Source organism: Crossiella sp. S99.2, assembly GCF_023094165.1.
Lineage (GTDB): Bacteria > Actinomycetota > Actinomycetes > Mycobacteriales > Pseudonocardiaceae > Crossiella.
Genome location: NZ_JALMDK010000002.1, coordinates 110,487 through 199,444, shown reverse-complemented (window position 1 = coordinate 199,444; position 88,958 = coordinate 110,487). Strand labels below are relative to the sequence as shown.

Annotated in this window: 89 protein-coding genes, 3 tRNA genes and 1 other RNA gene (1 of these 93 only partly in view); 46 read left to right on the top strand and 47 right to left on the bottom strand. The window is 71.0% G+C overall.

Annotated features, from left to right (window positions below; all coding sequences use genetic code 11):
• Window positions 1–298: 298 nt before the first annotated feature.
• From MZC64_RS07370 to murQ, 9 genes are all read left to right on the top strand, one after another.
• The gene (locus MZC64_RS07370) at window positions 299–1,126 is read left to right on the top strand and encodes an HAD-IB family hydrolase (RefSeq protein ID WP_374205686.1); all 828 of its coding nucleotides are present in this window, start codon (window positions 299–301) and stop codon (window positions 1,124–1,126) included.
• Between the two features lie 481 nt (window positions 1,127–1,607).
• The gene (locus MZC64_RS07365; RefSeq protein ID WP_247761130.1) at window positions 1,608–2,906 is read left to right on the top strand and encodes an ABC transporter substrate-binding protein; all 1,299 of its coding nucleotides are present in this window, start codon (window positions 1,608–1,610) and stop codon (window positions 2,904–2,906) included.
• The gene (locus MZC64_RS07360) at window positions 2,903–3,787 is read left to right on the top strand and encodes a carbohydrate ABC transporter permease (protein ID WP_247761129.1); all 885 of its coding nucleotides are present in this window, start codon (window positions 2,903–2,905) and stop codon (window positions 3,785–3,787) included. Before MZC64_RS07365 ends, MZC64_RS07360 begins: the two co-directional genes overlap by 4 nt.
• The gene (locus MZC64_RS07355) at window positions 3,784–4,638 is read left to right on the top strand and encodes a carbohydrate ABC transporter permease (protein ID WP_247761128.1); all 855 of its coding nucleotides are present in this window, start codon (window positions 3,784–3,786) and stop codon (window positions 4,636–4,638) included. The genes MZC64_RS07360 and MZC64_RS07355 overlap by 4 nt, the downstream gene beginning before the upstream one ends.
• Before the next feature lie 167 nt (window positions 4,639–4,805).
• Window positions 4,806–6,530 carry a glycoside hydrolase family 3 protein gene (locus MZC64_RS07350; RefSeq protein ID WP_247761645.1) on the top strand — a complete coding sequence of 575 codons (1,725 nt, stop codon included), beginning with the start codon at window positions 4,806–4,808 and terminating at the stop codon, window positions 6,528–6,530.
• A gap of 14 nt (window positions 6,531–6,544) precedes the next feature.
• Window positions 6,545–7,813 carry an exo-beta-N-acetylmuramidase NamZ domain-containing protein gene (locus MZC64_RS07345; RefSeq protein ID WP_247761127.1) on the top strand — a complete coding sequence of 423 codons (1,269 nt, stop codon included), beginning with the start codon at window positions 6,545–6,547 and terminating at the stop codon, window positions 7,811–7,813.
• 9 nt (window positions 7,814–7,822) lie between these two features.
• Window positions 7,823–9,562: a serine hydrolase gene (locus MZC64_RS07340; RefSeq protein ID WP_247761126.1), complete on the top strand. Its 1,740-nt coding sequence runs from the start codon at window positions 7,823–7,825 to the stop codon at window positions 9,560–9,562.
• Between the two features lie 444 nt (window positions 9,563–10,006).
• The gene (locus tag MZC64_RS07335; RefSeq protein ID WP_247761125.1) at window positions 10,007–10,942 is read left to right on the top strand and encodes a MurR/RpiR family transcriptional regulator; all 936 of its coding nucleotides are present in this window, start codon (window positions 10,007–10,009) and stop codon (window positions 10,940–10,942) included.
• Window positions 10,939–11,871 carry an N-acetylmuramic acid 6-phosphate etherase gene (murQ, locus tag MZC64_RS07330; RefSeq protein WP_247761124.1) on the top strand — a complete coding sequence of 311 codons (933 nt, stop codon included), beginning with the start codon at window positions 10,939–10,941 and terminating at the stop codon, window positions 11,869–11,871. Before MZC64_RS07335 ends, murQ begins: the two co-directional genes overlap by 4 nt.
• A gap of 25 nt (window positions 11,872–11,896) precedes the next feature.
• Here murQ and MZC64_RS07325 read toward each other — a convergent pair whose 3' ends face one another.
• Window positions 11,897–12,652, bottom strand: a complete 756-nt coding sequence (locus MZC64_RS07325) for an oxidoreductase (protein ID WP_247761123.1) — start codon at window positions 12,650–12,652, stop codon at window positions 11,897–11,899.
• Window positions 12,653–12,765: 113 nt separating this feature from the next.
• Between MZC64_RS07325 and MZC64_RS07320 the strand changes: the two genes are divergently transcribed.
• Together MZC64_RS07320 and acs are read left to right on the top strand one after the other, a co-directional pair.
• Complete coding sequence (locus MZC64_RS07320; protein ID WP_247761644.1) at window positions 12,766–13,371, top strand: GNAT family N-acetyltransferase; 606 nt, start codon at window positions 12,766–12,768, stop codon at window positions 13,369–13,371.
• 130 nt (window positions 13,372–13,501) lie between these two features.
• Window positions 13,502–15,493, top strand: coding sequence for an acetate--CoA ligase (gene acs / locus MZC64_RS07315; protein WP_247761122.1), 1,992 nt, complete (start codon window positions 13,502–13,504; stop codon window positions 15,491–15,493).
• Window positions 15,494–15,547: 54 nt separating this feature from the next.
• Here the strand turns inward: acs and MZC64_RS07310 are convergent, their stop codons facing one another.
• Both MZC64_RS07310 and MZC64_RS48555 read right to left on the bottom strand, forming a co-directional pair.
• Window positions 15,548–16,240: a hypothetical protein gene (locus MZC64_RS07310; protein ID WP_247761121.1), complete on the bottom strand. Its 693-nt coding sequence runs from the start codon at window positions 16,238–16,240 to the stop codon at window positions 15,548–15,550.
• Between the two features lie 92 nt (window positions 16,241–16,332).
• The gene (locus MZC64_RS48555; RefSeq protein WP_247761120.1) at window positions 16,333–17,136 is read right to left on the bottom strand and encodes a sulfite exporter TauE/SafE family protein; all 804 of its coding nucleotides are present in this window, start codon (window positions 17,134–17,136) and stop codon (window positions 16,333–16,335) included.
• A gap of 163 nt (window positions 17,137–17,299) precedes the next feature.
• On the opposite strand from MZC64_RS48555, the gene nhaA reads away from it, so the two are divergent.
• Window positions 17,300–18,508, top strand: a complete 1,209-nt coding sequence (gene nhaA, locus MZC64_RS07300; protein ID WP_247761119.1) for a Na+/H+ antiporter NhaA — start codon at window positions 17,300–17,302, stop codon at window positions 18,506–18,508.
• Window positions 18,509–18,524: 16 nt separating this feature from the next.
• Window positions 18,525–19,028, top strand: coding sequence for a phage holin family protein (locus MZC64_RS07295; protein ID WP_247761118.1), 504 nt, complete (start codon window positions 18,525–18,527; stop codon window positions 19,026–19,028).
• On the opposite strand, the gene MZC64_RS07290 is transcribed toward MZC64_RS07295, so the two are convergent.
• The 4 genes from MZC64_RS07290 to nth are packed head-to-tail and all read right to left on the bottom strand — an operon-like array spanning window position 19,029 to window position 22,232.
• Window positions 19,029–20,213 (bottom strand): MarP family serine protease, encoded by a 1,185-nt coding sequence (locus tag MZC64_RS07290; RefSeq protein ID WP_247761117.1) that lies wholly within the window; start codon window positions 20,211–20,213, stop codon window positions 19,029–19,031.
• The gene (locus tag MZC64_RS07285; RefSeq protein ID WP_247761116.1) at window positions 20,210–20,911 is read right to left on the bottom strand and encodes a CoA pyrophosphatase; all 702 of its coding nucleotides are present in this window, start codon (window positions 20,909–20,911) and stop codon (window positions 20,210–20,212) included. The genes MZC64_RS07290 and MZC64_RS07285 overlap by 4 nt, the downstream gene beginning before the upstream one ends.
• A complete protein-coding gene (locus MZC64_RS07280) occupies window positions 20,911–21,534 on the bottom strand; it encodes a TlpA disulfide reductase family protein (RefSeq protein WP_308300971.1) in 624 nt (207 codons plus the stop codon). Before MZC64_RS07280 ends, MZC64_RS07285 begins: the two co-directional genes overlap by 1 nt.
• Complete coding sequence (nth, locus tag MZC64_RS07275; RefSeq protein ID WP_247761642.1) at window positions 21,531–22,232, bottom strand: endonuclease III; 702 nt, start codon at window positions 22,230–22,232, stop codon at window positions 21,531–21,533. The genes MZC64_RS07280 and nth overlap by 4 nt, the downstream gene beginning before the upstream one ends.
• A 139-nt stretch (window positions 22,233–22,371) precedes the next feature.
• On the opposite strand from nth, the gene MZC64_RS07270 reads away from it, so the two are divergent.
• From MZC64_RS07270 to dnaN, 4 genes are all read left to right on the top strand, one after another.
• A complete protein-coding gene (locus MZC64_RS07270) occupies window positions 22,372–22,626 on the top strand; it encodes a hypothetical protein (protein WP_185010257.1) in 255 nt (84 codons plus the stop codon).
• 109 nt (window positions 22,627–22,735) lie between these two features.
• On the top strand, window positions 22,736–23,410 hold the full coding sequence (locus tag MZC64_RS07265) for a Crp/Fnr family transcriptional regulator (protein WP_185001239.1): 675 nt from the start codon (window positions 22,736–22,738) through the stop codon (window positions 23,408–23,410).
• 398 nt (window positions 23,411–23,808) lie between these two features.
• Window positions 23,809–25,074 carry an MFS transporter gene (locus MZC64_RS07260; protein ID WP_247761115.1) on the top strand — a complete coding sequence of 422 codons (1,266 nt, stop codon included), beginning with the start codon at window positions 23,809–23,811 and terminating at the stop codon, window positions 25,072–25,074.
• Between the two features lie 40 nt (window positions 25,075–25,114).
• Window positions 25,115–26,221 carry a DNA polymerase III subunit beta gene (gene dnaN / locus MZC64_RS07255; protein WP_247761114.1) on the top strand — a complete coding sequence of 369 codons (1,107 nt, stop codon included), beginning with the start codon at window positions 25,115–25,117 and terminating at the stop codon, window positions 26,219–26,221.
• On the opposite strand, the gene MZC64_RS07250 is transcribed toward dnaN, so the two are convergent.
• On the bottom strand, window positions 26,218–26,997 hold the full coding sequence (locus MZC64_RS07250) for an MBL fold metallo-hydrolase (protein WP_247761113.1): 780 nt from the start codon (window positions 26,995–26,997) through the stop codon (window positions 26,218–26,220). The genes dnaN and MZC64_RS07250 overlap by 4 nt on opposite strands.
• Window positions 26,994–27,824: an NUDIX hydrolase gene (locus tag MZC64_RS07245; protein WP_374205644.1), complete on the bottom strand. Its 831-nt coding sequence runs from the start codon at window positions 27,822–27,824 to the stop codon at window positions 26,994–26,996. Before MZC64_RS07245 ends, MZC64_RS07250 begins: the two co-directional genes overlap by 4 nt.
• Window positions 27,825–27,856: 32 nt before the next feature.
• Here MZC64_RS07245 and MZC64_RS07240 point away from each other — a divergent pair, with 32 nt between their 5' ends.
• From MZC64_RS07240 to MZC64_RS07230, 3 genes are read left to right on the top strand one after another with little or no spacing between them, the layout of a single operon-like run.
• Window positions 27,857–28,312: a hypothetical protein gene (locus MZC64_RS07240; RefSeq protein ID WP_247761112.1), complete on the top strand. Its 456-nt coding sequence runs from the start codon at window positions 27,857–27,859 to the stop codon at window positions 28,310–28,312.
• 11 nt (window positions 28,313–28,323) lie between these two features.
• Window positions 28,324–29,229, top strand: a complete 906-nt coding sequence (locus MZC64_RS07235) for a Gfo/Idh/MocA family protein (protein ID WP_247761111.1) — start codon at window positions 28,324–28,326, stop codon at window positions 29,227–29,229.
• 28 nt (window positions 29,230–29,257) lie between these two features.
• Window positions 29,258–30,478, top strand: a complete 1,221-nt coding sequence (locus MZC64_RS07230) for a tetratricopeptide repeat protein (protein WP_247761110.1) — start codon at window positions 29,258–29,260, stop codon at window positions 30,476–30,478.
• Window positions 30,479–30,529: 51 nt separating this feature from the next.
• On the opposite strand, the gene MZC64_RS07225 is transcribed toward MZC64_RS07230, so the two are convergent.
• Both MZC64_RS07225 and MZC64_RS07220 read right to left on the bottom strand, forming a co-directional pair.
• Entirely contained in the window at window positions 30,530–30,988 is a 459-nt protein-coding gene (locus MZC64_RS07225; protein ID WP_247761109.1) for a RidA family protein, read from the bottom strand.
• Between the two features lie 2 nt (window positions 30,989–30,990).
• Complete coding sequence (locus MZC64_RS07220) at window positions 30,991–31,149, bottom strand: DUF4177 domain-containing protein (RefSeq protein WP_185001230.1); 159 nt, start codon at window positions 31,147–31,149, stop codon at window positions 30,991–30,993.
• A gap of 52 nt (window positions 31,150–31,201) precedes the next feature.
• On the opposite strand from MZC64_RS07220, the gene MZC64_RS07215 reads away from it, so the two are divergent.
• The 3 genes from MZC64_RS07215 to MZC64_RS07205 are packed head-to-tail and all read left to right on the top strand — an operon-like array spanning window position 31,202 to window position 33,621.
• Complete coding sequence (locus MZC64_RS07215; protein ID WP_247761108.1) at window positions 31,202–31,453, top strand: hypothetical protein; 252 nt, start codon at window positions 31,202–31,204, stop codon at window positions 31,451–31,453.
• A 42-nt stretch (window positions 31,454–31,495) separates the two neighbouring features.
• Entirely contained in the window at window positions 31,496–32,485 is a 990-nt protein-coding gene (locus MZC64_RS07210; protein ID WP_185010253.1) for an ArsA-related P-loop ATPase, read from the top strand.
• Window positions 32,482–33,621 (top strand): ArsA family ATPase, encoded by a 1,140-nt coding sequence (locus tag MZC64_RS07205; protein ID WP_247761107.1) that lies wholly within the window; start codon window positions 32,482–32,484, stop codon window positions 33,619–33,621. Before MZC64_RS07210 ends, MZC64_RS07205 begins: the two co-directional genes overlap by 4 nt.
• 4 nt (window positions 33,622–33,625) lie before the next feature.
• Here the strand turns inward: MZC64_RS07205 and MZC64_RS07200 are convergent, their stop codons facing one another.
• The gene (locus MZC64_RS07200) at window positions 33,626–33,952 is read right to left on the bottom strand and encodes a WhiB family transcriptional regulator (protein ID WP_247761106.1); all 327 of its coding nucleotides are present in this window, start codon (window positions 33,950–33,952) and stop codon (window positions 33,626–33,628) included.
• Window positions 33,953–34,256: 304 nt separating this feature from the next.
• Here MZC64_RS07200 and MZC64_RS07195 point away from each other — a divergent pair, with 304 nt between their 5' ends.
• Window positions 34,257–36,611, top strand: a complete 2,355-nt coding sequence (locus MZC64_RS07195) for a transglycosylase domain-containing protein (protein ID WP_247761105.1) — start codon at window positions 34,257–34,259, stop codon at window positions 36,609–36,611.
• A 64-nt stretch (window positions 36,612–36,675) separates the two neighbouring features.
• Here MZC64_RS07195 and MZC64_RS07190 read toward each other — a convergent pair whose 3' ends face one another.
• Window positions 36,676–37,146 carry a GatB/YqeY domain-containing protein gene (locus MZC64_RS07190; RefSeq protein ID WP_247761104.1) on the bottom strand — a complete coding sequence of 157 codons (471 nt, stop codon included), beginning with the start codon at window positions 37,144–37,146 and terminating at the stop codon, window positions 36,676–36,678.
• 59 nt (window positions 37,147–37,205) lie between these two features.
• Here MZC64_RS07190 and MZC64_RS07185 point away from each other — a divergent pair, with 59 nt between their 5' ends.
• From MZC64_RS07185 to MZC64_RS07170, 4 genes are all read left to right on the top strand, one after another.
• Window positions 37,206–38,168 carry a metallophosphoesterase gene (locus tag MZC64_RS07185; protein WP_374205642.1) on the top strand — a complete coding sequence of 321 codons (963 nt, stop codon included), beginning with the start codon at window positions 37,206–37,208 and terminating at the stop codon, window positions 38,166–38,168.
• 26 nt (window positions 38,169–38,194) lie between these two features.
• Window positions 38,195–38,271, top strand: a tRNA-Pro gene (locus MZC64_RS07180).
• A gap of 263 nt (window positions 38,272–38,534) precedes the next feature.
• Window positions 38,535–40,889 carry a penicillin acylase family protein gene (locus tag MZC64_RS07175; protein ID WP_247761103.1) on the top strand — a complete coding sequence of 785 codons (2,355 nt, stop codon included), beginning with the start codon at window positions 38,535–38,537 and terminating at the stop codon, window positions 40,887–40,889.
• Window positions 40,890–40,908: 19 nt separating this feature from the next.
• Window positions 40,909–42,735 carry a prolyl oligopeptidase family serine peptidase gene (locus MZC64_RS07170; protein WP_247761102.1) on the top strand — a complete coding sequence of 609 codons (1,827 nt, stop codon included), beginning with the start codon at window positions 40,909–40,911 and terminating at the stop codon, window positions 42,733–42,735.
• A 30-nt stretch (window positions 42,736–42,765) separates the two neighbouring features.
• Here the strand turns inward: MZC64_RS07170 and MZC64_RS07165 are convergent, their stop codons facing one another.
• The 6 genes from MZC64_RS07165 to MZC64_RS07140 form a co-directional block, all read right to left on the bottom strand.
• A complete protein-coding gene (locus MZC64_RS07165; RefSeq protein WP_247761101.1) occupies window positions 42,766–43,242 on the bottom strand; it encodes a DNA starvation/stationary phase protection protein in 477 nt (158 codons plus the stop codon).
• Between the two features lie 45 nt (window positions 43,243–43,287).
• Window positions 43,288–43,824 (bottom strand): LiaF domain-containing protein, encoded by a 537-nt coding sequence (locus MZC64_RS07160; protein ID WP_247761100.1) that lies wholly within the window; start codon window positions 43,822–43,824, stop codon window positions 43,288–43,290.
• 25 nt (window positions 43,825–43,849) lie between these two features.
• Window positions 43,850–44,455, bottom strand: coding sequence for an NADPH-dependent FMN reductase (locus tag MZC64_RS07155; protein ID WP_247761099.1), 606 nt, complete (start codon window positions 44,453–44,455; stop codon window positions 43,850–43,852).
• Between the two features lie 73 nt (window positions 44,456–44,528).
• Window positions 44,529–45,113 (bottom strand): DUF1707 domain-containing protein, encoded by a 585-nt coding sequence (locus MZC64_RS07150; protein ID WP_247761639.1) that lies wholly within the window; start codon window positions 45,111–45,113, stop codon window positions 44,529–44,531.
• A gap of 48 nt (window positions 45,114–45,161) precedes the next feature.
• Window positions 45,162–46,610 (bottom strand): catalase, encoded by a 1,449-nt coding sequence (locus tag MZC64_RS07145; protein WP_247761098.1) that lies wholly within the window; start codon window positions 46,608–46,610, stop codon window positions 45,162–45,164.
• Between the two features lie 5 nt (window positions 46,611–46,615).
• Window positions 46,616–47,080 carry a Fur family transcriptional regulator gene (locus MZC64_RS07140; protein ID WP_247761097.1) on the bottom strand — a complete coding sequence of 155 codons (465 nt, stop codon included), beginning with the start codon at window positions 47,078–47,080 and terminating at the stop codon, window positions 46,616–46,618.
• Window positions 47,081–47,186: 106 nt separating this feature from the next.
• Here MZC64_RS07140 and MZC64_RS07135 point away from each other — a divergent pair, with 106 nt between their 5' ends.
• On the top strand, window positions 47,187–48,380 hold the full coding sequence (locus MZC64_RS07135) for an MFS transporter (protein ID WP_247761096.1): 1,194 nt from the start codon (window positions 47,187–47,189) through the stop codon (window positions 48,378–48,380).
• Here MZC64_RS07135 and MZC64_RS07130 read toward each other — a convergent pair.
• Complete coding sequence (locus MZC64_RS07130; RefSeq protein WP_247761095.1) at window positions 48,377–48,925, bottom strand: TetR/AcrR family transcriptional regulator; 549 nt, start codon at window positions 48,923–48,925, stop codon at window positions 48,377–48,379. The two genes, MZC64_RS07135 and MZC64_RS07130, sit on opposite strands and share 4 nt — an antisense overlap.
• A gap of 114 nt (window positions 48,926–49,039) precedes the next feature.
• Between MZC64_RS07130 and MZC64_RS07125 the strand changes: the two genes are divergently transcribed.
• Entirely contained in the window at window positions 49,040–49,954 is a 915-nt protein-coding gene (locus MZC64_RS07125) for an SDR family NAD(P)-dependent oxidoreductase (protein WP_247761094.1), read from the top strand.
• Window positions 49,955–49,961: 7 nt separating this feature from the next.
• On the opposite strand, the gene MZC64_RS07120 is transcribed toward MZC64_RS07125, so the two are convergent.
• From MZC64_RS07120 to MZC64_RS07110, 3 genes are read right to left on the bottom strand one after another with little or no spacing between them, the layout of a single operon-like run.
• Window positions 49,962–51,425 (bottom strand): gluconokinase, encoded by a 1,464-nt coding sequence (locus MZC64_RS07120; protein WP_247761093.1) that lies wholly within the window; start codon window positions 51,423–51,425, stop codon window positions 49,962–49,964.
• A gap of 30 nt (window positions 51,426–51,455) precedes the next feature.
• The gene (locus MZC64_RS07115; RefSeq protein ID WP_247761092.1) at window positions 51,456–52,526 is read right to left on the bottom strand and encodes an aspartate-semialdehyde dehydrogenase; all 1,071 of its coding nucleotides are present in this window, start codon (window positions 52,524–52,526) and stop codon (window positions 51,456–51,458) included.
• Between the two features lie 2 nt (window positions 52,527–52,528).
• The gene (locus tag MZC64_RS07110; RefSeq protein ID WP_247761091.1) at window positions 52,529–53,794 is read right to left on the bottom strand and encodes an aspartate kinase; all 1,266 of its coding nucleotides are present in this window, start codon (window positions 53,792–53,794) and stop codon (window positions 52,529–52,531) included.
• Between the two features lie 206 nt (window positions 53,795–54,000).
• Between MZC64_RS07110 and MZC64_RS07105 the strand changes: the two genes are divergently transcribed.
• From MZC64_RS07105 to MZC64_RS07085, 5 genes are all read left to right on the top strand, one after another.
• Window positions 54,001–55,185 (top strand): hypothetical protein, encoded by a 1,185-nt coding sequence (locus MZC64_RS07105; RefSeq protein ID WP_247761090.1) that lies wholly within the window; start codon window positions 54,001–54,003, stop codon window positions 55,183–55,185.
• An 18-nt stretch (window positions 55,186–55,203) separates the two neighbouring features.
• Window positions 55,204–55,806 (top strand): nitroreductase family protein, encoded by a 603-nt coding sequence (locus MZC64_RS07100; protein WP_247761089.1) that lies wholly within the window; start codon window positions 55,204–55,206, stop codon window positions 55,804–55,806.
• 39 nt (window positions 55,807–55,845) lie between these two features.
• Window positions 55,846–56,124 (top strand): type II toxin-antitoxin system Phd/YefM family antitoxin, encoded by a 279-nt coding sequence (locus MZC64_RS07095; protein WP_247761088.1) that lies wholly within the window; start codon window positions 55,846–55,848, stop codon window positions 56,122–56,124.
• Entirely contained in the window at window positions 56,117–56,521 is a 405-nt protein-coding gene (locus MZC64_RS07090; RefSeq protein WP_247761087.1) for a type II toxin-antitoxin system VapC family toxin, read from the top strand. The genes MZC64_RS07095 and MZC64_RS07090 overlap by 8 nt, the downstream gene beginning before the upstream one ends.
• A gap of 84 nt (window positions 56,522–56,605) precedes the next feature.
• The gene (locus MZC64_RS07085; RefSeq protein ID WP_247761086.1) at window positions 56,606–57,880 is read left to right on the top strand and encodes an epoxide hydrolase family protein; all 1,275 of its coding nucleotides are present in this window, start codon (window positions 56,606–56,608) and stop codon (window positions 57,878–57,880) included.
• 9 nt (window positions 57,881–57,889) lie between these two features.
• On the opposite strand, the gene MZC64_RS07080 is transcribed toward MZC64_RS07085, so the two are convergent.
• On the bottom strand, window positions 57,890–58,225 hold the full coding sequence (locus MZC64_RS07080) for a hypothetical protein (protein WP_247761085.1): 336 nt from the start codon (window positions 58,223–58,225) through the stop codon (window positions 57,890–57,892).
• Window positions 58,226–58,464: 239 nt separating this feature from the next.
• On the opposite strand from MZC64_RS07080, the gene leuA reads away from it, so the two are divergent.
• Together leuA and MZC64_RS07070 are read left to right on the top strand one after the other, a co-directional pair.
• On the top strand, window positions 58,465–60,258 hold the full coding sequence (leuA, locus tag MZC64_RS07075; RefSeq protein ID WP_247761084.1) for a 2-isopropylmalate synthase: 1,794 nt from the start codon (window positions 58,465–58,467) through the stop codon (window positions 60,256–60,258).
• 220 nt (window positions 60,259–60,478) lie between these two features.
• Entirely contained in the window at window positions 60,479–61,078 is a 600-nt protein-coding gene (locus tag MZC64_RS07070; protein ID WP_247761083.1) for a DedA family protein, read from the top strand.
• Here the strand turns inward: MZC64_RS07070 and MZC64_RS07065 are convergent.
• From MZC64_RS07065 to MZC64_RS07020, 10 genes are all read right to left on the bottom strand, one after another.
• Window positions 61,075–61,872 carry a lysozyme gene (locus MZC64_RS07065; RefSeq protein ID WP_247761082.1) on the bottom strand — a complete coding sequence of 266 codons (798 nt, stop codon included), beginning with the start codon at window positions 61,870–61,872 and terminating at the stop codon, window positions 61,075–61,077. The two genes, MZC64_RS07070 and MZC64_RS07065, sit on opposite strands and share 4 nt — an antisense overlap.
• Before the next feature lie 61 nt (window positions 61,873–61,933).
• Window positions 61,934–62,584 (bottom strand): class II aldolase/adducin family protein, encoded by a 651-nt coding sequence (locus tag MZC64_RS07060; RefSeq protein ID WP_247761081.1) that lies wholly within the window; start codon window positions 62,582–62,584, stop codon window positions 61,934–61,936.
• Between the two features lie 20 nt (window positions 62,585–62,604).
• Window positions 62,605–63,750 (bottom strand): ABC transporter ATP-binding protein, encoded by a 1,146-nt coding sequence (locus tag MZC64_RS07055; RefSeq protein ID WP_247761080.1) that lies wholly within the window; start codon window positions 63,748–63,750, stop codon window positions 62,605–62,607.
• Window positions 63,747–64,727, bottom strand: coding sequence for an ABC transporter ATP-binding protein (locus MZC64_RS07050; protein WP_247761079.1), 981 nt, complete (start codon window positions 64,725–64,727; stop codon window positions 63,747–63,749). The genes MZC64_RS07055 and MZC64_RS07050 overlap by 4 nt, the downstream gene beginning before the upstream one ends.
• Window positions 64,728–64,733: 6 nt before the next feature.
• Window positions 64,734–65,666 carry an ABC transporter permease gene (locus tag MZC64_RS07045; RefSeq protein WP_247761078.1) on the bottom strand — a complete coding sequence of 311 codons (933 nt, stop codon included), beginning with the start codon at window positions 65,664–65,666 and terminating at the stop codon, window positions 64,734–64,736.
• A gap of 11 nt (window positions 65,667–65,677) precedes the next feature.
• A complete protein-coding gene (locus tag MZC64_RS07040; RefSeq protein WP_247761077.1) occupies window positions 65,678–66,685 on the bottom strand; it encodes an ABC transporter permease in 1,008 nt (335 codons plus the stop codon).
• A 34-nt stretch (window positions 66,686–66,719) separates the two neighbouring features.
• Window positions 66,720–68,408 carry an ABC transporter substrate-binding protein gene (locus MZC64_RS07035; protein ID WP_247761076.1) on the bottom strand — a complete coding sequence of 563 codons (1,689 nt, stop codon included), beginning with the start codon at window positions 68,406–68,408 and terminating at the stop codon, window positions 66,720–66,722.
• 146 nt (window positions 68,409–68,554) lie between these two features.
• Window positions 68,555–69,139 carry a (d)CMP kinase gene (locus tag MZC64_RS07030; protein WP_247761075.1) on the bottom strand — a complete coding sequence of 195 codons (585 nt, stop codon included), beginning with the start codon at window positions 69,137–69,139 and terminating at the stop codon, window positions 68,555–68,557.
• Window positions 69,139–69,747, bottom strand: coding sequence for a recombination mediator RecR (recR, locus tag MZC64_RS07025; RefSeq protein ID WP_247761074.1), 609 nt, complete (start codon window positions 69,745–69,747; stop codon window positions 69,139–69,141). The genes MZC64_RS07030 and recR overlap by 1 nt, the downstream gene beginning before the upstream one ends.
• 16 nt (window positions 69,748–69,763) lie before the next feature.
• Window positions 69,764–70,093, bottom strand: coding sequence for a YbaB/EbfC family nucleoid-associated protein (locus tag MZC64_RS07020; RefSeq protein WP_247761638.1), 330 nt, complete (start codon window positions 70,091–70,093; stop codon window positions 69,764–69,766).
• Window positions 70,094–70,222: 129 nt separating this feature from the next.
• Here MZC64_RS07020 and MZC64_RS07015 point away from each other — a divergent pair, with 129 nt between their 5' ends.
• Window positions 70,223–71,065 (top strand): N-acetylmuramoyl-L-alanine amidase, encoded by an 843-nt coding sequence (locus MZC64_RS07015; RefSeq protein ID WP_247761637.1) that lies wholly within the window; start codon window positions 70,223–70,225, stop codon window positions 71,063–71,065.
• Here the strand turns inward: MZC64_RS07015 and MZC64_RS07010 are convergent.
• The 3 genes from MZC64_RS07010 to MZC64_RS07000 all read right to left on the bottom strand — a co-directional run bounded on the left by MZC64_RS07010 (window position 71,062) and on the right by MZC64_RS07000 (window position 73,741).
• Window positions 71,062–73,182, bottom strand: a complete 2,121-nt coding sequence (locus MZC64_RS07010; RefSeq protein ID WP_247761073.1) for a DNA polymerase III subunit gamma and tau — start codon at window positions 73,180–73,182, stop codon at window positions 71,062–71,064. The genes MZC64_RS07015 and MZC64_RS07010 overlap by 4 nt on opposite strands.
• A gap of 189 nt (window positions 73,183–73,371) precedes the next feature.
• An RNA gene (gene ffs, locus MZC64_RS07005) (signal recognition particle sRNA small type) lies at window positions 73,372–73,466 on the bottom strand.
• Between the two features lie 14 nt (window positions 73,467–73,480).
• Entirely contained in the window at window positions 73,481–73,741 is a 261-nt protein-coding gene (locus MZC64_RS07000; RefSeq protein WP_247761072.1) for a Prokaryotic metallothionein, read from the bottom strand.
• A gap of 75 nt (window positions 73,742–73,816) precedes the next feature.
• On the opposite strand from MZC64_RS07000, the gene MZC64_RS06995 reads away from it, so the two are divergent.
• The gene (locus tag MZC64_RS06995) at window positions 73,817–74,350 is read left to right on the top strand and encodes a hypothetical protein (protein WP_247761071.1); all 534 of its coding nucleotides are present in this window, start codon (window positions 73,817–73,819) and stop codon (window positions 74,348–74,350) included.
• On the opposite strand, the gene MZC64_RS06990 is transcribed toward MZC64_RS06995, so the two are convergent.
• Both MZC64_RS06990 and MZC64_RS06985 read right to left on the bottom strand, forming a co-directional pair.
• Window positions 74,322–74,963, bottom strand: coding sequence for a cyclodeaminase/cyclohydrolase family protein (locus MZC64_RS06990; protein ID WP_247761070.1), 642 nt, complete (start codon window positions 74,961–74,963; stop codon window positions 74,322–74,324). The genes MZC64_RS06995 and MZC64_RS06990 overlap by 29 nt on opposite strands.
• 175 nt (window positions 74,964–75,138) lie before the next feature.
• Window positions 75,139–75,223: transfer RNA gene (locus tag MZC64_RS06985), tRNA-Ser, on the bottom strand.
• Between the two features lie 84 nt (window positions 75,224–75,307).
• On the opposite strand from MZC64_RS06985, the gene MZC64_RS06980 reads away from it, so the two are divergent.
• A complete protein-coding gene (locus tag MZC64_RS06980; RefSeq protein WP_247761069.1) occupies window positions 75,308–75,697 on the top strand; it encodes a nucleotide pyrophosphohydrolase in 390 nt (129 codons plus the stop codon).
• Here MZC64_RS06980 and MZC64_RS06975 read toward each other — a convergent pair.
• From MZC64_RS06975 to MZC64_RS06950, 6 genes are all read right to left on the bottom strand, one after another.
• Entirely contained in the window at window positions 75,669–76,070 is a 402-nt protein-coding gene (locus MZC64_RS06975; protein WP_247761068.1) for a hypothetical protein, read from the bottom strand. The two genes, MZC64_RS06980 and MZC64_RS06975, sit on opposite strands and share 29 nt — an antisense overlap.
• A 16-nt stretch (window positions 76,071–76,086) precedes the next feature.
• Window positions 76,087–78,561, bottom strand: coding sequence for an endonuclease/exonuclease/phosphatase family protein (locus tag MZC64_RS06970; RefSeq protein WP_247761067.1), 2,475 nt, complete (start codon window positions 78,559–78,561; stop codon window positions 76,087–76,089).
• Window positions 78,562–78,723: 162 nt separating this feature from the next.
• A tRNA-Ser gene (locus MZC64_RS06965) sits at window positions 78,724–78,810 on the bottom strand.
• A 63-nt stretch (window positions 78,811–78,873) separates the two neighbouring features.
• Window positions 78,874–79,080: a CsbD family protein gene (locus MZC64_RS06960; RefSeq protein WP_247761066.1), complete on the bottom strand. Its 207-nt coding sequence runs from the start codon at window positions 79,078–79,080 to the stop codon at window positions 78,874–78,876.
• Between the two features lie 100 nt (window positions 79,081–79,180).
• A complete protein-coding gene (locus MZC64_RS06955; RefSeq protein ID WP_247761636.1) occupies window positions 79,181–79,621 on the bottom strand; it encodes a nucleoside deaminase in 441 nt (146 codons plus the stop codon).
• Between the two features lie 32 nt (window positions 79,622–79,653).
• On the bottom strand, window positions 79,654–80,142 hold the full coding sequence (locus tag MZC64_RS06950) for a tRNA adenosine deaminase-associated protein (RefSeq protein WP_247761065.1): 489 nt from the start codon (window positions 80,140–80,142) through the stop codon (window positions 79,654–79,656).
• A 112-nt stretch (window positions 80,143–80,254) separates the two neighbouring features.
• Between MZC64_RS06950 and MZC64_RS06945 the strand changes: the two genes are divergently transcribed.
• From MZC64_RS06945 to MZC64_RS06925, 5 genes are all read left to right on the top strand, one after another.
• The gene (locus tag MZC64_RS06945; protein ID WP_247761064.1) at window positions 80,255–81,475 is read left to right on the top strand and encodes a M20 family metallopeptidase; all 1,221 of its coding nucleotides are present in this window, start codon (window positions 80,255–80,257) and stop codon (window positions 81,473–81,475) included.
• Entirely contained in the window at window positions 81,472–81,960 is a 489-nt protein-coding gene (locus MZC64_RS06940) for a hypothetical protein (protein WP_247761063.1), read from the top strand. Before MZC64_RS06945 ends, MZC64_RS06940 begins: the two co-directional genes overlap by 4 nt.
• Window positions 81,961–81,998: 38 nt before the next feature.
• Window positions 81,999–82,970 (top strand): prephenate dehydrogenase, encoded by a 972-nt coding sequence (locus MZC64_RS06935; RefSeq protein WP_247761062.1) that lies wholly within the window; start codon window positions 81,999–82,001, stop codon window positions 82,968–82,970.
• Window positions 82,971–83,032: 62 nt separating this feature from the next.
• Entirely contained in the window at window positions 83,033–84,832 is a 1,800-nt protein-coding gene (locus MZC64_RS06930) for a fibronectin type III domain-containing protein (RefSeq protein WP_247761061.1), read from the top strand.
• Between the two features lie 66 nt (window positions 84,833–84,898).
• A complete protein-coding gene (locus tag MZC64_RS06925; RefSeq protein ID WP_247761060.1) occupies window positions 84,899–86,107 on the top strand; it encodes a thiolase family protein in 1,209 nt (402 codons plus the stop codon).
• Here the strand turns inward: MZC64_RS06925 and MZC64_RS06920 are convergent.
• Window positions 86,104–86,715, bottom strand: coding sequence for a putative glycolipid-binding domain-containing protein (locus MZC64_RS06920; protein WP_247761059.1), 612 nt, complete (start codon window positions 86,713–86,715; stop codon window positions 86,104–86,106). The genes MZC64_RS06925 and MZC64_RS06920 overlap by 4 nt on opposite strands.
• 94 nt (window positions 86,716–86,809) lie before the next feature.
• On the opposite strand from MZC64_RS06920, the gene MZC64_RS06915 reads away from it, so the two are divergent.
• On the top strand, window positions 86,810–88,213 hold the full coding sequence (locus MZC64_RS06915; RefSeq protein ID WP_247761058.1) for a BNR-4 repeat-containing protein: 1,404 nt from the start codon (window positions 86,810–86,812) through the stop codon (window positions 88,211–88,213).
• A gap of 87 nt (window positions 88,214–88,300) precedes the next feature.
• Here the strand turns inward: MZC64_RS06915 and MZC64_RS06910 are convergent, their stop codons facing one another.
• Window positions 88,301–88,958 carry the 3' portion of a thioester domain-containing protein gene (locus tag MZC64_RS06910; RefSeq protein WP_247761057.1) on the bottom strand. 497 nt of this gene lie beyond the right edge of the window, so the window shows 658 of its 1,155 coding nt (coding positions 498–1,155); its start codon lies beyond the right edge, outside the window; it ends in the stop codon at window positions 88,301–88,303.

Below are 88,958 nucleotides of genomic sequence, written 5' to 3'. Positions count from 1 at the left end.
CCGGGAGGAGTGTGCGTTCGGGGCCGGGTTCTGGCAACTTGGGAAGTGACTGGGTTGTCACTGTGCGGAACCGGGGTCCGGATATGGGACGACCCCCGCCAGGGGGGAGGGACGGGGGTCGTCAGGAGTTCAGCCCCGGGGGGTCGGACTGAACTCATCCGGCTCAGCCGGACGCGTCTACTGTATCCCCCCGCGGGTGGGTGACGCTTCTCGTCCGTTCGAGCGACACGGCTCGCAACCTCATCGCTATCTCACCGACACCTATGCTGGTCGGGTGACCGAACTTCGTGGCGATGGCATCAGTGCTGGCAAGCGGGTTGCCGCGTTCTTCGACCTGGACAAGACGGTGATCGCGAAGTCCAGCACGCTCGCGTTCAGCCGGCCGTTCTTCCAGGAGGGGTTGATCAATCGGCGGGCGGTGCTCAAGAGTGCCTACGCCCAGTTCGTGTTCATGCTCGCGGGGGCGGATGCCGATCAGATGGATCGGATGCGGGCGCACATCACCGCGCTGTGCACCGGGTGGGATGTAGAGCAGGTTCGCTCGATCGTGGATGAGACCCTGCATGACATCGTTGATCCGCTGGTCTACGCCGAGGCGACCCAGCTGATCGGGGAGCACAAGCAGGAGGGCCACGACGTGGTCGTGGTGTCGGCTTCCGGGGCGGAAATAGTGGCTCCGATCGCGAACATGGTGGGAGCCACTCACTCCGTCGGCACCCGGATGGTGGTTACCGAGGGTCGCTACTCTGGAGATGTCGATTTCTACTGCTACGGCGAGAACAAGGCCGTCGCGGTGCGGGAGCTGGCCGAGGAGCACGGGTACGACCTGAGCGCCTCGCACGCCTACTCCGACTCCATCACCGATCTTCCGCTGCTGGAGGTCGTTGGCCATCCGACGGTGGTGAACCCGGACCGTGCGCTGCGGAAACTCGCCGCGCAGCGGGGCTGGCCGGTGCTGACCTTCTCCGATCCGGTCTCGTTGCGGGCCCGGATCCCCACCCCGTCGGGGGCGACTGTGGCGGCGGCCGCGGTGGGGCTCGGGGTGGTCGCGGCGGCGGGGGCTGCCTGGTACGGGCTGCGGCGGCACCGGCGTGGACGCGCCGGTAATAGTGAGTCCGGCGACTGATCCGCCTCGGGGATTGACCGGGAGTGGTTGTGCCGCAACCACGGCGTGTCCGACACCTTCCGTTTATCCCCGGCTCTGAAACGGTGCACCCGTCTGAGCCCTTGCTGTGACCGCCCTCACGGACTACACATGGAGGTGCGGACCTCAACTGGCCAGGGATGATGCGAAGAGAAGCAGCATCCACCCCACTGGGCTCCGTGCGTGAACAGCGGGCACCCACGCGCAGCACGCCGCGGGAGGCATGTCGTCTAGGGGCTACGTACCGGGACGCTGGACGTCGAGCTCAGATTTGTACGACACGAGATGCACGCTTGGTAACCTGACTGTTCACGCTGTTGGTGGCGCCCTCGGTGCAAGCCGGTGGGCGCCACCATCGCGTTCGAAGGCAAAACGTGGCGGACACCGCTCGGATGGGCGTAGCCACGACCACCGCGGCTTCTCTAGCGTCCGCCACGACAGGCGGGACGTGGGGGGAGGCGGGATGCGGGCGGTGCGCGGAGTCGGCGGCTTGCTCGCGTTGCTGCTCGTGCTGGGCGCGTGTGCGCCCGGCGTGCCCGAGGCCACCGCTCCCGGTGACGCCCGCCCGGCCGGGCCGGACCAGTTGCGCGGGGTCGAGCTGGAGTACCTGTACTTCACCGATGGCCCGGATGAGATCGCGACTCGGCAAACGATTGAGAAGTTCGAGGTCGCCACCGGCGCGCGGGTGAACCTGCAGCTGGTGGCCTACGCGGACCTGGAGCGGACGTTGCAGGCGCGGATCGCCGGCCGCAACGCCCCGGACGTCGCGCGCACCCAGGACCTCAACCCCTATCGCGCGGACCTGCTCGACCTGCGCCCGTACCTGTCCGACCCGGGTTTCACCGAGGCTTTCCTGCCGGATGCGACCCGGGCGGTGCGCGGTCCGGGCGGGGAGTTCCTGGGGGTGCCCAGCGATCTGACCCTCAACGGCCCGTTCGTCAACCTGGACCTGTTCGCCAAGGCCGGGGTGCCGGTGCCGGCGCGGTGGAGCTGGGACGAGCTGGTCGAGGCCGCGGAGAAGGTCCGCCGGGTCACCGGAAAGCCGTACGCGATCGCGATGGACAAGTCCGGGCACCGGCTGGCCACCATGCTCAGTCAGTACGGCACCACCTTCTTCGACCTCGACGGCAGGCCCGCGCTGGATGTCAGCAAGGCCACCGAGGCGCTCAAGCGCTTCGCCGGGTTGCACGCCTCCGGGGCGATGCCGACCGATTTCTGGCTGGAGTCCGGTTCCCGCTACAAGGGCGCCAACGAGATCTTCCTGGCCCAGGACGCCGCGGTGTACCTGTCGGGGAACTGGCAGGTCAGCCAGTTGGCCAAGGCCAGTCAGTTCCGGTTCGCGGCCGCGCCGAACCCGTGTGCGGCCCGCTGTGGCGGCTTTCCCGGCGGCAAGTACATGGTCTCGTTCAAGCAGGCCAGGCATCCGGCGGCGGCCGCGGCCTTCATCGAGTGGATGAACGGCGCGCAGCGGCAGCGGGAGCTGGTGGCCAAGGCCCAGTTCCTGCCCACCCGCAGGGACCTGGTCGATCCCGGGATCAGCTATCCGCAGCGGCTGGAGGACATGCGGATCTTCCTGGCCGAGGCGAAACTGGTCCCGGCGGAGGCGTACACCACCAACTCCTCAGCCGCGTTCGTGCGCACCGCCAACGCGTTGCGGGACGAGATCGCCAAGGTGCTCGGCGGGCGGAGCACGCCGGAGGAGGCGGCGCGGGCCGTGCGGCAGGTGAGCGAACGAGCGTATGCGGAGGTCAACGGGCGGTGACCGGGCGGCGGATCGGCTGGGGGCAGCGGCTCGCGCCGTACCTCTTCCTCCTGCCGAACCTGCTGATCTTCGGGGTTTTCACCATCTACCCGGCGCTGAACAGCGTCAACATCAGCTTTTACGAGAGCCGCAACGGCCGTACCTTCCGCCCGGTCGGCCTGGACAACTACCGGCGGATCCTCTCCGACGAGCAGTTCTGGCACGCCGCGGTGAACACGGTGGTGTTCGTGCTGGCCTATGTGCTGGTCTCGGTGCTGGTGGCGCTGGGACTGGCGGTGCTGCTCAACCGGCGGCTGCGCGGGCGCGGGTTCTTCCGGGCCACCTTCTTCCTGCCGATGGTGCTCTCCCCGGTGGTGGTCGGCCTGGTGTGGGGCTGGTTGCTGGAGGGCCGCGGCGGGTTGATCAACACCGTGCTCGGCTGGCTGGGTCTGCCGACGCCGGGCTGGCTGGTCGACCCGGCGTTGTCGATGGTGGCCGCGGTGGGTGTCGGGGTGTGGATCCACCTGGGCTTCTACACGTTGATCCTGCTCGCCGGGCTGCAGGCGATCGATCCGCACCTGCATGAGGCGGCCGCGCTGGACGGGGCCGGGCCGTGGCAGCGGTTCCGGCTGATCACGGTGCCGCTGTTGCGGCCGACCACGCTGGTGGTGCTGGTGCTGGCCACCATCGCCGGGTTCCAGTCCTTCGACTTCCTCTACAGCCTCACCGGCGGTGGTCCGCTGGGCGCGACCACGTTGCTGGTGCAGTACATCTACCAGCGCGGGTTCGAATCGCCGATCAGCTATGGGCTGGCTTCGGCCGGGTCGGTGCTGTTGTTCCTGGTGATCCTGCTGGTCACGCTGGTGCAGTTCGGGCTGGCCCGGCGGCGGGAGGCGGTGTGAGCGCGCCGCGGTGGACCGGGATCGGCGGCAGGCCGATGCCGCCTGCCGGGAAGGTGCTGGCCTACACCGGTTTGGTGGCGCTGGCGTTGCTGGTGCTGGCCCCGGTGCTCTGGACGGCGTTGTCCTCGTTCAAGACCAGCACCGAGTTGTCGTTGCGGCCACCGCGGTTGCTGCCGGAGAGTTTCCGGCCGGACAACTACGTGGACGCGCTGGGGCGCTTCAACTTCGCGGTGTACCTGCGCAACAGCGTGCTGGTCACGGTGGCCGCGACGGTGCTCACGCTGGTGGTCAACACGATGGCGGCCTACGCGCTGGCCAAGTACAACTTCCGCGGCCGGACCACGCTGTTCCTGATCATCCTGGGCACGATCATGGTGCCGTTGCAGGTCATCTTCATCCCGGTCTACCAGGTGGTGGCCGATCTGGGGCTGGTGAACTCGTTGTGGGGCCTCATCATCCCGGCCGCGGCCACGCCGACCGGGGTGTTCCTGTTGCGCCAGTACATGTTGACCATCCCGGACGAGTTGATCGAGGCGGCCCGGATCGACGGCGCCGGCGAGCCGCGGATCTTCCTGCGGGTGGTGCTGCCGCTGTGCAAGCCGGCACTGGCGGTGGTGGCGATCTTCTCGGTGGTGTGGCGGTGGAACGATTTCCTGTGGCCGCTGGTGGTGGCCCAGGACGAGCACACCTACACCCTGCAGGTGGCGCTGGCCCGCTTCGCCGCGGAGGAGGTGGTTCCGTTCAACCTGATCCTGGCCATGAGCGTGGTGACGATGGCGCCGGTGGTCGTGGTGTTCCTGTTCATGCAGCGCCAGATCGTGCAGGGGATCGCGCAGACCGGATTCAAATGACGCCGTACGGACGTTGACCCGTCCAGATCACGTCAGTAACTTGCAGGCAACCCAGTCCTTTTTGTGAAGAGTTACCCGAACTACACCTGACCAGCAGGGAGGCAACGGTGCACCAGGTTGGCCGGCCACTCGCGGCGGCGCTCTCGGCGTTGACCGCGGTCACCGTCATGGGGGTTTTCCCCGCGAGCGCGACACCGGAGGCGGCGACGGAGGCGCTGACCGGGGAGCAGGCCGCGGCGACGCGGATGCGCGGTATGTCCCTGGAGCAGAAGGTCGGGCAGCTCTTCGTCACCTATGCCTACGGGCCTGCCGCGGACTCGGCGCACCCGAAGAACCTGGCCGAGTTCGGGGTGGCCACGCCGGCGGAGGTGGTGCGCAAGTACCACCTGGGCGGGGTCATCTACTTCAACTGGACGGACAGCTTCGCCAACCCCAAGCAGGTCGCCGCGCTGTCCAACGGGTTGCAGCGGGCGGCGATGAGCAGCGGGGCGCGGTTGCCGCTGCTGATCTCCACCGACCAGGAGCAGGGCGTGGTCACCCGGTTCAGCTCGCCCGCGACGCTGTTCCCGGGCAGCATGGCGCTGGGCGCGGCCAGGGACGCCGGACTGGCCCGGCAGGCAGCCGAGATCACCGGTCGGGAACTGCGCGCGGTGGGCATCAACCAGAACTTCGCGCCGGATGCCGACGTCAACGTCAACCCGGCCAACCCGGTGATCGGCGTGCGCAGCTTCTCCAGCGATCCGAAGCTGGTCGCGCAGCAGGTGACCGCGCAGGTCAAGGGCTACCAGCAGGGCCGGCTGGGGCAGAGCGTGTCGGCCACGGTCAAGCACTTCCCCGGACACGGGGACACCAACCAGGACAGCCACTACACGCTGCCGGTGATCAACCACACCCCGGAGCAGTGGCAGCAGCTGGACGCGCCGCCGTTCCAGGCCGCGATCAAGGCGGGCGTGGACTCGATCATGAGCGCGCACATCGTCACGCCCAAGCTGGACGACTCCGGTGAGCCGGCCACGCTCTCGCCGAAGATGCTGACCGGTCTGCTGCGTGGCCAGCTCGGCTACCGCGGGGTGATCATCACCGACTCGCTGCAGATGGAGGCGGTGCGGATCAAGCACCCGGACGCGGAGATCCCGGTGCTGGCGCTCAAGGCGGGCGCGGACATGCTGCTGATGCCGAAGAACCTGGACGTGGCGATCAAGGCCGTGCTGGACGCGGTGCGCAGTGGCGAGATCAGTGAGCGGCGGATCGACGAGAGCCTGCTCCGGGTGCTGCTGCTCAAGATCAAGCGCGGTGCGCTGACCCACCCGCTGGTCGACGAGGCCGCGGTGGACAAGATCGTCGGCATTCCTCGGCACCTGGCCACCGCGCAGCAGGTCACCGACCGGACGATCACCGCGGTCCGCAATGACGCCGGGCTGCTTCCGTTGCGCGCCAAGCCCGGCAAGGTGCTCGTGGCCGGGTCGAGCAGTGCCACCGCGCTCGGGCAGAAGCTCACCGCGCGCGGAGTGAGTCCGACCGTGCAGGTCACCGGGGACAAGCCGACCGAGGCGATGATCGCCAAGGCGGTGGCCGCGGCCGAGGGCCAGGACCTGATCGTGGTGCTGACCAACCGGGCCACCACCGACGCGCAACAGCGGGAGCTGGTCAAACGTCTGGTGGCGACCGGGAAACCGGTGGTCGGGGTGGCCGTGCGCGATCCGTACGACGTGGCCATCGAGGACGCGAAGACCTGGCTGACCACCTACTCGGCCACCGCGGTGTCGATGGAATCGCTGACCAAGGTGCTCTTCGGCGAGGCCAAGCCCAGCGGCAAGCTGCCGGTGAGCGTGCCCGCGCTGGGCGATCCGGCGCAGACCCGGTACCCGTTCGGCTTCGGCCTCACCTGGTGACGGGAGATCCAGCCATGGATGGTGTGAGCAGGCGCGGTTTCCTGGCCGCCTCGGCGTTGTCGGTGCCGTTGCTGACCGCGGGCTCGGCCTCGGCCGAACCGGAGGGCGGCGACCGGCGCAAGGTGCGCACCGGCGCGGACCGGTTGGCGGACAACGGGTTCGCCCAGCTCAAGGGCCGCAGGGTCGGGGTGGTGACGAATCCGACCGGGGTGCTCTCCGACGGGCTCGGGCACCTGGTGGACACCATGGTCGCCTCCGGGGCGGTCAACCTGGTCGGCGTGTTCGGCCCGGAGCACGGTTTCCGTGGCACCGCGCAGGCCGGTGGCTCTGAGGGCGAGTACGACGATCCACGCACCAAGGTCCGGGTCTACGACGCCTACGGGGCGACCGCGGTGAAGCTGGCCGAGATGTACCGCAAGGCCAACGTCGAGGTGGTGGTCTTCGACATCGCCGATGTGGGCGTGCGCTTCTACACCTACATCTGGATGCTCTACACCGCGATGCAGGCCGCCGTGCTCACCGGCGCGGCCGTGCTGGTGCTGGACCGGCCGAACCCGATCGGCGGTCAGGCTTACGGCCCGCAGCTGGATCCGAAACACGCCTCCGGGGTCGGCCGCAAACCGATCGCGCTGCGGCACGGCATGACCATGGGCGAGCTGGCCCGGCTCTACAACGACACCTTCCTGCCGGCCGAAACCGGCAAGCGGGTCGAGCAGCTCGACGTGGTGCCGGTGCGGAACTGGCGGCGGGACATGCTCTTCGCGAGCACCGGCCTGCACTGGGTGCCGCCGAGCCCGAACATGCCCACGCCGGAGACCGCGCTGGTCTACCCGGGCACCTGCCTGTTCGAGGGCACCCTGCTCTCCGAGGGCCGGGGCACCACCCGGCCGTTCGAGACCGTCGGCCTGCCCAAGATCGACTGGCGCTGGGCGGAGGCGCTCAACGCGCTGGGACTCAAGGGTGTGCTGTTCCGGGAGAACTACTTCGTGCCCACCTTCAACAAGCACGTCAACGTCAACTGCGGCGGCGTGCAGCTGGCGCTCACCGATCCGCGCGCCTTCGACCCGATCCAGGCCGGGGTGGCCATGATCGTGACGGCGAAACGGCTGTACCCGGAGCTGTTCGGCTGGCGGCCGGACAACTTCATCCACAAGCTGTGGGGCACCGAGCGCCTCAAGGACATGGTCGATCGCGGCGCGAGCACCGAGGAAATCGTCGGCTCCTACCGCCAGGAGCAGACCGACTTCCGCCGGCACCGCGCCCAGTACCTGCTGTACCGCTGAGGGGGATCCATGCGTCGCCGGATGATCGTGCCCGTGCTGCTGCTCGCACTCGTCACCGCGGGTCTCCCTGCCGCGGCGGCGGAAACAGGTGACAGTGGCGGGGTGTCCGGCCGCTTCGACCGCCCGCATCCGGGCTTCGCCCCCTTCTGGACCACCCTGCGCGCTTCCACTCCGGAGCGCGCGGGGCTGGACCCGGCGCCGATCAACGCCGCACTGGAGAAGATCAAGAACTGGACGCAGCCGCAGGGCACCGCGAAACCGCTGTTCTCGGGCGCGGTGACCCTGCTCGCGCACGACGGCCAGGTGGTCACCAGGACCGCCACCGGCCAGGCTTTGCGCTACGCCGACGGCATCGGCACCGAGCTGCCGCCGGAACAGCAGGCGCCGATGCGCACCGACACGATCTTCGACCTGGCCTCGATCTCCAAGCTGTTCACCTCGATCGCGGTCATGCAGCAGGTCGAGGCAGGCCGGGTGGACCTGGCCCGCACGGTGGCCAGCTACCTGCCGGAGTTCGCGGCCAACGGCAAGGACGCCATCACCGTCAAGCAACTGCTCACCCACACCTCGGGGCTGCCGCCGTTCCTGCCGCTGTGGCGGGACCACCCGGACAAGCCCAGCCGCATCCTGGGCGCGCTCACCGCCAAACTCCAGCAGCCGCCCGGCAAGGCCTACATCTACTCCGACCTCAATCTGATCGCGCTCGGCGTGCTGGTGGAGAAGGTCACCGGCGATCCCCTCGATGTGCTGGTGCGCAAGGGGATCACCGAGCCGCTGGGCATGCGGGACACCGGCTACAACCCGGCGGACAAAGCCCGGACCGCGGCCACCGAGTACATGACCGTCCCCGCCCGCGGCATGGTGCGCGGCGAGGTGCACGACGAGAACGCCTGGTCACTCGGTGGCGTGGCCGGGCACGCCGGGGTGTTCGGCACCGCCGAGGACCTGGCCGTGCTCGGCCAGACCATCCTCAACGGCGGCGCCTACCGTGGCCACCGGATCCTGCGCGAGCGCACGCTGCGGCAGATGATGACCAACCACAACACCGGCTTCCCGGACAACGCGCACGGCCTGGGCTTCGAGCTGGACCAGCGCTGGTACATGGAGGGCCTGTCCAGTCCGCGCACCGCCGGGCACACCGGGTTCACCGGCACCTCGCTGGTCGTCGACCCGGTGTCCCGCTCGGTCGCGGTGCTGCTGTCCAACCGGGTGCACCCGTCCCGGGCCTGGGGCTCCAACAACCCGGCCCGCCGCGCCCTCGCCCAGGGCTTCGCCCAGTCCCTCGCGGTGCACCCGCGGCACGGCAGGGACGCCTGGCACTCCGCCGCCAACGAGGAACAGGCCGCGGTGCTCCGCACGGGCCCGCTCTACCAGCGCGGACCGGCCACGCTGAACTTCGCCGCCTTCGTCGACACCGAGGCCACCGACAAGGTGAGCGTGGAGGCCAGCGTGGACGGCGGGGTGAGCTGGCAGCCGCTGACCCTCACCGCCACCGGACCGGGCGCGCCCGCCGACGCGGTGACCACGCTGGCCGGCGCCGGACACCGGGCCTGGTGGCGGGTTTCCGCCAGCCTGCCCCCGGCCGCCTCGGTCACCCTGCGCTGGCGCTACGCCAGCGACAAGCAGTACACCGGCCGCGGGGTCTTCCTCGACGGCATCCGGATCAGCGACCGCCGGGGCGTGCTGCTGGACGCCGAACGGCACCCGGAAACGCTCACCGCGCAGGGCTGGACACCGGTCCGCAGATGACGATGTGGTGAAGGACTCACCACTCCCGCGACCCCGGCTTACCGGGCACAACACGTACCGGTGTCGGTACGGGTTCGAGCACGTCAACCCCTGGTTCCGAGGGCGACACCGGGGCGTAACGATTCGGCGACACGAACGGGCTAATCGAGCCTGCCGACTAAGCCGAACGGAGTCCGGCGGGGCACTGTGTGCACTGAGTCGACGATCTTGGCAGACTTAAGATTGCGCTGACGTTCGAACGCCCCGCTCACGGCCCTGACCTGCGGCAGAACATGAATCTCCGGTGTCGTTCGATTGAAGGACATCGGTGACCATTTGCCCGTTATCAACGGCCGAAAGTTCTTCCTCAACACCGCGCGGTAACGGGGTTACAGTGGGCTGAGGCAGCACAAAGACGCCAGATGACCTGTTGATTCTCTGCCTAACTGTTAGTAAGTTTCCGACATGGCCTCTTCCCTTGGCTCGGCCCCGGACATCGCTGACACGAGTCCGTTGGTACGGATCCGCTCCCTGTTCCCGGGACTCGCACGGGCCGAGCAGCGAGTGGCCCAGGTGGTGCTCGGCGATCCGGCCGTGGTCGCGCACCGCTCCATCACCGAGGTCGCCGAGGCCGCCGGCACCAGCGAGACCACGGTGACCCGCTTCTGCAAGGCCATCGGCGTCGGCGGCTACCCGGACCTGCGCATCGCGCTGGCCGCGGACACCGCGCGCACCGCGGCCCGCGCCGATCGCGATCTCGGCAGTGACATCGGCCAGGGCGACGACCTGCGCCAGGTGGTCAGCAAGGTCTCCTTCGCCGACGCCCGCGCGGTCGAGGAGACCGCCGATCAGCTCGACGTGGTGGAGCTGGAGAAGGTCGTCGAGGCCATGTCCGCGGCGGGCCGGGTGGACGTCTACGGCGTGGGCGCCAGCGCCTTCGTGGCCATGGACCTGCAGCAGAAGCTGCACCGCATCGGGCGGATCAGCTTCGCCTGGAGCGACACCCACATCGCGCTGACCTCCGCCGCGGTGCTGTCCAAGGGCGATGTGGCGGTGGGCATCTCGCACACCGGCGCCACCGCGGACACCGTGGAGGCGCTGCGGGTGGCCCGCAGCCGCGGCGCGACCACGGTCGCCCTCACCAACTTCCCGCGCTCCCCCATCGCCGAGGTCGCCGACTACGTGCTGACCACCGCGGCCAGGGAGACCACCTTCCGCTCCGGGGCCACCGCGAGCCGGATCGCCCAGCTCACCGTGATCGACTGCCTGTTCGTCGGGGTGGCCCAGCGCCACCACGAGTCCGCGACGGCGGCCCTGGAGGCCACCTTCGAGGCGGTCAGCGGGCATCGGCTCGGGCCACGTCCGGACGGCCGGCGCCGGCAGCGGGAGACCGGCAAATGAGCTTCCCCACGCCGCGTCCCTCGGTCCGGGTGGACTCGCCGACGGAACGCCGTAACCCCCGCACGCTCGAACTCGACCAGCTGCCCACCGAGGACATGCTGCGCATGATCAACGCCGAGGACCAGCTGGTGCCCGGCGCGGTCGCGCTGGTGCTGCCCGAGCTGGCCAGGGCGGTGGACTTCGCGGTGGAGGCACTGCGTTCCGGCGGCCGGGTGCACTACGTCGGGGCGGGCACCTCCGGTCGGCTGGCCACGCTGGACGCGGCCGAGCTGGTGCCGACCTTCAGCGCGCCGACGGACTGGTTCCTGGCCCACCACGCCGGTGGCGCGGCCGCGCTGCGGCAGGCCGTGGAGGACGCCGAGGACAGCGTGGAGGCCGGGGCCGCGGTGATCGCCGAGCACGCCTCCCCCAAGGACTTCGTGCTCGGCCTGGCCGCTTCCGGGCGCACCCCGTTCGTGCTCTCCGCACTGGCCGCGGCCCGGCGGCTGGGCGCACGCACCGGGCTGGTCTCGGCCAACCCGGCCGCGATCGCCGGGGTGGACGTGGACGTGCGGCTGGCCGTGGACACCGGGCCGGAGGCCATCGCGGGCTCCACCCGGATGAAGGCGGGCACCGCGCAGAAGCTGGTGCTGACCTCCTTCTCCACCGCGGTGATGGTCCGGCTGGGCCGCACCTACTCCAACCTGATGGTCAGCATGAAGGCCACCAACGCCAAGCTGCGCGGGCGGTCGCTGGTCATCCTGGGCGAGGCCACCGGGCTGGATGAGAAGACCTGTTCGGCGGCGCTGCTGGCCGCCGAGGGCGATGTGAAGACCGCGCTGGTGTGCCTGCTCTCCGGAGTGGACACCGAGACCGCCACCAGGGCGCTGGAGGCCAGCAGCGGCCATGTCCGGCACGCCATGGACAGCCTGCGGGCCGCGACCGGCTGAGTCACCGTGGGGCCGTGGCGGACGCTCAGTTCGCCGCGGCCGCCTCGGCGATCGAGACCGCTTCCTTGGCGCCGGCCTCCAGGGACGCGCAGTAGTGCACGATCCAGTTCGCCACGCCGTCGGGCTCGCCGGAGGCGAAACCGCGGGCCGCGCTCAGGTAGGCGTCGGGGTGCCGCATCCAGGACACCTCCGGCACGCCGAGCCCCTTGAGATCCAGGCCGGTGGCGATGCAGGTGAGCCGGGCCGCCGCGCGCGCGATCACGCCGTTGGCCTGGGCGAAGGGCACCAGGGTGAGCAGTTCGCCGTGCACCACGGCGGCGACCACCGGGCCGGGCACCTTGCTGCCCCCGGCCACCAGCTGGGCCAGCAGGTCCAGCCGGGCGGCCACCGCCGGATCGGCGGTGGGGCGGCCGAGCAGTTCCGGGTCCGCGCCGGGCACCAGGTCGGCGGCGGCCAGCACGTGCATCCGGGCCAGGGCCTGCAACGGGGCGCGCTGCCAGGTGGTCAGCAGCAGGCCGACCGATTCGGCCACCCGCAGCGCACCGGCCAGCACCGGATCGCTCACCTCGCCCGCGGCCGGGATCTCGGCGCTGCCGCCGTCGAGCACGGCCGAGGCCCTGGCCGCGCGCACGGAGGCTTCGGCGGCCGTGGTCGGCCAGCCCCGCCGGTTGGTCGGATGCCGGTGCACCTCGGCGATGGCGAACCGCGCTGTCTCCACCGCCTCGGCCACACCGGGCAGTTCGAGCAACGGACGCAACGGATCGGTGGCGAGCGGACTCACGACGGCGGAGCGTACCCGGCTGAGCCGACAGTCAGGATTGGCCTGCTGGATTCGCTCCCCGGTGGCCGTTTAACAGGCCACTGTCGGCTTCTACCGTCGGTTGCGTGGACAACATCGACTGGTGGCGCCAACCGACCCTGACCGGCGAGCACGTGCGCCTGGAACCCCTGACCCCCGGCCACGTGGCCGGTCTGCACGCCGCGGGACGCGACCCCTCGGTGTGGACGCACCTGTCCGCGCACTGGCCCAGCGACCTGGCTGGCACCAGTACTTTCGTCCAGGATCACCTGGCCGCACAGGCCGACGGCGATCGCCTGGTCTACGCCCAGGTCGAGGTGGCCACCGGCGCGGTCGCCGGGGTCACCTCCTACTACGAGATCGTCCCCGCGCAGCGGGCGCTGGCCATCGGGCACACCTGGATCGGCACGCCCTGGCAGCGCACCGCGCTCAACACCGAGTCCAAGCTGCTGTTGCTGGGCCGGGCCTTCGAGCAGCTGGACGCGCTGCGAGTGGTGTGGCACACCGACATCCGCAACGAACGCTCCCAGCGCGCGATCGAGCGCCTCGGCGCACAGCGGGAGGGAATCCTTAGACACCACCGGATCCGGCCGGACGGGACCTTGCGCGACACGGTGCTGTACTCGATGCTCGCCGGAGAGTGGCCTGCCGTGCGCACGGCGTTGCGCCAGCGGCTGGCGAACTCCCCCGCAACCGTCTGACAAGCCACTCCATCGGGTGAGCATGGCTGAAGTGGTCTATACCTTTGAGGGGGGAGGTCTACTCGCGGGTGACGGATCGCACTACCGTTGCCCCGCAGCCACCACCGACGATGCAGGGAGGGCGCACGCGATGACCCCGCCTAGTGGCGACGCCGGATCGAGCAACACCTTGGACAACCTGCTCACCGAGAGCAGGACGTTCCCGCCCAGCGCGGAGTTCGCCGCCCAGGCCAACGCCAAGCCCGCCCTGTACGAGCAGGCGGCGGCGGACCGGGAGGCGTTCTGGGCCGAACAGGCCGAACAGCTCCACTGGCACACGCCGTTCACCCAGGTCCTGGACTGGACCGACGCCCCGTTCGCGAAGTGGTTCCTCGGCGGCAAGCTCAACGTCGCCTACAACTGTGTCGACCGGCACGTGGCCTCCGGGCACGGCGAGCAGGTCGCCATCCACTGGGAGGGCGAGCCCGGCGACACCCGGACCATCACCTACGCCACCCTGCAGGACGAGGTCAGCAAGGCGGCCAACGCGCTGACCTCGCTCGGCCTGGTCGCCGGCGACCGGGTGGCCATCTACATGCCGATGGTGCCCGAGGCGATCTTCTCCATGCTGGCCTGCGCGCGGCTCGGGCTGCCGCACAGCGTGGTCTTCGCCGGTTTCTCCGCCGAGGCGCTGCGCTCCCGGATCGAGGACGCCTCGGCCCGCCTGGTGATCACCACCGACGGCCAGTACCGGCGGGGCAACCCGGCCGCGCTCAAGCCCGCGGTGGACGAGGCGGTGGCCAGCAACCCCAGCGTGGAGCACGTGCTGGTGGTGCGCCGCACCTCCTCCGAGATCGACTGGACCGACGGCCGGGACCTGTGGTGGCACGAGCTGGTGGACGCCCAGTCCACCGAGCACACCGCCGAGGCATTCGACGCCGAGCACCCGCTCTACATCCTCTACACCTCGGGCACCACCGGTAAGCCCAAGGGCATCCTGCACACCTCCGGCGGCTACCTCACCCAGGCCGCCTACACCCACCGCAACGTCTTCGACCTCAAGCCGGAGACCGATGTCTACTGGTGCACCGCGGACATCGGCTGGGTGACCGGGCACTCCTACATCGTCTACGGGCCGCTGGCCAACCGGGCGACCCAGGTGGTCTACGAGGGCACGCCGAACACCCCGCACGAGGGTCGGCACTGGGAGATCATCCAGAAGTACGGGGTGTCGATCTACTACACCGCCCCGACGCTGATCCGCACCTTCATGAAGTGGGGCGCGGACATCCCGGCCAAGTACGACCTGTCCTCGCTGCGGGTGCTGGGCAGCGTCGGCGAGCCGATCAACCCCGAGGCCTGGATGTGGTACCGGGAGCACGTGGGCGCCAACCGGACGCCGATCGTGGACACCTGGTGGCAGACCGAGACCGGCGCGATCATGATCTCCCCGCTGCCCGGGGTGACCAGCACCAAGCCGGGTTCGGCGATGGGCCCGCTGCCCGGTATCGGCGCCAAGGTGGTCGACGAGGCAGGTGCCAAGGTCGGCAAGGGCGGCGGCGGTTACCTGGTGCTGGACCAGCCGTGGCCGTCCATGCTGCGCGGGATCTGGGGTGATGAGGCCCGGTTCCGGGAGACCTACTGGTCGCGGTTTGAGTCCCAGGGCTTCTACTTCGCCGGGGACGGCGCCAAGTACGACACCGACGGCGCGATCTGGCTGCTCGGCCGGGTGGACGATGTCATGAACGTCTCCGGGCACCGGATCTCCACCACCGAGGTGGAATCGGCGCTGGTCTCGCACCCGACCGTGGCCGAGGCCGCGGTGGTCGGCGCGGCGGATCCGACCACCGGCCAGGGCATCGTGGCCTTCGTGATCCTGCGCGGGGACGCGGTGGACGGCGGGGACGCCGCGGTGCAGGCGCTGCGCAACCACGTGGCCAAGGAGATCGGCCCGATCGCCAAGCCGCGGCAGATCATGGTCGTGCCCGAGCTGCCCAAGACCCGCTCCGGCAAGATCATGCGCCGGCTGCTGCGCGATGTCGCGGAGAACCGGCAGGTCGGCGACGTCACCACGCTCGCGGACTCCACGGTGATGAACCTGATCAGCGCGGGCCTGCAGAAGGGCTCGGCCAGCGAGGACTGAGCACAACGCCGAAGGCGCCGTTCCCCTGGCTGGGGAACGGCGCCTTCGCGTAGGTCAGGACGACTGGTACGGCGCGGGCGGCTGGTAGCCGGGCGGGTACTGGCCGGGCTGCGGCTGCTGATAGGCGGGCGGCGCCTGCGGGCCGGGCGGCGGGTACTGACCGGGCTGCTGGTACCCGGGCTGCGGCTGGCCCCACTGCGGCTGCTGCTGCGGGTAACCGGGCTGGGGCTGCGGGCCGGTGGGCGGGTAGCCCGGCTGCTGCTGGCCCGGCTGGGGGTAGCCCTGCTGCGGCTGCGGCCCGGTCTGCGGGAAACCCTGCTGCGGCTGGCCGGGGTACTGCTGCTGACCGGGCTGCGGGTAACCCTGCGGGTCCTGGCCGGGGTACTGCTGGTCAGGCTGCGGGTAGCCGCCCTGGCCCGGCTGCGGGTAACCGCCACCGGCGGCCGCGGCGGCCTTGATCCGGTTGTTCTTGGTGACCGTGAGCACCGTCATCAGACCGCCGCCGAGGAGGAGGATCGGCCCGATGATGGTCATGACCAGGCCGAAGGTCCGGTCGGAGTCCCGCTGTTCGGCGTAGGTCCTGGTGGTCGTGGTGCGGCTGCGCCGGGCCGTGCTGGTGCAGGAGTCGCCCGGCTTCATCACCTGGCTACCGCACTTGACCTCGGTGGCGTTCATGTTGCTGATGCCGATGATCAGCATCACCAGACCGATCCCGGCCACGACCACCCAGCGGACAATGCTCTTCATCTCGGTCTTCCCCAGTCACTCGCTCGCCCGGTCGAAGGAGTCGACGCACCGGACCGCCCATCCGTTCCACTGACTCCCACCAGCCGCGCAGGCTAGCCCGAACGAGTGCCTTTCCGTCGGATATCCGGCCAAACTGTCCGAATCGAAACCAGAACCAGCAGTCCACCGAAGAGCAGATCGGACAGCCGGGGGTCCAGAGCCACGGACAGGAAGCTGGTGCCGATCGCGGTGAGCGCGCCCGCGCCGCCGATCCAGGCCGCGTCCCGCAGCGAGCCGTTGCCGTTGCGCGCGTTGCGCCAGGCGCCCAGCACCGAGGAGGGCAGCACCACCAGCAGCGAGGTGCCCTTGGCCATGGCCGCGCCGACGCCGTAGCCCAGCTGCATCACCGGGACCATCGCGGTGCTGCCGCCGATACCGGTCAGCCCGGCCAGCACGCCGATGGGCACGCCGACCGGGATCAGCAGCGAGAGCGCGAGCAGATCGTGTTCCACCGGGCCGCTGAACACGCCGGGCACGGTCAGGAAGCGGATCGCGGTGGCCAGCGCCAGCACCGCGTACAGCCAGCGCAGCAGGGCCAGCGGCACCCGGTCCAGCAGCGCCGCGCCCAGCCAGGCGCCGATCATGGTGCCCAGGGCCAGCGGGACCGCGATGTAGACGTCGACCTCGCCGGCGTAGAGGTAGCCGACCATGCCTGCGATGGCCAGCGGGCCGATGGCCATCACCGAGGTGCCCACCGCCTGCCGCTGGTTCCGGCCGCACAGCGCGGTCAGCGCGGGCACGATCACGATGCCGCCGCCCACGCCGAAGAGTCCGGCCAGCACGCCGGCGGCCAGTCCGATGAGCATCAGCCGCAGCGCGTGCGGCCGTTCGGGCGCGGTGGGCTCGGCGGCGGGCACGATTCGAACCTAGGCAGCCCGCACCGGCGCTGTCCTGGTGCTTTCCGTCACTTCGTTGTGCTAAGCACCTATATTTCGCCCGGTTGAGGCGTTAAGGTCGCATCAGGGTGTGCCGGGAAGTCTGGTCGGCGACTGTTACAGCCGACCCTTCAGGGAGCCGCCCGTGCACGCTCGCCTCCGCCGCCCCAAGGCCGCCGCCGCCGAGTTCGCCCGCTATCTGCGCACCGAGACCGTCGGTGGTTTTGTGCTGCTGGCCGCCACCGCCATCGCCCTGCTCTGGGCCAACTCGCCGTGGGGCGATTCCTTCCGGGCGCTGCGCGATTTCCCGATCGGCCTGGACGCCCTGCACCTGAAGCTGACCGTGGGCGAATGGGCCAAGGACGGGCTGCTCGCGCTGTTCTTCTTCGTGGTCGGCCTGGAGCTGAAACGCGAACTGGTGGTCGGTGAGCTGGCCGAGGTGCGCTCGGCGCTGCTGCCGGTGATCGCCGCGATGGGCGGCATGATGGTGCCCGCCATGGTCGCGCTGGCGGTCTCCGCCGGCACCCCCGGCGCGCAGGGCGCCTGGGCGATCCCGGTGGCCACCGACATCGCCTTCGCGCTCGGGGTGCTCGCGCTGACCGGCTCCGGCATGCCGAGCAGCGCGCGGATCTTCCTGCTCAGCCTGGCCGTGGTGGACGATCTGGGCGCCATCGCGGTGATCGCGGTCGCCTTCACCGCCAAGTTCAGCCTGCTCGCCTTCGGCGCGGCGATCCTGCTGTGCGCGCTGTACTGGTACCTGCAGCACAAGCGGATCCGCAGCTCCTGGCTGTACGTGCCGATCGGGCTGCTGACCTGGTACGCGGTGCACGCCTCCGGCATCCACGCCACCATCGCCGGGGTGGCGCTGGGCCTGCTGACCAGGGTGCGGCCGGACCCGTACGAGCGGGAGGCCCCGGCACTGCGGCTGGAGCACCGGTTGCAGCCCTATTCGGCCGGGTTCGCGGTGCCGGTGTTCGCGCTGTTCGCCGCCGGGGTGCCGATCGGCGCGGACGCGCTGCGGATGCTCACCCAGGACCCGATCGCGCTGGCGGTGATCGCCGGGCTGCTGGCCGGGAAACTGCTGGGCATCTTCGGTTTCTCCTACCTCGCGGTGAAGCTGGGGCTGGCCAGTAAACCGGCGGAGCTGAGCTGGCGGGACATGGCCGCGGTGGCCATGCTCGGCGGCGTCGGGTTCACCGTCAGCCTGCTCATCGCCGAACTGGCGCTGCCCGCCGGGGAGGCCGAGGTGGCCAAGGCGGCGGTGCTGGTGGCCTCCGCGGTGGCCGCGTTGCTGGCCGCGTTGATGTTGCTGCGCCGAAGCAGGGCGCACCGGGACACGGAAACTGTGGACTGATCCGCTGCATGGCACGATGTCGGGCGTGACCCGCGCCCAGCACAACGCCAGCGGCAGCCCCGACGGCGCCGGGCTGCCGCCCGTCCCGTCCATCCCGCTGTCGGACTTCGAGGCCGCGCCAGGTGAGCAGTCGATCGGCGGCCTGGTCCGCGAGGCGACCACCCACCTGTCCACGCTGATCCGCAGCGAGCTTGAACTCGCCAAGGCCGAGCTGGGCACGGAGGTGAAGAAGGGCGTCAAGGGCAGTGTCTACTTCATCCTCGCCCTGGCCGTGCTCGCCTTCAGCATGTTCTTCCTGTTCTTCACCCTCGGCGAGCTGCTCTCGGTGTGGCTGCCGCGCTGGGGCGGCTTCGGCATCGTGTTCGTGCTGATGCTGGTTTCGGCCGGGCTGCTCGGGTTCCTCGGCTACCGCAGGGTGCGCGCCATCCGCGGCCCGAAGCGGACCATCGAGACGCTCAAGGACACCGGCAAGGTGCTGCCCCGCCGCCACACCGGCGACGCGGAGCAGCAGTCCGCCTGATCAGCGCGCGCAGGCCCCGGTGGAGACCCGCCGGGTGAGTTTCGGCGCGTCCTTGACCTCGGCGGCGACCTCGGCCGCGGTGAGCACGAAGCCGGTCTCCTGGTCGTCCACTGCGGCGCCGAAGACCACGCCGATGACCCGGCCCTGCGGGTCGACCAGCGGGCCGCCGGAGTTGCCGCTGCGCACGGTGCCGCGCACGGTGTAGACGTCCCTGGTGACGGTGCGGGACTCGTAGATGTCCGGGCCGCGCAGCTGGATCCGGTCCCGGATCCGGGCCGCGGTGGCGGTGTAGGGGCCGTCCAGCGGGTAGCCGAGCACGATGCCGTCCTGGCCGGATTTGGCGTCGGCGGGGGCGAAGGGCAGCGCGGCGGCGGTCAGGTCGGGCACGTCCAGCACGGCCACGTCGGTCTGCGGGTCGTAGAGCACCACGGTCGCGTCGAACTGCCCGCGGCCGACCTCCACGGCCACCGTGTCCGCGCCGGCCACCACGTGCGCGTTGGTCATCACCCGGCCGCGGGAGATGACGAACCCGGTGCCCTCCAGCGCCCGCGAGCAGGAGGATGCCTGGGCCCGCACCTTGAGCACGCTGGCCTGCACCTCCTTGGCGATCGGGCTGTTGGCCAGGGTGCCGTCGGCCGGGCCGACGTCGGTGCGCGGGGTGGAGCTGAACGGGTCGAGCAGGGTCGGGAAGCCGGAGACGTTGAGCAGTCTGCGCAGTTCGCCGGAGAGGTCCTTGCCCGCCTGCGGCATGACCTCGTCCACGGTGCCCAGCACGGCCGAGCCCTTGACCGCCCCGGACAGCCCTGGCAGGCCGGCCACCGAGGTCAGCGGCACCGCGAGCAGCCAGGCCACCACGAAGACCACCGCGCCCTGCACGACCGCGCCCAGGGTGTTGTCCAGCCAGACGATCCGGGAGCGGTGGATCTTCTCCCGCAACGGGCGGCCGATCAGCACGCCCAGGGTCTCGCCGAGCACCGCGAGCAGCACGATCACCGCGACCAGCACCACCACCCGCACGGTGACGTTGGTGAACTGGGCGACCACGATCGGCGCCAGCACCAGGCCGAGCAGCGCGCCGCCGAGCGCGCCCAGGATCGCGGGCGCGGCGATGACCACGCCCTGCCTGGCCCCGGACAGCGCCGCCACGATCGCCAGCAGCACCACCAGGAGGTCGACCCAGTTCACGCGCTCTCCTCGCCTGGAAGTTCTTCGACGGCCCGCCAGGAGGCCTCAAGATCTCGGACGTCCGTCTCGTCCCAGGGTTGCTCCCAGCCGGCCAGCCGGATCACGCCTGCCAGCAGTCCGGCGGTGAAACCCCAGACCAGCATGCCCGGCACGGCGAAGGCCGGGCCGAGCCAGCCAGAGGAGTGCCGGACCCGGAACCGGTTGGCCGGATCGGCCAGGAAGGCGATCGGCACCCTGGCCACCGCGGCGGTCTCGCCGAAGTCCACCGGGGCGACCGGGCCGGGTTTCTCCCAGTGCCCGAGCACCGAGGTGACCATGAACCCGCTGGGGGTGATGAACAGTTCGGGCAGCAGCGCGACCGGGCGCACGCTCTCCGGCAGCACCCCGGCCTCCTCGTGCGCCTCGCGCAGCGCCGCCTCGACCACGCCGGAGTCGGTCGGGTCGACCGCGCCGCCGGGGAAGCTGACCTGGCCGGGGTGGGAGTTGAGGCCGTCGGCGCGGCGCAGCAGCAGCACGTCCGGCCCGGAACCGGGGTGTTCCTCGCCGAGCAGGATGAGCACCGCGGCCTGGCGCACGCCCGCGGTGGCCTTCGGGTTGTACTTGGTGAACGCGGAGTGGTCGATCTCCGCGGTGGTCTTGACCAGGGGCGCGAGCCAGTCGGGCAGCTCGGCCGGGTCGACGAGTGGACCGTGCGTCATCAGGCGCCCCCCAGGTTGTCGGCGACCGCCCTGCGGACCTGCTCGACCGAGGTGAACAGCAGCGGCTGGGTGATTCTGCGGACCTCGCCGTCCGGGCGGACGAGGTAGGAGGCGGGCAGTGCGGGCGGCACCTTGAGCGCGGCCTGCGCGGCGCCGTCGGCATCGGCCACCGAGGGCAGCTTCACGTTGAGCGCGGCCAGCAGTTCCAGTCCGGCGGCCCGGCTGTCGTTGCGGACCTGGAGGCCGAGCACCGGCACCGCGCCCTCGCCCGCCGCGTACTCGGCCAGGATCGGCAGTTCGGCGCGGCAGGGCTGGCACCAGGTGGCCCACACGTTGACCAGGGTGGCCTTGGCCGCCAGCGCCGAGCCGAGGTCGGTGACGCCCTCCTGGCCCAGGCAGGGCACCCGGACGCCGGAGAGCTGGCCGACCACGCTGTCGGTGGGGCCGGGCTGTGGGCAGGGCGCGAGCTGGGCCTTGGCCCGCAGCGGGGCCAGGTCCGGCTCGGCCACCGAGGCCGGACCGGATCCGCTCGGGGCGACCTCGCCGCCACGCGGCCACAGCGCGATGACCGCGGCCAGGGCCAGCACCACGATCAGCACGAACCACCGCACCCGGGGGATCACCGGGCGGCACCCGCCCGCCGGGTCTCCGCCAGCGCCAGCAGGTGCGCCGCTTCCGGGCCCTTGACCAGCTCGGCGGCCTTGACCGGGTCCAGCTCGCCCTCGCCGAAGGAGGGACATTCCTTGGAAAGGAAGCAGGCCCCGCAGGCGGGTTTGCGGGCGTGGCAGACGCGGCGGCCGTGGAAGATGATCCAGTGCGAGAGCATGGTCCAGTCCTTGCGCGGGACCAGCTCGCCGATGATCTTCTCCACCTTCACCGGGTCGGTCTCGGCGGTCCAGCCCCAGCGGCGCACCAGGCGGCCGAAGTGGGTGTCCACGGTGATCCCCGGCACCCCGAAGGCGTTGCCGAGGATGACGTTGGCGGTCTTGCGCCCGACCCCGGGCAGCTCCACGAGGTCGACCAGGCGTTTGGGCACCTGACCTGCGTGTTTCTCCACCAGCGCGGCGCCAAGGCCCATGATCGAGGTGGTCTTGTTGCGGAAGAAGCCGGTGGAGCGGATGTACTCCTCCAGCTCGGCGCGGTCCGCGCCCGCGTAATCGGCCGCGGTCCGGTAGCGGGCGAACAGCGCCGGGGTGACCTCGTTGACCCGCTTGTCCGTGCACTGGGCGGACAGGATGGTCGCCACGGCCAGCTCTAGGGGGTTGGTGAAGTCGAGTTCGCAGTGCGCGTCGGGGTAACCGTCGGCGAGCGCCCGCACCATGCGCCGCACCCGTCGCACCAACGCCAGCCGGGTTTGCTCTGCCACCCCATCAGCCTACGGACTGGACACGATGGTGTTTACGTCTGTGGGGGACCCCGGTTGCGCTCACGGAGGGTGTATGGGTCAGTATCGAATCATCATGGCTGCCTGGTTTGTACTCGTCGTACCGCTCATCGTGATGTTCTTCGCGCTGTTCATGGAGCGCGTGGAAGACCGGCTTCGGCACGTCGCCGTGCAGGAGGACGAGGTCGAGGAGTTCCTGGAGAAGGCCCGCCCCGACGAGGTGCGCGCGCTCTACGGACACGGCATCGGTCGCGCACTCGAACTTTTCCGGCTCCGCAGGCTCGGTGGACGGGCCCAGCGACGACCTCGCCGTGTCCGAAGCCGTCCTTAGCCGGGTGAAGTCCTAGACTGCTCGGAGTGATCGGCGGCACGTCGTCGTGGCCCGCTCCAGTGGCTTCGACGAGAACACGTGACTGCCGCGTCTCGACAGGAGGGACGAGGTGGACGAGACCCTGGCCCGCGCGGGCATCTTCCAGGGCGTGGATCCGGCTGCCGCTGAGGCGCTGGCCAGTTCTTTGGAGGCTGTGGACTTCCCGCGCAGCCATGTGATCTTCGCGGAAGGAGAGCCCGGCGACCGGCTGTACATCCTGCAGTCGGGAAAGGTGAAGCTCGGGCGCAAATCGCCGGACGGCAGGGAGAACCTGCTGGCCATCATGGGACCTTCCGACATGTTCGGCGAGATGTCCATCTTCGATCCGGGCCCGAGGACCTCAACGGCCACCACGGTGACCGAGGTGCGTGCGCTGACCATGGACCGGCCGGCGCTCCGCGAGTGGATCAACAAGCGACCAGAGATCGCGGAGCAACTGCTCCGGGTGCTGGCGAGAAGGCTGCGCCGGACGAACAACATGCTGGCGGACCTGATCTTCACCGATGTGCCCGGTCGGGTTGCCAAGGCGTTGTTGCAGTTCGCGCAGCGTTTCGGCAGCCAGGAGGGTGGCCTGTTGCGGGTCACCCACGACCTGACACAGGAGGAGATCGCGCAGTTTGTCGGCGCCTCACGGGAGACCGTGAACAAGGCGCTGGCCGACTTCGCCCACCGCGGCTGGCTGCGGTTGGAGGGCAAGAGCGTGCTGATCCTGGACCCGGAGCGGATGGCTCGCCGGGCGCGGTAGCGCACCAGAGAACTGGAAAAACAAGAGGAGGCTGGACGCCGCCCCCGACGCGGCGCGCCAGCCTCCTTTTGGTGCGTGGCCAATCCCCCGACCAGCCACGCGTCCCCCGGTCCGGCCCCGAACCGGATCTCCGAGGGAAATTTTCAAGTTCGATTGTGAAGCATGTGCCTCTTAGACGCCTGACCAGCCCCGTCGTGACGGGCACAGCGCCAACACTGCGTCTTCCAGCACTTTTGTACAAGCGCTGTCACCCTCAAGGACGGCGTTCTTCGCGCCGAAGTTGCGTGGGTTCACCCAGAAACCGCATTTTCGTTACAGCATCGTGACCCTGCGTGTGGTGACCAAGGGCACCGGGAAATAACTGGTACCCGCGTACCAGATCAGGCAGACTGGTACACATGTCCCAGTCTGTGTCTTTCGCGTCCTACCGCGCGGCCCTGAGCACCCCGGCAGCCCGCCTCCCGGTGCTGGCCGCGCTGCTCGGGCGCCTCCCGGTCGCGATGGTCGGGCTGGCGCTCATGCTCTACGTCCGGCAGTCCACCGGCTCCTTCGCCTCGGCCGGCCTGGTCTCCGCCGGCGCCCTGACCGGCGCCGCGATCGGCTCGGTATTGCAGGGCCGCCTGGTCGACCGGTTCGGCCCGACCCGCCCGCTGCTCACCGCCGCCGCGCTGCTCACCCTGTTCACCACGCTCGGGGTGACCGCGGTGGAGTCCGGCGCGCCGGTGTGGCTGCTGATGACCATCGCGCTCGCGCTCGGGGTCAGCCAGCCCTCGGTCAGCTCCTCCTCGCGGAGCCTGTGGAGCAGGCTGCTGCCGCCGGGCCCGGCCCGGCAGGCCGCCTACTCCTACGAGGCGATCAGCATGGAGGTCTTCTTCATCCTGGGCCCGGCCATCGCCGGCCTGCTGATGGCGCTGCCCTGGCCGGGCACCGGCGTGGTGATCGGCGCGGGCTCGATGGTGATCGGCGCGGTCGGCTTCGCGCTGACCCCGGCCGTGCGGGCCTGGCGCGAGCGCACCGAGCCGAGGGCCGGGCAGGGCCTGCTGGCCGTGCTCACCCCCGCCATGCGCACGGTCGCACTGGCCGCCTTCGGTTTCGGCGTGACCATCGGCTTCGTCGAGATCGCGGTCCCGGCTGCGGCCACCATGGCCGGCTACCCCAGCTCGGTCGGCGGTCTGCTGCTGAGCCTGTGGTCGGTCAGCTCGGTGGTCGCGGGCCTGCTCTACGGCCTGCGCCCGGTGCCGCGCCCGATGTACCTGCGCCTGCCGGTGCTGCTGGCCGCGTTCTCGCTGCTGCTCCTGCTGCTGGTGTGGCAGACCAGCCTGGCCGGCCTGGCCATCGCGCTGCTGGTGGTCGGCACCCTGATCACCCCGCAGGCCACCGCGCACTCCATCGCGGTGGACGAGGTCGCCCCGGCGGGCAGCTCCACCGAGGCCTTCGGCTGGGTGATCACCTCGGTGACCCTTGGCCTGGCCGCGGGTCAGTCGGTCAGCGGTCAGCTGATCGAACTGTCCGGGCCGCCGCTGGCCTTCGCCGCGGCGACCGTGGCCGGTCTGCTGATCGCCGGTGGCGTGTGGCTGCGCAGGCGGACCGTGCGGGACGCGCTCCCGGCGGTCTCGCCCGCGGACTGCGCGGTCCCGGCCGAGGTGGTCGCCACCGCGCGCTGAGGCCCCGGCGTTGTCGGTGGGCGGCGCTAGCGTGCGCGGCATGTCCCTGGACCTGACCGCGACCACCACCGCGCTGGCCACCGCCGCCGCCGACCTGTCCCGGCTGTTGCCCGGCCGCACCCTTGATCCGGTGCTGGCCGGGCTGCTGCTGTCCGCGGACGCCGGCGGGGTGACCCTGGCGGCCACCGACCGGGAGCGCGGGGTGCGGTTGCACACCGCGGCCGTCACGCACACCGACGGCCAGGTGCTGGTCCCGGCCAAACCGCTGGCCGAGACCCTGGCCGCGCTGGACTCGCCGGATGTGCGGCTGGTGGTGGAGGGCTCCCGGCTGGCGGTCCGCACGCCCAGCGCGCGGTTCGCGTTGCCGTTGCTGGCCGCGGAGGACCACCCTGGGGTGCCCGCGCCGCCCGCGGTGGCGGGCAGTGCCCGGGGAGCCGAGCTGCACGCGGCGGTGTTGCCGGTGGCCTCGGCGGCCAGCCGGGACGACGCGCTGCCGGTGTTCACCGGGGTGCGGTTGCGGGCCAAGGGCGGGCGGCTGGTGGCGGTGGCCACCGACCGGTACCGGATGGCGGCGGCCGACCTGCCGTGGATCTCCGCCGATGACGAACTGGACGTGCTGATCCCGGCCTCGCTGTTCACCGAGGTGGCCAAGCAGGCCAGGGGTGCGGAGCGGGTGACCATCCATGCCGACAGCGACCGGGCCGCGTTGACCTGGGGTTCGTCGACAGTCACCACATCCGTGCTGGTCAGCGGGCTGCCGGAGGAGGACAAGCTCTTCCCGAGCACCGTCGAGTGCTCGCTCACCCTGGACGGCGCCGCGCTGGCCGGGGCGGTGCGCCGGGTCGCGCCGTACGCCGGACCACGCGGCACGGTGACCCTGGAGACCGGGGACGGCGAACTGCGGGTGCGTGGCAGCGATCCGCAGGCCGGGGAGGCCGAGGAGACGGTCAAGGCCGGGGTGCACGGGAACCGGGTGAGCCGCGGTTACCAGGCGAAATACCTGCTGGAGACGTTGCGCTGGTTTGGCGAGCACGAGGTTCGGGTGGACATCCAGCCGGGCATCCGGGGCACCATGTTCAGCCACGTCACGCCACCCGGCGCGGTGCGGCTGCGGTACCTGGTGGTGCCGCTGCGGCAGCCCGGTTAGCTCCGCAGGTAGGCGAGCTGGGCCTGCACCGACCACTCGGCGGCCGGCCACAGCGACTGGTCCACATCGGCGTAGACCAGCTCGACCACGGCGCGTGCGGTGGCGTCCTGGCCCAGGGTGGCCAGGGCCTGGCGGACCTGGTCCAGGCGCTGCTCGCGGTGGGTCAGGTAGGCGGTGGCCACCGCGGCCACGTCTGGCAGCTCGGGGCCGTGGCCGGGCAGCACCGTGGTGCCCGGCGGCAGCTCCATCAGGCGGCGCAACGTGGTCAGGTACGGGCCGAGCCTGCCGTCGGGGTGCGCCACGATGGTGGTGCCCCGGCCCAGGATGGTGTCGCCGGTGAGCAGCGAACCGTCGCCCTCGATCTCGATGCAGAGCGAGTCGGCGGTGTGCCCTGGGGTGACCCAGATCCGCAGCCGGAGTCCGGCCGCCTCGATGACCTGGCCGTCGTGCAGGTCGCCGCCGCCGTGGTGCCGGTGCGCGGGTTCGATGGCGTGGGTGGGCGCGCCGGTCAGCTCGGCGAGGCGGGCCGCGCCGTCGGTGTGGTCGCCGTGGTGATGGGTGATCAGCACCGCCGCGACCGGGCCGTGCGCGGCCACCTTGGCCAGGTGTTGTTCATCGGCCGGGCCGGGGTCGACCACCACGCACTCCGGGTGGCCGGGGGCACGCAACAGCCAGGTGTTGGTGCCGTCCAGGGTCATCATGTTCGGGTTGTCCGCCAGCAGCACCGCGGCGTTGGCGGTGACCTGGCGGAGCGTGCCGTAGGCCGGGTGGGTCACGATGCCTCCGGGTAGTCGGCGTCGCCGGGCAGGGCCACGTGCAGGTTGCCGTTGCGGCGCACCACCCTCGGCGTGATCTTGGTGATCTGGCGGTCCACGGCCAGCAGTTCGCGCACGGTGCGGTGCTGGTCCAGCTGGGACAGGGTCACCCAGGTCGGCGGCATCAGGCCGCTGCGCCCGGCCGCCCAGTCCGCGAGCGCGTCCGCGGGCCGCTGCCAGGCGGCGTGATCGGCCTCGGTGGTGGTGCCATCGGCGCGCTGACCCGCGGGCAGCGCGGCCAGGAAGAACCGGGTGTCGTAGCGGCGCGGCTCCTCCGGCGGGGTCACCCAGTTCGCCATCGGCCGCAGCAGGTCCGCGCGCAGCACCAGGCCGGTCTCGGTGAGGAACTCCGCCAGCGACAGCTTCCGGTCCACCAGATCCTGCCGGGCATCGGCGTAGGGCGCGGTGTCCGCGACGATGCTGTCCGCGTTCGACCCGGCCAGCAGCACCCCGGCTTCCTCGAAGGTCTCCCGGACCGCCGCGCACACCAGCGCCCTGGCCAGCTCCGGCGAGCAGCCGAACCGCTGGGCCCACCAGGCCGGAGTCGGTCCGGCCCAGGCGACCGTGGTGTCCGCGTCCCGCTGGTCCACGCCGCCGCCGGGGAAAACGGTCATGCCGCCAGCGAAGGCCATCCCGGTCACCCGGCGCAGCAGGAACACCTCAGGTCCGGCCGCGGTGTCCCTGACCAGGGCGACCGTGGCCGAATCCCGAGGCTCGGCAGGCGGCTGCGGGGCCGTGGCGGGCACAAAACCCTCGGGCAGGACCATCTCCTCGGGTAGCTGCGGCATGTGATCCAGACTAGGGCGGGAAGATGTGCGACGTGAGTGTGCCGAACGTCCCATCCCAGCAGCCGGACGTCAGCCTGCCGCGGCCCCGGTTCGCGGGCTGCCTGCTGAAGCTGAGCCTGGTGCTGGCGGGTGCTCTGCTGGGCACCGTGCTGACCGTGGCGATCACCGTGGCGCTGCTGCTGCCGGTACGCAGCACGGTGCAGGTGCAGACCCCGCCACCCGCGGTGGCCACCGCCGGGGACTACCAGGGCTACGCGCTGGCGGTGAAACGGGTCGGCACCATGATGTCCAGCGGCAACTCCTTCGAGGTGTGGCTGGGCAGGCACGACGGCGGCGAGGTGCCGCGCGGGCACGTGCTCGAGGTGCCCGCGGGCTGGCGCACCGACAACGGGCTGACCGTGCGCTGGAGCCCGGAGAACGTGCGGCTGGACTTCGCCGGTGGTGGCCGGATAGAAGTTCCGGTGCGGGTGTTCCGCGACGCGCGCTGAAACCCGGCAGGATGTTCCCCGTGGACGAACAGCTCAAGATCGGCTTGGTCGGTGCGGGTCCATGGGCCAGGGCGGTGCACGCCCCGGGCATCGCGGATCACCCCGGCACCCGGCTGGCCGCGGTGTGGGCCCGGCGGCGGGACGCGGCCAAGGACCTCGCGGAGCCGCACGGCGCGCTGACCGCGGACTCCTTCGACGAACTTCTGTCCACTGTGGACGCGGTCGCGTTCGCGGTGCCACCGGCCGTCCAGGGCGATCTCGCGCTCCAGGCGGCCAGGGCGGGCAAGCACCTGGTGCTGGAGAAACCGTTGGCCGCCAACGTGGAACAGGCCCAGCGACTGGTCGATGAGGTGACCGACCGCGGGCTGGCCTCACTGCTGCTGCTCACCCGGCGCTACTCCCCTGAGGTCCGCGACTGGCTGGCCGGGCTGCACAAGCTCGGCGGCTGGACCGGTGGTTCGGTGCGCTGGCTGACCGGCGCGGTGCTCGGCGGCCCCTACTCCGCCTCGCCCTGGCGGCAGACCGACGGCGCGGTCTTGGACATCGGCCCGCACGCCATCGACCTGCTCGACGCCGCGCTCGGCCCGGTCCAGGAGGTCATCGCCGCGCACCGCGGCCCGGACGACCTGTGCCACCTGGTGCTTGGCCACGAAGGCGGGGCCAGCAGCACGCTCACCCTGTCCCTGCGGTTGCCGATCCAGCCCAGCGTGGTGGACATCGCGGTGTACGGGCAGCACGGGCACCGGGCGCTGGGCAGCGGCGAGTTCAGCGCGCAGGACTGCTTCACCGCGCTGCTGGACGAGTTCCTGGCGCTGATCGACTGCGGCCGCACCGAGCACCCCTGCGATGTGCGCCGCGGTCTGCACCTGCAACGGGTGCTCGACGAGATCATCCAGCGCGCCGGGTGGGTCGCCTGAGACCGTGACGGCACAACCGAGTGACCCGATGGCGAGTCCCCTGTTCGCCTACCACATCGACCCGGAAACCCTGTGGGAGTGCTCGGACGATCCGGCCACGCTGACCGCCTGGCTGGACCGGGCCGCCGCGCAGCCGGTGCCGGGCAATCCGGCGGTGGCCCGGCAGCACCACACCATGATCGGCGTGGCCGCGCGCATCCTGTGCAGGCTGGACCTGGCGCAGCGGCACCTGTGCACCGCGTTGCGGCTGGCCGAGGAGCACGGCCCGGCCGCCTCCGAGGTGCTGGCCCGCAGCAGGCTGGCGCACGTGCTGCAGTGGCAGGGCCGCTACGCCGAGGCGATGGCCGAGTTCGACCGCTGCCTGGTCGACGGCAGCCGCACACCCGAACTGGGCACGCACTTCCACTTCATCTTCCAGCACGCCGGCCAGTGCTACTACGACGCCGGTGAGTGGGCCGCGGCCCGGCACTGCTTCGCCACCGCGCTGCGCATGCGCGGCGGCGGGGCCGAACCGGGCGATCCGCAGCTGTGGGCCTGGGAGGCCACCGACGCGGTGCTCTCCGCGCGGGCGGTGCAGCAGCAGCTCAACCGGCTGCTCACCGCGATCTACCAGGCCGCGGCCGAACGCGGCGGGGCGGCGGTGACCGCCGAGCACGGCCTGCCCGAGGGCGGGGAGCTGCTGCTGGAACTGCGCACCCTGCTGCTGTCCGGGCCGGTGCTGCTGCCGGTGGCGCACGCGGTGCACCCGCAGACACCGGACCTGGACGCGGTGCTGGACGACCTGACCGCGGCGGGCTGGCTGAGCCGCCAGGGCCGGGCCGTGCTGGCCACGCCGCGGTGCCTGGCGATGCTGCGCGCGGTGGTGGAGGTGGTGGACCGGACCGCCGCCGAGCTGTGGCCGGCGCCGGAGATCGCGTTGTCCTTCGTGGACCTGGCGGTGGGCGGCGCGGTCGGCACCTCCGACGGCGCGGCCTTCGACGCCTGGGTGGGCGCCCGTTCGGCCCGCACCGCCCCGGCCCGGCTGGTCGACGGCCTGTGCGCGCTGCGCTACCACCGGGTGGACACCCAGACCGCCGCGGCAGGCGCCGAGGGGCTCACCCCGGCCCAGGCGAACGCGCTGAGCGGCGAGGATCCGCTGCGGCGGCGGATCGAGACGCATACCGACCGAATGGCCGCCCGGCCGTACCGGCTGTTGGCCAGGGAACAGCGCTCGGCCCTGGTGACCGCGCTCGCCGCGCTGCCTGCCTGACGAAAGAACCGCCGCCACCACGGTCGCCCGGGGTGGCGGCGGTTCACTGGATCAGGCGACCTCGACGATCAGTTCCACCTCGACCGGCGCGCCCAGCGGCAGCTCGGCCACCCCGACCGCGGCCCTGGCGTGCACCCCTGCCTCGCCGAAGACCTCGCCGAGCAGCTCGGAGGCCCCGTTGATCACCGCGGGCTGGCCGGTGAAGCCGTCCGCGGAGGCCACGTAGCCGACCACCTTGACCACCTGGGTGATCGAGTCCAGCCCGACCAGCGCGTCAATGGCGGCCAGTCCGTTCAGCACGCAGGTGCGCGCGTGCTGCTTGGCCTCCTCCGGGCTGATCGCCGCGCCGACCTTGCCGGTCGCGGCCAGCGCACCGGCCACGATCGGCAGCTGGCCGGAGGTGTAGACGTGCGCGCCGCTGCGCACGGCTGGCACGTAGGCGGCCACCGGCGCGGCCACCGCAGGCAGTTCGATGCCCAGCTCGACCAGGCGCTGCTTCCACTCGCCCATGCTCAGTTGCCCTTCGGGCGCTTCAGGAAGGCGATCAGCTGCTCACCGGTGGGTCCCGGCTGCACCGACACCAGCTCCCAGCCATCCTCGCCCCACTGGTCGAGGATCTGCTTGGTCGCGTGGGTCAGCAGCGGAACCGTGGCGTACTCCCACTTCGTCATGCCATGAGCCTAGTGCGGCCGAAATGGTTGCCGGAGGGGATACCGTGATCACGTGGAGACTTGGCGCATCACCGCGACCGTCCTGTTCAGCGTGGGCGGCCTCATCCTCACCCTGGTCGCCATGGCGCAGGTCAGGGACCGGAAGCGGACCACGCACGCGGCCGTGGTGCAGGCCGGGCTGATCTCGGTGGCCGTGGTCGTGGCGGTCGCGCTGCTGGTGGCCTTCGTGCTGCCCTCCACCTGGGCCTGGGCGCTGGTGGCCGCCGAGGCCATCGCAGTGCTCTTCCTCATGCTGGCGGGCTAACCGCCGCACACTCGCGCGAGTCGACCTAGGCTGATCACTGTGATGGCCTGGACCGAGGAGCTGAGCCGCGCCCGGTTGCACATAGTCACCGGCAAGGGCGGCACCGGCAAAACCACGATCGCCGCCGCGCTGGCGCTCGCGCTGGCCACCGGCGGGCGGCGGGTGCTGCTGGTGGAGGTCGAGGGCAGGCAGGGCATCGCCCAGGTCTTCGACCACGCGCCGCTGCCCTACTCCGAGGAGCGGATCGCGGCCGCGCCCGGTGGCGGCGAGGTGCGCGCGCTGGCGGTGGACGCCGAGGCGGCGCTGCTGGAGTACCTGTCGATGTTCTACAACCTGGGTTTCGCCGGGCGCACGCTGCGCCGGATGGGCGCGGTGGAGTTCGCCACCACGCTCGCGCCGGGCCTGCGGGACGTGCTGCTCACCGGCAAGATCAAGGAGTGCGTCGGCCGCACCGGCGAGGGCGGGCGGCACGAATATGACGCGGTGGTGGTGGACGCGCCGCCGACCGGCCGGGTGGTCAAGTTCCTCGACGTGACCAGGGCGATGGCCGATCTGGCCAAGGTCGGGCCGATCCGCAACCAGAGCGACGGCGTGATCCGGCTGCTGCACTCCGGGGACACCGCGGTGCACCTGGTGACCCTGCTGGAGGAGATGCCGGTGCGGGAGACCATGGACGCGGTCGGCGAGCTGGACGCCGCCGACCTGCGACCCGGCGCGGTGATCATGAACCGGGTGCGGCCACCCCGGCTGCCCGCGCGGTCGGTGGGCGCGGCGGCCGGCGGGCGGGTGGACGCGGCCCGGATCAAGGCCGGGCTGCTGGCCGCCGGGCTGAACCTGGACGAGGCCATTGTGGACGGACTGGTGGACGAGACGGTGGAGCACGCGATCCGGGTGCAGGCCGAGCTGACCGCGCGCGATCAGCTGGCCGAGGTGGACCTGCCGGTGGTGGAGCTGCCCGATCTCACCGACGGGGTGGACACCGCCGGGCTGTACGAGCTGAGCGAGCTGCTGATCGAGCAGGGGGTCCGGTGAACGCCCGCCCGCCGCTGCTGGACATCGACGATCTGCTGGACGACGCGCAGACCAAGGTGGTGGTGTGCTGCGGTTCCGGCGGGGTCGGCAAGACCACCACCGCGGCGGCGCTGGCGCTGCGCGCGGCCGAACGCGGCAGGCGCACCGTGGTGCTCACCATCGACCCGGCGCGCAGGCTGGCCCAGTCCCTCGGCCTGACCGAGCTGGGCAACCACCCTCGGGAGGTGACCGTGCTGGACCGTCCGGAAGGGACGGACGGCGCGCTGCACGCGATGATGCTGGATATGCGGCGCACCTTCGACGAGATGGTGCTCTCCCACGCCGGACCGGACCGGGCCGAGCAGATCCTGCGGAATCCCTTCTACCAGACCATTTCCTCCTCCTTCTCCGGCACCCAGGAGTACATGGCGATGGAGAAGCTGGGGCAGCTGGTGCACTCCGGCGAGTGGGATCTGGTGGTGGTGGACACCCCGCCGAGCCGGTCCGCGCTGGACTTCCTGGACGCGCCGCAGCGCCTGTCCACCGTGCTCGACGGCAAGATCATCCGCATGCTGTCCGCGCCCGCGCGGGCCGGTGGGCGGGGGATCCGGCGACTGGTCGGCGCGGGTTTCGGCCTGTTCACCAAGGTGATCTCGACGATCATCGGCGGTCAGCTGCTCAACGACGCCTCGGCCTTCGTGCAGGCATTCGACAGCATGTTCGGCGGGTTCCGGCAGCGCGCGCAGGCCACCTACGAGCTGTTGCGCTCACCGGGCACCGCGTTCCTGGTGGTGGCCGCGGCCGAGCCGGACGCGCTGCGTGAGGCGTCCTACTTCGTGGACCGACTGGCCGGTGAGGGCATGCCGCTGGCCGGGCTGGTCGCCAACCGGACCCACCCGGTGTTCGCGAACCTGCCCAGCGCCCGCGCGCTCGCCGCGGCCGAGGACCTCGAACGCGGTGGCTCGGCGCCACTGGCCGCGGCCGTGCTGCGACTGCACGCGGACCGGGTGGCCGTGGCGGAGCGTGAGCGACGATTGCTCGCGCGGTTCACCAAGGCGCACCCGGGCGTGGCGATGATCGGCGTGCCCGCGCTGCCCGCTGATGTGCACGACATCGACGGACTGCGCGAGATCGGCGCCAGGCTGGCCGGTCAGTGACCGCTCAGCCGAGCAGGCCCACGCGGTAGTCGGCTTCCTCGACCTCGTCGAAGTCCAGGTGTTTGCGGCGGGCGGACTCGAGCAGTTCCGCCCAGGACACGACGTCCGGACGGCGGCGGAGCAGAGCGCGACGCTCCCGCTCGGTCATGCCACCCCAGACACCGAACTCGATTCGACTGTCCAGCGCCTCGGCCAGGCATTCCGTCCGCACGGGGCACCCCATGCACACGAGCTTGGCCTTGCGCTGCTCTGCACCTCGGACGAAAAGCTGGTCCGGGTCCTCATCCCTGCAAGAGGCCCTTACCCGCCAGTCCCCCTGGTTGAACTCCATGTTCCCCCAGCTCCTACGCGTCGTCGCGACTACGCTCGGTGCTCCCCAGCTCCGAGGTCCGCATGAGGTGCGCCACGGGGAGTGGCCCACCCGCCGGTGTGCTGTCGTTCGACGTTGACGGACTGTAGAGGGTTCTGGTTCCAGGTCCAAGACGGGTTTGCCTACCCGTTACATCCCCGCACCCGAAAGTGTGTGAATCGCGTCACCAAAATGGGTGAAGCGTACGCTGTCCCGCGTGGGCGTGCGGGCGGCTTTGTTCAAGTTGTTGGGGCTATGTGTGCTGGCTGGAGTGCTACTCGCCGGCATGTTGTTTCCTGCGGTGGGCGCGCTGGGGGTGGTCTCGAACCGCGCGAGTGACACAGTCGACAGCATCTCCTCCGATCTGGTCCAGAAGGACCCGCCGTTGCTGACCACGGTGCTGGACGCGCAGGGCAGCCAGATCGCCTACCTCTTCGACCAGTACCGGGTGCTGGCCGGTCCGGAGAAGATCGCGGACACGATGAAGGCCGCCATCGTGTCCATTGAGGACCAGCGCTTCTACGACCATCAGGGCGTGGACTGGCGCGGCGCGATGCGCGCGCTGGTGACCAACACGGTGGAGGGCAAGGTCGCCCAGGGCGGTTCCACCCTGACCCAGCAGTACGTCAAGAACTACCTGATGCACGTGGTGGCCACGAACAAGGTCGAGCAGGCCAAGGCGCAGGAGCAGACCCCGGCCCGCAAGCTGCGCGAGATGCGGATCGCGCTGCAACTGGAGCGCAAGCTCACCAAGGACGAGATCCTCACCCGCTACCTCAACATCGTGCCCTTCGGCGCGAGCACCTACGGGGTGGCCGCGGCGGCCAAGACCTACTTCGACACCAGCCCGGACAAGCTCACCATCGCCCAGGCCGCGTTGCTGGCAGGCATGGTCAACGAGCCCAGCGGACTGAACCCCAAACGCAATCCGGAAGCCGCGCTGACCAGGCGCAACCTGGTGATCAGCGAGATGGGGCGGCAGGGCCGGATCCCGGTGGAGGTGGCCGAGGCGGCCAAGAAGGAGGCGCTGGGCACCGCACCGGACTTCCGCAACCCGCCCTACGGCTGCATCGGCGCCGGGCCGGACAACGGGTTCTTCTGCAAGTACGTCGTCGACTACCTGAGCAAGATCGGGTACTCCGAGGACACCTTGAAGCGCGGTGGTTTCACCATCAAGACCACCCTGGACCCGCGGATCACCCAGGCGGCCAAGAAGGCGGCGCAGGGCCGGGTGCCCAAGGACGCCAACGGGGTGGCCAACACCATGGCCGTGGTGCAGCCGGGCAAGGACCGGCACAAGGTGCTCGCGCTGGTGGCCAACCGGGACTACGGCCTGGACTCGGACAAGGGCCAGACCACCTACGCGCTGCCCAGCGCGGCGGCGAACAAGTTCGGCGCGGGCTCGATCTTCAAGATCTTCACCGCGGCCGCGGCGCTGGAACGCGGCATGGGCATCAACAACGTGATCGACACCCCGACCTCCTACACCTCCAGGGTCTTCAAGGGCGGCGCCACCCGCTGCCCGCCAGCCGGTGGCGGTGAGCGCTGGTACTGCCTGAGCAACGCCGGAGACAACTACCCGCAGCAGATGACCCTGCAGAGCGCGCTGGCCACCTCGCCGAACACCGGGTTCGTCATCCTGGAGGAGCGGGTCGGCATGGGCCCGGTGGTCGACATGGCCAGCAGGCTCGGGCTGCGGGAGACCATGCAGCTCAACGTGGCCGGGGTGAAACCGGATCCGAAGTCCAAAAGGGACGATCTGAACCGGTCGCAGTCGGACTACTGGCGCAACAACAAGGGCGCGTTCACCCTCGGCCCGGCCGCGGTGAGCACGCTCGAACTGGCCAACGTGTCCGCGACGATCATGAGTGGCGGCACCTGGTGCCCGCCGAGTCCGATCGAGCAGATCCTGGACCGCAACGGCAAACCGATCCAGCTCAACGAGGCCCCGTGCGAGCAGGCGGTGCCGGAGGGCCTGGCCAACGGGCTGGCGCAGGGCATGAGCAAGGACGACCTGCCCGGTGGCACCGCGGCCGGCGCGCGGCCCAAGGACTGGAACCGGCCGATGCTGGGCAAGACCGGCACCACCCAGGACCACAAGTCGGCCGGGTTCGTCGGCGCGACCCCGCAGTACGCGGGCGCGGTGCTGACCTTCAACGACGGCAACCGGCCGCAGGTGATCTGCAAGGGCAACCCGCCCCGGCTCTGCGGCGGCAACACCGGCGGCGGCATCTACGGCTCCTCGGTGTCCGCGCCGACCTGGTTCGACGCGATGAGCGCGATCCACGGCAACCAGCCCGCCCAGGGGCTGCCGGGCGCGGACGGGCGCTACCTCAACGGCGGCGATGAGGCCAAGGTGCCCAACGTGGTGGGCCTGATGGTCAACGAGGCCACCTCGAAGTTGCAGGCCGCCGGGTACAAGGTGAGCACGCAGAACCGGAACGCGGCCCAGCCCAAGGGCACCGTGGTCGGGCAGAACCCGCGTGGCGCGGCGCTGCCCGGCGAGACGATCACGTTGTGGGTCAGCACCGGGGTCGTACCGCCGCCCACCGGCACCACCGAACCGCCGCCGGGCGAGGTGAACCCGCCGACCGGCGGCGTCACCATCGATCCGATCGAGCCGACCAGCGGACCGGGTTAGCCAAGGCGCACAAGCGAAACGGGGTCTGTCCACAGTGGACAGACCCCGTTTTCCGTCAGTGCACTCAGCCGATCAGGGTGGCCTTCACCAGCGCGGCGACCCGCCCGCCGTCGGCGCGGCCGGCCACCTTCGCGTTGGCCGCCTTCATGACCTGACCCATCTGCTTCGGTCCCGGCTTCTCGCCGAGCTGCGCGGTCAGCTCGGCCACCGCCTGGCTCACCAGTCCGGCCAGCTCATCATCGGAGAGCTGCGCGGGCAGGTACGCGGAGAGCACCTCGCCCTCGGCCACCTCCGCGGCGGCCTGCTCGGCCCGGCCGGCGCCGGCGAATGCCTCGGCGGCCTCCTTGCGCTTCTTCAGCTCGCGGGCGAGCACCCGCAGCACCTCGTCGTCGGTCAGCTCCTTGGCGGTCTTGCCCGCCACCTCCTCGGTGCTGATCGCCGCGAGCGCCATCCGCAACGACGCGACCGTCACGGTCTCCTTCTGCTTCATCGCCGCGGCCAGATCGGCCTGTAGTTTCGCCTTCAGCTCCGCCATGACCAGGCAGGTTACTCCTGCGAAAAAGGCACCACGGCGCATTACGTACCCTGGTAAGGGTGAACAACCTGGGTCGGATCCTGCTCGGCACGGCGGCACTCGGCGGCGCGGCGCTCGGCTACGCCACCGCGATCGAACGGCGAATGTGGACGCTACGGCACGCGACGCTGCCGGTGCTCTCCGACAACGCCCGCCCGCTGCGCCTGCTGCACGTCTCCGACCTGCACATGCTGCCCGGCCAGCAGTCCAAGCAGCGCTGGGTGGCCGCGCTGGCGGAGCTGGAGCCCGACCTGGTGATCAACACCGGGGACAACCTGGCCCACCCCAAGGCGGTGCCCGCGGTGCTGCGCGCGCTGGGCCCGCTGCTGGACCTGCCCGGCCTGTTCGTCTGGGGCAGCAACGACTACTACGGGCCGAAGCCGAAGAACCCGGCCCGCTACCTGCTGCCCTCCAGCAAGACCAAGCGCGTGCACGGCGCCCCGCTGCCCTGGCGCGACCTGCGCGCCGCGCTGACCGAACGCGGCTGGCAGGACCTGACCCACGTGCGCCGCAACCTGACCATCGCCGGCCTGACCATCCAGGCCGCGGGCGTGGACGACCCGCACCTGCACCGCGACCAGTACAGCGATATCGCGGGCAGGCCGGACCACCACACCGACCTGCGCCTGGGCCTGACCCACTCGCCCGAACCGCACGTGCTGGACTCCTTCGCCGAGGACGGCTACGACCTGGTCCTGGCCGGTCACACCCACGGCGGCCAGCTCTGCGTGCCCGGCTACGGCGCCCTGGTCACCAACTGCGGCCTGGACCGCTCCCGGGTCAAGGGCGCCTCCCGCTGGGGTCAGCACACCTGGCTGCACGTCTCGGCCGGACTGGGCACCTCGCCGTACGCGCCGGTGCGCTTCGCCTGCCCGCCGGAGGCGAGCCTGTTGACGCTGGTCCCGCGCTCGGCCGAACTCGACCCGAGCCTGCTCAAGGCAGGCGGAAGCCCCCGATTCGGTGTACGAGCGAACGTCCGCTAGTATTTCTCTCGTTCAACCAGTTCCATCGGGGTGTGGCGCAGCTTGGTAGCGCGCTTCGTTCGGGACGAAGAGGTCGCAGGTTCAAATCCTGTCACCCCGACCAGCCGATTGGCCGATGTTTGTCCGCGGAAAACGCGGACCTGCATCGGCCTTTCTGCTTTGTGGGGGCCAAGCCCCCACGCCCCAGCCGGCGGGCTCTGCCCCCGGACCCCCGGGTGCCCTGCCGTTGTCCTCTCGGGGTCCACTTAGGTGGTTGTCCGTGCCCAAAGGGCACATCTTGTCCGGGTTTCTCCGGAGGTGCCGCAAGATCGGGGCGGGTTGACTACTTGATGTTCCGACTCTTCTAGGCGTGGGGGAATTCACCAGATGGGGCGAAGTCTTGTGGTGGGCGCGGTGGTGGCCGCGGTGGCTGGGAGTGTGCTGGCGGCACCCGCGTCGGCGGCGGCGCCGGAGGTGGCGCTCAGGGACGGGCAGACCTATTCGGCGGTGATCCAGCGCACCGAGTACGGGGTGCCGCACATCACCGGGGCGAGCATGGCCTCCGCCGGGTACGGGTTCGGATACGCCTTCGCGCAGGACAATCTGTGTCTGCTGGCCGAGCACGTGACCACGCTGGCCGGTGAGCGATCCCGGCATTTCGGGCCGGAGGGGCGGTTCAACAACGGGCCGGGCACCTTCACCAACCTGGAGAGCGACCTGTACTTCCGGGCGTTCAACGACTCCGGGCGGCTGGAGCAGTTGCTGGCGGCGAAGTCCGGGCCCTCGCTGGAGATCCGGGAGACCCTGCGCGGGTATGTGGCCGGGTTCAACCGGTACCTGCGGACCACCGGGGTGGACCGGCTGCCGGATCCGACCTGCCGGGGCAAGGCATGGGTGCGGCCGCTGACCGAACTGGACCTGTGGCGCAACCTGCACGACTCCAGCCAGCTCACCGGGGTGTCCTCGTTCACCTCGCAGATCGCCAACGCGAAACCGCCGACGAGCAAGGGAATCCCGGCGATTCCGGCGTCCGCGGAGATGATGGCGGTGGGCAGCAACGCGTGGGGGCTGGGCCGGGAGGCGACCAGGGACGGCAGCGGCCTGCTGCTGGGCAACCCGCACTTCCCGTGGGCCGGGCCGAACCGGCTCTACCAGGCGCAGTTGACCGTGCCGGGCAAGCTCAACGTGCTGGGCGCCGCGCTGGCCGGGTTGCCGACGATCGCGATCGGGCACAACGAGTCGATGGCCTGGACGCACACCGTCTCCAGTGCGCACCGGTTCACCATGTTCGAGCTGAAGCTGGCCCCCGGTGACCCGACTTCCTATGTGGTGGACGGGAAAACCGAGCCGATGAGCAAGCGGACCGTGCGGGTCCAGGTGCGCGGCGCGGACGGTTCACTGTCCACTGTGGAGCGTGTGCTGTACCGCTCCCGGTACGGGCCGGTGCTGGCCGACGGCTGGACCGACACCATGGCCTTCGCCGTGCGTGGGTCCAATGAGGACAGTCTGCGGGCGATGGACCAGGAGCTGGCGGTGGGCCGGGCCAAGGATGTGACCGAGGTCAGGGACGCGCTGCACCGGGTGCAGGGCTCGGCCTTCACCAACACCGTGGCCGCCGACGCCAAGGGGCAGAGCTTCTACGCCGATGCCTCGGTGGTGCCGCACGTGACCGACGCGCACGCGCAGCGCTGCGTGGACACCCCGGCCGGCCGGGCCTTCTATCCGGCCAGGGTGATCCTCAACGGCTCGCGGCTGGAGTGCGGCTGGGGCAGCGATCCGGACGCGGTGACGCCCGGGGTGTTCGGGCCGAAGCACCAGCCTGCGCAGCAGCGCGCCGACTACGTGCAGAACGCCAACGAGTCGGCCTGGCTGACCAACGCCTTCGCCCCGCTGACCGGCTACCCGCGGATGTACGGCCCGCAGGCCGACCCGCGCTCGCCGCGGGACCGGCTGTCCCACCTGATGGTCGACCAGCGCCGCGCGGGCAGCGACGGGCTGGGCGCGCCCGGGTTCGACCTGCCGAACCTGCAGCAGGCCATGCTGGGCAATCGCACGCTGACCGGCGAGCTGTTCCGGGACGCGGTGGTCGGGCTGATCGAGGCCAACCCGACGATGACCGCCACCGACGGCGCCCGGATCGACGTGCGCACGGCGGGCGCGGTGCTGGCCAAGTGGGATGGGCGGATGGACACCGACAGCCCCGGCGCGGTGCTGTGGCGGGAGGTCTACGGCGGGATCCGGCCGTTGCCGAACAAGTTCGTGGTGCCTTTCGACCCGAAGGACCCGGTGCGCACCCCGCACACGCTCAACACCGCCGAGCCCAAGGTCAGGACGGCCATCGCGGACGGGGTGCAGCGGCTGCTGCGGAACAACCTGCCGCTGGAGCTGGAACTCGGCAAGGCCCAGCGGGACGCCCCCTCCCGCAAGCTGCTGCCGATCCAGGGCTGCGCGGGCAGCGAGGGCTGCTTCAACGTGACCGAGCCGAGCACGACCAAGATCCAGGCGGACGGCACGTACGGCAAGGTCGAGATGGGCTCCAGCTTCATCATGGCCGTCCAGCTGGGCCGGAACGGGCCGCGCTCGCAGTCCGTGCTGACCTACTCGCAGTCGGCCAACCCAGCCTCCCCGCACCACTACGACCAGACCGAGCTGTACGTGCGCAAGGGCTGGGTGCCGGGCCGGTACACGCAGACGGAGATCCGCAAGGCCCCCGGGCTGACGACGGACATCATTGCCGAGTAACGGACTCTAGGATCGGGGTGTGAGCCAGCATCCGACCGCACAGGTTCCCGACCAGCTCTTCGCCGATCCGGCCGCCGAGGCGAGGTGGCGGGCCCGGTTCGCGGCACCCAGGGTGTCGCGACCGGGCTGGGCCGAGGACGCGCCGCAGCGCAGCCTCTACATCTCCAACCTCGGCGGGGTCTGGGAGGTCTACACCTGGGACCGGGACTCCGGCGCGCACCGGCAGGTGACCGATCGCAAGAACGGCACCACGCACGCCACGCTCACCCCCGACGGCGAGCACATCTGGTGGTTCGCCGACACCGACGGCGACGAGTTCGGGCACTGGGTCAGCGAGCCCTACGGCGGCGGCGCTGACCCGGCGCCCGCGCTGCCGGGCACCCCGGACGCCTACCCGGCCGGGCTGGCCCTGGGCAGCAAGGTGGTCGCCCTGGGCACCGCCACCGACGACGGCACCACCATCTGGATCTCCCGGGACGGCGCGCCGTCGGAGATCGTCTACCAGAACGAGCACGACGGCGGGGTGGGCTCGCTGGCCAAGGACGAGACGTTCCTGGTCATCTCGCACTCCGAGCACGGCGACTCCCGGCACCCGGCGCTGCGGGTGCTGCGCACCGCCGACGGCGGCGCGGTGGCGGAGAAGTGGGACGGCAAGGGCAAGGGCCTGGACGCGCTGGCCTTCAGCCCGGTGCCGGGCGATCAGCGGGTGCTGATCCTGCACGAGCGCCGCGGCCGGGAGGAGCTGCTGCTCTGGGACGTGGCGGCCGACACCGAGGTCGAGCTGACCATCGACCTGCCGGGTGAGATCGTCGGCGACTGGTACCCCGACGGCAGCGCGCTGCTGATCTCGCACACCTACCAGGCCCGCAACACCCTGCACCGCTACGACCTCAGCACCGGCGAACTGTCCACTGTGGACACCGCACGGGGTGTGGTCAGCTCGGCCGAGGTCCGCCCGGACGGCACCGTGGAGTACTCCTGGTCCTACTCCGGCCAGCCGCCCGCGGTGCGCGCGATCGGCCCGGACGGGGTGGACCGGGTGCTGCTGGAGCCGCAGGGCGAGCGGGCCCCGGAGAGCGTGCCGCTGGACGACGCGTTCGTGGACGGGCCCGGCGGCACGGTGCACGCGCTGGTCACCCGGCCTGCCGGTGAGGGCCCGTTCCCGACCGTGTTCGAGCTGCACGGCGGGCCGCACTCGGCGGATGAGGACCGGTTCTCCGCCTACCGCGCGGCCTGGGTGGACGCCGGGTTCGCGGTGGTGCACATCAACTACCGCGGTTCCACCGGCTACGGCTCGGTGTGGCGGGACGCCATCGAGGGCCGCCCCGGCCTGACCGAACTGGAGGACGTGGCCGCGGTGCACGCCTGGGCGGTCGGCTCCGGTCTGGCCGACCCGGCCAAGTGCGTGGTTGCGGGTGGCTCCTGGGGCGGCTTCCTGACCCTGCTGGCCGTGGGCACCCAGCCCGAGCTGTGGGCGGCCGGGGTGGCCAGCGTGCCGGTGGCCGACTACGTGGCCGCCTACGAGGACGAGATGGAGCCGCTGCGGGCCTACGACCGGGCGCTGTTCGGCGGCTCGCCGACGGACCTGCCGGAGCGGTACGAGGCGTCCTCGCCGATCACCTACGTGGACAAGGTGACCACGCCGGTGCTGGTGCTGGCCGGCGAGAACGACCCGCGCTGCCCGATCCGGCAGATCGAGAACTACCTGGACCGGCTGGCCGAGCGTGGCGCCGCCTACGAGGTCTACCGGTACAACGCGGGCCACGGCTCGCTGGTGGTGGCCGAGACGATGCGCCAGACGGCGGCCGAGATCGACTTCGCCCGGCGGATTCTCGCCACCGGGTGAGACCGGTCGCGCACTGGTGGCGGGTCCGGCTCAGGCGAGCTGGGCCTGCCACATCCAGTGCGCTTCCTCCAGCTTGCCGGTGATCTCGATGATCAGGTCCTGGGTGACCAGGTCGGTCTTGTCGGTGGCGTCGATCCGGACCCGCATCCGCTGCACCAGGGTGCCCAGCGTGGTCACGATCGCGCCGATGACCTCGGTGTCCTGCTTCCAGTTAGCCGGGAACGCGGGCACGCCGGTGGTCTCGGCCACCGTGGTGACCCGGCCGTCCGGGGAGACGCCGATCGCGGCGGCGCGTTCGGCGACCTGGTCGGAGTAGCCGCGGGCGGCGGTGACCAGCTCGTCGAGCTGGAGGTGCACATCGCGGAACTGGCGGCCGACCACGTTCCAGTGCGCCTGCTTGGCGACCAGGGACAGGTCGATCAGGTCGACCAGCGCGGCCTGCAGCACCTCGCCGGTGCGCTCACGTTCGGCCTGGCCGAGTGGGCTGGTGATCGGGCTGGTGGTCACGTCGAGCCTCCTCGCATCCGGGGACACGAGCAGGTCTTCCCGCGCTCAGGCCGCGGAAACCACCCGGACGTCGCCGAAGGTGGTCCAGGCCTTGATCCGGATCTTGGGGGCGCCCGGCACCGGCGGCACGTCGGCCAGCTCGACCACCTCGTCGCCGAAGATCAGCCCGCTCTTCACCTCGACCTCGACCCCCTCGGGCACGGTGACCTCGATGTCGCCGAACCAGCTCCAGGTGTGCACCTCGACCAGCGGATCGGTGATCACCGCCTGGCGCAGGTCCAGTTCGACGTCGCCGAAGAAGGAGGACACGGTGGCGCCGGTGGGCAGCGCGAAGCGGCCGCCGCGGGCCACGTCGTCGAAGATCGACTGCCGGCTGACCACGGTGGTGGCCGGGGTGAGCGGGGCGGGCAGCGTGCCCACCACCGCCTGCACGCCGGCTTCGTCAGTGGCCTGGAAGACCAGGTCGACCTTGTCGGTGAACTCGTCCAGGGTGAGCCTGCCCTCGCCGACCGCGCGTTCCAGCGTGGTCTGCGCCCGGGTCTTGACCAGGTCGAGGGCCGGCTCGAAGGGTGGCTGCGTCACCAGGCCACGGTAACCACGGACTTGGTCAGCGTTCGTCGTCGCGAAGTAGCGCCCCTGGTCGGCCTTCAGGCTGATTCCGGCCGCGCAGCGCGAACTCGGCCACCTGCTGCCCGATGGTCCGCAGAGTGTCGCTGACCTGGGTGTCCGTGCAGCCGCCGCCGAGGTCGAAGCTGACCTCGCGGGAGTTGAGCGCCGCGCCCAGCGGGGTCGGCCAGCCGCGCAGGGCGTGCACGATGGAGCGCAGCGCGGTGAGCGTGGTGACCGCGGCCTGCCAGCCCATCGCGGTGGCCACGCAGCCCACCGCACGGCCGTCCAGGTACGGGCGCTCGTCGCCGCGCAGGTCCTCGATGTAGTCCAGGGTGTTCTTCACCAGGCCGGAGACCGTGCCGTGGTAGCCGGGCGAGACCAGCACCACGCCGTCGGCGGTGCGCAGCGCCTCGACCATCCGGATCGCGTTCTCCGGGCGTTCCGGCATACCCGGGTCGTAGAAGGGCAGCACCAGGTCGGGCCCGGTGAAGGCGACCGTCTTGGCGCCAGCCTCGCGGGCCCCGGCCAGCACCAGGTCGAGCGCGCGCTGGGACTGGGAGTCCGCGCGCAGCGATCCGCCGATGCCCACCACGGTGACCGTCATACGAGTAGTTCCTTCCTTCGGCCGACCCGCCCAGCACGGTACGACCTCCAGCCAGCTGGAGGTCAACTGGCCTTTAGGACAGCCGGTCCAGCCAGTTCTTCACCCGCTCGGTCAAGCTCTGGTCGCGCACCTTGACGTCGCCGAAGATCGACCGCGCGTTGATCCGGAGCAGCGGACTGCCCGGCAGCGCGGGCTCCCCGGACAGTTCCACCCGTTCCGAGCCGAACACCACCGAGCCGTTGACCTCGGCGTTGATCCCCTTGGGCAGGGTGATCACCACATCGCCGAAGCAGCTGAACACGGTCAGCTCCACCACCGGCTCGCTGATCACCGCCTGCCGCAGGTCCACCTTGGCGTCGCCGAAGATCGCGCTGATGGTGGTGCCCGAACGCAGGGTGAACCGGCCGCTGCGGCGGACATCGTCGAAGATCGATTTGGTGCTGACCTTGGCCACGGCCGCTGCGGGCGCGGGCGGGAGGACCGGCGCGGGCAGGTCCTGCACCGCGCGGGCGATCTCGGCCGGATCCTGCGCCCGCCACACCGTGTCGGCACGGGCGGTGAACTCCTCCAGGGTCAACCTGCCCTCGCCGACCGCGCGTTCCAGCGCGGTCTGGGTCGCGCGTTTGGTCTCCTCCAACGGGTCCTGCCCTGGCAGCATCACCGGACCGAGGGTAGTAGAACCCTCGATCCGGTGAGGCCGGATCGCTCAGCCGGTGAACCGCTCCGCGACCTTGTCACCCAGGGTCTTGTCCACGTTGCGCCAGTAGGCCAGCGCCCGCTCCAGCACCGGCCGGGACACCCCGTTGCCCAGGTGTCCGGTGATGTTGTCGGCCAGCCGCGCCCGCGCCGCCTCGTCCATCACCTGACGCACCAGGGTGCCCGCCTGGCCGAAGTCGTCGTCCTCGCGGTGCAGCGCGTAGGCCGAGCGCACGATCTCGCCGGTCACGCCGTAGCCGTCCGCCTCGTCCGGGAAGCGCTGCCCGTCGGCCTTGGGCCCGCCGTAGGAGTTCGGCGCGTACACCGGGTCGCTGATGTTCTGGTACCGCATCGCGCCGTCCTTCGAGTAGGACTGCACTGGCGACTGCGGGCGGTTGACCGGCAGGTCCATGTAGTTCGGACCGATCCGGTGGCGGTGCGTGTCCGGGTAGGAGAACAACCTGCCCAGCAGCATCTTGTCCGGGGACGGGCCGATGCCGGGCACCAGGTTGGACGGCTCGAAGGCGGCCTGCTCGATCTGGGCGAAGTAGTTGTCCGGATTGCGGTCCAGCACCAGCCTGCCGACCTTGGTCAGCGGGTAGTCCCCCTGCGGCCACACCTTGGTCAGGTCGAACGGGTTGAACCGGTAGTCCGCGGCGTCCTCATACGGCATGACCTGCACGTACAGCGTCCAGCTCGGCGCGTTGCCGCCGGAGATCGAGTTCCACAGGTCGGCGATGTGGTAGTCGGCGTCGGTGCCCGCGATGTGCGTGGCCTCGGCCGAGGTCAGGAACTCGATGCCCTGGTCGGTCTTGAAGTGGTACTTCACCCAGAACTTCGCGCCACCGGCGTTGACCCACAGGTAGGTGTGCGAGCCGTAGCCGTTCTGGTGCCGCCAGCTCTTCGGGATGCCGCGATCGCCCATCAGCCAGGTGACCTGGTGCGCGGACTCCGGGGACAGCGACCAGAAGTCCCACTGCATGTCGTGGTCGCGGCGGCCGTTGTCCGCGCGGCGCTTCTGCGAGTGGATGAAGTCGGAGAACTTGCTGGGGTCGCGGATGAAGAAGACCGGGGTGTTGTTGCCGACCAGGTCGTAGTTGCCTTCCGGGGTGTAGAACTTCAGCGCGAAACCGCGCGGGTCCCGCCAGGTGTCCGGCGAGCCCAGTTCCCCGGCCACGGTGGAGAAGCGCACCAGCGCGTCGGTGCGCACTCCTGGCTGGAACAGCGCGGCCTTGGTGAACTGGCTGACGTCCTCGGTGATCTGCAGGAACCCGAAGGCGCCGCCGCCCTTGGCGTGCACCACCCGTTCCGGCACGCGTTCGCGGTTGAACTGGGCCATCTTCTCGATGGCGTAGTGGTCCTGGAGCAGGATCGGCCCGTTGGCGCCCGCGGTCAGCGAGTGCTCGTCACTGGCGACCGGGATACCCGCGTTGGTCGTGGTGTACCGCTGCTGGGTCACGCTGTTCACTCCTCGTGGTGGTGATCCTCCGCGCCGGCGGCCAGGCAGTTCGGGCACCGGCCCCAGAACACGACCTCGGCCTCGTCCACCGCGAAGCCCGCGGTGTCGGAGGGGTCGAGACAGGGCCGCTGGCCGCGGACGCAGTCGACGTCCTCGGTGTGCCCACAAATCCGGCACACCAGGTGGTGGTGGTTGTCCCCGGTCCGAGTCTCGAACCGGGCCGGGTGGCCCGCCGGTTCGATCCGGCGCAACAACCCGGCCGAGGTACACGCGGCCAGCACGTCGTAGACGGCCTGGGTGGACACCGTGCCCAGCCGGGCCCTGGTGGCCGTGGCGACCTGGTCGGCGGTCGAATGCGGGTGACCGGAGAGCCACTCGAGCACCGCGATCCTCGGCTGCGTGACCCGGAGTCCGGCCGAGCGGAGCCGGTCGCGGGCATCGGGTGGCAGCGGGGTGGTCTCGGTGTTCATGACAGCATCACTCCACCACTTTTTCTGGAATGAGTCAAGAAAAGGCCCGAGGCTGGCCCGGGAAACCTCTTGGACGACTGTCGGTGCCGCCAGTCACCATGCACAGGTGCCGATCGAGCCCTACCGCCGCCTGTTCGCGCTGCCCGGCGTCCGTCCCCTGGTCGTTGTCACCCTGCTGGCCCGGACCCCGATCGCGGCAGGGCCAATGGTGTTGAACCTGCACGTGCTGCAGGACCTGGGGCAGAGCTACACCTGGGCTGCGGTGGTCTCGGTGGCGGTGACCATCGGGCTCGCGGTCGGCTCGCCGCTGCTGGGCCGGATGGTGGACTCGGTCGGCCTGCGCCCGGTGATCCTGATGACCACCGTGGTCGAGGGCGTGTTCTGGTTCGCCAGCCCCTGGCTCGGCCTGACCGGACTGCTGGCCACCGCGGTCTTCGGCGGGCTGTTCGCGTTGCCGGTGCACTCGATCTCCCGGCAGGCGATGGCCGCGCTGGTGCCCGAGGCGCAGCGACGGACCGCGTTCTCGCTGGACTCGATGGTGGTCGAGGCGGCGTTCATGGTCGGGCCCGCGCTGGGCGTGGTGGTGGTGACCGGCCTGTCCGGGCAGGTGGCCATGATCGGCGTGGGCAGCTGCATCGTGCTCGCCGGGATCGGGCTGTTCCTGCTCAACCCGGCCACCCGCAGCAGCACCAGCGAGGTGGCCACCGGCCCGCGGCCGCCGCGGTCGAGCTGGCTGACCACCCGGATGCTGGCGGTGCTGGCCGCCTCCACCGGCGCGGTGCTGGTGCTCTCCGGCAGCGACCTGGCCATCGTGGGCGTGCTGCGCGAGGCCGGTCAGCTGCCCTGGACCAGCGCGGTGATCCCGATCTGGTGCCTGGCCTCGCTGATCGGCGGTTTCGTCTACGGCGCGATGCACCGCTCCTACCCGTCGCTGGTGCTGATGGGCCTGCTCGGCCTGTGCACCATCCCGGTGGCCTTCGCCGACCAGTGGTGGCTGCTCGGCCTGATGCTGATCCCAGCCGGACTGCTCTGCGCGCCGACCATCGCGGCCACCTCCGAGGAGGTCAGCAGGCTGACCCCGGAGTCGGTGCGCGGCGAGGCGCTGGGCCTGCACGGTTCCGCGCTGACCGCGGGCAGCGCGCTGGGCGCGCCACTGGCCGGCCTGGCCATCGACCTGGCCGGACCGCCCTGGGGCTTCGTCGCGGTGGGCGGGGCCGGACTGCTCTCGGCGATCGTGGCCTGGACGCTGTTCCGCGCCTCGGCCAACCGGGCGGCGGCCAAGGCCGAAACCGCGATCTAGGGGCGGTAGCGCAGGCCGTCCATGATCAGGTCGAGCTGGCGGCCTGCCAATTCGCGGTGGCCTATCGCGGCGGTGGCCAGTGCCACCCCGCTGATCGCGAAGAGCACCTCCTCCGGCGCCACATCGGTGCGCAGCGCGCCCGATTCGGCGGCCGGGGCCAGCAGCAGCCGGATGGCCGAGTCCAGCAGGTCCCGACTCTGCTCGTACGGGTTGGCGCCGGTGGCGATCACCGCGTTGAGCGCGGCGGACATGCCCGACTTGGTGGTCCAGTAGGCCAGGAAGCGGTCCATCCAGGCACGCAGGGCCTGATCAGCGGGCAGCTCGGCGAGCAACTCCCGCGCCGCCTCGCACACCTCGGCCAGCTCGTTGCGGTAGGCCGCTTCGATCAGCGCCTCGCGGGTCGGGAAGTGCCGGTAGAGCGTGCCGATGCCGACTCCGGCCTCCTTGGCGACCGCGTCCAGGGCCACCTCGGGACCGCGTTCGGAGAACAGCCGGACCGCGCACTTCAGCAGCTTCTCCCGGTTGCGCTGGGCGTCCGCGCGCATGCCTCGCTCCACTCTTGTGACCCAGATCACCTGTCAAACGGAGAGCCCTCCGGTTAGCTTGGAGTCACCGGAGGGTCCTCCGGTTAGAGCTTAGACGCAGAACAGGACGCTGTCATGGGCACTCGTTCGACCACCCCGTTCACCCGTGAGTCCACCGCCGCCGAGGTCATCGCCGGAGTGGACCTGACCGGTAAGCGCGCCATCGTCACCGGCGGCGCCTCCGGCATCGGCGTGGAGACCGCGCGGGCACTCGCGCACTCCGGCGCCGAGGTCACCATCGCCGCCCGCAACCTGGAGGCGGCCGAGAAGGTCGCCGCCGAGGTCGGCGCCCGGGCCGCGCACCTGGACCTGGCCGACCGGGCCTCGGTGGCCGCCTTCGCCGCGGACTGGCAGGGCCCGCTGCACATCCTGGTCAACAACGCCGGGGTGATGGCCTCGCCGCTGACCCGCACCCCGGAGGGCTGGGAACTCCAGTTCGGCACCAACCATCTCGGCCACTTCCGCCTCACCCTGGGCCTGCACCGCGCGCTCGCCGCGGCCGGTGGCGCCAGGGTGGTCTCGGTCAGTTCCTCCGCGCACCTGATGAGCGGGGTCGACTTCGAGGACCTGCACTTCGAGCGCCGCCCGTACGACCCGTGGGTGGCCTACGGCCAGAGCAAGACGGCGAACATCCTCTTCGCGGTGGAGGGCGCGCAGCGCTGGGCCGCGGACGGCATCGAGGTCAACGCGCTGATGCCGGGCGGCATCCGCACCGGGCTGCAGCGGCACGTCGAGAGCGACCCTGGCTTCCAGGAGATGGTGGCCAGCTCGGGCATGCAGTGGAAGACCACCGAGCAGGGCGCGGCGACCTCGGTGCTGCTGGCCGGCTCGCCGCTGGTGGCCGGGATCAGCGGCCGCTACTTCGAGGACAGCAACGAGGCGCTGCCGAACGTGCCGGGCGAGCGGCGGGCCGGCGTGGCCTCCTACGCCCTGGACACCGAGGCGGCCAAGCGGCTGTGGGATGTCTCGGTCGCTCTGCTCAACTCCTGATCGGGCATCAACTCATGAGATCGCGCAAGGCCAGGTAGGTCCGCTCGACCCGGGGCCGGGCGGTGGCGAAGTGCTCGGCCAGGTCCGGGTCCGGGTGCACGGTCTCGCTGGGCGTGATCAGCCCGGCGGCGGCCTCCAGGGACGGCAGCACCTCCAGGGCCCGCCAGCCGAGCAGGCAGGCGCCCAGGCCGGAGCCCTCGCTGTCCTCGGTGATCTCCAGGTCGGTGTCCAGGGCGGCCGCGATCAGCTGACCCCACAGTGGCGAGCGGAACGCGCCGCCGGTGGCGCGCACCGGGGTGACCGCGGCCCCGGTGTCCCGCACCGCGTCCCGGACCAGGGCCAGCTGCTGGGCAACCCCCTCGACCAGGGCGCGGGTCAGTTCGGCCCGGCCGTGGTCGCGGCGCAGGCCGAGCAGCAGGCCACGCGGGTCCGGGTCCCACCAGGGCGCGCGTTCGCCGAGCAGGTAGGGCAGGGCGAAGAGGCCGTTCGCGCCGGGCGGCACCGCGGCGGCCTCGGTCAGCAGGTCGCCCATGTCCTCCTCGCCGACCAGGTCGGCGGCCCACTGGCTGACCACGCCGCCGTTGCTGACCGCGCCGCCGAGCACCCAGTAGCCCTCGGCGATGCCGTAGCAGAAGGTGCGGCCGCGTTCGTCCACGCCGGGTTCGGTGCGCACCACCCGCATCGCGCCGCTGGTGCCCAGGGACAGCGCGGCCATGCCGGGGCGGATCGCGCCGACCCCCAGGTTGGCCAGCGGTCCGTCGCCGCCGCCGGCGACCACCGGCAGCCCTTGCGGCAGGCCGGTGGCCTCGGCGATCTGGGCGCGCAGCGGCAGGGTGTCGGTCGGGGCGAGCAGTTCGGGCAGCTGATCCGCGGTGATGCCGGCGAGGTCGAGCGAGGGCTGATGCCAGGCCAGCCGGTGGATGTTCATCAGGCCGCTGCCGGAGGCGTAGGAGTGCTCGGTGGCCAGCCTGCCGGTGAAGTGGTGCAGCACGAAGTCCTTGAGCGAACACCAGAACGCGGGCTTGGTGTCCGGATCCTGCTCGGCGAACCAGACCAGTTTGGCCAGTGGCGCGAACGGGTGCACCGGGGTGCCGGTGGCGTGGTGCAGCTGCGCCGCGGCCGGATCGCGGCGCAGCCGGGCGGCCTGGTCGATCGCCCGGTTGTCCGCCCAGCTCAGCGACGGGGTGATCGGGCGGTAGTCAGCGTCCAGGCCGATCAGGGTGTGCATGGCCCCGGTGAAGACCAGTGCCCGCACCGGGGCGGCACAGGTCTGCACGCATTCACGCACCGCGTCCAGCGCCGCCTGCAGCACCCGGTCCGGGTCGTGCACGGCCAGGCCGGGCTGATCGGTGCGCATGGGGTAGCCGCGTTCGGCGAGGGCGGCAACCCGCCCTCGCCGGTCCGCGGCCACCACCTTGGTCGCGGTGGTGCCGAGATCGATGCCGAGCACCACGCCGTCGCCCATGGTCATATTCCGAAACTACCGGGGCGGCTCCGGCGTTCACGCCTGGGTGACGATGACCTCGGCGATCTCGTAGGTGTTCAGCGCCGCGCCCTTGCGCAGGTTGTCCCCGCACACGAACAGTTCCAGGGTGTTCGGGAAGTCCAGCGCCTGGCGGATCCGGCCGATGTAGGTCGGGTCGCCGCCCACCACGTCGGCCGGGGTGGGGTACTCGCCGTTGGCCGGGTCGTCCACCACCACGATCGAGGGCTGCGCGCCGAGCAGCTTGCGCGCCTGCTCCACGGTGACCTCGCGGGCGAAGGTGGCGTGCACGGCCATCGAGTGCGTGGTGACCACCGGGACCCGCACGCAGGTCGCGGAGACCTTGAGGTCCGGGATGCCCAGGATCTTGCGGGACTCGTTGCGGACCTTCAGCTCCTCCGAAGACCAGCCGTCGTCCTTGAGCGAACCCGCCCACGGCACCACGTTGAAGGCCATCGGCGCCGGGAACGGCGATTCGGACTGCACCAGCCCGGCCGCCTCCAGCGCGGCGCGCACGTCGCCCGCCTTCTCCCCGACCGCCTGGCCGGCCACCGCGGCGATCTCGGCGTAGAGCCGGTCCACGCCGGACTGGCCCGCGCCGGAGACGGCCTGGTAGCTGGCCACCACCAGTTCGGTGAGCTGGTACTCCCGGTGCAGCGCGCCCAGTCCGGCCATCATGGACAGGGTGGTGCAGTTCGGGTTGGAGATGATGCCGCGCGGCCGGTTGTGCACGGCCTCGGCGTTGACCTCGGGCACCACCAGCGGCACCTCCGGGTCCATCCGGAACGCGCCGGAGTTGTCCACCGCGACCGCGCCGCGCTCGGCCGCGATCGGCGCCCATTCCGCGGAGACCTCGTCCGGCACGTCGAACATGGCGACGTCCACGCCGTCGAAGGCTTCCGGGGACAGCGCGATGACGGTCAGGTCCGCGCCCCGCACGGTGATCTTCTTGCCAGCCGAGCGGGCCGAGGCGATCAGCCGGATCTCGCCCCACGGCACGGATTCCCGGCCGTTGATGATGTCGATCATGACGGTGCCGACCGCGCCGGTCGCGCCGACCAGGGCGAGCACAGGTCCGTTGTGGCTCATGTTCAGCGCCCCGTTCCGGCGTAGACCACGGCCTCCTCGTCGCCACCGAGGTCGAATGCCCCGTGCAGCGCGCGGACCGCGTCATCGAGCTGGGTGTCCCGGCAGATCACCGAGATCCGGATCTCCGAGGTGGAGATGATCTCGATGTTGACCCCGACCTTGGCCAGCGCCTCGCAGAAGGTGGCGGTCACGCCGGGGTGCGAGCGCATGCCAGCGCCGATCAGGCTGACCTTGCCGACGTGCTCGTCGTAGGCGACGGACTCGAAGCCGATCTCCGGCTTGGCCTTGTCCAGCGCGGCGACCGCGATCGGGCCACCGGTGCGCGGCAGCGTGAAGGTGATGTCGGTGCGGCCGCTGACCGCACGGGAGACGTTCTGCACCACCATGTCGATGTCCAGCTCGGCGTCGGCGATGACCCGGAAGATCCGGGCGGCCACGCCGGGGTGGTCGGGCACACCGGTCACGGTGATCTTGGCTTCAGACCGGTCGTGCGCGACGCCGGTGATCAACGCCTGCTCCACGGCAAGATCCTCCATCGACCCGGTCACCAGGGTGCCGGGCTTGTTGTTGAACGAAGAGCGAACTCGGATCGGCATCCCGTTGCGCCGCGCGTACTCCACCGAGCGCAGGTGCAGCACCTTGGCGCCACAGGCGGCCATCTCAAGCATCTCCTCGTAGGTGATCTGCTCAAGATGCTTGGCGTCCGGCACGATCCGCGGGTCCGCGCTGAACACGCCGTCGACGTCGGTGTAGATCTCGCACACATCGGCGTTGAGCGCGGCGGCCAGCGCCACCGCGGTGGTGTCGGTGCCGCCCCGGCCGAGGGTGGTGATCTCCTTGCTGTGCTGGCTCACGCCCTGGAAACCGGCGACGATCGCGATCGCGCCCTGGTCCAGCGCCTCCCGGATCCGGCCCGGCGTGACGTCGATGATCCGCGCCTTGCCGTGCGCCGAGGTGGTGATCACCCCGGCCTGGGAGCCGGTGTAGGAGCGGGCCTCCGCGCCGAGGGCGTGGATGGCCATCGCGAGCAGCGACATCGAGATCCGCTCACCCGAGGTGAGCAACATGTCCATCTCGCGGGCCGGCGGCACCGGGGCGACCTGGCTGGCGAGGTCCAGCAGGTCGTCGGTGGTGTCCCCCATCGCGGAGACGGCCACGACCACGTCGTTGCCCGCTTTTCGGGTCTCGACGATGCGCTCGGCCACCCGTTTGATCCGCTCAGCGGTCTCCACCGAGGATCCGCCGTACTTCTGGACGACGAGCGCCACCGAACCGCACCTCCCACGAAGCCACACGCACCGGCACTAACCTGCGAGGACGCAGGTCCACACTCGCGAGCAGCCTACCCGCGCGCGGGATGGGGTCCGGTAGTCAGATAAGGGCAAAAATGTCGTCAGGAAGTTGCCCGGAACCGCTGGGGCGGAGGGATTCTGTGTCGGCTGCGCAGGTGGGAACCGAGCCGGAGGCGTCTCCGGTGGGATCGGTCACATCTGGCCAAAAACGCCGTCCGCTGTGGCGGGATCCCGCCCGCTGGGAGCACAGCAGGCTGATCCGGCTGCTCGCCCCGGCCGTGCTCTACCTGGCCATCCGCGAGGTCGGCCTGCTGGTGGTGCAGTGGATGGCCGGGCGCAACCGGATCAGCGTGACCGGCGCGCTCACCGCCTGGGACGGGCAGTGGTACCTCTCGATCAGCGCCAGCGGCTACGACAAGGTGCCGTTCTCGCTGGTGGACGCGTTCGGGCGGCGTAGCGAGGAAACCCCGCTGGCGTTTTTCCCGGGGTACCCGATGCTGGTCCGCGCGGCGGGCGAGCTGCCGGGCGTCAGCCTGGTCGCGGCGGCCTTCGCGGTGAACGTGATCGGCGGGCTGGTCTGCGCCTACGGCCTGGTCCGGCTGGGTGAGCGGATCGGCGGCAGCTGGCGTTGCGGGCTGGTGCTGCTGGTCCTGTTCGCGGCCTCGCCGATGTCGGTGGTGCTGTCCATGACCTACTCCGAGGCGCTGTTCTCCGCGCTGGCGGTGTGGACCCTGTTGTGGCTGGTGGACCGGGAGTGGCTGCTGGCGGCACTGGGCTGCGCCACCGCGGGCCTGGTCCGCCCGACCAGTGCCGCCCTGGTCGCCGCGGTGATGCTGGCCGCGCTGGTCGCGGTGATCCGCCGCCGGGACGGCTGGCGGCCCTGGGTGACCCTGGCGCTGGCCCCGGCCGGGCTGCTCGGCTACCTGACCTGGGTGGGCGCCCGCACCGGCCGCTGGGACGGCTGGCTGGCGCTGCAGGCCCGCGGCTGGGACTCCCAGTTCGACGGCGGACTGGCCACCCTGCGGTTCAGCCTGGACGTGCTCTCCTCGGCCCGCTCGGTGCTGGAGGTGGCCACGGTGTGGATCCTGCTGCTCACCCTGGTGCTGTTCGCGCTGGGTCTGCACCAGCGGCTGCCCTGGCCGCTGATGGTGTACTCGGCCGGGGTGATGTTCCTCAGCATCGGCTCCAACGGCCTGATGAACTCCAAGGCCAGGCTGCTGGTGCCGGCGATGGCCCTGCTGATCCCGGCCGCGGTGCTGCTCGCCCGCAGACGTCCGGGCACCATGGTGGTGGCGCTGGGCCTGCTGCTGTTGTTCGGTTCCTGGTTCGGCGCCTACTCGATCACCGCCTGGCCGTACGCGATCTGACCTCCGGAGGTCCCTGCCTTGACCGAGACCGCGGCCCACCCCACGGCCACCACCAGCGTCCCGGTGCACGAGCTGATCTCCACCCGGTGGAGCCCGCGTGCCCTGGACCCGGCCGCCGAGGTCAGCGACACCCAGCTGCGGGCCCTGTTCGAGGCCGCCCGCTGGGCCGCGTCCTGGGGCAACACCCAGCCGGCCCGGTTCCTGCTGGGCCGCCGCGGCGACGAGACCTTCGCCAAGATCACCGACACCCTGACCGAGGGCAACAAGCGCTGGGCGAGTGCCTCCGCCGCGCTGATCCTGGGCATCGCGGTGACCGAGCTGGAGGAGGGCAAGCCGATGCCGTACGCGGAGTACGGGCTTGGCCTGGCCGCGCAGAACCTGGTGCTGCAGGCGGTGTCGGAGGGCCTGGTCGCGCACCAGATGGCCGGGTTCAGCAGGCCGGGTGCGAAGGCGGTGTTCTCGCTGCCGGAGCAGCTGGACCCGGTGGTGGTGATCTCGGTGGGCAGGCTGGCCGATCCGGCCACCGCGGACCCCCGTCTGCTGGAGCGGGACGCCCGGCCGCGCACCCGCAAGGCACTGGACGAGCTGGTGTTCACCGAGTGGGGCGAGCCGGCGTTCTGACGCGTAGCTCAGCGTGCTACACGGTGCTACGCTGGTGCCATGAAGGTCGTCTCCCAGCGGGAGTTCCGCAACAACTCCGCCTCCGTCATGGACGCGGTGGAGGCGGGCGAGACCTACCACGTCACCCGCAACGGCGTGCCGGTGGCGGAACTGCGCCCACTGTCCCGTCGGCGCAGGCTCACCGCCGAGGAACTGGTGGAGCGGCACCGGAAGCTGCCCAGGGTGGACTCCCGGCAGCTGCGGCAGGAGGCCGACGAGTTCTTCGGCACCGAGGGCCGGGTCGACGACGATGACCCGTGGACGCGTGCCGGTGGCTGACCGTCCCGAGGCAGGGGTCCTGGACACCTGCGCGTTCATCGACCTCGATCAGCTCGACCTGGCCGTGCTGCCCTCGTTCCCGGAGATCACCTCGATCACCCTGGCCGAGTTGCACCAGGGCGTTGCCATGGCCAGGAACGCGGCCACCAGGGCGGCACGGGCCGAGAAGCTCGGCGCGGCCATCGTGGAGTTCGAGCCGCTGCCCTTCGACCGCGCGGCCGCCGCCCGCTACGGCACGCTGGTCGCGCTGACCCTGGAAGCCAACCGGAGTCCCAGGCCGCGCAGGCTGGATCTGATGATCGCCGCCATCGCCTCCGCCAGGGACCTGCCGCTCTACACCCGCAACGTGGCCGACTTCGCCGGGTTGGGCGACATGGTCACCGTGGTCGCGGTCTGACGTAGACCGGACGTGCACGAGTTGTTCGCGGGCCGGTGATTCGTTGGGGACACGGAGTTCTTCGCAGGCGAAGGAGCCACCCCCATGTCCGCACTCCCCCGACGCACCTTTCTCGGCAGCACGGCGGCACTGACCGTCGGCGCGGCCGCGGCCGGTCCACTCAACCTGCTCACCGCCCCCTCGGCCGAGGCGGCTGGGCCGATCCGCCCGTTCCAGGTGCACATCCCGCAGCGGCAGCTCGTCGACCTGCGGCGCAGGCTGCAGGACACCCGCTGGCCAGCCAAGGAGACGGTCGCCGATGACTCCCAGGGCGTGCGGACCGCGACGCTGCGCAGGCTGGTCGAGTACTGGCGCAGCGGCTACGACTGGCGCAAGGTCGAGGCCAGGCTCAACGCGTTGCCGCAGTATCTGACCGAGATCGACGGCCTGGACATCCACTTCCTGCACATCCGCTCCCGCCACCCGGACGCGCTGCCGCTGATCATCACGCACGGCTGGCCCGGCTCGATCCTGGAGCTGCTCAAGGTCATCGGGCCGCTCACCGACCCGACCAGGCACGGCGGCCGGGCCGAGGACGCCTTCCACCTGGTGCTGCCCTCGATGCCCGGCTACGGCTTCTCCGCCCAGCCCACCACGACCGGCTGGGGCCCGGACCGGATCGCCAAGGCGTGGCACCAGCTCATGCGCCGCCTGGGCTACCAGCGCTACGTCTCCCAGGGCGGCGACTGGGGCGCGGTGATCTCGGACAAACTCGCCGCGCTGGCCCCGCCCGGATTGCTCGGCATCCACGTCAACATGCCGGCCACCGTGCCCCCGGAGATCGCCCGCATCCTCACCAACGGCGAACCCGCGCCGCCCGGACTCTCTCCCGCCGAGCGGCGGGCCTTCGATCAGCTGGATGTCTTCTACCGCAAGAACACCGGCTACTCGGCGATGATGGTCACCCGGCCGCAGACGGTGGGTTTCGGGCTGTCGGACTCCCCGGCCGGCCTGGCCGCGTGGATGTACGACAAGTTCGCCCAGTGGACCGACAGCGGCGGCGTGCCCGAGCGCGCGCTGACCAGGGACGAGATGCTCGACGACATCACGCTCTACTGGCTGACCAACACCGCGATCTCCTCGGCCCAGCTGTACTGGGAGAACAACGCGAACAACTTCAACGCGGTGGACATCGCCATCCCGGCCGCGATCACGGTCTTCCCCGGCGAGATCTACCAGGCGCCGCGCAGCTGGGCCGAACGCGCCTATCGCAAGCTCATCCACTTCAGCGAGGTGGACAAGGGCGGGCACTTCGCCGCCTGGGAGCAGCCGGAGCTGTTCAGCCGGGAGATCAGGGCCGCGTTCCGTTCCCTGCGCTGACCCTGGTGCTCAGCCGAGCCGACGGATGATCTTGACCACCAGTGCGGTGACGATCAGCCAGAACAGCGCGGCCAGGCCGTAGTTGACCAGGATCCGGGCCTTGGGGTCCTCGGGCATGAACAGGTCGCGGAAGCCCAGCGCCAGTGGGTCGGCCCAGCCCGCCACGAACCGGGTGATGGCGTTGGCCGGGTTGGCGCCGCCCACGGTGAGCACCACGTGGGCCACCAGCACCACCGCGATGATCGTGCCGATCCAGCGCAGTGCCGCCGCCACCGCGGTGACGATCCTGGCCCTGGTCAGGACCGAATTCACGCGGTGGCGGCGGCGCTCGGAGTGTTCGGCCATGGGCCGCAGTCTGGCAGGTCCGCCCTGGTCGGGCTACCCGCGAGTAGGGTGCTCGACACTCCCACGATCCGGGACAGTTTTCTCAACCGGCCTGGCGGCGGGCTAGGGTTCTCCCGTGGCACGCGGTCTGCTCCTTCGCTGCCGCGACGGGGTCTGACCAGACCGGCCCCCCGTCGCGGAGTTCTGGCTGCGTTGTTCGCGCCGGTCTCTCCCCCGGTTAGCAGGAGCCACCACATCCCATGAGCACCAACTCTGACGCGTTCATCTCCGCCGCCAGCCGGATCCGGCCGCCCGCGCGACCCGCGCCCGCCGGTCAGCCCTCGTGGAACGCCCAGCTCGGCAGCTCGATGCCGATCCACCGGTACAAGCCCTTCCACGAGTTCGTCGAGCCGGTCACGCTGCCCGACCGCACCTGGCCGGACCAGCGCATCGAGACCGCCCCGCTGTGGTGCGCGGTCGACCTGCGCGACGGCAACCAGGCGCTGATCGACCCGATGTCGCCCGCGCGCAAGCGGCGCATGTTCGACCTGCTGGTGCGCATGGGCTACAAGGAGATCGAGGTCGGTTTCCCGGCGGCCAGCCAGACCGACTTCGACTTCGTGCGGGAGATCATCGAGGACGGGGCGATCCCGGCCGATGTCTCCATCCAGGTGCTGACCCAGTGCCGCCCCGAGCTGATCGAGCGCACCTTCGCCAGCCTGGAGGGCGCGCCCAAGGCGATCGTGCACATCTACAACTCGACCTCGGTGCTGCAGCGCCGGGTGGTGTTCCGGCAGGAGCGAGCCGGGATCAAGAAGATCGCCACCGACGGCGCCGAGCTGGTGCTGGCCTACGCGGAGAAGAACACCGACACCGAGTTCCGGTTCGAGTACTCCCCCGAGTCCTACACCGGCACCGAGCTGGCCTACGCGGTCGAGGTCTGCAACGCGGTCACCGACATCTGGCAGCCCACCCCGGACCGCCCGGCGATCATCAACCTGCCCGCCACGGTCGAGATGGCCACGCCCAACGTCTACGCCGACTCGATCGAGTGGATGCACCGCAACCTGACCCGCCGGGACTCGGTGCTGCTGTCCCTGCACCCGCACAACGACCGGGGCACCGCGGTGGCCGCCGCCGAACTGGGCTACCAGGCAGGCGCGGACCGGATCGAGGGCTGTCTGTTCGGCAACGGCGAGCGCACCGGCAACGTGTGCCTGGTGACCCTGGGCATGAACCTGTTCGGCCAGGGCATCGACCCGCAGATCGACTTCTCCGACATCGACGAGATCCGGCGCACGGTCGAGTACTGCAACCAGCTGCCGGTGCCCGAGCGGCACCCCTACGGCGGCGACCTGGTCTACACCGCGTTCTCCGGCAGCCACCAGGACGCGATCAAGAAGGGCTTCGAGGCGATGGAGGCCGACGCCTCGGCCGCAGGCGTCGAGGTGGACCAGTTCCGCTGGGAGGTCCCCTACCTGCCGATCGACCCGAAGGACGTGGGCCGCAGCTACGAGGCGGTCATCCGGGTCAACTCGCAGTCCGGCAAGGGCGGCGTGGCCTACGTGATGAAGTCCGAGCACCACCTGGACCTGCCGCGCCGGCTGCAGATCGAGTTCTCCCGGCTCGTCCAGGAGGTCACCGACACCGAGGGCGGCGAGGTCTCGCCCAAGGAGATCTGGGACGTCTTCACCACCGAGTACCTGGACAAGAAGGCACCGCTGGCGCTGCTGCGGCACCGGCTCACCGACGACGGCTCGGGCAACGAGGACATCGAGGCCACCGTCATCGTCGACGGCGACACCCAGGTGATCAGCGGCCGCGGCAACGGCCCGATCGCGGCCTTCGTGGACGCGCTGACCACCATCGGCTACGACGTGCGGGTGCTGGACTACGCCGAGCACGCGCTCTCCGCCGGTGACGACGCCCGCGCCGCCTCCTACCTGGAATGCGCCGTGGGCGGCCGGGTGCTCTGGGGCGTCGGGGTGGACGGTTCGACCGTGGTCGCCTCGCTCAAGGCCATCGTCTCCGCGATCAACCGCGCCTACCGCTGACCTGCGCTTCCATGCCGCCGGGCACCCCTGTTCACCGGGGTGTCCGGCGGTTTCGCGCAGGTGGCCCGGGTCTCACCGATTTGACCCGGCGGGGCGGGGCGCGACACCATCGACCGCTCAGTGCCACGGCTGGCGCCAGCTGAAGAGTCACTGAAGGACCGGCCGCGGCCGGAGCCACGACCGTGTTCCCTACGTTGGGCGAGATGTGAACCTCACCGCTGTGCCTGAGCTGCTGCTGCTGGCGACCTTCCTGGTCGCGGTCGTTCCGCTGGCGCCGACCGAGGCGTTCGTCATCAGCGCCGGACTGCTCGCCGCCAACGGACAGCTCTCGCTGCCGGTGGTCATCCTGGTCACCGCGGTCGGTTGCCTGATCTCAGACCTGATCAACTTCCGGATCGGCTACCGGTTCGGCCCGCCCGCGCTGGACCGCTTCGAGCGGCGCAAGGGCGGCACGCCCACCGCGGTGCGCTGGGTGCGCGCCCGGCTGGCGCAGCACGGCGAGCCGGTGCTGGTCGCGGCCAGGTTCGTGCCCGGCGGCGGGATCGCGGGCGCGATGCTGGCCGGCACCTTCCGGATGGGTCCGCGCCGGTTCACCGTGGCCGCGGTGATCGGCTCCGCGCTGTGGGCCACCTACGCCTCGCTGCTGGGCTACACCGGCGGCAAGCTGACCTCCGACCCGGTGCTCGGCCTGCTGCTGTCCATCGCGCTGGCCGCGGTGCTCAGCCTGATGGTGGCGCTGCTGGTCCGGCGGGCCCAGCGCCGCGCGGACGAGGCCGACCGGCTCGAACGCGAGGCGCTGGAAGCCCTGCTCGCCTCCTAGTCCCGGTTGGTGGCCAAGACCTTGAGCCGGTCATAGGTGCCGTTGAACAGGTTCTGGTCGCCGGGGAAGACGCCGGAATCCGCGTGCTGCCAGATCGTGTGGTACTGCCAGCGCTGCGGCAACGGCCCTGGCGAGCCGCTGTAGTTGGCGATGAACAGCGGGCTGACCTGGCTGTAGTCGGTCAGGTTGCCGGTGCACTGGTTCCACCAGTTGGTGGCCGTGTAGATCACCGGCCAGCGCCCGGTCCGGGACCGGTAGGTGTGCACGAAATCGCTGATCCAGGTCACCATCGCACGCTGGCCGACGCCGTAGCAGGTGTCCCCGCCGTAGGGGTTGTACTCGATGTCCAGCACCCCCGGCAGCGTCCGGCCATCCGGTGACCAGCCGCCGCCGTTGTCCACGAAGTAGTTCGCCTGGGTGGCGCCGCTGGTCAGGTTGGGCGCGGCGAAGTGGTACGCGCCGCGGATCATGCCCACGTCGTACGAGCCGCCGTACTGCTGGTTGAAGTACGGGTTGCGGTAGGTGGTGCTCTCGGTGGCCTTGACGTAGGCGAAGCGGGCCCCGTTCGCCCAGGCCCTGGCCCAGTCGACGTTGCCCTGCCAGCTGCTGACGTCCATGCCGGGCACCGTGGCCGCGGCGTCGAAGGTGGCCGGCCGGGCGGAGCGGCCCTCGTGTTTGGCGATCTGCGAGCCCATGGCGTGGTTGCCGGGTTCGGCCTGGGCCGGCAGGCCTGAGCCCAGGGTGACGACGGTCGCGAGCAGGGCGACCAAGGTGGTGCGCAGGGGTGTGGTCATGTCCGGAGTGTGGGAGCGGCTCCCAGTGCCCGGACATGCTTTTCAGCCTGGCCCGAAAGACTCAGATCTCATCGCCGGGGTGCTGCCCGTACTGCTGGATCCGCGGCGTCACCTCGGCCAGCTCCGCGGCGAAGAGCGTGCGCGCGGTGATCCCGGTGCCCAGCACCCGCAGCGCGACCTCGCACAGCCACTCCAGGTAGGCGGCCCGGCGGAAGGCGTGCGCCAGGGTGCCGGCCACCGTCACCGCGCCGTGGTTGCCCAGCAGGCAGGCCGAGGAGCCGCCGAGCGCGGTCACCGTGGCCGCGGCCAGTTCCGGGCTGCCGTAGGGCGCGTACGGCGCCACCCGCACCGCACCGCCGAAGATGCCCAGGTAGTAGTGGATCGGCGGGATCTCCTCGACCAGGCAGCTCAGCGCGGTCGCGGCCACCGAGTGGGTGTGCACGACCGCCCGCGCGGCACCGGCCGCGTAGATCGCCTGGTGCATGGGGAGTTCGCTGGTCGGGGCCAGTTCCGCCTCGACCGCCCGGCCGTCCAGCCGGTGCAGGCCGACCTGTTCGGGGGTGAGCTGGTCGTAGTCGACCCCGCTGGGGGTCACCAGGACAAGATCGTCCACGCGCAGGCTGACGTTGCCCGCCGTGCCGACGACCAGTCGTTGTTCGACCAGTCGCCGGCACGTCGTCACGACTGCCTCGCGCTGCGCCTGATATCGCACGGGAACCAGGGTGACAGAACCTAGGGCCCGAGCACCTCAGTGACCGAGGCAGGCCCGGTCAGCGCGGTGTCCGGCGAGATGCCGTCATCGGCCTGCACCAGGATCGGCTCGACCTCGTGCGGCCGGATCCGTCCCGCCTTGATGTCCTCGGCGTAGTGGCAGGCCACCCGGTGTCCCGGCGCGATCTCGCGCAGTACCGGCCGTTCGGTGTCGCAGCGCTTGGCCTGCCGCCACGGGCACCGGGTGTGGAACCGGCAGCCGGTGGGCGGGTTGGCCGGTGAGGGCAGGTCGCCCGCCAGCAGGATGCGCTCGCGGCGGTCCTCCAGCAGCGGGTCCGGCACCGGCACCGCGGACAGCAGCGCCCGGGTGTAGGGGTGCAGCGGATCCGCGTAGAGGGTGTCCGAACCGGCCTCCTCGACCAGTCCGCCCAGGTACATCACGCCGACCCGGTCGGAGATGTGCCGGACCACAGCCAGGTCGTGCGCGATCACCAGGTAGGTCAGGCCGAGCTGTTCCTGCAGGTCCTCCAGCAGGTTGACCACCTGGGCCTGCACCGAGACGTCCAGTGCGGACACCGGCTCGTCGGCCACGATCAGGTCCGGCTGCACGGTCAGCGCGCGAGCGATGCCGATCCGCTGCCGCTGGCCGCCGGAGAACTCGTGCGGGTACTTGCGCAGGGCCGTGCTGGGCAGGCCGACCGAGGTCAGCAGCTCCCGCAGGCGCTTGCCGGTCTCCGCCTTGCCCTTGTCCAGATCGTGCGCGCGCAGGCCCTCCACCAGGATGGACTCCACCGACTGGCGCGGGTCCAGCGAGGACAACGGGTCCTGGAAGATCATCTGGATCCGGCGGCGCATCTTGCGCAGCGGCTCGCCCTTGAGCGAGGACAGGTCCACGCCGTCGAAGACCACCTTGCCCGCGGTGGGCGGGGTGAGCTTGAGCAGCGCCCGCCCGAAGGTGGACTTGCCGCAGCCGGACTCGCCGACCAGGCCGTAGGTCTCGCCGCGGCGCACCGACAGGTCGATGCCGTCCACCGCGTAGACGTAGCCGACCGTGCGGTCCAGGATCACCCCGCGCTTGATCGGGAAGTGGACCTTGAGTCCCTCCACCGTGACCAGCGCGTCGTCCACAGTGGACACTCCGGTGGCGGTCTCTGCCGGGGCGGTCATGCCGGTACCTCCTGCTGGACCGGGTTGTGGCAGCGCAGCAACCGATCCGCCTCGGACTCCATCGCCGGGGTCACCTCGACACAGGTGTCCAGCGCGTTCGGGCAGCGCGGCGCGAAGGCGCACGCGTGCGTCCACGGGATGTTGTCGGCCACCGAACCGCGGATCGGCACCAGCTTCTCCCCGCGCGGGGCGTCCAGCCGGGGGATCGAGGCCAGCAGCCCGTGCGTGTACGGGTGCTTGGGCGTGGCGAACAGCTCGTGCCGCCGCCCGCGCTCGACCACCCGGCCGCCGTAGAGCACGTTGACCTCGTCGCACAGCCCGGCCACCACGCCGAGATCGTGCGTGATCATGATCAGCGCGGTCTCGGTGTCCTGCACGAGTTCCTTGAGCAGGGCCAGGATCTGCGCCTGGATGGTGACATCCAGCGCGGTGGTCGGCTCGTCCGCGATCAGCAGCCGGGGACGGCAGGCCAGCGCCATCGCGATCAGCGCGCGCTGCCGCATGCCGCCGGAGAGCTGGTGCGGGTACTCGGTCAGCCGCCGGGTCGGGTCCGGGATGCCGACCTTGTCCAACAGGTCCTTGGCCTCGACCATCGCCTGCTTGCGTTGCATGCCGCGGTGCCGCTCCAGCACCTCGGTGACCTGGATGCCGATCGGGATCACCGGGTTCAGCGAGGACAGCGGGTCCTGGAATACCATGCCCAGGTCCCGGCCGCGCCGATCGCGCATCTGCTTGTCGGACAACGACAACAGCTCGGTGTCCTCGAACTTCACCGAACCGCTGACCTTGGCCCCGCGCTTGGGCAGCAGGCCCATGATGGCCAGCGAGGTCACCGACTTGCCGCAGCCGGACTCGCCGACCAGCCCGACCGTCTGGCCGGGCGCCACGTCGAAACTGACCCCGTCGACCGCGGCGAACGGTTCCTCGCCGTGTCGCTGGAAGACCACGCTGAGGTCACGAACCTCAAGCAGCGCCATGGGGATTCACCGCCTGTTCTTGGGATCGAGGGCATCGCGCAGCGACTCGCCCATCAGGGTGAAGCCGAGCGCGACCACGACGATGCAGCCGGCAGGCCAGAACGCCAGCCCCGGGTGACTGTCGATCACCGTCTGGGAGCCGCCGAGCATCTGGCCCCACTCCGGGATGTTGTCATCGGGGTTGCCAAGGCCGAGGAAGGACAGCGCCGCCGCGTCGATGATGGCCACCGCCAGCACCAGGGTGGACTGCACGATCACCGGGCCGAGCGAGTTGGGCAGCATGTGCCGGAACACGATGGCGGCCGGTTTCACGCCCAGCGCCCGCGCGGCCAGCACGTGGTCGCTGTGTCGTTGCGCCAGCATCGAACCGCGCAGCAATCGGGCGAAGATGGGTATCTGCACGATCGCCACCGCGAGGATCACGGTGAATTGGTTGGCCTGGGTGAACAACAGGCCGATGGAGACCGCCAGCAGCAGGCTGGGGATGGACAGCATGACGTCCACCGCGCGCATGACCAGCGAGTCCACCCAGCCGCCCAGCGCACCGGCCAGCGTGCCCATGATCAGGCCGCCGATCAGGCCGATCACCGTGGCCAGCACGCCGACCAGCAGGGTCTGCTGGGAACCGACCAGCAACCGGGAGAAGAAGTCCCGGCCCTGCAGGTCACCGCCCAGCAGGTGGCCGGGCTGGGCCGGCGGGATCTCGTTGCGCGCCTTGATGACCTGGTCAGCCAGCATGCGCGCGGCCGGGTCGTGCGGGGCGAGCAGCGGGGCCAGCAACGCGATCAGCACGAACAGCAGGATGATCACGGCGCCGGTCAGGAAGACCGGGTTGCGGCGCAGCCGCCGCCAAGCGCTGGCGGCCAGGCTGACGCCGGTGTCCACCTGCGTCTCCGCGGTGGAGGACGCCAGATCGTCGATCTTGGTCTTGCTTGGCATGTCCCCTCCTCTCAGCGGGTCCGCACGCGCGGGTCGATCAGCGCGTACGAGAGGTCGACGAGCAGGTTGACGAACACGTAGACCATGGCGGCCACGATGATCAGCACCTGGAGCACCGGGTAGTCCCGGCGCTCGAAGCCCAGTGCCAGCGCCTCGCCGAGGCCGGGGAAGGAGAAGACCTTCTCGGTCAGCACCGCCCCCGCCAGCAACGCGCCGGTCTGCAGGCCGATCGTGGTGACCACCGGCAGCATCGCGTTGCGCAGCACGTGCCTGCGCCGCACCACCTGGGTGGTCAGGCCCTTGGACTCGGCGGTCCGCACGTAGTCCTCGTCGAGCACGTCCAGCACCGCCGCCCTGGTGATCCGGAAGATCACCGCGAACGGGATGGTGGCCAGCGCCAGCGAGGGCAGGATCAGGTGCTCGAGTGAGTTCCAGACCGCGTCCCACTCACCGGTGATGATCCCGTCGAAGACGTAGAACCCGGTGACGCGGGTGGCGCTGATGTCGTCCTGCCGCCCGGCCGAGGGCAGCCACTGCAGCTCGACCGCGAAGATGTGCTTGAGCACGAAGGCGAGGAAGAAGACCGGCACGGCCACGCCGATGAGCGAGCCGATGACGCCGACGTTGTCGAACCAGCGGCCGCGCCGCCGGGCCGCGAGGTAGCCGAGCGGGATGCCTGCCGCGATCGCGAGCACGATCGCGCAGAAGCTCAGCTCCAGCGTGGCCGGGAAACGTTCCAGGAAGAGGTCGACGGCCGTGGTGCCCGGCTGCACGCCGAGCGAGGTGCCGAAGTCACCCGAGAGGGCGCGACCGAGGAACTTGAAGTACTGCACGTAGATCGGCTGGTCCAGCCCCAGCAACGCGGTGAGCTCCCGCCGCGACTCCTCGGTGCCGCGCTCCCCCAGGAGGGCCGAGACCGGCCCTCCTGGAAGTGAACGCAGCCAGGCGAAGAGCAGCAGCGAGAGCACACCGACGACGAGGACGAGCTGGAGGAGCCGCCGCACGGTGTAGCGGAGCACCTGTCAGATCCTGTTTCGTGGTGGGAGTAGCAGCTCAGCCCTTGGTAGTGGGGCTGAACTCCTCGGCGGTCAGCGGGCTGGGCGTCAGGTTCTTGATGTCCTTCTTGAGCACGAACGCGGGCGGGGAGTGCGAGAGCGGGACCGCGGGCAGGTACTCCTCCACGATCTGGCGGTTCAGCTCCTGGTAGAGCTTCTCGCGCTCGGCCTTGTCCGGGGTCACATCCGCCGCGTCCAGCCGCTTGGCCAGGTCCTCGCCCCACGGGGAGGACTTGGTGTAGAAGCGGTTCTCCGCGTTGCCGAAGAAGGTGCCGATCCAGTTCGCCGCGGCGCTCTGGTCGCCGGTCCAGCCGAGCAGGAACAGGTCCGCCTTGGCCTGGTCGACCTCGGTCAGGTAACCGCCGTTCCACGGCTTGGTGACCACGTTCAGCTTGATGCCCACGTTGCGCAGGTCAGCCGCGATCGCGCCGAAGATGTCCTGCGGGTTCGGCATGTACGGCCGGGTGACCTCGCTGGGCCACCAGAAGTTGACCTCGAGGTTGCTCGCGCCCGCCTCGGCCAGCAGTGCCTTGGCCTTGTCGGGGCTGTACTCGATCGGCTTCACGTTCGGGTTGTAGCCCTGGACGATCTTGGGCATGAACTGGGTGGCGACCGTGGCGGTCTCCGGCAGCTGCGACTTGACCAGCTGCTCCCGGTTGATCGCCATCGAGATGGCCTTGCGCACCCGGAAGTCCTGCAGCTTCGCGTTGTTCTTCTGCGTGATGCCCAGGTACATGACGTTGAACGCGTCCCGCGGCACGACCTGGAAGCCGTCGCTCTTCAGCTTGGCCCAGTCGGCGGGCGCCGGGTAGTCGTAGCCGTCGATGTCGCCGCTCTGCAGCGCCTGCTTGCGCGCGGTCTCGTCGGCGATGACCTTGAAGTTCAGCTTGTCCAGCTTGGCCTTGTCACCGTGGTAGCCGTCGAAGCGGCCCAGCTCGATGAGGTTGTTCGTCGTGTCGTAGTTGACGAACTTGAACGGGCCGGTGCCGGTCGGCTGCTTCAGCGCGTACTCGGGGAAGACGAAGCTCTCACCCTGCGCGACCACGTTGTCCGCGTTGTACTTCTTCATCGCGGTCGGGCTCTGCATGGAGAAGGACGGCAGGCCGAGCACGTCAGGGAACTTCGAGGACGCGCCGGTCAGCTCGACCACGATGTTCTGCGCGTCCTTGACGGTGCAGGACTTGAACAGCGAGGGCTTGGCGCCGTCGGCGAAGCCGCCGAAGTTGTCCACCCAGTACTCGGAGACCGAGCTGGACTGCCCGGCGCCCTTCTGGTTGTACCAGCGGTTGAAGTTGAAGCAGGCCGCCTCGGCGTTGAAGTCGGTGCCGTCGTGGAACTTCACGCCCTGCTTGAGGGTGAAGGTCCAGGACTTGCCGTCCGGGCTGGACTCCCACTTGGTGGCCAGCTCGGGTCCGGCCTCGGCCGAGCCCAGCTTGAAGCCGACCAGGCCCTCGAAGACCTGCCGGGAAATACGGAACGTGGCACCGTCGGTGGCGTAGAACGGGTCGAACAACTTCGGCTTGCCTTCGGCGCCGAAAGTCATGGTCCCGCCGGTCTTGCCCCCCTGGTTGCCCGGGTCCCGCTGGGACTGCGCGCACGCAGCCAGGGACAGGGCGGTGATACTGGCGACGCCGACAATGGTCAGCTTGCGCAGCGTCGACCCCCGTGTCATGTCAATCTTGGGCATCTCGCGCACCTCATGGGTCCGATGTCACATGGTGTGGTCGCCGACACTAACCCGTCCATGTGGCCCTACCGACAATGCGAAGGTCACGATACGGCCACGTCAGCCGTCATCAGGTCGGGTGAATTCTACGGAGTTTTACGAGGGTTTCACCCGATCTTGCGGTGACCGTCCGCGTTCACCCGGAGATCCGCGCGTTCGCGCGTGTCGTCCACACCGAACCACCCCCGTTCGAAGCGCTGCCAGCGGAGCAGTGGGTTACGGCACATGTCGCCATCTCTGGTCACCGCGCGTTCCAGTCGCCGGCCGGGATCGGCCAGCTCGACCCAGACCAGCGCGGACAACAGCGGGGCAAGGCTGCGACGGCCGGTGGAGACGCCCTCCAGCAGCAGGATCTCCGGCGCCGGCAAGGTGATCCACTCGCCGGGGTGCGGGTGGCCGCCGGTCCACGCGGTGCGCTGGTAGCGGCCGGATTCGCCACGGCGCAACGGTTCCAGCACGCCGTCGACCAGCCGCGGCCACCAGGCGACCGGATCGTCCCAGGTGGCGAATTCATCGGAGCGGACCAGCGCGGTGTGGTGGTCACGCTCGCGCAGCACAGCGGCCAGCGCGTCGGCCAGGGTGGATTTGCCGGAGCCGGAGGGACCGTCAATAGCGAGCAGCCGGACCGCGCCCAGCCGCGGTGGCGCGGCCAGCAGCAGCCCGGCTGCCTGCTCGATTTCTGCTCCGTGCACTACATCGCGCGGCGGCCGGAGAGCGCGCGGCCCAGGGTCAGCTCGTCGGCGAACTCCAGGTCACCGCCCATCGGCAACCCAGAGGCGAGCCGGGTGACGGTGAGACCGGGGAAATCACGCAGCATCCGCACCAGGTAGGTGGCGGTGGCCTCGCCCTCGGTGTTCGGGTCGGTCGCGATGATCACCTCGGCGACCTGCACCCCGCCCTCGTCGCCGCCGATCCGGCGCAGCAGCTCCCGGATGCGCAACTGGTCCGGACCGATGCCGGACAACGGGTCCAGCGCGCCGCCGAGCACGTGGTAGCGGCCCTTGAACTCCCGGGTGCGCTCCACCGCGAGCACGTCCTTGGGCTCCTCGACCACGCACACCAGGCTGACATCGCGCCGGGAGTCCTTGCAGATGCGGCAGGTCGTCTCCTCAGAAACGTTGCCGCAGATCTCGCAGAACTGCACGCCCTCCTTGACCTTCTGCAGCACCTCCTGCAGCCGCGAGATGTCCGCGGGCTCGGCGGCGAGCAGGTGGAAGGCGATCCGCTGGGCGCTCTTCGGCCCGACCCCGGGCAGCCGCCCGAGTTCGTCGATCAGGTCCTGTACCGGTCCTTCGTACACAGCCGTCCTGTTCCGGCTACAGACCGCCGGGCAGGCCGAGGCCGCCCAGGTCCAGTCCGCCGCCGAGTCCACCGGCCAGCGGGCCCATCTTCTGCGCGGTCAGCTCGGCCACCGCGCGGTTGGCATCGCGCACCGCGGCCACCACCAGGTCGGCCAGGGTCTCGGTGTCCTCGGGGTCGACCACCTTGGGGTCGATGGTGAGCGCCTTCAGCTCGCCGGTGCCCGCGACGGTGGCCTGGACCAGGCCGCCACCGGCGGTGCCGGTCACCTCGGCCTCGGCAAGCTCCTGCTGGGCAGTCATGAGCTGCTCCTGCATGCGCTGCGCCTGCTCCATGATCTGCTGCATGTTCGGCTGGCCGGGTAGCACGGGGGCTCCTCTCGCTGCGCGGGCCGTCACCCGCGCCGTTCCTGGCGTGGTGACCAGGGTAGCCGCGCGGTGTCTGGCACCTTGGGGGGTGTGCACCGTGCCTCCCTGATGACTCCGCTGGCCCTGGCGCTGGCCGTGACCGCCCTGGTCGCCTGCGGCAACGGCGAACCAGCCGCCACCTCCGGCACCACTCCCGCCACGAGCACGGAGGCCACCACCCCACCGGAATCCAGCACCCCGGCAGCCCCGCCGAGCAGCGCGCCGCCGCCGAGTTCCGCCAGCGAGCAGCCGCCACCACCGGCCAAGGGCAAGGTCGTGGTGCTCGACCCCGGCCACAACGGCGGCAACAGCAAGAACCCGGCGGTGATCAACAAGCCGGTGCCGGCCGGGCGGGGCAAGGGAAAGCCGTGCAACACCACCGGCACCCAGACCAACGCCGGCTACACCGAACACGCCTTCACCTGGGACGTGGCCAACCGGGTCAGGAACGCGCTGACCGCCAAGGGCGTGCGGGTGGAGCTGACCCGCCCCAACGACACCGGCGTGGGCCCGTGCGTGAACGAGCGGGCCGAGATCGGCAACCGGGCCAACGCGGACGCGGTGGTCTCCATCCACTCCGACGGCTCCACCACCGCGGGCCACCACGGCTTCCACATCATCTACTCGAACCCGCCGCTGAACCCGGCCCAGGGCACGCCGTCGGCGAAGCTGGCCGGCGCGGTCCGGGACGCCATGCGGGACGGCGGCATCCCGCTGTCCAACTACACCGGCAAGGCCGGGCTGAACGGCCGCGACGACATCGCGGGCCTGAACCTGTCCACCCGCCCGGCGATCATGGTCGAGTGCGCGAACATGCGCGACGCCACCGAGGCCGCGCTGGCCGCCAGCCCCGAGGGCAGGCAGAAGTACGCCAGCGCGATCGCCGAGGGCCTGCTGCGGTACCTGGCCTAGCCCTTCTCGATCCGCCGGGCCCCGAGGTGCTGGGTGACCAGCGCGATGGTGCTTTCCTCGTGGTTGTTGCGGATCACCACCGACTCGTCCAGCGCGGTGGACTCGGCGATCATCGTCTCGGTGTCCTCCGGCTCATCGGGCTCCGGCGGCAACGGGATGTCCGGCTCCGGCAACGGGGCCGGGGCGGGCGCGGGCGCCGGGGCGGGCTCGGCCACCGGCCGGTTGCCCTGGCTGGGCCGGGTCAGCGGCTGCTTGGGCTGGGCCGGGCGGGCGGCGCCGTTGCCACCGCTGGGCGCGGCGGGCGCGGCGTCGCCGTGCACGCAGGTGACCCGCCAGCGACCGCCGACCACGCTGGTCAGCGCCTCGGCGATGACCTCGGCGTTGCGGCTGTCGGAGAGCCTGCGGGCCAACGGTTCGGCGGTGTGGGTGAGCACCACGGTCTCACCGTCCACCGACTGCACGGTGGCGTTGGTCAGCATCGCCTCGGTGCTGCGGCTCTTGCCGCGCACGGCGGCGAGCAGCTCGGACCAGACCCGCCGGAGCGCGGCGGCGTCCAGCCCACCGGCGGCCACCGTCGGCGCCGCGGCCGGCACACCAGGCTGGGCCGCGGGCGGGGCGCTGTCCTGCGTTTCCGCGGAATGCGTTGCGGGCCAAGAAGCAGCGGGCGGTTCAGCCGGAGCGGCGGGCCGCTGGGCCGGCGCCTCGGCCGGCGGCGGCGCGCTGGGCGCCGCGGCGGCGGGCGGCTGAGCCGGACGCTGCTGGGCGGGCGGGGCCTGGGCGGGCGACTCGGCGGCCGGGGCCTCCGGCTGCCGCGAGCGCCGCTGGAAGGTCGGCCGGTCCCCCGCGGGCGCCCCCGCGGCCTGCACCGCCGGAGCTGGCACAGCCGGAGCCTGCGCGGCCGGGGCCTGGGCGACCGCGGCCGGCAGTCCGGCCTCCGCCGCCGAGACCGGTGCGACGACCGTGGCCCGAAGTTCCAGTCGCTCAAGTCGTTGCAGCAGCGCGGATTCGGCGTCGGAGACCGAGGGCAGCAACATCCGCGCGCAGAGCAGTTCCAGCACCAGCCGGGGCGCGGTGGCCCCGCGCATCTCGGTCAGCCCGGTGTGCACGATCTCGGCGAACCGGGTCAACGTGCCCGGCCCGAGCCGCTCGACCTGCGCCGACATCCGGGTGAGCTGTTCCTCGGGCACGTCGATCAGCCCGCGCTGGGCGGCCTCGGGCAACGCGGCCAGCAGCACCAGGTCACGCAGCCGGTCCAGCAGGTCGGCGGCGAAGCGGCGCGGATCGTGCCCGGCCTCGACCAGCCGGTCGATGACGCCGAACACCTCGGCCCCGTCGCCCGCGGCCAGCGCGTCCACCGCGTCGTCGATCAGCGCCACATCGGTGACCCCGAGCAGCGCGATCGCCCGGTCGTAGGTGACCCCACCCGGCCCGGCCCCGGCCAGCAACTGGTCCAGCACCGACTGGGTGTCCCGCGCCGACCCGCCACCGGCCCTGATGACCAGCGGGAACACCGCGGGCTCCACCGAGACGCCCTCGGCGACGCAGTTGCGCTCGATCAGCGCGCGCATCGCCCCCGGCGGGATCAGCCGGAACGGGTAGTGGTGCGTGCGGGAGCGGATGGTGCCGAGCACCTTCTCCGGCTCGGTGGTGGCGAAGATGAAGATCAGGTGTTCCGGCGGCTCCTCCACGATCTTCAGCAGGGCGTTGAAGCCCTGCGTGGTGACCATGTGCGCCTCATCGATGATGAATACCCGGTAGCGCGATTCGGCGGGCGCGTAGAAGGCCCGGTCGCGCAGCTCACGGGTGTCGTCCACACCACCGTGACTGGCCGCGTCCAGCTCGACCACGTCCACGCTGCCGGCCCCCTCCGGCGCGAGGTTCACGCAGGAGTTGCACACCCCGCACGGGTCAGGTGTCGGCCCGCGCTCGCAGTTCAGCGAGCGGGCCATGATCCGGGCGGAGGAGGTCTTGCCACAGCCACGCGGGCCGGAGAACAGGTACGCGTGGTTGACCCGGCCTGCGGCCAGCGCGGTACGCAGCGGCTCGGTGACATGCTCCTGCCCGACAACCTCGGCGAAGGTCGCCGGACGGTACTTGCGGTAAAGGGCGAGTGCCACGGGTCGAGACCTTACCGGCCCCCACCGACAGCTCCGCCGCGGCGGCCAACGGCCGCCAGCGGCCACAGCGGCCCCAACACCGACCAGCGCGACCACGCTGGTTCGGCACCGGCCGCACCGTGGGGGTCCGGGGGCTCGGCCCCCGGGTCAACACAAGGAATTCTGCGAAGGCCAAAGGCCGAGCAGACAAAAAGGGGACCTCACGCACCCGCCAGAGCCCGCTTATCCTTGCTGCCTTCCGGCCCTGGGGAGGTTCACAGGATGGACGCCGCATGAGGTCCATGGACAGTGTAGCGGGTCAGTTGGGCCGCGCGCCCACGGTGTCCCGAATCTGGGCGCCCAGGCCCGAAGCCCCACTTCGGGCGCAGTGCGCGCAGCAGAAGAACCGGCCCTCGACCTCCACCCCGTGCCCGATCACCCGGCAGCCGCAGTGCTCGCAGTGGGGCGCCAGCCGCTGGATGGCGCACTCGAACGAGTCGAAGGTGTGCACGCCGCCGCCGACCGTGCGGACCTCGAAGGACATCCAGTAGTCGTTGCCACACACGTCACAGTTCGCCATGCGCGCAGCTTCCCCCCGCCACTGGGCACCGGCAATTGGAGTGCCCGAAGGAGTGAACCCGCGCAGACTGGCCAGGTGCTGCGACCGGTGATCGAACTCGACGACCTGAGCTTCCTGCCGATCTCCGGCAGCCTGACCCCGGCCGAGCTGGACCAGGTGCTCACCCGGATGGCCGGCTACCTCGACGACGAGGCCGATCCGCTGACCGCGCTGCTGGACTCCGACGGGATCGTGGTCGCCGGCGGCCTGCTGGTCACCGACCCGGCCACCGGCGCGGTGATCGAGCCGAGCTGCTGCTGCGGACTGGAGGCATGGACGGACTGGGCCGCCGTGCTCACCGGCCACAAGGCCAACCTGGGCCACTCCCCGGACTCCTGGGCCGAACTGCGCGACGGCGTGGTCCAGGTGCACGTGGACCGCGACCCGGCCCCGGCCCGCATCGACCTGCCCGCCGCGGCACTGCCCGCCCTGCTGCTGGCGGTGCAGCGTGACCTGACCGATTTCCTCGGCCTGGTGCCGAACTGGGCGCCGCCGGAGCGGGCCGACGAGCTGGTGCGCTTGCTGGATCAGGAGCTGCGGATCACCGAGCCACTGGGGTTGCCCGGCTGATCCGCACCCGCACGTCGGTGGAGATCCGGTGCGCGGACTCGATGGCCTTCTCGATCCTGGCCACCGCGTCCCCGAGCCGGTCGGCCACCTCGGGTGAGTTGATCGAGGCCCGGTTGACCTCCACGTGCACCGAGGCCGAGGCCAGCGCCGCCCCCGCCGAGGAGGCGGACACGGCCAGGTCGGAGAGCACCGTGGCGTTGGACCGCCCGATGATCCGCTCGACCAGCTCCAGCACCCGGGAGGCCACCTCCGCGGTGCGCACCGGCACCGCCGCGGCCATCACCAGCGCGCCCTGGATGGCCGCGCTGCGCGTCATCCGGTCGTGCTCGGAGTCCTTGGGCAGCTTGTACGCCTCGGTCACCGCGGTGAAGGCGCGCGCGTCCGCGTCGGCCAGCTCCACCGCCTGCCGCCGCAGCTCCGTCGCCTCCTCGCACACCCGCCGGACCAGCGACTCGTGCTCGGCGTAGTTCGGCCGCCCCACGGTGAAGTTGCAGACCATCTCCACCAGCGCCGCCGCCATCGCCGCGTGCATCGCGGCCGCCGCACCCCCTCCGGGCGCGGGCCCGGCCGAAGCCAGCCGGGACAACCAGTCCTCAACCTGTTCGGTGCGCAACCCGGGCACTCCTCCTGCCTGACCCCAGTCAACCGGACGGATGCAGTCGATCACCCCATCGGGCGTAAGGGCAATGGGGGGTTCTCCTCATGTCTACGAGTGGTCACTGTCCTGCCCTGACCGGCCAACGGCAGCGGCCCCGGACGTTCGTGACGTCCGGGGCCGCTGGCCTGAGCGGAGGATGGGGGATTTGAACCCCCGAGGGTTTTATCCCAACACGATTTCCAATCGTGCGCACTAGGCCACTATGCGAATCCTCCGTCGAGAACCTTACTCCAGCCAGGTTTGACCAGCCAAAACGGCAGGTCAGCGGGTCGCGGACGGGCCGGTTCTAGACTCGGGCGGTGGAGATCAGCGAGTTGCAGGCGATGGTGGCCCAGTTCGTGGCCGAGCGGGACTGGGATCGGTTCCACACGCCGAAGAACCTGGCCATGGCGCTGGTCGGCGAGGTGGGCGAGCTGGCGGAGATCTTCCAGTGGCTCACCGAGGACGAGGCGTGGCAGGTGATGAGCCGGGAAGAGCAGGCCGAGCGGGTCCGGCACGAACTGGCCGACGTGCTGTCCTACCTGCTGCGGCTGGCCACCGTGCTGGACGTGGACCTGGTGGCGGCGATGCGGGAGAAGGGCGCGGTGAACGCGGCCCGCTACCCGGTGGAGCTGGTCAAGGGGCGCAGCGAGCTGACCAAGTACACCCGGCTGCCCGGGGTCAGTCCGGGGCCCGCAGCGCAAGACTGATCGAGAGCACCACCAGCACGGTGCCGACCAGGGCGCCGCCCACGATCCACCAGCCGGGCAGGCCGGTCGCGGTCGCGCACAGCAGCAGGCCGAAGCCGAAGCCGGCGACCAGGCCCGCGCTGAACACGGTGCGCTCGCCCAGGCAGCGGCGGATCGCGGGCAGGTAGCGGATCAGCAGCACCAGCAACCAGGCCAGGCCCGCGGCGCACACCGCGAGCCCGGCCAGGTCGATCGCGGTCGGGATGGGGCGGTGCGGGCCGAACTCGATCAGCGTGCCCTCGACCACCATGGGTCCGTCCAGCGGCGCCGCGATGACCAGCACCCCCAGCAGGACCAGCAGTCCGGCGACGCCGAGCTGAGCCCGCACCCGCATCCGATTCCCTCCCCGCTCACTTCTTCGGTTGCAGACAATCGATCAGGTCCTCCAGCGCGTCGACCAGTGGCAGGCCGGTGCGCGGGCGGAACCGGACCAGCTGCGGATCGTGGTCGCTGGCCTGCTCGTGGAACTCGGCGTTGATGTGCACCACGTCGTAGTCCACCCGCCGGTCCAGTTTGCGGTTGACCAGGATGTGGTCCAGCGTCTGCGAATTGCCGTCGAAGACGTAGCTGTAGCGCTCGCCGGGCGGCAGGTCGTTCATGGGCGCGTGCAGCGCCGGACCGTTGAGCAGGGTGGTCAGCGTCGGGGAGAACAGGAAGTCGTTGAGGTCGCCCGCGACGACCAGGTTGGCGTCCTTGTCCACCGCGCGCAGCGAGTCGACGAAACCACGCAACAGCACGGCCTGCTTGACCCGCTGCAGCTCCGAACTCCGGTTCGGCTCCTGGATCCGGCCGTGCAGCGGCTGGTCCCCGCCCTTGGAGGCGAAGTGGTTGGCCACCACGAACACGGTGCGCGCCAACGGTCCTCGGGCCGGGAAGCGGAACTCGCCGACCAGCGGCTTGCGGCTGTTCGCCCACGCCCCGTCAGCCGGTTCGATCCGGCCAGGTGAGACCGACAGCGCCGCCCTGCCGTGCTGTTTGACCACCTTGACCGGGGTGTTCGCGTCCCCACCCGGACAGTCCACAAAGGACACCCGGGCCGGGTTGAACAGGAAGCCGACCCGGATGTTGCCGCCGGGCTGGCCGCCGTCCTGGTCGTCGTTGGGGTTGATCTGCCGCCACTCGTACTTCGGCCCACCGGCCGCGGCGATCACCTCGGTGAACTTCTTCAGCGTGGCATCGGCCGAGACCACGGCGTCGTTGGCCGGACCGTTGTCGTCCTGGATCTCCTCCAGCACAACGACATCCGGGCTGGCCAGGTGCCGGACGACGCCGTTGGCCAGCGCCTCGAACTTGGCCTGCGGGTCGGCGGGCGAGAGGTTCTCCACGTTGTAGGTGGCCACCGCCAGCTCGTGCTCACGCTGCTTGCGGGTGACCTCACGAGGCAGGTTCCCGGCGAGGTGCTCGCCGAGCGCGCTGGCCTGCAGCACGTAACCGCCGAACCGGCTGTAGTCCAGCGGCCCCTCGGTGACGCCCTTGAGCTGGTCGCCCACGTTGGCCTTGGGGAAGGGCCGCTGCGCGAAGGGCAGCAACGACTCGACCTTGATCCGGCCGGTGTTGGCGTCGGTGTAGGAGGGGTACACGGTGCCGCCGCGCATGGTGCTGTTCTGCGCGGGCTTGCTGGTGACCCACAACGCGTTGAAGCCGTCGGTGGCGCCGACCACCCTGGCGTCCTGCACCCGCAGCCGCATGCCCTCCCGGGATTCCAGGAAGTCCAGCGCGTACCTGGCCGGCTCCAGCGGCAGCGCCTCGATGCTGCCGCCGGGGGTGGCGGTCAGCGCGGCGGGCACAGTGTCCGGCCGGAGGATTTCCGCTTCCGGCAACGGTTTCCCGCTGCCACGCACGGTCCAGCTGGCCTTGGTGAGCTGGGTGACCGACTGGTTCGGCGTGCTGCGCGGGTCCTCGCCGCCTGCGGTCGGGTAGAACTCGGTGACAGTGCCGGTGACCAGCACGTCGTCGCCGACGGCCACCGCCGGGGTGATCGAGCCGTTGTGCACGAACAGGCCCTCGCTGGTGCGCGGATCGCCGTCCGGACTCGGGTCCTGCACCCAGAACCCACGCGCGGAACCGAACGAGCGCACCGCGGTGACCACGCCGGGCACCTGCACCGGCTTGTCCCGCAACGGCGAGACCCGGGTGTTGCCCTGCACCTGGTGGATCCGCGCGGCCTGCGGCTGCGGACCGGGCTCACCCCCGCCGGGGCCCTCGCCCTTGCTGTTGACCGGCGTCGGCTCGCCGACGGCGAAGTCCGCGGCGTTGTCGTCGGTGTCGGTCAGCGCGGTCCTGGCGGCCGAGGTGGCGTTCGCGGTGGCGGCAGTCGGGTTGTTCTCCCTGACCACGGCGTTGCCGTAGCCGATCAGGTCCCGGATCCGGGCGTCCGCGGCGCAGTCGGCCGCGGTCAGGCAGGTCAGCGCCTCGGTGCCGTGCACCAGCGCGACCGTGCCCGCGGCTCCGCCCAGCGCCAGGGTGCCGGTGGCGTCGGCGGCGGGCAGCGCGGTGGTCCCGCCCGCGCCCTTGGCCTGGGCCACCAGGTACCGCTTGCCGGCGGCGATCGACCCGGTCAGCGGGGTCGCCTGCCAGCGGGAAGTGGGCGAGGGCGTGGCGGTCAGGTACTGCACGCTCCAGCCGGTCAACTCGACCGGCGCGGTGGCGGGGTTGGCCAGCTCGATGAAGTCATGCGTCAGGACGGCCCCGGTGTTGCCACCCCCGCCGTAGACCTCGGCGATCAGCGCATCGGGTGACGGCGCGGCAAGGGCGCCTGCGGGCAGCGCCGCGGCCACGCACGAGGCGGCCAGCAGCGGAAATAAGACTCGGCGGCGGTAGCTCATCCGAAGCTCTTGTCCTCCCGGTCGGGGTCGGGAGGAGGAATCTTTCCCTGAACGGGTGAACTTTGGTAGGCGTTCGCCTAACGATTGCCGCAGGTCATCCGCATGCGGCAGCCCGGACATAAAGCGAGGGCCGGTCCCTCTGGGGAACCGGCCCTCGCGGAGCGGTGGCGGTGGGATTTGAACCCACGGAGGGCTTGCACCCTCACACGCTTTCGAGGCGTGCTCCTTCGGCCGCTCGGACACGCCACCGCCGAGAACAATACCGAAGGGCCACCAGAAACCCGAAATCGGGTTCAGTAAGGCGCTGACCTGCTACTTCTGGAACTTGTCCTTGACGTCCTGGACGGCCTCGGCGGCCTTGTCCCGCACGTCGTGCGCGGTCTCCTTGACCTCACCGGAGAGCTGGTCGCGCTTGCCCGCGGCCTCCAGCTCCTCGTTGCCGGTGAGCTGGCCGATCTTCTCCTTGGCCTGGCCGACCAACTGCTCAGCCTTGTCCTTGGCCTTGTCGAACACGCTCATGGGGGCTCCCTTCGAGCTTCGGCGGATCCGGCCTCTAGCCGGTCGCTCACCCACTACGGAGTGCCCGTTCTCCGGCGACATCACGCCCTTGTGAGCCGACTCACCCGTCCCGGTGGTCCCGGAAGAACTCCGCGAGCAGCGCCGCGGACTCCGCGGCCAGCACGTCGCCGCGCACCTCGGGGCGGTGGTTGAGCCTACGGTCGCGCAGCACGTCCCACAGCGAACCGGCCGCGCCGGTCTTGGGTTCCCAGGCGCCGAAAACCACCCTGGCTACCCTGGCCAGCACGATCGCGCCGGCGCACATCGTGCACGGCTCCAGGGTCACCACCAGGGTGCAGCCGTCCAGGCGCCAGCCGTCGCCGTTGGCCTTGGCCGCGGCCCGCAGGGCCAGGATCTCGGCGTGTGCGGTGGGGTCGGCGGCCGCTTCCCTGGCGTTGTGCGCGCGGGCCAGTTCCCGGCCGTCCGGGGCCAGCACCACCGCGCCGATCGGCACGTCCCCCATGGCCAGCGCGCCGCGTGCGGCATCGAGCGCGGTGCGCATGGCCGCGAGATCCGCCGCCGAGGGCGGTGCGGTCACTGCTGCAGCCGCTCGGTGACCTTGCTCAGCTCCTCGGCGAACCCGCAGCGCTGGGCGATCATCATGAGCTGCTCGTCCGGGTACAGGTCGATGTCGTCCACGATGAGCTGCAGCTCGGGTTCGGGCAGGCCGAGGTCGGCCAGCACGGTGAAGTCACCGGCGGGCCAGATGTCCTCGTCGTCGGGGTCCGGCGGCTCGATCCGGAGCTGGTCCAGCACGTCGGCGGCCACGTCGTAGTCCAGTCCGGCGCCCGCGTCCGAGAGCAGCAGCGCCACCCCGGTGGGGGCGGGCCGGATGAGCACGAAGAACTCGTCGTCGACGGCGAGCATGCCGAACACCGCACCCGTAGACCTTGCCCTGCGCAGTTCGGTGATCGCCGCGTCCAGGTCGGCCAGCGCCGAACTGTCCATCGGCGCACACCGCCAACGGCCTTCCTCACGAACCACCGCAACCGCGAAGCCGATGACCGGCTCCTGCACCGACATGGGGCACACGTTATGCGCATAACGCTTAACCCGAAAGCACTATCCCGCGTACGCGGCGTGGCGTGCCAAATGAAGGTGTCCCCGGGTCCGGCCCACAGGCGACACTGTCCCCATGAGCGCTCCCGTGCACCCCTCCGACGCCCGGCTGGCCGGCGTCCTGGACCAGGCTCGTGATCTCCAGCCGCGAACGGTCGCGCTGCGCCGCCGGATCCACCGTCACCCCGAGCAGGGACTGCGGCTGCCGACCACCCAGGCCGCGGTGCTCGCCGAACTGGCCGACCTGCCGCTGAGCACGCACACCGGCGAGTCCACCACCTCGGTCGTGGGTGTGCTGGAGGGCGGCAGGCCGGGCCGGACGGTGCTGCTGCGCGCGGACATGGACGCGCTGCCACTGACTGAGGACACCGGTCTGGAGTTCGCCTCGGCCACCCCCGGCACCATGCACGCCTGCGGGCACGACACGCACGTGGCGATGCTCGCCTCGGCCGCCCGGCTGCTCAGCCAGCGGCGCGCGGACCTGGCCGGGAAGGTGGTGTTCATGTTCCAGCCCGGCGAGGAGGGACACCACGGGGCCAAGTACATGCTGGACGAGGGGCTGCTGGACATCACGGGCGCGCGGCCGGAGCGGGCGCTGGCCATCCACATCACCTCGACCCTGGCCAGCGGCATGTTCCAGTCCCGGCCGGGGCCGATCATGGCCTCCTCGGACATCCTGAACGTCACCGTCACCGGCCGCGGCGGACACGCCTCGGCCCCACACGACGCGCTGGATCCGGTGCCCGCCGCCGCGGCCATGGTCGGCGCGCTGCAAACCATGATCACCCGCCGGATCAGCGTGTTCGACCCGGCCGTGGTCACCATCGCGCACATCAAGGCGGGCACCACCAGCAACATCATCCCCGAGGTGGCACACCTGCAGGGCACCATCCGGGCGCTCTCGGAGAGCACCCGGGTGCTGGTGCACGAGGAGGCCCGCCGGGTGTGCGAGCACGTGGCCGCCGCGCACGGCTGCTCCGCCGAGGTCGAGGTGATCCTGGGCTACGGGGTCACGGTCAACGACGAGGTGGTCGGCCCCGGCGTGGTCGACCTGGCCGCCGCGGTGCTCGGCCCGGCGCACGCCGCACCCATGCAGGACCCGCTGATGGGCGCCGAGGACTGGTCCTATGTGCTGCAGGAGGTGCCGGGCGCGATGGCCTTCCTTGGCGCCTGCCCGCCGGGCACCCCGGTCCACGAGGCCGCGGCCAACCACTCCAACCGGGTGATCTTCGACGAGGCCGCGATGGCGCACGGGGTGGCCATGTACGCCGGTTTCGCGCTGGACGCGCTGCGGTGAGCTTCGCGAAGGCCGAACCCGAGGAGCTGGCCCGGCGGGAGTTCCTGGCGGTCTGCGTCCGGGACGAACTGGCCGCGGCCGGACTGCCGGTGGTGCCCAAGACCCTGGCCAGTGATCTGCACCCGGGCGCGGAGGTCAGCGTGGACCCCGGGCAGGACTCGGCGGGCGGGGTGCACGTGGAGTGGACGGCCAGTCCACGGCTGTGCCACGTCAGCCGCCGGGCGATGACCAGCGGGCAGACGGACCATCCGGTGATCGGCCACTCGTTCCGGATCGGCGTGGTGATGGCCGAGGCGATGACCGCCGTCCTGCGCAGCGCCGGGTACACCGTGCAGCCGAGCCGGGACGAGTACCGGATCAGCGGTATCCAGGTCACCGCTGGTCCGCCGCTGGGCAGCGAACCGGTGTGGGCGTTGACCGACGAAGAACTCCGGATAACCGCTTCTCCCGCGAACCAGGCAGACAACGCCGGGAACACGGGGTAGCAAACCCTGCGGGGTGAGGGCAGCGGAAGGATGGATGAATGCATTCGGTGTGTGTGCTCGGGCTCGGGCTGATCGGCGGCTCGGTGCTACGGGCAGTCCGGTCGGCCGGGTATCCGGCGTGGGGCGCGACCAAGTCCGAGGGAGATCGAGACGCGGCGCTGGCCGACGGCTATGACGTCGAGGCGAGCGTGGAGGACGCGCTGCGCCGAGCCTCGGACGAGGACGCGCTGATCGTCCTGGCCGTGCCGCTGACCGCGCTGGAGGAGGTGCTCCGGCAGATCCGCGCGCTGGCCCCGTCCTGCTCGCTGACCGACGTGGTCAGCGTGAAGGGCCCGGTGGCCGAGGCGGTGGGCCGCATCCTGCCCGCGGTCCGCTACGTGGGCGGCCACCCGATGGCAGGCTCCACCGAGTCCGGCTGGGCCGCGGGTTCGGCCGAGCTGTTCCGCGGCGCGCCCTGGGTGGTCACCGCCGAGGAGGAGACCGACCTGACCCGCTGGGCCCAGGTCGCCCGGCTGGCCATCGCCTGCGGCGCGCACGTCATCCCGGCCACCCCGGAACAGCACGACGCCACGGTCGCCCGCATCTCCCACCTGCCACACCTGTTCGCCGCGGTGCTGGCCGCGGTCGGCGCCGAGGGCGGCCCACTGGCCTGGTCGCTGGCCGCTGGCTCCTTCGCCGACGGCACCCGGGTCGCGGGCACCCGGCCGGAACTGGTCCGGGCCATGTGCGAGGGCAACCGGGCAGCCCTGCTGGAGGCACTGGACGAGGCCCTGGGCCGGCTGGGCGCGGCCCGCGGCTCACTGGCCTCCACCGGCGGCCTGGCGGTCACCGTGGACGCCGGGCACGAGGCCCGCCGCGGCTTCACCGCGACCCCGCAGGCAGGCCCGGCCGAGGTCCGGATCGACCTGAAGGACCCCAACGCCCTGGACGAACTGCTCGACCTGGGCACACTGGGTGGCCGGATCACCTCGATCGAGGACGATCTGGCCGTCGGCGAAGAGCGCGTCTAGTACTCCGCCTAGTACTCCAGCGGCAGCTGTACGCCGGGGTTTCGCCCGCCTAACGTGGGCGGATGGAACCTCGGCTGCGGCTGGCGGTGGTGTTGGGCGCCGCGGTGCTGCTGGTCGGGACGGTGGTGGTGCTGCGCGGGTCCGGCGAGGAGCAGCCCGCGCTGCCCGAGTTGCCGCCGTACCGGACCATGACCGAGTTCCGGGCCGATGGCGTGTTGCTGCCGGTGCCCGGCGCCAAGCCCGCCGCGCCCACCGGGCTGGAGGTCCGGCCGGGGTCGCGGCGGTTGGTGCTGAGCTGGTTGGGCGAGGCCGCCGGGTACGAGGTGACCTGGGGCGATGATCGGCGGACCCGGCTGGTGGCCGAGCGCAGCGCGCAACTGGACGGGCTCACCGACGGGCTGGCCTATCCGGTCGAGGTGCGGGCGGTGGACGCGTTCGGGCAGCGCTCCGATCCTCTCGGCGGGGCGGGCACGCCGCGCACGCCGGCCGAGGGCTGGAGTTTCGCGGATCTCTTCGATGGCACCGAGGACGAGGTGGGCTCGCGCTGGCAGCTGGTGCAGCGGCCGGGTTGTGCCTGGACCGGGGTGTCCGGTGGGCGGCTGGTGGTCAGCGCCAACTGCGGGGACCGGCCGACCGGGTTGCGGGCGCGCACGCCGTTGCGGTTGCGGGACAACGGCGGGCGGGTGGTGCTGGAGACCGACGCGCCGGAGCACCGGGACCGGCTGACCGTGGACTTCGTGCCGGGGCCGGTGGATGTCGTCGGCGATCGGCTGCTGCCGCCGGGGGCGATCCGGGTGGAGCTGGCCACCGAGGGCGTGCTGGTGCGGCATCCGGGTGGGGAGGCGCGGCTGCCCGGGGTGGCCGCGCCGCCGGTGGGGCGCTCGCAGCGGTGGGAGATCGTCTTCGCCGGTGGCGAGTTGCGGGTAGTGCGGGACGGGCAGGTGCTGGGTGCGACGCCGGTGGCGCGGACCTGGCGGCAGGCCACCGTGCTGTTCGGGTTCGGCGGGCGGGGCAGCGGGGTCACCGATGTGCTGCTGGACCTGGTCGCCTTCGACGGAGAGCCGGTCCAGACGCCGCCGTTGCGGGTGACGCCCAGGGTGCTGGTGGACCTCCCGCGCTCGGCTCAGCCCAAGGCGCCGGAGGACACCCGGCCGCTGCGCGGGACCGAGGGCGCGCTGTTGCGGATGGCGGTGCGCTCGCCGCTGGACGGGCCGGAGCCCAGGCTCACCGCGTTCGTCAACGGGACCGGGTACCCGGTGCGGCCGGTGTTCCCCGGCATGGGCCTGACCGCGGGCAGCTGGTTCCCCGTGGTCGCGGACCTACCCGCGGCCGCGCTCGCGGTGGACGCGCAGCGCTACCTGCTGGACGTGCAGCTCCGGCAGGAGGACGCGGTGGTCCAGCTGGACTACGGCCCGGCCTCGCTGGACCTGCGCCCGGCCGCGGGACAGGCCGCGGACGAGCCGCCGGCCAACCGGGCCGACCGCAAGTTGCCGCGGCCTGGACCGGCGCTGGCCGAGCCGGGTGCGACGCTGCTGGACGCGGCCGGGCGGCCGGTGCCCGGCGGGGAGCCGGTGGCCAAGGGGCGGGCGGTGATCGAGATCCGGCTGGACGGCCGGGCCGGGCAGCTCGCGGCGGGCGAACTGGCCGGACTGGCCGGGCTGGAGGTGCGGCTGGACGGGGACCGGCTGGCGGTGCTGCCCACCGCCAAGGACGGCCCCGGCGCGGCAGGCAGCTGGCGGATCGCGCTGAACCTGAGCAGCACCTCGGCCGGTCCGCACACCGTGGAGGTGCGCGCGGTGGGCACCAGCTGGGACACCCCGACCGCCTACGCCTTCCTGCCGATCATGGTTGCCCGCGAGTGAGGTCTGCTCGTCACTGATCTCACAGCGGCGACGCGCGAACCGGCCGCATGGTCCAGCATGGTCGGTATGCCCGCACTGATCCTGGATGCCGCTCGCACCCCGTTCGGCCGCTACCGCGGTGGCCTGTCCGAGGTCCGGGTGGACGACCTGGCGACGTTGCCGATCACCGAGCTGCTCCGGCGGCACGGACCCGACGGCAGCGGGCAGCTCGATCCGGCGCGCATCGACGACGTGATCTACGGCGACGCCAACGGCGCTGGCGAGGACAACCGCAACGTGGCCAGGATGGCCGCGCTGCTGGCCGGGCTGCCGGTGACCGTGCCGGGGGTGACCCTCAACCGGTTGTGCGCCTCAGGTGGCGAGACCTTCGTGCAGGCCAGGCGGGCCATTGTGGCCGGGGACGCGGATCTGGTGGTGGTCGGCGGGGTCGAGGGCATGAGCCGCGCCCCGTTTGTCATGCCCCGCCCGGACAAGGGCCTGCCGGACAAGATGGAGGTCGTCTCCACCGCGCTGGGCTGGCGGCTGGTCAACCCGCGGATGCGCCCGGAGTGGACGGTGCCGCTGGGCCTGGCCGCCGAGCAGGTGGCCACCGGGCTGAAGATCACCCGCGCGGAGATGGACCTGTTCGCGCTGCGCTCGCACCGGCGGGCCGCGGCGGCCTGGGACGCGGGCGTGCACGACGGGTTCGTCTTCCCGGTGCTGGCCCCCGACGGCCCGCGCTCCACCCAGATCGTGCGCCGGGACGAATCGGTCCGCTCGGACACCTCGGACAAGAAGCTGGCCCAGCTCAAATCGGCCTTCTCCGCCGACGGCCCGGTGACCGCCGGCAACTCCTCGCCGCTGAGCGACGGCGCGGTGGCCGCGCTGATCGGCACCGAGGCCGCCGCCACCGAACTGGGCGTGCAGCCGCTGGGCGAGATCGTGGCCAGCACGGTGGCCGCGGACGAGCCGCACCAGTTCACCCTGGCCCCGGTGCCCGCGATCCGCAGGCTGCTGCTGCGACTGGGCGTGCGCGCGGAGAACGTGGACTTGTGGGAGATCAACGAGGCATTCGCCGCGATGGCGCTGTCCGTGCTGCACCACCTGCCCGAGGTGGACCGGGACCGGGTCAACGTGCACGGCGGCGCGATCGCCTACGGCCACCCGCTGGGCGCCTCGATGCCCCGGGTGATCATCGACCTGTGCCGGCACCTGCGGCAGCGCGGCGGCGGTCTGGGGATCGCGGCGGCCTGCGTGGGTGTGGGCCAGGGGGTTGCGATCGCGGTCCGGGTCTAGGCGCGGACGGAGATCCCGGGGTAATCCAGCACCACGGCGTCCTCGCACACGGTGATGTCCGCGGTGAAGCCGGGCCAGGAGAAGTTGACCACCGACTCGCGCTCGCCGACGGTCACCGTGCGGTAGGTCTGGTGCACCACGCTCAGTTCCAGCTCGGGCAGGGACACCCAGAGCACCGGCATGGTGGCCTCACCGGACTCCTGGTGCAGCTGGTGGCGGCGGATCGGCAGGGTGTTGAACAGCACGCAGAACTGCACGTCGACCTCTGCCGCGCCCTGGAACTCGTCCCGCTGCGGGCCCTGGCCGCGGTCGTAGAGCCAGAAGCCGTCGTGCGAGCGGCTGAAGGAGATCTGCCGCTCGTGCTCGGCGGTAGTGCTGCGCACGAGTAACCGCTTCACCTCGCCCGCCTCGTTCACGCCGACCTCGTAGGAGGCGCTGAACGCCTCGGTCTCGGCGTTGGCGGCTACGACCAGGCGGCCGGTGCCGCGGAAGCGAAGGCCCTCGGCCAGCACCAATCGCGCGGACTCCAGGCTGGGCAGGTCATGACCCCGCCAGGTGACCATCTTCTGCCGCCGGGCGGTAGCTGTGGAGTTCACCTGTTCCTGCACCCGACCGAGCGTACTCGACCTTGAACGCCCCTCCTATGGTTAAGTAGTCGCTGCCGCCGCCTGGATACCGCTGGTAACCAGGAGGTCCCCGCCCATGACGCGAACACTTCGCGCCCTGTTGCCATTACCGCTGGTCGCAGCGGTGCTGGCGACCGCACCCGTGGCATCCGCCGCCCCGGAGACAGCACCGAGCAAGGCCGCGCCGCAGTTCAGCGTGATGACACCGGCGAGCACGGTGGCATCCCGGACCGACCGCCGCCCGATGGCGGGTGCGGTCTATGACAAGGTCAGCGACCAGACCATCGCCACCTGGTCCGGCCAGCACGCGCACAACTACGTGCAGGCCTATGACCACAAGAAGAAGACCTGGACCGCGCCCCGGCAAATCGCCGACGGCGAGTCCGATCCGCACAACTACCCGACCATCGTGCAGGCCGACGACGGGTACCTGCTGGTCTTCCAGGGCATGCACAACAAGTCCCTGCGAGTGACCCGCTCGCCCAAGCCGCGCTCAGTCGAGGGCGCCTGGACCCAGGCCACCATCGCCGAGGGCGCGGCGGCCAGCTACCCGATGCCGTTCAAGACCGCGAACGGCACGATCTACGTCTTCTTCCGCGAGACCTCGCAGGAACTGGACCCGAGCAAGCCGACCGACTTCCGCCCGATGCGCTACGTCGTCTCCACCGACAACGGCCGCAGCTGGCGCAATTCCGAGCAGCTCACCGGGCAGCGCTTCGCCATCGGCTCCACCGATCGCCCGGACAACATGGACGAGATCTACATCGGCCAGCTGCGCTACGAGCCCGCCTCGCTCACCAGCCGCGAGCGGGTGCATATCGTCTACACGCTGGCCGGCGGCGGTCCCGAGGGCAACAAGCACGACCGCTACCACCGCAACATCTACTACGCCTGGTTCGACCCGGCGAACCGGCACTTCTACTCCGCGGCCGGGCGTGATCTGGGCACCCAGATCGACGACGCGGACCAGGAGCAGCGGCTCAAGATCGTGGAGACGCCGGTCGCGCTGCCCGGCGGGATCAAGTCGCCGGACTACATCCAGCAGGTCGGCGTGGCCAACGGGAAACCGTTCACGCTGTGGTTCGAGACCGACAACGCAGGGCTGTGGCACAACAAGGCCGCGGTGTTCGAGCACGGGAAGTGGACGGTGACCGAGGTGGCCACCGGCTACCGCACCAGGGAGGTGGAACGCCTGGACGGCAACACCTGGCGGGTCTACGCCACCAAGGACGGCAAGCCGAACATCGAGACCTTCCTGCTGCGCGGCGGCAAGCAGTGGAGCCCGGAAACGGTGATCAGCACACCGAAGCCGGTGCAGCGGGTCGAGGTGGTGACCGGGTTCCGCGATCCGGCCCGGATCATCGCCACCGGCTCCTCCTCCGACCGCGATGTGAAGGTGGCCGACGGCGACATCTACGTGGCCGGCCTGCCCCAGGCGCGCTGCCACCTGGAGCTGCCCATCGTGGGCTGCCTGTTCTGATCCGCTTGCCCAGCAACAAAAAAGCTGCGCCGGGCTCCCCCGTTGGGAGCCCGGCGCAGCCGGTCTTGACTAGCTAGCCGTGCGGACTCAGGCGCGCTTGCGGCGACGCTGGAGCACCAGGGCGAGCGCACCGCCGCCGAGCAGCACCACGCCGACCAGCGACAGGGTGATCACCGAGGCGCCGGTGTTGGCCAGGCCGCCGGTGTTCTTCACCGGGGGAACCGGGCTGGTGGTGGTCGCCGGGACCTCGGTCTTGGAGGTCGTGGTCGGCGCCTGGGTGGTGGTGCTGGTGGTCGGCTTGGTGGTGACCGGAGCCGCCTTCCAGTCGACCTTGGCCTGTGCGGCCAGCTTGGCGTTGGTCGCCTGGGCCAGGATCAGGGTCTGCGAGGGCTTGCCGTCGTTGGCGACGAACAGCCGGCCCTTGTCGATCTTGGTGGTGGCTTCCAGCTTGAAGCCGGCCTTGCCTGCCGGGGCGTCCGCGGGGACGTCGACGAAGATCTCCTGGCCGTTGGTGGCCTCGGTAATCTCCTTGCCCGCCTTGTCGACCACCTTCACGCCCTTGGGCGCGTCCGCGGTGAGCTTGATCTTCTCCGCGGTGGACTTGACCATGAACGGACCGATCTTGCTGCCGGCGTTGCCCGCCAGCTGCTCGGGGGTCAGCTCCAGCGAGGGCGCGGGCTGGTTCTTCATGCCCACGTTCTTCTCGCCGGTCAGGTACTTGTAGACGGCCTTGACGTCCGGCGTG

Bases quoted from the DNA above. Each gene is read 5' to 3' on its own strand.
- MZC64_RS07365 (WP_247761130.1), top strand. From the start codon at position 1,608: ATGCGGGCGGTGCGCGGAGTCGGCGGCTTGCTCGCGTTGCTGCTCGTG.
- MZC64_RS07350 (WP_247761645.1), top strand. From the start codon at position 4,806: ATGGGGGTTTTCCCCGCGAGCGCGACACCGGAGGCGGCGACGGAGGCG.
- MZC64_RS07345 (WP_247761127.1), top strand. From the start codon at position 6,545: ATGGATGGTGTGAGCAGGCGCGGTTTCCTGGCCGCCTCGGCGTTGTCG.
- MZC64_RS07340 (WP_247761126.1), top strand. From the start codon at position 7,823: ATGCGTCGCCGGATGATCGTGCCCGTGCTGCTGCTCGCACTCGTCACC.
- MZC64_RS07335 (WP_247761125.1), top strand. From the start codon at position 10,007: ATGGCCTCTTCCCTTGGCTCGGCCCCGGACATCGCTGACACGAGTCCG.
- murQ (WP_247761124.1), top strand. From the start codon at position 10,939: ATGAGCTTCCCCACGCCGCGTCCCTCGGTCCGGGTGGACTCGCCGACG.
- acs (WP_247761122.1), top strand. From the start codon at position 13,502: ATGACCCCGCCTAGTGGCGACGCCGGATCGAGCAACACCTTGGACAAC.
- MZC64_RS07310 (WP_247761121.1), bottom strand. From the start codon at position 16,240: ATGAAGAGCATTGTCCGCTGGGTGGTCGTGGCCGGGATCGGTCTGGTG.
- MZC64_RS07295 (WP_247761118.1), top strand. From the start codon at position 18,525: ATGTCGGGCGTGACCCGCGCCCAGCACAACGCCAGCGGCAGCCCCGAC.
- MZC64_RS07285 (WP_247761116.1), bottom strand. From the start codon at position 20,911: ATGACGCACGGTCCACTCGTCGACCCGGCCGAGCTGCCCGACTGGCTC.
- nth (WP_247761642.1), bottom strand. From the start codon at position 22,232: ATGGTGCGGGCGCTCGCCGACGGTTACCCCGACGCGCACTGCGAACTC.
- MZC64_RS07270 (WP_185010257.1), top strand. From the start codon at position 22,372: ATGGCTGCCTGGTTTGTACTCGTCGTACCGCTCATCGTGATGTTCTTC.
- MZC64_RS07260 (WP_247761115.1), top strand. From the start codon at position 23,809: ATGTCCCAGTCTGTGTCTTTCGCGTCCTACCGCGCGGCCCTGAGCACC.
- dnaN (WP_247761114.1), top strand. From the start codon at position 25,115: ATGTCCCTGGACCTGACCGCGACCACCACCGCGCTGGCCACCGCCGCC.
- MZC64_RS07245 (WP_374205644.1), bottom strand. From the start codon at position 27,824: ATGCCGCAGCTACCCGAGGAGATGGTCCTGCCCGAGGGTTTTGTGCCC.
- MZC64_RS07235 (WP_247761111.1), top strand. From the start codon at position 28,324: ATGTTCCCCGTGGACGAACAGCTCAAGATCGGCTTGGTCGGTGCGGGT.
- MZC64_RS07230 (WP_247761110.1), top strand. From the start codon at position 29,258: ATGGCGAGTCCCCTGTTCGCCTACCACATCGACCCGGAAACCCTGTGG.
- MZC64_RS07225 (WP_247761109.1), bottom strand. From the start codon at position 30,988: ATGGGCGAGTGGAAGCAGCGCCTGGTCGAGCTGGGCATCGAACTGCCT.
- MZC64_RS07220 (WP_185001230.1), bottom strand. From the start codon at position 31,149: ATGACGAAGTGGGAGTACGCCACGGTTCCGCTGCTGACCCACGCGACC.
- MZC64_RS07210 (WP_185010253.1), top strand. From the start codon at position 31,496: ATGGCCTGGACCGAGGAGCTGAGCCGCGCCCGGTTGCACATAGTCACC.
- MZC64_RS07200 (WP_247761106.1), bottom strand. From the start codon at position 33,952: ATGGAGTTCAACCAGGGGGACTGGCGGGTAAGGGCCTCTTGCAGGGAT.
- MZC64_RS07195 (WP_247761105.1), top strand. From the start codon at position 34,257: ATGTTGTTTCCTGCGGTGGGCGCGCTGGGGGTGGTCTCGAACCGCGCG.
- MZC64_RS07190 (WP_247761104.1), bottom strand. From the start codon at position 37,146: ATGGCGGAGCTGAAGGCGAAACTACAGGCCGATCTGGCCGCGGCGATG.
- MZC64_RS07175 (WP_247761103.1), top strand. From the start codon at position 38,535: ATGGGGCGAAGTCTTGTGGTGGGCGCGGTGGTGGCCGCGGTGGCTGGG.
- MZC64_RS07155 (WP_247761099.1), bottom strand. From the start codon at position 44,455: ATGACGGTCACCGTGGTGGGCATCGGCGGATCGCTGCGCGCGGACTCC.
- MZC64_RS07150 (WP_247761639.1), bottom strand. From the start codon at position 45,113: ATGCTGCCAGGGCAGGACCCGTTGGAGGAGACCAAACGCGCGACCCAG.
- MZC64_RS07140 (WP_247761097.1), bottom strand. From the start codon at position 47,080: ATGAACACCGAGACCACCCCGCTGCCACCCGATGCCCGCGACCGGCTC.
- MZC64_RS07130 (WP_247761095.1), bottom strand. From the start codon at position 48,925: ATGCGCGCGGACGCCCAGCGCAACCGGGAGAAGCTGCTGAAGTGCGCG.
- MZC64_RS07125 (WP_247761094.1), top strand. From the start codon at position 49,040: ATGGGCACTCGTTCGACCACCCCGTTCACCCGTGAGTCCACCGCCGCC.
- MZC64_RS07120 (WP_247761093.1), bottom strand. From the start codon at position 51,425: ATGACCATGGGCGACGGCGTGGTGCTCGGCATCGATCTCGGCACCACC.
- MZC64_RS07115 (WP_247761092.1), bottom strand. From the start codon at position 52,526: ATGAGCCACAACGGACCTGTGCTCGCCCTGGTCGGCGCGACCGGCGCG.
- MZC64_RS07095 (WP_247761088.1), top strand. From the start codon at position 55,846: ATGAAGGTCGTCTCCCAGCGGGAGTTCCGCAACAACTCCGCCTCCGTC.
- MZC64_RS07085 (WP_247761086.1), top strand. From the start codon at position 56,606: ATGTCCGCACTCCCCCGACGCACCTTTCTCGGCAGCACGGCGGCACTG.
- MZC64_RS07080 (WP_247761085.1), bottom strand. From the start codon at position 58,225: ATGGCCGAACACTCCGAGCGCCGCCGCCACCGCGTGAATTCGGTCCTG.
- leuA (WP_247761084.1), top strand. From the start codon at position 58,465: ATGAGCACCAACTCTGACGCGTTCATCTCCGCCGCCAGCCGGATCCGG.
- MZC64_RS07065 (WP_247761082.1), bottom strand. From the start codon at position 61,872: ATGACCACACCCCTGCGCACCACCTTGGTCGCCCTGCTCGCGACCGTC.
- MZC64_RS07055 (WP_247761080.1), bottom strand. From the start codon at position 63,750: ATGACCGCCCCGGCAGAGACCGCCACCGGAGTGTCCACTGTGGACGAC.
- MZC64_RS07050 (WP_247761079.1), bottom strand. From the start codon at position 64,727: ATGGCGCTGCTTGAGGTTCGTGACCTCAGCGTGGTCTTCCAGCGACAC.
- MZC64_RS07045 (WP_247761078.1), bottom strand. From the start codon at position 65,666: ATGCCAAGCAAGACCAAGATCGACGATCTGGCGTCCTCCACCGCGGAG.
- MZC64_RS07035 (WP_247761076.1), bottom strand. From the start codon at position 68,408: ATGCCCAAGATTGACATGACACGGGGGTCGACGCTGCGCAAGCTGACC.
- MZC64_RS07020 (WP_247761638.1), bottom strand. From the start codon at position 70,093: ATGCAGCAGATCATGGAGCAGGCGCAGCGCATGCAGGAGCAGCTCATG.
- MZC64_RS07015 (WP_247761637.1), top strand. From the start codon at position 70,223: ATGACTCCGCTGGCCCTGGCGCTGGCCGTGACCGCCCTGGTCGCCTGC.
- MZC64_RS07000 (WP_247761072.1), bottom strand. From the start codon at position 73,741: ATGGCGAACTGTGACGTGTGTGGCAACGACTACTGGATGTCCTTCGAG.
- MZC64_RS06975 (WP_247761068.1), bottom strand. From the start codon at position 76,070: ATGCGGGTGCGGGCTCAGCTCGGCGTCGCCGGACTGCTGGTCCTGCTG.
- MZC64_RS06970 (WP_247761067.1), bottom strand. From the start codon at position 78,561: ATGAGCTACCGCCGCCGAGTCTTATTTCCGCTGCTGGCCGCCTCGTGC.
- MZC64_RS06960 (WP_247761066.1), bottom strand. From the start codon at position 79,080: ATGAGCGTGTTCGACAAGGCCAAGGACAAGGCTGAGCAGTTGGTCGGC.
- MZC64_RS06955 (WP_247761636.1), bottom strand. From the start codon at position 79,621: ATGCGCACCGCGCTCGATGCCGCACGCGGCGCGCTGGCCATGGGGGAC.
- MZC64_RS06950 (WP_247761065.1), bottom strand. From the start codon at position 80,142: ATGTCGGTGCAGGAGCCGGTCATCGGCTTCGCGGTTGCGGTGGTTCGT.
- MZC64_RS06945 (WP_247761064.1), top strand. From the start codon at position 80,255: ATGAGCGCTCCCGTGCACCCCTCCGACGCCCGGCTGGCCGGCGTCCTG.
- MZC64_RS06935 (WP_247761062.1), top strand. From the start codon at position 81,999: ATGCATTCGGTGTGTGTGCTCGGGCTCGGGCTGATCGGCGGCTCGGTG.
- MZC64_RS06930 (WP_247761061.1), top strand. From the start codon at position 83,033: ATGGAACCTCGGCTGCGGCTGGCGGTGGTGTTGGGCGCCGCGGTGCTG.
- MZC64_RS06925 (WP_247761060.1), top strand. From the start codon at position 84,899: ATGCCCGCACTGATCCTGGATGCCGCTCGCACCCCGTTCGGCCGCTAC.
- MZC64_RS06915 (WP_247761058.1), top strand. From the start codon at position 86,810: ATGACGCGAACACTTCGCGCCCTGTTGCCATTACCGCTGGTCGCAGCG.